Origin of the sequence: Pseudomonas sp. S8, from assembly GCF_050473925.1 — a bacterium.
Lineage (GTDB): Bacteria > Pseudomonadota > Gammaproteobacteria > Pseudomonadales > Pseudomonadaceae > Aquipseudomonas > Aquipseudomonas parakoreensis.
Genome location: NZ_JBFDVZ010000016.1, coordinates 1,267,768 through 1,383,110, shown reverse-complemented (window position 1 = coordinate 1,383,110; position 115,343 = coordinate 1,267,768). Strand labels below are relative to the sequence as shown.

The window sequence follows — 115,343 nt, the reverse complement described above, 5'->3', positions numbered from 1 at the left end:
GTCGATGCCATCCAGAGCGTCGGCAAGTGCCTTGGCCTTGTCGGCGATCTGTTTGCGTTGTTCGCCACTGACCATGTCGTAAGTGGCGTAGCCGTCCTTGACCTTGAAGCTGTTCAGTACGCTGGCGAAATCACTCAGCGCCGCGTCGATTTTCGGCAGCAGATCCGGCGCCGATTTGGTCAGCATTGGCCGCAGCAGCTCGACGACTTTGTGTGCGGTTTCCAGGTTGCTGGCGAAGCCGTTGAGGTCGGCGTGGCTGTAGCGTTCCTCTTCACCGCTGGCGGCGCGCACGTCGGCCAGGGTGTTGAGGTTGCGCACCACGATGCTCACCAGTTGCTCCGGTGGCAGCGATTGGGCCAGCAGTTGCTGTTTTAGGGTGGTGACGTCGGCCAGCAGGCGCTCGGCGACCGGCGTCAGGCTGTCGAGACTGCGTTGCTGGAACAGCGCGTATTCGACCCGGTGGAAACCGACGAACGCTGGATCCTGCTCACGTTTTTCGAAGTAATCGGCGCGGGCATTGATGCTGTTGTCCAGTTCCGCCAGCCTTTGCGCGGCAGGTGCCAGACGCTGGTAAGCGGCACGGGCCGGCAGGTACAGCGCTTGCGCCTGCGCCAGGTCGCCGCTGGCAACTGCCTGATTCAGCGCGGTCACGGCTTTGATCAGCGCGCTGCCCTGAGTGGCCAGATACACGCGGAACTCCGATAAAGGCCCGACGAAAGCGACCATCGACGGCTTGGCCTTGGCGGCAGCATCGGAGGCCGCTGTCGGCGTCACGTGCAGCACGCCGCGCGGGTTGCTCAGCAACCCGCAAGTGATCGCGTAGTCGCCGGGTTGCAGGTTGGCGTTTATCACCTGGCTCAGGCCCGGGGCAATGTTCTCGCGCTCTTCGATCACCAGCACGCCGTCGAGGATTTCCCATTCCACCGCGCGGTCGGAGCGGTTGACGATGCGGAAACTGGCGCGGCCGGCGGGAACCGTCAATTCATTCGGATCACAGCTGTGCGCGTTGATGTTGACCACGACTTCATCATGGTTGTGCTGACGCTTGGCCGCGGCCATTTTCGAGGCGTAGTAGAACAGGCCACCGGCGGCGATCATCACGACCACCGAACCGGCCACCGCCCAGCGCAAGGCGCGGGGAGGCGAGGCCTGAGGAGTATTAGGCGTTGACATGGGTGCCCTTATTGGCTGGAAACGGAAGACGATTTGCCGGCTGTGTCTGCGCTTGAGGCCGGCGCGGCGGGGTAGAAAAACATCACCAGCGCCAGCACCAGATAGATCAGGTACGCACCGAGGGTGCTGACAGTCGGCGCATCCTGATAACCGAACATGCCGGCCAGCACCGAACCCAGCGGGCCGTCCATCGGCAGCGTCGCGCTGAAATCGAACAGCACGCTTTGCAGGTGATTCCACACACCGGCTTCATGCAGGGCTTGCACCGAGTTGGCGAGAATTCCGGCGGCGACCACCAGAATGAACAACCCGGTCCACTTGAAGAACGCCGACAGGTTCAGGCGCATGCTGCCGCTGTAGATCAGGAAACCGACGACGATTGCCAGCACCAGGCCGAGCAGGGCACCGATCGGCGCGCCCGGGCCTTCGCTCTGCTGGAATACCGCGAGCAGAAAGAACACGGTTTCCAGTCCTTCGCGAGCCACGGCGAAAAACACCATGGCGATCAGTGCGATTACTTGATGCTTTGACGAGGTCAAGGCGTGATCCAGCGAGGCCTGTAATGAATGCTTGATCGAGCGCGCGACCTTGCGCATCCAGAACACCATCGAACTGAGGATGCCCACCGCGACCAGTCCGACAATGCCTTCGAACAATTCCTGCTGTTTCTGCGGGAATTCGGCACTGACCAGTTCCAGGCCGCCGCCGACCAGCAGCGCCAGCGCAGCGGCGAGGAAGACGCCGATCCACACCGCCGGCATCCACTGGCCACGACCGGTTTGTTGCAGGTAGCTGGCGATGATGCCAACGATCAGCGCGGCTTCAATGCCTTCGCGCAGCATGATCAGAAAGGGAACGAGCATTCAGGCAACCACGAGTAATTTAGATAGGTGGCTAAGTTGTAACATAATGACACTCATTCCCAAATGGGGATGGTTGACATTTACCTGAACATTCGCTGAACGGCATGTTTTTCGTCCCCCGCACAGCCCCCCTGTAGGAGCTGCCGAAGGCTGCGATCTTTTGATCTTGTTTTTAAAAATCAAAGTCAAAAGATCGCAGCCTGCGGCAGCTCCTACAGGGGATTCGTGCTGAATTCGCAGCCTGCGTTAAGATGCCCGTCACTCGAAAACCACAAGGTCTGCCTCGCTCCATGTCGGAAAAAGACACCATCGCCGTGCAGCTGGTGCGTGAAGCGCTGCTGCAAAGTTGTGCCCCGGGCGTGGCCACGGATGAAGTCTTGAACAAGGTCGGGATTGCGCCGACCCTGCTGCACAGCGAACAGGGCAGGGTGCCCGCCTCGCAATACGCCAGACTCTGGCGTCTGCTGGCCCGGCGCGGCGATGACGAGTTCTTTGGCATGGATCCGCGCCGGCTCAGGTCCGGCAGCCTCGAATTCCTCTGCCGCAGCGCCATGGCGCAATCGACGCTGGCCGCCGGCCTGAACATGGGCCTGAGTTTTCTCTCGCTGATGCTGGAAAAAATGCCCGCGCAACTGGTGCATCAGCAGAGCCTGGCGGAAATCGTCCTGCTCGAAGACGACCCGGAGCCGCGCCGCGCGTTCACCTATTTCACCTATTGGATGATCGTCCACGGCGTGGCCTGCTGGCTGGCGGGGCGGCGAATTCCGATTCTGGCGATCGAATTGCGCTGCGCCGAGCCGGATTTCTGCGACGACTATCGGGTGATGTTCTCGGAAAACCTGCGCTTCGAGCGTCCGCGTACGCGGATGATTTTCGCCGCTGACTGCCTTGATCTGCCGATCAAGCGCACGGCCGAAGAATTGAAGCGCTTTCTGGCCCATGCGCCGGCGAACATTCTGGTGAAGTACCGCGATCCTGAGAGCCTTGCCAGCCGGATCAAGCAGGATCTGCGGCAGTTGCCCGCCGAACATTGGCCGGAGACCGAGGCGCTGGCGCAGCAACTGTGCATGTCCGCCTCGACCCTGCGCCGGCGTTTGTCCGAGGAAGGGCAGACCTATCAGGGTCTCAAGGACAGCGTGCGCAAGGAATTGGCGATCAGTTGGCTGGCGGAGCCGTCGATCAGCTTCGTCGAGATCGCCACGCGGCTGGGTTTTGCCGATGCGAGTTCGTTCTACAAGGCGTTTCGCAAGTGGTCGGGGTCCAATCCGGGGCATTACCGTACGTTGATCCTTAACGAAGCGGTCTGATCCGACGCACATTTGGAATGCGCTTCCCCTGTAGGAGCTGCCGCAGGCTGCGATCTTTTGCCTTTGATGTTCTAAAAAACAAGATCAAAAGATCGCAGCCTGCGGCAGCTCCTACAGGGGGTTGTTTGTCATTCTGCAAGCATGGCCAAACCAGTCAGCCACTTTGATGGCTTTGACCATTGCCGCCTCCGCGCCGCAGCGCGACTATCCCTGTGTTGTTTACGGTTCCCAGCCTAATAAAAACACCGAGGGATTCTGGCAATGCGCGATTACTTGTCTGCCACCAAACAGTTCAACTATCAGCACACCGTGGACGCGGCGCTCAGCGGCACGCTGGAGGCGCTCAACGCCTGCGTCGAATGTTGCGACCGCCATGCCTTGCCGGGGCGCATCGCACTGTTCTGGGAAGGCCGCGACGGCGCCAGTGCCACGTACACCTTCAGCGAACTGCAAGACAAAGCCGCGCGTTTCGCCAATTTCCTTCTCGAACAAGGCGTGCAAAAGGGCGACAAGGTCGCCGGCCTGCTGCCGCGCAACATCGAATTGCTCATCACCGTGTTCGCCACCTGGCGTATTGGCGCGGTGTATCAGCCGCTGTTCACCGCATTCGGCCCCAAGGCCATCGAACATCGGCTGAACAGCTCCGGCGCCAAAGTGGTGGTCACCGACGCGGTCAACCGGCCAAAACTCGCCGAAGTCATGGATTGCCCGACCATCGTCACCGTCGGCGGTGCCAAAGGTCAGGGCATCGTCCGTGGCGACTTCAGTTTCTGGGCCGAGCTGGCCAACTATTCCAGCGTTTGCGAACCGGTCCTGCTGACGGGTGACGATCCGTTCCTGTTGATGTTCACCTCGGGCACCACCGGCCCGTCGAAAGCGCTGTCGGTGCCGCTCAAGGCCATCGTCGCGTTCCAGAGCTACACCCGCGACGCGGTGGATCTGCGCTCTGAAGATTCGTTCTGGAACGTCGCCGATCCGGGCTGGGCCTACGGCATCTATTTCGGCGTCACCGGCCCGATGTCGATGGGGCATCCGATCACCTTTTACGATGGCCCGTTCACCCTCGAAAGCACCTGCCGGGTAATCAACAAATACGGCATCACCAATCTCACCGGTTCGCCGACCGCGTACCGCTTGCTGATTGCCGGTGGCAACGAATTCGCCAAGTCGATCAAGGGCAAGCTGCGCATTGTCAGCAGCGCCGGCGAACCGCTGAATCCGGAAGTGATTCGCTGGTTTGCCGACAACCTCGGCGTAGTGATTCACGACCATTACGGCCAGACCGAACTGGGCATGGTCCTGTGCAACCACCACGGTCTGCAGCATCCGATCCACCTCGGCGCCGCCGGTTTCGCCTCACCGGGCCATCGCATCGTGGTGCTCGACGAAAATTACGACGAACTCGGCGTCGGCCAACCGGGCATCCTCGCCATCGACCGCACCCAGTCACCGATGTGCTGGTTCGGCGGCTACGAGGGCGTGCCGACCAAGGCCTTCGTCGGCGATTACTACCTCAGCGGCGACACCGTGGAATGGAACCCGGACGGCAGCATCAGCTTCGTCGGGCGCAGTGATGATGTGATCACCACCTCCGGCTACCGCGTCGGCCCGTTCGACGTCGAGAGCGCGCTGATCGAGCACCCGGCGGTGGTCGAAGCGGCCGTGGTCGGCAAGCCCGATCCGGAGCGCACCGAACTGGTCAAGGCCTTCGTCGTGCTCAACCCGCAATACCGCGCCGAACCGGCGCTGGCCGAAGAGTTGCGCCAACACGTGCGCAAGCGTCTGGCCGCGCATTCGTACCCCCGTGAAATCGAATTTGTCAGCGAATTGCCGAAAACCCCAAGCGGCAAATTGCAGCGCTTTATCTTGCGCAACCAGGAAATCGCCAAGGCTCAAGAGGCCGCGGCGCACAACGTTTCAGCTTGAATCAGGAAGTCCGTCATGCAGATCGAGAACAAGGTTTTTATCGTCACCGGCGGCGCGTCCGGCCTGGGTGCCGCCACCGCCGAATTGCTGGTCAACGCCGGCGCCAAAGTGATGTTGGTGGACATGAATGCCGAAGCCGTTGCCGCTCAGGCCCAGCGCCTCGGCGCGCAAAGCGTCGTCGCCGACATCAGCAATGAAGCCGCTGCCGAAGCCGCCGTGCAGGCCACGCTCAAAGCCTTTGGCAGCCTCAACGGACTGGTCAACTGCGCCGGTATCGTCCGTGGCGAAAAGATCCTCGGCAAGAACGGCCCGCATGCGCTGTCGAGTTTTGCCCAAGTGATCAACGTCAATCTGATCGGCAGCTTCAACATGCTGCGACTGGCCGCAGCGGCCATTGCCGAGAGCGAAGCCAATGCCGACGGCGAGCGCGGGGTGATCATCAATACCGCCTCGGTCGCAGCGTTCGATGGCCAGATCGGCCAGGCGGCGTATTCTGCTTCCAAAGGCGCGATTGCCAGCCTGACCCTGCCGGCCGCGCGTGAACTGGCACGTTTCGGCATCCGCGTGATGACCATCGCTCCGGGCATTTTCGAAACCCCGATGATGGCCGGCATGACCCCGGAAGTGCGCGAGTCGCTGGCCGCTGGCGTACCTTTTCCGCCGCGCCTCGGGAAACCTGCCGAGTACGCCGCGCTGGTTCGGCATATCATCGAAAACAGCATGCTCAACGGTGAGGTGATCCGTCTCGACGGCGCCTTGCGCATGGCCGCCAAGTAAGGAGGATTTGTCATGACTATTGCCAACGATCCGATTGTTATCGTCAGTGCCGTCCGTACCCCGATGGGCGGTTTTCAGGGCGAACTGAAAAGCCTCACCGCGCCGCAACTCGGTGCTGCCGCGATCAAGGCCGCAGTGGAACGCGCCGGCGTCGCCAACGACGCGGTCGACGAAGTGTTGTTCGGTTGCGTATTGCCCGCCGGCCTCGGTCAGGCACCGGCCCGTCAGGCGGCTCTGGGCGCCGGGCTGGATAAATCCACCCGTTGCACCACGGTCAACAAGATGTGCGGTTCGGGCATGGAAACCACCATCCTCGCCCATGACATGCTGCTGGCCGGCAGCGCCGACGTGGTGATCGCCGGCGGCATGGAAAGCATGTCCAACTCGCCGTACCTGCTGGACCGCGCCCGTACCGGTTACCGCATGGGCCATGGCCGCGTGCTCGATTCGATGTTCCTCGACGGCCTCGAAGACGCCTACGACAAGGGCCGTCTGATGGGCACCTTCGCCGAAGACTGCGCCGAAACCAACGACTTCAGCCGCGAAGCCCAGGATGCGTTTGCCATCGCCTCGACCACCCGCGCCCAGCAGGCGATCAAGGACGGCAGCTTCAAAGCCGAGATCGTGCCGCTCACAGTGACCGTCGGCAAAGAACAGCTGCTGATCAGCAACGACGAGCAGCCACCGAAAGCCAAACTGGACAAGGTCGCCTCGCTGAAACCGGCGTTCCGCGAAGGCGGCACGGTGACAGCGGCCAACTCCAGCTCGATCTCCGATGGCGCAGCGGCCCTGGTGCTGATGCGCCAGTCGCAAGCACAGAAACTCGGGCTGAAGCCGCTGGCGGTGATTCACGGTCACGCGGCGTTTGCCGACACGCCGGGTCTGTTCCCGGTGGCACCGATTGGCGCGATCAAGAAGCTGGTGAAGAAGACGGGTTGGGCGTTGAACGAGGTCGATCTGTTCGAAATCAACGAAGCGTTCGCCGTGGTAGCGATGGCCGCGATGACTCACCTGGAAATCCCCCACGACAAGCTCAACGTGCACGGCGGCGCCTGCGCGCTGGGCCATCCGATCGGTGCCTCGGGCGCGCGGATTCTGGTGACCTTGCTCTCGGCCCTGCGCCAGAAAAACCTGAAACGCGGGATTGCGGCGATCTGCATCGGCGGCGGTGAAGCCACGGCGATGGCCGTGGAATGCGTGTACTGAACACCCTCTCTCTGTAGGAGCTGTCGAGTGCAACGAGGCTGCGATCTTTTGATCTTGTTTTTAAAATCAAAATCAAAAAATCGCAGCCTGCGGCAGCTCCTACAGGGGGCGGTGTGTAACCCGGATTTAAGTTAAGGATTCACCATGATTCCCAACGAAGACCAGACCCAGATCCGCGACATGGCCCGGCAGTTCGCCGAGGAACGGCTGAAACCGTTCGCCGCCGAGTGGGATCGCGAACATCGTTTCCCCAAGGAAGCCATCGGCGAAATGGCCGAGCTGGGCTTTTTCGGCATGCTCGTGCCGGAACAGTGGGGCGGTTGTGACACCGGTTACCTGGCCTACGCCATGGCCCTGGAAGAAATCGCCGCCGGCGACGGCGCCTGCTCGACCATCATGAGCGTGCACAACTCGGTCGGCTGCGTGCCGATCCTCAAGTTCGGCAACGACGACCAGCGCGAGCGCTTCCTCAAACCGCTGGCCAGCGGCGCCATGCTCGGTGCCTTCGCTTTGACTGAACCGCAGGCCGGCTCCGATGCCAGCAGCCTGAAAACCCGGGCACGGCTGGAGGGCGATCACTACGTGCTCAACGGCTGCAAACAGTTCATCACGTCCGGGCAGAACGCCGGGATCGTGATCGTGTTTGCGGTGACCGATCCGGGTGCCGGCAAGCGCGGCATCACGGCGTTCATCGTGCCCACCGATTCACCGGGCTACAAAGTCGCACGGGTCGAAGACAAACTCGGCCAGCACGCGTCGGACACCTGCCAGATTCTGTTTGAAGACGTGAAAGTGCCGGTGGCCAATCGCCTGGGTGAAGAGGGGGAAGGCTACAAAATCGCCCTGGCCAACCTTGAAGGCGGACGTGTCGGTATCGCTTCGCAAGCGGTGGGGATGGCCCGTGCCGCGTTCGAAGCGGCCCGCGACTACGCCCGCGAGCGCGACACCTTTGGCAAACCGATCATCGAACACCAGGCCGTGGCCTTCCGCCTCGCCGATATGGCCACGCAGATCGCCGTCGCCCGGCAGATGGTGCATTACGCCGCCGCGCTGCGCGACAGCGGTCAGCCGGCGCTGGTCGAGGCTTCGATGGCGAAACTGTTCGCCTCGGAAATGGCCGAGAAAGTCTGCTCGATGGCGTTGCAGACGCTGGGCGGTTACGGTTATCTCAACGACTTCCCGCTGGAACGCATTTACCGCGATGTGCGTGTCTGCCAAATCTACGAAGGCACCAGCGACATTCAGCGCATGGTCATCTCACGCAACCTTTAACCCCAACCCTTTGTAGGAGCTGCCGCAGGCTGCGATCTTTTGCTTTTGATTGTTAAAAACAAGATCAAAAGATCGCATCCTGCGGCAGCTCCTACAGGGTACAAATTCAGGAGTCATGTATGAGCTACGAAACAATTCTGCTGGAAAACCATGGCCGCGTCGGCCTGATCACCCTGAACCGTCCGCAGGCGCTGAATGCGTTGAATGCGCAACTGGTCAGCGAAGTGAACCACGCCCTTGATGCTCTGGAAGCGGACGCGAACATCGGTTGCATCGTCATCACCGGATCGAAGAAAGCCTTCGCCGCCGGCGCGGATATCAAGGAAATGGCCGAGCTGACCTATCCGCAAATCTACATGGACGACCTGTTCAGCGACAGCGACCGCGTGGCCAACCGCCGCAAGCCGATCATCGCTGCGGTCAACGGTTTCGCCCTTGGTGGCGGCTGTGAACTGGCGTTGATGTGCGACTTCATTCTGGCAGGCGACAACGCCAAATTCGGCCAACCGGAAATCAACCTTGGCGTGCTCCCGGGCATGGGCGGCACCCAGCGCCTGACCCGCGCCGTGGGCAAGGCCAAAGCTATGGAAATGTGCCTCAGCGGGCGGATGATCGATGCGGTGGAGGCCGAACGTTGCGGCATCGTTGCGCGGATCGTACCGAGCGATGAGTTGCTCGACGAGGCGTTGAAAGTCGCCGCCGTGATCGCCAGCAAGTCGCTGCCGATTGCGATGATGGTCAAGGAAAGCGTCAACCGTGCGTTTGAGGTCAACCTGACTGAAGGCGTGCGTTTCGAGCGCCGGGTGTTCCACGCGGCGTTTGCCACGCAGGATCAAAAGGAAGGGATGGCGGCGTTTGTCGCCAAGCGTGCGCCGGAGTTTGCCGGTAAGTAATGTTGCGTCCTCACTGACGCTATCGCGGGCAAGCCCGCTCCCACAGGGGATTTATGTCGTACACAAATCCCCTGTGGGAGCGAGCCTGCTCGCGAAGCTTTTGAGGCAACATCAAAAGATCGCAGCCTTCGGCAGCTCCTACAGAAAACCGGTGTAGGAGCTGCCGAAGGCTGCGATCTTTTTGCTTTTACAGTGGGTAGTTCTTCAGCTCACGAGCAATCACCATCCGTTGAATCTCGCTCGACCCCTCGTAGATCTGGGTGATCCGCGCATCGCGGTAGTACTTCTCGACCGGATAATCCTCCAGATACCCGTACCCGCCATGAATCTGAATCGCCGACGAGCAAATCTTTTCGGCTATCTCCGAGGCAAACAGTTTGGCCTGCGACGCCTCCGACAGACACGGCTTGCCCGCCGAGCGCAGGCGCGCCGCGTGCAGGATCATCAAGCGCGCCGCGTTGATTTGCATGTGCATGTCGGCCAACAGGTTGGCGATGCTCTGGTGTTCATTGATCGGCTTGCCGAACTGGATGCGATCACGGGAGTACACAAGCGCCGCTTCAAACGCCGCCCGGGCGATGCCCAAGGCTTGCGCAGCAATGCCGATGCGCCCGCCTTCGAGGTTGGACAGGGCAATCGCCAGACCCTTGCCGCGTTCGCCGAGCAGATTGGCCTCGGGAATGCTGCAGTTGTTCAGGGTCACTGCGCAGGTGTCGGAGGCACGGATGCCCATCTTGTGTTCAGTGCGATCAACGATGAACCCCGGCGTATCGGTGGGCACCAGGAACGCGGAAATGCCTTTCTTGCCCAGATCCGGGTCGGTCACCGCAAACACGATCGCCAGTTTCGCCCGTTTGCCGTTGCTGACGAATTGTTTGGCGCCGTTGATCACCCACTGGCCGTCGCGCAGTTCGGCGCGGGTGCGCAGGTTGTGCGCTTCGGAGCCGGCCTGCGGTTCAGTGAGGCAGAAGCAGCCAATCGTCTGACCACTGGCGAGATCCGCCAGCCAGGTCTTTTTCTGTTCTTCGCTGCCGTAATTCAATACCGGCCCACAACCCACCGAGTTGTGAATGCTCATGAACGCGCCAGTCGCGCCGTCACCGGCTGAAATTTCTTCGACGGCCAGCGCATAGGCCACGTAATCAACGTAAGTGCCGCCCCATTCCTCGGGCACCACCATACCGAGCAAACCGAGTTCGCCCATCTTCGCCACCAGCGCGTCGTCGATCCAGCCAGCCTTTTCCCAGGCTTGTGCGTGAGGTGCGATTTCGCCACGGGCAAAATCCCGGGCCATGTCGCGGATCATTACTTGTTCTTCAGTCAGTTCGAGATCGTGCATGGCTCAGCTCCCGCTCTCATCAAAACCGTTAAAGAAACTCGCGACATGCTCGGCGTCCAGCGCGTCGAGGGTCGGCGGATTCCAGCGAGGTGTCTTGTCTTTGTCGATCAGCAGGGCGCGTACGCCTTCGATCAGGTCGCCGCGTTCGAACCACTGACGATCCAGATGCAGCTCGAGGGCGAAGCAGTGTTCCAGGCTCAGTTGCCGACCGCGACGGAGCATCTCCAGGGTCACGGCCATCGCCAGCGGCGAGCGGGTCTCCAGCAGGTCAGCGGTGGTCGTCGCCCACTCATGGCTGTCGGCGACGGTGACGGCGCGCAGTTGCTCGACAATGCTCGGCACGTCCGGCAGGGCGAAGAAATGGTCGATGGCCGGGCGCAGCTTCTCCAGCGGTGCATCGGCCAGGGTTTGCACGCCGTTTTTCGCCAGCAGGCCCTGCAGATCCTTGAGCGGCGTGTCGTGCCATTCCAGGTGATCAAGTTGTTCGTCGAGGCTCGCCAGTTGGCAGCTGTCGACAAACCAGTCCGCCAGCCCGCAATACAGCGCATCCGCCGCACGAATCTGCACACCGCTGACGCCCAGATAGATCCCCAGTTCACCGGGAATGCGCGAGAGGAAATAGCTGCCGCCGACATCGGGGAAATAACCAATGGCCACTTCCGGCATCGCCAGACGGCTCTTCTCGGTGACCACCCGCAGATCCGCACCTTGCACCAGGCCCATGCCGCCGCCGAGGACGAAACCGTCCATCAACGCCAGTACCGGTTTGCGGTAGTGATGAATCGTCAGGTCGAGGGCGTATTCCTCGACGAAGAAGTCTTCGTGCAGCGTAGCGCCGCTTTTGAAACTGTCGTACAGGGAACGAATATCGCCACCGGCGCAGAAAGCTTTTTCACCGGCACCGCGCAGCACCACCGCGTGCACATTGGCATCAGCGGCCCAGGCATCGAGTTGCTGCTGCAACTGGCGAACCATGTCGAGGGTGATGGCGTTGAGACCGGCGGGGCGGTTGAGGGTCAGGTGACCGATGTGGTTGCGAACCTCGGCCAGCACGTCGTTTTGCGTGGCATCCATGGACGGCGTCCGCGGGGATGAAGCCTGAGCAGTCATCACTAACTCCCTGCTTTTATTGTCTTTATTCGAGAAGCTCGCGCGCGAGCGTTGACGGATCGTAACAGTGCAAATTTGCCGTGTACAACGGGGATATGTGCAGGGGGAGTTTGCGTTTTTGCCTTAGGGAAAAATCGGATGTGCTTGTGTAGGAGCTGCCGAAGGCTGCGATCTTTTGATCTTGAAAAGATCGCAGCCTCGTTGCACTCGACAGCTCCTACAGGGAGAGTGAGGTGTCAGGTGAAGACTTCGCCGATGCTGCGGCGTTTGGCGTGCAGTTCGCTGGCGTGGATCAGTTGTTCGAGGTCTTCGGGAGTGACGTCGATAAAGGCTTCCATCTCAGCCAGTGCCCGTTTCAAATCCTCGGCGGTAATTGACTGACTGTCGACGGGAGTCTGCAGCGGCGCGGGTTCGGCCGGGCGTTTCGGGTAGCGGATGCGCGTCAGGTTGTTGTAGGCCAGCGCACTGAGCAGCATGCAGGCGGCGGCGAGCATCACCGGTTCCATGGCTTTCCAGTCCAGGGCAATGGTGGCGGGATCGGCCAGCACCAGTGTCAGCGCCAGTGCGCCGGCCGGTGGGTGCAGGCAACGCAACCAGCACATCAGAATCAGCGCCATGCCTGCCGCCAGACAGGCACTGCCCAGGGTTCGCCCAAGAACATGAGCCACCAGCAACGCAATAACACTGGCGCACAGATAGCCGCCGATGATCGACCAAGGCTGCGCCAGCGCACCGGAGGACACGGCGAACAACAGCACCGCCGAAGCACCCAATGGCCCGATCAGGTGATACGCCACTTCATGGCCGAATACCTGACTGCACGCCCAGACACTGAACAAGGTGCCCAAGGCCATACCGATGGCGGCGCGGCTCCATTCGGTGGGGCGGGTGTTGATGGCGGCGGGGAACCAGCGAGCGAGCATGTGAATCGGGTCCTTGCAGTAAATTCGGGGCAAAAAAAAGGACTTGTCCGTTTCGGAAAGTCCTCGAAGCGTTCCAACTATTGGGGGAGGAACGCGCACAGTGTGCCGTGCAAATTCGATGCTGACAAATTCATATAAATGCTGCTTCAGTGCATTATTTTTGAATTATGGCCACGCGGCGTCCACTGACAAAACATAGATACCCACCCAGAGCCGCCAGAGCGCTCAGGGCGTAGAACATGCTCGGCGCCGGCGTGTGCATCAGCAGAAACCCGCACATCACCGGACTCAGCGCACCGCCCAGTGCCGCGAGGTTTTGCGCGCCGTAATAACTGCCGCGCAGCGCCTCCGGCGCGAGGGTATCGACGAAGAGGAAATCCGCCGGGTAAATGATCATCTCGCCGAGGGTGAAGATGAACATCGCCACGCACCAGCCGACGAGGCTGTCCGCCAGGCTGAAACCGATCAGACCGACGATGAACAACGCCGTGCCGCCGGCAATCCAGAACCGCAGGTGCTCGCGCTTGAGAAAGCGCCCGATCTGGTATTGCAGCAGGATCACCGTGATCGCGTTGCAGGCCAGCAGGGCGGCCATGGTGTCGAGTGTCTGTTCTTGGGTATGGGTCACCAGCAGGTATTGCGACAGGTACAGGGTAAAGCGCCCGTGAACCAGGGTGCTGAGCAGACAACCGAGGGTGAACAGGATCATCGTGCGGTCGTTTTTCAGGATGATCAGGGTGTTCAGGAAACTCTGTGGTGGGCTGGCCTGCGACAGCGGACTGGTCTCGCGGGACACGCCCAGCAGCAGGAAAACGCTGCCGGCGGCAATCAGCCCGGCGACGATAAACGGCGCTGAAGGCTGAACCCCGGCAATCACAACACCGATCATCGGGCCCACGGCGTAGCCAATGTTGGTCAGCGTGTAGTTCAGTGAAAATGCCTTGACCCGCTGGCCGACCGGCAGGTTTTCACTGAGCATCGCTTTGGAGCAGATCAGGAACAGTGCCGACGCCGTTTCACTGATGATCAGCACCAGCGTGACCAGATACAGATTCTGCGCGAACGTCAGCAGCATCAGGCCGACACCGCTGGAGAGCATGGTCAGGATCAACAGCTGACGCTTGTCGAGGCGATCGATGATATAGCCGCCGTACAGCGACAACAGCGTGGCACTGAACACGGCGATGCCCAACAGCAGACCGACGTCCTGCGGGTTGAGGTCCAGTTTGTTGCTGAGGAACAGGGTCAGTAGCGGACTGATCAGGGCACGGCTGATGACGATGCTCAGCGAGGTGATCATCAGTCGGCGTATCAGGCGGGAGTAGGTGGCCACGGCAGTGCAAATGTCCTTATTTTTATGATGAAACCCGTGTGGGAACGAGCCTGCTCGCGAATACCGAATGTCAGGCGCCAACGCAGTTGACTGACAGGACGCTATCGCGAGCAGGCTCGTTCCTACAAGGGATTTGTCCTGTCAGGGCAATCTCAGCTGCATGGCGCAGCGTCGCTCGGCGGCAAAACCCTGTTCGATTTCGTTCTGCAGGGCATCGAGCAAATGCGCTTCGTGCTCACCGGGTGCGACTTCCACAAACCCCATCCGCTGATAAAACGGCGCATTCCACGGCACGTCGCGGAACGTGGTCAGGGTCACGGCGCGCATCTGTTCGCGGCGGGCATGTTCAATCGCGGCCAGCAGCAGTTGACGGCCCACGCCCTGACCCTGAAACGCCAGGCTGACGGACAGTTCCTCAATGTGCAGTTGCTTGCCAACATCCAGCGCGCGGATAAACCCTGCGAGCTGCGCCGAGGTGGTTTCGGCGACCCAGACGTGGGCATGGTCGATGAATTGGCGGTGTTGCGCGGCGCTGGCCACGTCAGTGTCGGCCAACCAGGCGAGGGTCGGATCTGTGCGAAACAGCTCGGCGGCCGAGCGTTCAATGGCGGGGAGGGCGGCGGCATCATTCTGCCGCGCCCGGCGTACAACAAAACTCATGGTCAAGAAATCCCTGTAGGCGCTGTCGCTGGCTGCGATCTTTTTCTCGAAAGCGCAAAAGATCGCAGCCTCAATCAGTTCCTACAAGGGTTTCAGGTACAGCAACACGTAATCGTTCTTGTCGAAACGGCCGGTCAGTACCGGTTGCAGACCCGTCAGCGAGGTGCCCTGCAGCGATTGCAGGTCCTTGCTGTCCATCATCAGCCAGGCCGGGCCTTTGAGGGCCTCGAGTTGCTGCACCGTTTCGGTGAACTGCGGTTGCAGGTCCTGCTCGACGTTGACCATGAACTTGATCGCCTTGGCGTCTTTGCCCATGCCGTGCAGCACCAGCGGTGCCGGGTTCTGCTGCACCTGCGCGAACGCGGCGCGACTGAACGCCTGCGTGTCGTACAAGCGTCGCTCCACCGGTTCGAACACCGCGGCATACACCATCCACAACGCGAGTACCGAGCACAGCGCCAGCACTTCGGCACGCCAACGCGGCATCAACAGGCGCGACAACGCGAGCAATTGCAGAACACCGAGTACGATCAGCACCAGAGTCAGACCGTCGAGCTGCTCGGGGAAGCGGCGTTTGGCAACCAGCAGGGCCACCATCAATAGTCCCGGCGTCACCAGCCAAATGCCTTGGATCACCCCACGCAATACGCGGAACACCCGACCGTGCAGCACCTGAAACGGGTACGCCGCGATGATCGCCGCCATCGGCAACATCGGCAGCAGGTAACGCGCCTTCTTCGCCTGCGGAATCGACAGACCAATCATGACGATCAGCCCGGCAGCCGCGCAGTATTGCACCAGACGCAAGGCCGGCCCGCGCTGATGCGGTTTGCTCAGCCAGGTCGCCGCCAACGCCAGGATCGCCAGCGGATACGCCAGTGCGTAGTTGCCCATGGAACTGGTGAAGTAATACAGCGAACCGCTGACGCCTTCACTGCCGTCCATGCGCCCCATGAACTGCATGCGGATCACGTCTTGCAGGAACGCTTCGCCGCCACTGAGTCTGGCCAGCCACAACAGCAGCCCCACGCACGCGGCGAGCAGGATCGACGCCAGCAAGCCGAACACCAACAGGCGTTTCCACTCACGATTGAGCAGGTAGTAACTGCAGAGCATGCCGGTCGGCACCACCAGGCCGATCGGCCCGCGGATACCAAAACCCAGCAGCAACAGAACAAAGATCAGCGGCCAGCGTCGGCGCGAGCCGAAGTGGTCGTGCGCGTAACCCAGATAAAACACCGACAGCGCCACGGCTGCCAGCATCAGGTCTTGCGACACCGCGCGCACTTCGGTGACGAAGGTGCTGGTGAGCATCAGCAGCGCAATGCTGATCAACGCCCAGCGTTGCGAATGCACCGCCAGCAAGCGGTACATCAGCGTCACGATCACACCGCCGGCAATGGCGCTGGGCAGCCATGCCGTCAGGGTATTGATCGCGCCGAAGGGCAGCGACAACAGCCAGATGAACAGCGTCGAAAGCGCCGAATAATCGGCGTAAGGCTGCCCGTAGGTCGTCGGGAATACCGTTGGCCCGTGCCTGAGCATCTCTTGGGCAAACAGCACAAAACGTGAATCGAAGCCAATGGGAGCCTGTCCGTAAACCCCGGCGATAAACAACAGCAGTGCCAGCAGCCCTGCGATCAGGGACTGCCGGCGGATGACAGGCGACAACGTGATCAAGCGACTTCCGCTTTGTTAGGCCACTGCTGCAGTGGCATCGGCAGTTTGCGCGAATCGCCTCGGCCGATCGGGAAGTACTTGAAGCCATTGCGCGCCAGACGCTCGGCGTCGTACAGGTTGCGGCCGTCGAAGATCACCGGGGCTTTCAGGCGTTGCTCGATCAGGTCGAAATCTGGCGCCTTGAATTGCTGCCATTCGGTGCAGATGATCAGCGCGTCGGAACCCGCCAGCACCGATTCCGGGGTGCCCATCAACATCAGTTTTTCTTCGTTCGGGTACAGGTGCTGGGTTTCCTGCATCGCTTCCGGGTCGAACGCGCGCACACTGGCACCGGCGGCGAACAGCGAATCGAGCAGCACGCGGCTCGGTGCGTCGCGCATGTCGTCGGTGTTCGGCTTGAACGCCAGGCCCCACAGGGCGAAGGTCTTGCCGCGCAGGTCACCCTTATAGAACGCGTTGATACGGTCGAACAGCTTGTGCTTTTGCCGCTCGTTGATCGCTTCGACCGCTTGCAGCAGGTCGCTGGAGCAGTGCGCCTGCTCGGCGCTGTGAATCAGCGCGCGCATGTCTTTGGGGAAGCACGAGCCGCCATAACCACAGCCCGGGTAGATGAAGTGGTAACCGATGCGCGTGTCGGCACCGATGCCCTGACGGACCGATTCGATGTCGGCGCCCAGGTGTTCGGCCAGTTCGGCGATCTGGTTGATGAAGCTGATCTTGGTCGCCAGCATGCAGTTGGCGGCGTATTTGGTCAGCTCGGCGCTGCGCAGGTCCATGAACATGATGCGGTCGTGGTTGCGGTTGAATGGCGAGTACAGGTCGCGCATCACATCGCGCACGTCGTCACCTTCGCAGCCAATGACGATGCGGTCCGGACGACGGCAGTCGGACACCGCCGAACCTTCCTTGAGGAATTCCGGGTTGGAGACGATATCGAACTGCAGCTCACGACCGGCCTTGTCCAGCGCGGCTTGAATGTGCGCACGCAGGGTGTCGCCGGTGCCAACCGGTACGGTGGATTTCTCCACCAGAATCAGCGGCTGCTCACGGTGGCGCGCCACCGCGTCACCCACCGACAGCACGTATTTCAGATCAGCCGAGCCGTCGTCGCTGGACGGTGTACCGACAGCGATGAACGCAACGCGACCGTGCTGCACGGCCAGTTTTTCATCGGAGGTGAAATGCAGGCGGCCGGAGTCCAGGCCTTCGCGCACCAGGCTCGACAGGCCCGGTTCGAAGATGCTGACGTGACCCTGGCGCAGCAGTTCGACTTTCTTCTGATCGATGTCCATGCACACGACGTCGTGACCGACTTCGGCCAACACGGCGGCCTGCACCAGGCCGACATAACCGCTACCAAATACTGTGATTTTCATGGAGCACTCCTGAATTCGGGCGCACGAGACGGACGAGTGTTAATAGTGATGACCCCGAGCATGACCAGTGCCACGCCCAGCGATTTAGTGAAACTGAACGATTCGTTGAACAGCGGCAGACTGGCCGCCAGCAGGTACACCAGCGCATAGCTGATGCTCAGTAGCGAATAGGCCCGCCCCAGCGGCAGATCGCGCAAGGCCGCGAGCCAGCAGAGCATCGACAGGGCGTAGGCGAAAATTGCCGCCAGCACCACGGCCAGTGCCGACAGGTCGACACTGCCGGTGCTCAACGCCGCCAGCCATTGTTCCGGTTGCGGCAGGCGCGTCATGCTCCAGCGCATACCCAACTGGGCAGCGCTGACCAGCCCCACGCTGGCCAGCGCAAAACCGATACCTCGTGCCTGGTTCATGACTGTTGCCCCAGCAAAACCACGCCACCGATCACCAGCGCCACGCCCAGCCAATGCTGGCGGTCGATGGGCTCGCGAAAGACGAAGCGGGCGATCAGGGTGATCAGCACGAAGTTGAGGCTGAGCATCGGGTAAGCGATGCCCACTTCAAGACGTTGCAACACCAGCAGCCAGACCAGCAGCCCGCTGCCGAGTGAAAACAGCGCCAGCCACAACCACGGCGAACGCAGTTTGTCAGCCCACGACGACTCAACGCCGCGCCAGCTCTCCACTGCAAATTTCTGTGCGACTTGCCCCAGACACGTCAGCAGACACGCCGTCAGTAACAGCAACCAACTCATGACGGATCCTTGGGCAGCACCATGATCACCAGATTGCCCGATTCGTAACGGGTACCGTCTTTAGGCAGCAGATCGAGTTCTTCAAGTTCGTCCTGGCCCTTGACGCGCATCAGCACGCCGACCGAGCCGCTGCGGCGCGCTTCACGTACCCATTGCTGAACGTTGTCTTTGGTGAGTCGGCGTTCAGCACCTTCCGGATAGGACAGACCATATTTGAGTTCGCCGACCGTGTTGTACAGCGCGACCTCTGGTTGTTTCATGCGCCAGGCCAGTGCCGCTGCGGCGCCCAGATCGTTGCTCAGCAAGTGCGTGGCACCGGACAGTTCGGTGACGTGATGGCGGATGAACTGATCCGGGGTTTTGTTGGCCACCACCGATTTGGGCAACGCCGCCGGCAGGATCCCGGCCAGCAACAGGCTGCCCAGCGCCGGCGCCGCCCAGCATTGCAGCGGCAGGAACGCTTGCGCCAGGTTGGCGATGATCCAGCCGATCAAGGCAATGAACACCAGCACCATACTGTGCAGTTCGTGGTCGTACACCGGTTTGTTCAGTTGCAGGTAAACCAGTGTGATCAGCGTGACCACACCCAGCAGCAGGTTCAGCAGACCATTGATCCCCAGCGCACGACCTTGTTCCAGACGCAGACGATCAGCCAGCGCATTGCCCAGCAGCAGTGCCAATGGCAGCAGGCAAGGCAGGATGTAGGTCGGCAGCTTGCCGTTGCTCAGGCTGAAAAAGCCCAGCGGCAACCACAGCCACAACAGCAGGAAAACCATGTTCGGCTGGGCCCGGGTTTGCCAGGCTTGCTTGAACGCGGTCGGCAACAGGCCAACCCACGGCAGACTGAACGCCACCAGCAGCGGCAGGTAAAACCACCATGGCGCATCGTGCTGCGCATCGTCACCGGCGAAGCGGCGGATGTGTTCGTGCCAGAAGAAAAACCGCCAGTAATCCGGTTCCTGTGCGTGCACCGCCAGTGCCCACGGCAAGCTGACGACGATCGCGATGGCGATGGCCACCGGACCGAACACCAGCAGTTCACGCCAGCGTTTTTGCCAAAGCATCCACGGCAACGCGATCAGTACCGGCAGCAACCAGGCAAGAAAGCCCTTGGTCATGAAACCCATGCCGCAGGCCAGCCCCAGCACCGCCCAGGCACCCAGACGGTGCCCGGTGCTTTTGCTGTCGAGCGCAAACCACAGCGCCACCAGACTCAGGTTGACCCAGAAGGTGAATTGCGGATCGAGGTTGGCGTAACCGGCCTGACCGGCGACGACTGTGAAGCTCATGTAGAGCAGGGCGCAGACGAAGCTCTTGCGCGGATCGTTCCATAGCCTGCGCGCGACCAGGTAGGCCAGCAACACACTCAAAGCCGTGCTGAGGGCCGACGCGAAGCGCACGCCGAACAGGTTCTGCCCGAACAGTTCCTGGCCGATGGCGATCATCCAGTAGCCGGCAATCGGCTTCTCGAAATAACGCAGGCCCATGAAATGCGGCGACACCCAGTTGCCACTGAGCAGCATGTCCTGGCTGATCTGTGCGTAACGGGTTTCGTCGGGGATCCACAGGCCATGGGTGCTCAACGGCAACAGATAGGCCAGCAGACAAAGACCGACCAACAGCGGCAGTGCCCAGCGTCTGGTCATGCGCCTTGCACTCCCAGCCAGCCTTCGCGGCCTTCGAGCGCACCGCGTTGCACGCGGCCCACGGGCAAGGTGTTGAAATACTCGGGCAGCAAGTTGCCCAAGGGTTGGAAGTCAATGTGGCGCTGGCGTGCATCGGCCAGCAATTGACGAAAGTCCTGAGCCATCAGAATCCCTTCTACTTCGGCATGAATGGTGTAGACGTTGAGTGCTTGCGACTGGAACCGGTCGAGGATGAAGGCGTTGAAGTCCTTCGCTGCCACGTGCGGGCCGACGACCTCGTCGAAGGTCGGCAGGTCCACTGGAATCTGCGGCGTGCCCGGTGTGCCGTCCGCCAGCAGCGGACGGAACAGGCTCTGCCCACGGCAATCGCTGTTGTAGCGAAAGCCGAAAGTCTGCTTGGCCTCGATCACGCGCTCGTCCGCACGCCAACCGGCGGCGGCCGAACACTGGATCTTTTCGCCGAGGATGTCGCTCAAGGTGTCGACGCCGCGACGGATCTGTTCGATCAGTTGCGCGTCAGTCCAGCGACCGGCATTGGCCTGCCAGCCATGGTGATCCCAGGCGTGCAGGCCGACTTCGTGACCGGCGTCCCGGGCCTGACGCATCAGGTGCCCGAGATCACGGCCAATCGGTTTGCCGGGCCAGGCGGTGCCGGCCAGCAGAATGTCCCAGCCGTAGAGGCCGGCAGCGTTGGAACGCAGCATCTTCCAGAGGAACTGCGGGCGGATCAGGCGCCACAGATGCCGGCCCATGTTGTCCGGGCCGACACTGAAGAAAAACGTTGCCTTGACCTGCGCCTCGTCGAGCATCTCCAACAGTCGCGGCACACCTTCTCGGGTGCCGCGGTAGGTGTCGACATCGATACGAAGACCTGCCTGCATTACTTCTTGTCCGCGATTTCGAGCATGGCTTCACGCAGGAAGAAGTCCAGGGTGTTGCCGATGGTCTCGCGCATTTCCACGGTCGGCTCCCAGTTCAGCAGGCGCTTGGCGTTGGCAATGCTTGGTTTGCGGTGCTCTACGTCCTGGTAACCGGCACCGTAGAACGCCTTGCTTTCCACGTCGCGGAAACCGGCGAACGGCGGGAAGTTGTGACGCAGCGGGTGTGCTTCGAACTGACGCAGCAGCTCCTCGCCCAGTTGACGGATGCTGGCTTCGTTGTCCGGGTTGCCGATGTTGATGATCTGACCGTTGCAGACATCGTTGTCGTTGTCGATGATGCGCGCCAGTGCTTCAACGCCGTCAGCGATGTCGGTGAAGCAACGCTTCTGCTCGCCACCGTCGAACAGGCGGATTGGCGTGCCTTCCACCAGGTTGAGGATCAACTGGGTGATGGCGCGGGAGCTGCCGATACGCGCCGAATCCAGACGGTCCAGACGCGGGCCCATCCAGTTGAACGGACGGAACAGGGTGAAGTTCAGGCCCTTGGCGCCGTAAGCCCAGATCACGCGGTCCAGCAGTTGCTTGGAGACCGAGTAGATCCAGCGCTGCTTGTTGATCGGGCCAACGATCAGGTTCGAGCTGTCTTCGTCGAAGTTCTTGTCCTGGCACATGCCATAGACTTCGGAGGTCGACGGGAAGATCACGCGCTTGTTGTACTTGACGCAGTAGCGAACCAGCTTCAGGTTTTCTTCGAAGTCCAGTTCGAATACGCGCAGCGGGTTGCGGGTGTATTCGATCGGCGTGGCGATGGCCACCAGCGGCAGGACCACGTCGCACTTCTTGATGTGGTACTCGATCCACTCGGAGTGAATGCTGATGTCGCCTTCGACGAAGTGGAAGTTCGGGTGGCTGCGCAGGCGGTCGATGGCGTCGGAGCCGATGTCCAGACCGTAGACTTCGTAGCGGTCGTCACGCAGCAGGCGCTCGGACAGGTGGTTACCGATGAAGCCGTTGACACCGAGGATCAGCACGCGGGTACGACGTGGCGCACGCCCGGATTCGGCGCCGCGCAGCAGCGAGCCATCCACCAGACCCAGTTCGTTGGCCAGTTGCGGGCCGCTGAGGTACAGACCGTTGTCGTTGCGCTGACCGGCGTTGATCACCAGCGAGTCCTGACCGCAGGCAATGCGCAGCGGATCGACGCTGATCACGCGGCCTGGCGCCTGGCCTTCGTTGCCCTTGACGACTTCGGCGCTCCAGACGATCAGTTTGTGCTCGCCCACGGCGCAGAACGCACCTGGGTAAGGACGGGTCACGGCGCGCACCAGGTTGAACAGTTCTTCGGCCGGTTTGGCCCAGACCAGCTTGCCGTCCGCCGGGGTGCGACGACCGAACACGGTAGCTTTCGATTCGTCCTGCGGGGTTTCAGTGATCTTGCCTTGCAGCATGTTCGGCAGGGTATCGCGCAGCAGGTCGCTGGCGGCGGTGCGCAGTTTGGCGTGCAGGGTCAGGCCGGTGTCGCTGCGGTCGATGGCAACGCGCTGCTGGGCAACGATGGCGCCGGCATCAGCGCGCTTGACCATGCGGTGCAGGGTAACGCCGGTTTCGGTTTCGCCGTTGACCAGTACCCAGTTCGCCGGAGCGCGACCGCGATAGCGTGGCAGCAGCGAACCGTGCAGGTTGAACGCGCCTTTTTTGGCCAGGGCCAGCAGTGGCTCGCTCAGCAGGTTGCGGTAGTAGAAGGAGAAGATGTATTCCGGGTCCAGCTTGGCGATGCGCTCGATCCACAGTGGGTGGTTGGCGTCTTCCGGCGCGTGTACCGGGATGCCTTTATTGGCGCACAGCTGGGCCACCGACGCATAGAACGCGTTTTCTTTCGGATCATCGGCGTGAGTGAAGACTGCTGCAATGTCAAAGCCGCTGTTGAGCAGGGCTTCAATGCCGGCGCAGCCAATATCGTGGTAGGCGAAGACAACAGTTTTTGCACTCATGAGAGAACCTGATCGGAAGTGGAAGAAGTAGCGGTAGAAGAAAGACCATCAACGGTGACGGCAGGGGCCGGATCGGCCGGCTGGCTGCGCAACACCTTTTCGATGAAGAAACGCGGACGGGCGCGGACATCGCTGTACATGCGGCCCAGGTATTCACCCAGCAGGCCCATGCCGATGAACTGGCCACCGGTGAACACGAACAGCACGGCGAACAGCACGAACGTACCGTCACCGGCCCAGCCGGCACCGAAGGCCAGACGCAGAACGATCAGCGCAACAGCGAACAGCACACCCAGACCGGCCATGGCGAAGCCGACGATGCTGAGCAGGCGCAGCGGCGTGGTGGTCATGCAGGTCACCAGATCAAACATCAGGTTGATCAGGCGCATCGGGCTGTATTTCGAGTCGCCGTGTTCACGCTCGGCGTGGGCCACGACGATTTCGGTGGTGTGACGGGCGAAGCTGTTGGCCAGGATCGGGATGAACGTGCTGCGTTCGCGGCAGGCGAGCATCGCGTCGATGATGGTGCGGCGGTAGGCACGCAGCATGCAGCCGTAGTCGCTCATGGCAACACCAGTGGAGCGCTGCACGGCAAGGTTGATCAGCTTCGACGGATAGCGGCGCAGCGCCGAATCCTGACGATTGCCGCGCACGGTGCCGACTACGTCGTAACCCTTTTCGGCCTCGGCCACCAGTCGCGGGATTTCTTCCGGCGGGTTCTGCAGGTCGGCGTCGAGGGTGATGACCACGTCGCCCTTGCACTGTTCAAAACCGGCCATGATCGCGGCGTGCTGACCATAGTTGCGGTTGAGAATGACCGCCACGAACGGGCTGTTTTCACGCCCGGCGGCTTCTTCAAGCATGTTTGCCGATTCGTCGCGGCTGCCGTCGTCGACCAGCACGATTTCAAAATCGTGGTGCAACTGGCGGCAGGCCGCCTCGGTACGACGCAGCAACTCGGGCAGGCTTTCCTGTTCGTTGTAGACCGGGATGACGATCGACACGCTACGGATTGGATAAGGTTTCACAGGCGTTTTTCCATGATGTGTGCGATGGCACCGACCACCCGGTCAAGGTCTTGACCGGTCATATCGGGGAACAGCGGAATCGAGCACAGCCGCGCCGAGTTCCATTCGGTGTTGGGCAGGTAGAGGTCGGGGTCACGCTGGCGATACCAGGTGTGCAAGTGGGTGGCGATGAAATGGATACCGGTGCCGATGCCCTGATCCTGCAACGCCTTCATGAAGGCTTCGCGGTCCATGCCGCAACGCTCGCTGTCGATGCGCAGGATGAACAGGTGCCAGGCGTGTTGCTGGGCGTAGTCGGGCAGGGCCAGCGGTTGCACTGGCAGGCCTTCGAACTTTTGCAAATAGGTCGTGGCCAGTTCGGTGCGGCGGGCGTTGATTTCGTCCAGGCGCTGCAACTGCACGAGAGCAATCGCGGCGTTGATATCGGCCAGGTTGTACTTGAAGCCCGGCTCCATCACTTGTGCCTGCGGCTTGCGGCCACCAGTCAGACGGTCATAGGCGTCGACGCCCAGGCCGTGGAATTTGAGCATGCGCACGCGGCTGGCGAGGGCTTCGTCGTCGGTGACGAACATCGCGCCTTCGGCACAGGTCATGTTCTTGATCGCGTGGAACGAGAAGATCGCCGTGCCTTGCGAACCGACGTGACGGCCCTTGTAGCGCGTGCCGGCAGCGTGGGCGGCGTCTTCGATGACCGGGATGCCGTGTTTGTCGGCCAGGGCATACAGCGGATCGAGATCGAATGCTGCGCCGGCATAGTGCACCGGGATGATCGCTTTGGTTCGCGGAGTGATGGCCGCTTCGATGCGCGCAGCGTCGGTCATCAGCGTGTCGCGGTCGACATCGACGAACACCGGTTTGGCGCCCAGCAGGGAGATCATGTTGGCGGTCGAGACCCAGGTCTGCGACGGGGTGATGACTTCGTCGCCCGGGCCGATGCCCAGGGCCAGCAGCGTGATGTGCATCCCGCCGGTGGCCGAAGACAAGGCCACCGCGTGCTTGCAACCCACGTACTGCGCAAATTGCTCTTCGAGTGCCTGGTTTTTCGGCCCCGTGGTGATCCAGCCCGAGCGCAACACCTGCTCGACAGCGGCAATTTCCTCATCGCCGATACTTGGGCGGGAGAAGGGGAGAAACGCCTGACTCATGGGCACCTCATTGCAAAAAATAAAAGGATGGACTCACGCAACTGTTGGATCCAACCACAGCGTAGACGCAGAAAAGCGCTCCTGCATCAATAACTTGGCAAAAAAAGCATGACGTCGGGGATAGATTGACTTTTCACGATTTGCCCGGCAGGTTGGGGCATAGCCACTACCGAACCTATGGGAATTAAGGTTATGCCGGTTTTTGTGAAAGGAACATGAAAAACCGGTTGGCGAATCGTTTATCTGTCACTTATACAGCCGCTGTTCAGGCTTCTGCCGTCCATCGCGGTTTTTTGTCCGACAGTGCAGCTCAAGTACCTTCTTTACTTCAAGTACATTGCATTTGTTAGTTGTTGTAGTGCTGTACATTTTTTACTCAAGGTTTAACGTTTGATTGATTTAGTTGCTGCAACCCCCGACGCTCCAAAAAACAACCCGATGAGCCTGTACCTCGCGCGTTTGGCGCCCTCCAGCCAATTGACCATGCGTTACGTGCTGCAAGATGCGGCCGATCGCCTGGGCTTTGAAGACATGAATGTCGAAGAGATTCCCTGGCATGCCTTGCAACCGGAAGATGTTGTTGCACTGGTTGCTGCATTACGCGCAGACAACTACGCACCGAACACTTCTTCGTTGTATGTGAATGCGGTGCGCGGCGTCATGAACGAGGCCTGGCGCATGAGCCTGATCAGCCAGGAACATCTTTTGAAGATGCGCTCGGTCAAGGGCATTGCCGGCACACGGTTGTCCCAGGGGCGCAATCTCAAGCGCACGTTGATTCACGAATTGATGGAAGTCTGCGCCGCCGACCCGCGCCCGCAGGGCCTGCGCGATGCGGCGATCATCGCGTTGCTGTACGGCACGGGTATGCGCAAGTCGGAATCGGTGGATCTGGACCTGAATCAGGTCGACTTCACAGAGCGCAGCCTGTGCGTCACCGCCAAGGGCAACAAGCAGTTGATCAAGTACGCGCCGGCGTGGGCATTCAGCAAGCTTGATGCGTGGCTCGAACTGCGCCGTTCTCAGCTCAAAGAAGGTGAGAGCGACGATGCCTTTCTGTTCAACCGCATTCGCCGTGGCAGCCACATCACCCGCGAGCGCATTACCAAGCATGCGATCTACTACATTGCCCGTCAGCGCGGCACGCAGGTCGGAGTGAAGATCATGCCCCACGACTTCCGTCGCTCGTTCATCACTCGGGTGATCGAGGAGCACGACCTGTCGATTGCGCAGAAACTGGCGCATCACAGCAACATCCAGACCACCGCCAACTACGATGTGCGCGATGACAACGAGCGGCGGCGGGCGGTGGATCGCTTCGATCTCTGATCAGTTCAGGCCAAACACATGCGCCGCACCGAGCACCGACAGCTGCACCGCGCTGCCGGCGGGCGGTGCGTGCATACCGGTGCTGCGCACCAGAATCGAACGGGCCGGATCCTGAGTCGCGGATGAACTCAGTTCAACCGTCAAAGTGCAGGTGTTGCCGGCAAAATCACGGTCGGTGACCCGCGCGTGGCAGCCGTAACTGTCAGAGGCCACCTCGGCGATCTGCAGTTGTTCGGGGCGCAGCATGATTTGCGCGGCGCCACTGAAACCGTTGCTGTTCACCGCCACCTGACCCAGATCGCAATGCGCCCAACCCGACTCGATCTGCGCGGGCAGGACCACCGCTTCGCCGAGAAAGTGCGCGGTCTGTTCATCCTCCGGATAGCGGTAGAGATCCATCGGATGCCCGGACTGCACCAGCCGGCCGCTGCGCATCACCGCTAATTGATCGGCAAACGACAACGCTTCGCTCTGATCGTGGGTCACCAGAATGGTGGTGACGCCGGCGTCTTCGAGCAGGCGCGCGACCATTTTGCGCATGGCACTGCGCAAACCGGTGTCGAGGGCGGAGAACGGCTCGTCCAGCAGCATCAGCCGTGGCTGTTGTGCCAGAGCACGGGCTAGCGAGACGCGCTGTTGCTGGCCGCCCGACAGCTCATGCGGCCAACGGTGGGCCATGTTGGCGTCGAGGGCCACGCTGTCCATCAACTCAAGGATGCGCTGGGTGCGGGCCGCTCCGGTCAGGGCCAGACCGAAGCCGATGTTCGCCGCCACCGTCATGTGCGGGAACAACGCACCGTCCTGCGGCACGTAGCCGATCTGCCGTTGATAGGCCGGCACCGCGTGGCTGCGATCGACCAGCGTCTGGCCGTTGAGCGTAAGGCTGCCGCTGTCGGGGAATTCGAACCCGGCGATCATCCGCAACAGCGTGGTTTTGCCGGAACCGGAGGGGCCGACGATCACCGTGCGGCTGCCGGTCGGCACGTTGAGGCTGACGTCGTCGAGCGCCTTTTGCGCGCCGAAGGTTTTACTGAGGTTGTGCAGTTCGAGAGCGTTCATCGGCCAGCGGTACGCCTGGATTGGTGATAGAGAATGGCCGTCAGCGGCAGTGAAAGCAGGATCATCAAAAACGCGTAAGGCGCTGCGGCGGCGTAATCGATTTCGCTGGTCATCGCCCAGAAACCGGTAGCGAGGGTGCGCGTGCCGTTGGGCGCGAGCAGCAGGGTTGCGGTCAGCTCATTGGTGATTGCCAGGAACACCAGCGCCGCACCTGCCGCCGCGCCGGGAGCCGCCAGGCGTACGGTGATCAGCCACAATGCGCGCAACGGCGAGCGGCCAAGGCTTTGTGCGATGTTTTCCAGCTCGACCGGGGCTTGCGCGAAACCGGCGCGCAGACTGACCAGCGCCCGCGGCAGGAACATCAGCAGATAGGCCAAGAGCACCGTGATGGTGGTCTGGTAGATCGGCCGGGCGAAATGAATGGTCACGGTGACCAGCGCCAAAGCAACGACAATGCCGGGCAGTGAACTGGTGATGTAGTTGCAGCCTTCCAGCAAGCGCTGCAGTTTGCCCGGAGAGCGGATCGACAGCCACGCAATGGGAATCGCCGCGACACTGGTCAGCAATGCGCCGGCCACGCCATACGACAGGGTTTGCAGCAAGGCTGGCAACAGCTCGTCGCCTTGCCAGACCTGCGCACCACCGGCCACCAGCCAGCGGCCCAGCGTGAGCAACGGCACACCAAGTGCCAACAAGCACGTCAGCGTTTGCAGCAGCAGCGCCAAGGTTGTCGCGCCACGCCCCAGTTGCACGCTGCGCTGATCCCGGGCACTGCCGGAACCGACTCGCGCATAACGCGCCTGGCCACGAGCAGCGGATTCCGCCGTGAGCATCGCCAGACAGCACAGCGCCAGAACCCCGGCGAGCATGTTGGCGGCCGGGCCGTTGAAGGTCGATTTGAACTGATCGAAGATCGCCGTCGTGAACGTGTCGAAACGGATCATCGCGTACAGGCCGTATTCGGCCAGCAAATGCAGGCCGACCAACAACGCGCCACCGCAGATTGCCAGGCGCAATTGCGGCAACACCACCCGGAAAAACACCGCCCACGGCTTCAGCCCGAGGGACTGAGCGACATCTTCAATCGCCGGATCGAGACGGCGCAAGGTCGCGGCAATCGGCAAATACAGAAACGGGAAATAGGCGATCACCGACACCAGCACGCCGGCCGGCAGACCGTGGATCGACGGAATCAAACTGACCCACGCATAACTGTGGACGAACGCCGGCACGGCCAGTGGCGCAACCGCCAGCAGAGACCACAGACGCCGGCCGGGCAGATTGCTGCGTTCGGTCAGCCAGGCCAGGGTTGTCCCGAGCACAATGCACAGCGGCAAGGTGATCAGCACCAGCAGCACGGTGTTGATCAGCAACTCGCCGACCCGCGGGCGAAACACCAGAACTTCGAGGGTCGCCCAACCGGTGTACCACGCCACGCCGATCACGAAGGCAATCGGCAGCAGTGACAGCAACGACACCAGCACCGCCGAGCTCACCACCCACGAACTGCCGCGCCCGGCCAGCGTGCGGGGCGGGTGGAGGAGGTTGGCGGGGGCCGTCACCACGGCCGGTGCAGGCAAGGTTTTGGGCATCACTTAGAGCAACCCGGCCTGGGTCATCAGCTCGACGGCTTTTTTGCTGTCGAGGGTCGACGCATCGACTTTCGGCGCATCGAGGGTTTTCAGCGGGGTCAGCTTCGGATTGGACGGCGCGTCTTTACCCACGGCGTATTCGAAGGAGGTGCCGGTTTCGAGCACTTCCTGACCTTCCTTGCTGGTGATGTATTTGACGAACTTCTGCGCTTCATCCTGATGCTTGCTCGATGCCAGCACGCCGGCGCCGGAGGTGCTGACGAACGCGCCCGGATCCTGATGTTTGAAGTAGTACAACTGGGTGTTTTTGCTGTTCTCGCCGGTCTTGGATTGATCGACGAAGCTGTAATAGTGGTAGATCACGCCGCTGTCGATCTGCCCGGCGTTCACCGCTTTGAGCACCGCGCTGTTGCCGCGATAGATCGTGGCGTTGGTCTTCATGCCCTTGAGCCATTCCAGCGTGGCGGCTTCGCCTTTCTGTTGCAGCACAGCGGCGACGATCGCCTGGAAGTCCGCGCCAGCCGGGGAGGCGGCCCATCGGCCTTCCCAGGCTGGGGTGGCGAGGTCGAGCAGGGATTTGGGCAGGTCTTTTTCAGTCAGCTTGTTCGGGTTGTAGACGAACACGGTGGAACGGGCAGCGATGCCGACCCAATTGCCGTGGGCCGGACGGTAGGCGGAATCGACTTGCTCAAGGGTTGTCGGCGCCAATGGGGCGAACAGTTTGGCGTTGTCCACCAGCACCATCGCCGGGGAGTTCTCGGTGAGGAATACGTCTGCCGGCGAGGCGGCGCCTTCCTGCACGAGCTGGTTGCCCATCTCGGTGTCATCGCCGTTGCGAATGGTCACCGGGATTCCGGTTTCCTCGGTGAAACCGGCCACCCAGGCCTTGGTCAGCGTTTCATGCTGCGCGTTGTAAACCACCAGACCTACCGAGTCGGCGGCAACAGCATGCCCGGTGCCGAGCAACGCGGTGGCCAGCAATGCGCGCTTGAAGAAGGATGGAAAGCGTGGATTCATTCGGGCAGCTCCTGTTTTCAGACGTTATGAGCAAACCCTCGCAGGAAACAATGCGAACGATTTGCAAGTGTCGAGTCGCGGCAATGTAGGGTGGCAAATGAGAAAAAAACGTCAAAGAAGCCGTTAATAGTTGTCATTGCCATTCAAATTTACCGCGACTCTCTACTTTTGTCTTAACGTCATCGCTCAGGAGTGGGGGATGTAAGCCACGCTCTGGTCTTCCCGCCCGTGAAAGACCTGCTCGCCACGGGTGGGCGTGGTGGTAATGACCTGATGGTCAGCCTTCAATGCATCGAGCGGCACGGCGTCACCGGAACGGTATTGCGCCACGAAAATCGTGCGTTGCGGGTCCCACCGTTCCCCGCTGGTGCGTTCCAGCCAGGCGATCAGCGTTGCTGTGTCGCCATTGTGCGGAAAGTCCTGGATCGTTTCCGGCACGTAGTAGAACGGTGCACCACCGGTTTGCAGGTACATCGGCACTTTGTTGTCGACCTCGACCATGACCATGCGCCATTGATTCAACGGTGCCTGCTGACTGGCCTGCTCGCGAACCTGTTCGCCGAAGCGGATGACACCGCCGCCGCTGTTGGTCCACGGGTAAAGCACACCCAATATCGCGGCAAGCAACACGGTGGTGACAGCGAAACCGATCTTCAGCCCACGGCCTTCGCTGTGGCGAGCCGCCATGCGCCGGGTTACCCACCAGGCACCCAGCAGTTGCGCGAAGGGCACCAGCGGCAAGACGTAATAGCTGCGGCGACTGCCACTGGCGGTGAAGAACAGCATCAGCAGCGCGAGCCCTTGAATCAGCCAGCGGGTATCCGGTTCGATGTGCTTCCAGTTGCGCGCGGCCACCCACAAGGCGATCAACCAGCACGGTGCCCAGGGCAGGGTGTAAACCGGCAGGTAGATCAAGTAGGTGTAAATCGGCCCGAACTGATCGAACGGCTGGAAAAACCGCACAACGTTTTCACGCAGTACCAGCCCCAGGCCACTTTGTTCGTAGTTGGGCGCGCCGTAGAAGTGCGAGAGCACGAACGGCGTCATGTAAAACGCCCCGGCGATCAATATCGCCGCGAACAGGCGCAGGTTCAGGTGACGTTTCCAGCGGTGCTGGCTGAGCAGGTGCGGCAGCAGCACCAGCCCCGGCAGGATGAAACCGATCAGGCCTTTGAACAGCGAGGTCAGCGACAGCAGGCCGAAGAACACCACGTAGCGCCAGAACCGGGTGTCATCCGGGCCGCGCCAGTACCACCAGACGGCCGCCAGTACACCGCAAACGGTGAGGATGTCGGCAGTGGCGACTCGCGCCCAGAACACGAAGTAGAACGTGGTCGCCAGCATCCATCCGGCAATCAGCCCGGTGCCTTTGCGAAACAGTTGCTCGCCGATGAGGTACACCAGCCACACGCTGAACCACGCGGAAATCACCGATGACAGGCGCAACGACCAATGCCCCAGTCCACCCGTGAACCAGGCGGTGGCGGTGATCAGCCAGTACGACAGCAGCGGCTTGTCGTAATAGGGGCTGCCCTTGAGATAGGGGTCGAAATAGTCGCCGCTCTGCAACATCTGCAACGCGATGTTGGCCCAGCGGGTTTCCGCCCCCCACAGCTCACGACTGCCCAGACCGAGCAGTAACAGCAGGGCAGTCGCGGCCAGCAGAAGCAGCAACTGCCTGCGTTCAGTCCTGGTCTGGATCATGGCTGGCTCTGGCTGAAAATGAGGATTTCGATTTGCCCACGGCGGTAGTGCTTGCCGTCTATTGGCAGCAGCTCGAGTTGTTGTTCGTCGGAGGTGCTGTTGACGCGCATCACCACACCCACCGAGCCTTTTTTGCGCGCTTCGGTCATCCATTCGCCTACACCGTCGAGGCTGACCTTGCGTGACGCCATGGCCGGGTCATCGAGGCCGTACTTGAGCTCGCCAACGGTGTTGAACAGGTCGACTTGCGGGCGACGCAAGCGCCATGACAACGCAGAAGCGGCTCCCAGGTCGTTACTCAGCAACGAGCGGGTCTGGCTGAGTTCCTGCTGGTGTTCGGCAATGAACTGATCCGGCATCTTGCTGTTGACGATGGTCGCCGGCATGGCGGCAGGCAGCAGTGCGACGAGCAAGCCGATGCCCAGCGCCGGCATCGCCCACAGCGTCAGTGGGCGCACGGTTTGCAGCGCGCCGGCAATGAGCCAGCCGAGCAACACGATATAACCCAGCGACAGGCTGAACATTTCGGTGTGTTCGTAAATTTCACGGGTCGCTTGCAGGTAGATCAGTGCGACCAGCGCAGCAATGGCCAGCACCACGTTGACCACACCGTTGATGCGCAAGACGCGCCCGTTCTGGTCAGCTATCCAGTTCATTACCGTGTAGCCCATCAACAGGGCCAACGGCAGCAGGCACGGCATGATGTAGGTCGGCAGTTTGCCGCTGCTCGCGCTGAAAAATGCCAGCGGCAGCAGGAACCACAAGGCGAGGAAGGCGATTTTCGGATCGCGTTTTTCGCGCCAGGTGCGCAGCAGCGTCGAAGGCAACAGCAGGGCCCATGGCAAGGTAGAAGCAAACAGCAACGGCAGGTAGAACCACCATGGCCGTGCGTGCTGTGCGTCTTCGCCGGCGGCAAAACGCCGGATGTGTTCGTGCCAGAAGAAGAATCGCCAGAAATCCGGTTCACGGTAATGCACGGCCAGTGCCCATGGCACGCTGACCAGCGCGGCCACCGCAACGGCGACCAGGCCATAACGCACCAGCTCGCCAAAGCGTCGCTGCCAGATCATGTAGGGCAGGGCGATCAACACCGGCAGCATCAGAGCGAGGAAACCTTTGGTCATCAGGCCCATGCCACAAGCGAATCCCAGCAATGCCCAGCCGCCCAGGCGCGCGCGCGGGGTATTGCTGTCGATGGCAAACCAGATCGCCACCAGGCTGAGGTTGACCCACAAGGTGAATTGCGGATCGAGGTTGGCATAGCCAGCCTGCCCTGCGATCAGGCCGAAGCTCATATAAAGGAGGGCACAAGCGGCACTGATGCGCGGGTTGTTCCACAGGCGACGGGCCAGCAGATAGGTCAGCCAGACGCTCACGCCCGTGCTGAGCGCCGAGGCGATGCGTACGCCAAACAGGTTTTCACCGAAAATGGCTTGGCCGATGGCAATCATCCAGTAGCCGGCAATCGGTTTTTCGAAATAGCGAATCCCCATGAAGTGCGGCGCCACCCAGTTGCCGCTCTGCAGCATTTCCTGGCTGATCTGCCCATAGCGGGTTTCATCGGGAATCCACAGGCCGTGGGTCATCAGCGGCAGCAGATAAAACATCACGAATGCCAGTACCAGCCCGGGTATCGCAAAGCGTTCGATCAGAGTGCTCTGGTGGAGGCGCGGCAAATTCAACGCTGCATGGTGCAACGGTTTGTTCTCAGACGTCATGACTGGACCTTGGTGCAGTACAAAGTGTGCGTTTCAGTGTTGCGCCTGGCGATATCCGTTGCAGGCGCGGCACTGGGTTGAATGAATGCAGAGGCGAGCACGCCCGAAGGGCGTGTCCTGTATTCAGAGAACGGGTCTGCTTCCAGCGTTAAGTTCTCCTCGAAAAGACAAGCTTTAAAATGAAATATTTCCAGTTTTTCAAAGTGAAAAAAATTTCTTATTACAATTTCATAAGCACCAATAGCTCTGTGCCAGAGCATTGCCCGAGTGTTTTTTACTTGATCAAGTCTGACGATTACTTGGCCAATCGTTGCCAGCCTTCTGGGTTCATGATGCCGATTACTTCAAGTTTGCCTTGCGCATCTATTCGAGCTAAAACCGTGCTGCCATATTCGGCGGCGACCGCGCGTGGGTAACCGGTTTGCCGTTCGAAATCGGCGATGCAGCCGCTGTGGGTCACCAGGATCATGTTCTGTCCTGCGGTCTTGTGCGCCACCACCTCATTGCGCATCGTCGGGCCACAGGTTTCCAGCCATTCCGCAGCCACTGCGTCGCGACCGAACATGTAGTGAGCCGTTTGTGCAGTGCGCGTCAGCGGGCTGGTGAACACCTGAGTCTGCTGCATTCCCAGTTGCGTAAAGGCCCGGCCCACGGTGGCTGCAGAGACACTGCCCAGCTGAGTGATACCGTCTGCCGGCCCCAGGCAAACATTGCTCGAGCGGTCACAACGCTCGGCATGGCGGACCAGCGCGACGACCTCGCCAGCCTGCCAGGCTTTGACCCACTCCTGGGTGGCAGATGCGCTGACATAGCGCAGGTTGGCCGGTGAACGCTGCAGCCAGACAAAGCCACAAATCAGACTGATCACCAGCACGCCGACTGCGATGGCTGCCCAGGCACGCGGACGCGAGAGGTACGACCTCTTGGGTGCTGATTGTACTTGTGCTAATTCAACCACGACGTTGCCCCTTGTCATTCCCGAGTTCCATTCAGTTCACACGCAAAGTGCAACGTAAGCTCCAGGAGGTTAGTTACTTTACGGCGGTTTGCTTGAATGGCTGCTGAACACTACGTTCAGAGTCGTGGCGGAGCAGTGAAGAACATGTGAAAAATTTGCGAGGCAAGAGCAGGTATTAACGGAAAAGCCTATTTGATAACTAAACTCAAATAAGCGTTTTGTTTTTTTAAGTACTTAACAAGAGCGCCGGGCAAGGCGAAGCTCCGAGCTTTGGGCAACGGCGTCGCGCGGGCCCTTGCCGCCTTACCTCAGCACTGGAGTCGTTGAACCGGATGGACCTCAAGCAAAGCCTCGCCAATCGGATTGTGATTGTGTTCGCCTTGATGAGCGCGGTGGTGGCCGGTGTCTTCGCAATGGGCATTGTGGCTACCGTGCATGTCGTGGAGCACAAGTTGACCATGACCGCCCTCAGCGGTGGCTTGCGCCGGTTGTTGGCGATGGACGACATCAACCAGTGGCGCCACGAGCCGGAAAAGAGCGAACTGTTTTTTTTCGAGAACGGCCCCGGGCCCATGGCGCTGACACCGCAACTGGCGGAACTGCCCGTGGGGTTTCAAGAGATCACGTTCAACGGCGACGACTTCTATGCGATGGTCGAGGCGGTCGGCGGTCGCAAGTATGTGCTGCTGCGCAATCAGGAAAGCTTCGAACAGCGTGAGCACCTGCTGTTCGTGGTGGTGATAGTCGGGTTCATCCTCAGCGTCATGCTGGCCGTCGCGCTCGGCAGGCTGCTGGCGCGGCAGGTCATGGCGCCGGTGATTCGCCTGGCGGGGCAGGTGCGGCATCGTGATCAATTGATCGCGCTGGCGCCGGCCCTGCATCCGGATTACGCCGATGATGAAGTAGGGGAGTTGGCCCTGTCTTTTGACCAGACACTCGGCCGGTTACGCGAAACCCTGAATCGGGAAAAGCTCTTCACCAGCGACGTCAGCCACGAACTGCGCACACCGTTGATGATTCTGGCCAGTTCTTGCGAGCTGTTGCTGGCCAACCCCTCGCTGGATTCGCGCTCCACCCAACAGGTCAAACGCATCGCCCGGGCCAGTGCAGAAATGCGCCAACTGGTTGAGACCTTCTTGATGCTGGCGCGCAAGCCGGAGGAGCTCGGCACCGAATCCACTTGCACACTCAAATCTATCGCCGACGCCCAGGTAGAAATCTGGGGGCGTTTGATTGGCGAAAAGGGTCTGGAGTTTATCTACGAGCCGCAACTGGCGGGCAGCGCGCGTTATGACCTGACGTTCTTGCAGTCGGTCATGGGCAATCTGCTGCGCAATGCCTGGCATTACACCGATCAGGGCTTTGTCCGGTTGACCCTGCTCAACGACAGCTTTGTGGTCGAGGACAGCGGCATCGGTATTCCGGAAGAAAAACGTCACGCGATGTTCCAGCCGTTCGTGCGCGGTGACGAACAGCGCGGTGAAGGCCTTGGGCTGGGGTTGTCGCTGGTGCAGCGGATCTGCAGCCATCAACGCTGGCAGGTTCAGTTGGTCACTCGCGAGCCTAATGGCTGCCGTTTCACGGTCACGCTGTCGGCGGCTCAGGAGGCTGACGGGCAGCGAGCGTTGCCCGCTGCCTGATTGATCAGGGCTGCCAGGCGTTTGACGTTGTTCTGTTGCGCGGCCACCAGTTCGTCGATGCTCGGGCCGGAGGGTGTTTGCAAGGTTGAATGGCAGGTCAGCAGGGCGTTGTCCGCCGCACCGCTCGGGCGCAGACGCCATTTGACGTCGATCAGCCCATAGTGTCCGGGGATCGAGTCGAAACGCTGCACGTCGATACGCACCGAAACATTGCCGCGACTGCCGGTATTGCTCAGTTGATCGCTCAAGGCACTGCGCAATTCATCCGCCAGACTCGCCCCCCACCATTGGGTTTCCAGAATCGCCAGGCCATTGTTGCCCTGACGGATGACGATTTGCGGGCGGTCGACTTGCGGCGGCACGCTGATCCCTTCGATCGGAATCTGCGCGCCGGTCCGGGACGCCGACAGTTCCACCGGCGTCAGGGTGTGAAAATTGATCGGCTCGCTGCGGCAGGCGCCAAGGAGCATGAACGCAGCGAGCACGGTGATCTTCAGCGGTACAGCCATGGGATAGCTCCTGGGCTCAATTGCGTGGCGGTCCTTTCAGATCCAGCGGCGCTGCGTTGTCGGGACGACCGCGAATCAGCGATTCCGGATGGCGACCGAGATAGTCCGACAGCTCACGCAGCGAACGCGACATGCGCCCGAGTTCGTCGAGGGTCTCGGTGAGTTTCTCGCGCTGCGGTGAATCCTCGGCCAGGGTCGAACTGGCGGACTGCAAGGTCTTGCTGACGTCGGCCAGTGTGGTTTGCACGCCCGGCAGGGTTTTCGCATTGAACTGTTGCAGGCCTTTGCGCAGCTCGACGAGGTTGCTGTCGAGGTTGCCGGCAATCCGCTCGACCGGCAGTTTGTTGAGCTTGTCGACCACCGCTTCGAGTTTTTCCTGCAACTGTTCGAGGCTGCCAGGCACGGTGGGCAAGGCGACCGGTCGGGCCGTTGCGTCGAATGCAACTTTCTCGGCTTTCGGGAAGAAATCCAGCGCGATATACAACTGCCCGGTCAGCAGGTTGCCACTGCGGGCCTGAGCGCGCAGACCGTTGTCGACGAACGTGCCGAGCAGACGAATGCCGGCCGCTTCGTCGTTGGGATCGTGCTTGAATTCGGTCAGCATCTTTTTGTAAGCCTGGCCGAGGCGCTGCGGATAAATCACGATCCCGACGTTAAGCGGGAAGGTGCGTTTTTTCGCGTCGAAGTCGAGGTTGATTCCGACGACCCGGCCAATCTCCATGCCGAGAAACTCGACGGGCGCATCGACCTTGAGCCCGCGCAACGACTGCTCGAAACGCAACACCATGTACTGCGCCTTGCCGTTGGGCGGGGCGAGTGCGGTCTGCTGATCGGCGAACAGTTCGAAATCCTTGTCTTCGCTGGCGGCCACATCGTTGGGGCTGTAATCCGGCGCGCGGAAGGCAATGCCGCCAACCAGCATGGTGGACAGCGATTCGGTCTTCACCGCGAAGCCATTGGCGCCGACATTGATGTCGATGCCGCTGGCGTTCCAGAAGCGCGTGTTTTCGGTGACGAACGCGTCGTTCGGTGCGTGAATGAACACTTCGATGTCCACGCCTTTGCCCTCGGGATTGAGGGTGTAGGTCACGACCTGGCCTACCGGAATCTTGCGGTAGTAAACCGGGGAACCGATATCCAGTGAGCCGAGATCCGAGGCATGCAGCATGAAGCGCTTGCCCGGTTCGCCGTAAGTGATCGGCGGCGGATTTTCCAGCCCCTTGAAGTGCTTGGCGCGGTTGTTGGCCTGGCCGATGTCGGCGCCGATATAGTCGCCGGAAAGCAAGGTATCGATGCCCGAAACGCCGCCGGCACCGATGCGTGGGCGCACAACCCAGAACTCCGAATCTTCGCGGGTGAAGGTTTCGGCCTGTTTGACCAGTTTGATTGTGGCGTCGACGCTCTTCTGATCGCCGCTCAATTCGACATCCGTCACCTGACCGATCACCACACTGCGGTATTTGACCTCGGTCTTGTTGGCAACCAGGCCGCTGCCAGTCTTGAAGTTGACGACGATGGTCGGGCCTTCCTGCAGCAGGTTGTGCACCACCAGCGATATGCCGACCAGCACCGCGACGACCGGGACGATCCACACCAGGGAGATGCTGAAACGCCGGGTCTTGATCGGCGCGTGGCCCGGTGCTCGTGGTTCATCGGCGGCTGACGACTTCATCCATGTCCTCCTCGGTTTTGTGGATGCTGAGCGTCAGGAACGCAAAAGCACTTCATCAATATAGAAGTGCTTGGCGATAGAGCAAATTCACGGGCTGATGCGGATTTGTGCAGGCGCTGTCGCAGGCTGCGATCTCTTGATTTTAAAGATCAAAAGATCGCAGCCTTCGGCAGCTTCTACAGGGGCGAGCGTTAGCCGAGGATTTCGCGCAGGCGATACCAGAACATGCCCAATGCCAGCAGCGGTGAGCGCAAGGCCGGGCCGCCGGGGAAGGTCATGTGCGGTACCGCGCTGAACACGTCCATGCCCTGACTGTGGCCGGCGTGAATGGCCTCGCCCAGCAGCCTGGCGCACCAATGCGTGACATTCAGACCGTGACCGGAATAACCCTGAGCGTAGAACACGTTCGGCTGTTGCTTGAGCCGCCCGACCTGCGGAAAGCGGTTGGCGGTAATGCCAATCTTGCCGCCCCATTGATAGTCGATGCGCACGTCCGCCAGTTGCGGGAAGACCTTGAGCATTTTCGGGCGCATGTAGGCGGCAATGTCCGCCGGATCGCGACCGGAATAGTGACAGGCGCCGCCAAACAGCAGGCGTCGGTCCGCCGAGAGCCGGTAATAGTCGAGGCCGACTTTCTGGTCGCACAACGCGAGGTTGTGCGGGATCAATTGCGCGGCGCGTTCCTCGGACAGCGGCTCGGTGGCGATGATGTAACTGCCGGCGGGCAGGACCTTGCCGCTGAGTTGCTGCTCGAGTTCATTCAGATGCGCGTTGCAACCCAGCACCAGACTGCCGGCACGAACGCTGCCGGTGGCGCAGCGCACTTCAACCGTTTCGCCGTGGATGATCTGCTGGACCGGGCTCTGCTCGAAAATGCGTACACCGAGGGACGCCGCCAGACGCGCTTCGCCCTGCACCAGATCCAGCGGGTGCAGATGGCCGGAGCCCATGTCGATCAGACCGCCAGCATAGACATTGGCGTTGACCACTTGCTGACGGATTTGCTCGGGGCCGACCATTCGGGTCTCATGGCGGTAGCCGAGTTCGTCGAGGCTGACCTGTTCGTCCTTGAACGCCGCGAACTGCGCCGGGGTGTTGGCCAGTTCGCAGAAGCCCCAACGCAGGTCACACTCGATGGCATGCTCGGTGATGCGCTGGCGCACCAGTTCCACGGAGTCGATACCGGCGCGTTGCAGATAACGCACGCCGTCGTTGCCGACGTAACGGGCAAAGCCTTCAACTTCGTGACCGATACCGCGAATCAACTGACCGCCGTTGCGTCCGCTGGCGCCCCAGCCGATGCGCCGGGCTTCGATCAACACCACCGACAGCCCGCGTTGCGCCAGCTCAATCGCGATATTGACCCCGGTGAAGCCGCCGCCGATCACGCAGACATCGGCGGTGAGGTCACCGTCGAGTGCCGGCCAGGGCGTACTGGCCCGGGCCGAAGCCGCGTAATAGGAGCGGGCGTGTTCTTGCGTGTACTGATTCATTTGTTCGACTTCACTTTGCTCCAGGACCGGGTCATCAGACGCATGATCGACTGGGGCGGGGTAGAGGAGATGTAGAGCTTGTCCAGCACTGCCTGGGACGGGTACACCTCGGGATTGTTCACCAGCGCCTGGTCCATGTACTGCTTGGCGGCCGGGTTCGGGTTGGCGTAACCGACCGAAGCGCTGACCTTCGCAATCACTTGCGGATCAAGCAGGTAATTGATGAAGGCGTGGGCCTCCTTGGTGTTGCTGGCGTCGGCCGGGATCGCCAGCAGATCGAACCACAGGTTGGCGCCTTCTTTCGGAATCGCATAGGCGATGTTCACCCCATTCTTGGCTTCCTTGGCGCGATTGGCCGCCTGGAACACGTCGCCGGAGTAACCGAAGGCTACGCAGATGTCGCCATTGGCCAGATCGGAAACGTATTTCGAGGAATGGAAGTAAGTGATGTACGGGCGGATGCTCAGCAGTTTGGCTTCGGCTTTTTTGTAGTCTTCCGGGTTCTCGCTGCGTGGGTCCATGCCCATGTAGTTGAGGATCGCCGGGAACACTTCGTCCGCCGAGTCCATCATCGACACGCCACATTGGGTGAGCTTCTTCAGGTTCTCCGGCTCGAACAGCACGGCCCAGGAATCGATGTGATCGATGCCAAGCACTGCCTTGACCTTGTCGACGTTGTAGCCGATGCCGTTGGTGCCCCACAGGTACGGTACCGAGTGCTGGTTGCCCGGGTCGTTCTTTTCGAGCAATTCGAGCAATTTCGGGTCGAGATTTTTCCAGTTCGGTAGCTGCTCGCGATCCAGTTTGAGGAACGCGCCGGCTTTTACCTGACGGGCGAGAAAGTGGTTGGACGGCACCACCACGTCGTAGCCGGTGCGACCGGCGAGGAGTTTGCCTTCCAGGGTTTCGTTTGAGTCGAACACGTCGTAGATCACCTTGATCCCGGTCTTGGCCTGGAAGTCGGCGAGGGTGGTTTCACCGATGTAGTCGGTCCAGTTGTAGACGCTGACCTGGGGCTGGGCCAGGGCTGCGGTGCTGCACAACAGCGCCAGTGCGGCGGGAACCATGGATTTCAATAGACGCATATCGACACCTCTTGGAGTTATTGGAGTTTTTCGGGTGAGCACGGCCCCTTGTGGGAGCTGGCTTGCCAGCGATAGCGGTGGGACAGTCGATAATGATGTCGACTGTGCCGACGTAATCGCTGGCAAGCCAGCTCCCACAGGGTTTGTGGGTGTTGCTCAGACGCTCAGTAGCAGGAACTCGCGCTCCCAGGAGCTGATTACGCGCTTGAAGTTTTCATGCTCGGCGCGTTTGACCGCGACGTAGCCGCGCACAAACTTGTTGCCAAGGTATCGGGCAACGGTGTCGCACTCTTCCATTTGCGTCAGCGCGTCTTCGATGGTGATCGGCAGGCGCAGGTTGCGGCGTTCGTAGGCGCGGCCTTCGACGGCGGCACTCGGTTCGATGCCTTCGACCATGCCGATGTAGCCACACAGCAGGCTCGCGGCAATCGCCAGATACGGGTTGGCGTCGGCGCCCGGCAAACGGTTCTCCACGCGCATGGCTTCCGGCCCGGAGGTTGGTACACGCAAACCGACAGTGCGGTTTTCTTCGCCCCACTCGACGTTGACCGGTGCCGAGGTGTCCGGCAGGAAGCGGCGGAACGAGTTCACGTTGGGCGCAAACATCGGCAGTACTTTAGGAATGTACTTTTGCAGGCCGCCGATGTGATGGCGGAACAAGTCGCTCATCTTGCCGTCGGCATCAGCGAAAATCGGCTTGCCCGTGGCGATTTCCACCACGCTCTGGTGCAGGTGCATGGCACTGCCGGGTTCGTCGCCAATCGGTTTGGCCATGAACGTCGCGGTGACGTTGTGCTTGAGCGCCGCTTCGCGCAGGGTGCGTTTGAACACGGTGATCTGATCGGCCAGATCCAGGGCGTCGCCGTGACGGAAGTTGATTTCCATCTGCGCCGGGCCGTCTTCGTGGATCAGCGTGTCCAGATCCAGACCTTGCAGCTCGCACCAGTCGTAGACGTCTTCGAACAATGGATCGAACTCGTTGGCGGCGTCGATGGAGAATGACTGCCGACCGCTTTCGGCACGGCCCGAACGCCCCAGTGGTGCCTTGAGTGGCAGGTCCGGATCTTCGCAGCGCTGGGTCAGGTAGAACTCCATTTCCGGTGCAACGATCGGCTTCCAGCCCTTGTCGGTGTACAGCTGCAGGACTTTTTTCAGCACGTTGCGCGGCGACAGTTCGATTGGATTGCCGAATTTGTCGAAGGTGTCGTGGATGACGATGGCGGTCGGCTCGATGGCCCATGGAATCACATACACGGCGTCGCTCACCGGTTTGCAGACCATGTCGATGTCGGCCGGGTCGAGCAGGTCGTAGTAGATGTCGTCGTCGACAAAATCCCCGGTTACCGTTTGCAGCAGCACACTTTCCGGCAGGCGCATGCCTCGCTCATGCAGGAACTTGTTGGTCGGTGCGATCTTGCCGCGGGCGATGCCGGTCAGGTCGCTGACCACACATTCAACTTCGGTAATCTTGTGATCTTTCAGCCATGTGAACAGCTGATCGAAAGGGGCATTCATAAAGACCTCGTTATTGGTTTTATAGACGCCGGGGAGGGCGGGTTTCATCTTCCGCCCCTTCCCCTGTGGCGCGTTGACGACTATCTTGGGCGTGCCTTGCCGTTCCATCTATCCACTTTAAGCAGCACCAAAGCGCACCAAAAGAGTGCGCAAGGTCTCCCATGACAACGTGTAATCCGCTTCAGGTTCAGGCGTTCAATACCGCTGATGTCACCGAACAAATCCGCGCTACGCCGGGTTGGGTTCAGCATTACCAGCAGATGTCGCCCGGGCATTTCGCCGGGCAGATCCGCTATCTGGATCTGGAAGGTGTGCAGGTCTACGAAGAACAGATGAACACCCGCGTCGAGCAGGCATTCAGTGCGCCATCGGGTGCGTTAGCGTTCTGTTTTGATCGCAGTGACAACGCGCTGTATTTGCTTAACGAAGACAGCCGCAACATCTGGATCACCCCGGAGAACTACCAGGAAATCGCCGTGGTGTTCGGCCCGCAATTCGTCCGTGAACACGGTCTGGATGTGGCGAAACTCGAGGGATTGTTCATGGCGCCGCTTAACTGCGGGCAGAACGCCTTGTTCAGTCGCTGGTTAAGCTCAACACTCACGAAGTTGTCGCAAGCTGTTGATCCGTTTGATAAAAACTCGTTGACGCAGCAGCTGCTCGAAGACTGTCTGTTCATTCTCGACAACGCTCACACCCGCCTTGATCGAGGCGGTTTGCAGCGTCGTACTGAAGAGCGGACGATCATGAAGCGAGTAGGGGAATGGGCAGCGGATTCGCCGGAAGAGACTGTCAACCTGCTTGAGCTTTCGAAGGTGGCAGGGGTGCCGTTGCGTCAATTACAGCAGGCGTTCAAGGCTTACACCGGCATGACCCCCAGCCACTGGCTGCGCCTGCGCCGGCTTAACAGTGCACACCGCGAATTACTCAATCGCCGGCCCACGGAAACCACCGTGGCCGAAGTGGCGATGAACTGGTCGTTTTGGCATCTGGGGCGGTTTTCCAACAGTTATCGGGCGCTGTTCAAAGAGCTGCCGAGCGAGACTCTGAAGCGTTAGCGATGTGGTGCTTAAAGGTTAGCAAAGTGGGCATACGCGGACTCCCCGTTGAATGACCCGCTACTCGCAGGAGTTGAACGTGGGACGCTAGTTGTCGATCCTTTTCAGTAGATCTGTGAGTAATCCCGCGACATGTGTTAGTGCTTTATCTTTCTCTCTGCGCTGATTCCAAGCTAGATGAAGCCTGAACCCGTTAACCGGAATAGGCACGGGTAACACGCTCAAATCGCCGGTCACCGATAACACCCGCGATGGCAGCATGGCAATCATGTCTGAACCGCGCAGCAGTTCGGGGACCATTCCAAAAGATGGCACCACCAGCCCGATGCGCCGGGTCATGCCGAGCTGTGCAAGTTCGTCATCCAAAGGGCTGTTGGCCTCACCGATTCCCGATACCAGAATGTGAGGGTAGGAGAGCCACCGGGCGAGATCGAATCCCGGGATAGCCGGATGGTCATGGCGCAGAGCAATGACATAGTTTTCGTCGAGCAACCACTCACAATGAATGTCTGCGTCGGGCCCGGAGAAGACCGAAACAGCGATGTCGGTTGTTCCATCCATCAGGGCGGCGCGAGCGGCCTCGGCCCCTCGCCAAGGTTGAACCACGATCGCAATACCCGGTGCCGTTTCGAGGAGCGCGCGTTGCAATGATGTGATCACCAACAATGCGGGGTAGTCGGCCATCGTAATACGCAGCGTTTGCTTGATATCTGACAGCGGCACCTCGGGTAGATCGACCAGATTGCGCACGTCAGAAAGCAATGACTTCAACGGCAAGCGCAAGGATTGTGCTTTCGGCGTCAGGCGCATGCAGCCTCGACCGCGCTCCAGCAATGGGTCGCGAAACAGATGGCGGCAACGTTGCAGCGCGGCTGAAGTAGCTGGCTGGGAAAGAAAAAGTCGTTCGGCAGCACGGCTGACATGCGCTTCATCGAGAAGCGCATCCAGTATGACCAGCAGGTTGAGGTCCAGCGATCGTAAATTCATGCAGTCGATAATAGATTAGACATTTCATCGATTAGATTATTTAGAAGAGCACGGTGATCATCTACATCATCCAAAACGTTGGAGAGGGTGATGACCCAAACTCTTCTGCTGCTTTTTCATCCCGATTTAAACCGATCAAAAGCCAATGCTGCTTTGGTGCGTGCCGTCGAACCGCTGCCTGGCATGGAAATCGTCGACATGAGCGCCGCCTGTCCCGAAGGCCTCGATCTTTCACGCGATGGTGAGCGAGAAGCCGCCCGGTTGCTCGCCGCCGACCGGATCGTACTTCAATTCCCCATGCAGTGGTATTCGAGCCCGCCACTGCTCAAAGCCTGGCAGGACGCGGTGCTGACACGCATGTTCTACATCGCCTATGAGTCCGAGGGGCGGCGCCTGGAAGGCAAACCCATCATGATCGCCATTACTGCTGGGAACACTGTTGGGGCCTATGCCTCAGGCGGACGCAATATGTACACGATGTCGGACTTGCTCGCACCGCTGCGAGCGACGGCGCACCGGTGCGGATTGGAATGGGGCGAACCCTTTGTCCTGTATCAGGCCGACAAACTCTCATCTTGCGAACTGGAGTCGGCTGCTGAGCAGTATGCAGAATATCTCACACGCTGGATCGCAAGCTCCAAACATCATCCCAAGGACTGACAAAGCTCGAAAGCATCTGACGCACTCAGGACGACGGGGCCCGACGTTTTACTGCGTCGGTGTTCGCGAAAGGCAGAGAAGGCTTGGCAGAGGAGAAACTGGCCTGCAAATCGCTTCTGCCCATTTACGGTGAATTTTTGCGCGTTTGCCTGGAAGAGTGGCCGTAGGAGCGCCGCTACAATGATGAGGGGGCCGCGTTCGCTCCGCCTTCCAATGCTCCGCCCCCCTTGGAGAAGTCACTGCTCGATGATGACGGCGAAGTAAGCTTCCACTTGATCCACTATCAACGCACAAATTTATAACCAAGTGTCCAGCGACGCTGCAAATGCTGCGTCGCTGGACAAACTACAGCCCGACCTGCTCAACGCGCCAAGATCCTCGAATGCTGCAACGACTTCAAAGAATTTGATTCATTACAACTGGGATCTCTGAGCAAAATTATCGTTAGCACTTGAACAAGCGCCTATCACTGCTTCTCCACAGGCCAAGTGTCGGAAAGACGATACCCTGCCGGAAACGGATCAGTAGGATCCAGCGTGTGTTGGTGTGTGCCTGTAATCCAGGCTTGTCCGGAAATGATCGGACTGATACCTGGACGGCCACCCACGGATAATACTGAATCGATCCGACAATCGAACTCGGTGCCCAGGATCGACGTGCCGATGAAGCGATCACCCGATTTCATCTGGCCTTTTGCATGCAGGACTGCCATGCGTGCCGAGCAACCCGTGCCGCATGGGGAACGGTCTACTTTTCCGGGGCGGATAGCCACTGCATTGGCTGCGGTCAGAACGCCGTTTTTCATTTCTGCCGGGTTAGCGATCTGGCAGAAGGAAATATGCTTCCAGTCACTGTTTTCCGGGTGGACAAAACTCAATTGTTCGTTGGCTGCCTGGGTGATCTTCATGCCGTAATCGGCAATCTCTCTGGCTTCGTCAGGGGTCAGCGAGAAGCCCAGTCTTCTGGCGTCGGTAATGACGAAACTGTCACCACCATAAGCAGTATCGACGGTTAGAGACCCAATCCCGGCTACCTCTATAGTCACATCGAGTTTGTCAGCGAATGATGGCACGTTACGTACGGTAATTCGTTCAGCCTTGCCATTGCGGCAGCTTGCAACCACTTCGATCAATCCTCCTGGCGGCTCGAGGAACATGCGGGTTTCCGGCTCAACCATCGGGATGATCCCTGTCTCCAGCAGTACGGTCGCCACGCACATCGAGTTGGACCCTGACATTGGTGGCGTATCGCACGGCTCCATGATGATCCAGCCAACGTCTGCTTTCGGGTGCTTGGGCGGAACTAGCAGATTGACGTGCCGGAACACTCCGCCGCGTGGCTCATTCAAGACAAAGTTGCGCAGTGTCTGGTCGGTTTCAATGAACTTGCGTTGCTCCCAGATCGTTTCCCCCGGAGGGGCGGCAACACCGCCAACAATGACGTCGCCCACTTCACCCGCTGCATGGCAACTGACGACATGGATGACTTTGGATGATCGCATGGTATTTCTCCGAGGATTCGAGGGGCGCCTGGCGCCCGACATGTATTGAACGTGCAAACGACGAAAGGTTGGGCTTAGTGGGCAACTGAAGTCCGCTGGTAAGCCAGAATGGCGGCTGCGAGGTCTTCTACCGACGCCCCAACCGATTTGAACAGGGTCATGGCTTCATCCGGAGTCTTCAGGGCTGCGCGCCCGGAGTGTTTCCCGGCACACAGCTCGCTGAACTCGGCGATCACGTCGTCTTCGGTAATAACGCCTTTCTTAATTGGCTGGATCAGGTCACCTGTTTCCGCGAGAGCACCTTCGCGGGTATCAACGAAAATGCTGCAGCACGCCACAACATCGTCGTCGACTTCGCGCATGGCCGGGGTGAAGCTGCCGACCAGGTCCAGATGAACGCCAGGTTTCAACCACTGACCTTGTATGACCGGCTCCGTGGCCAGCGTGGCGCAACTGATGATGTCGGCGGACGCAGCGGCTGCGGGTAATTGCTGAAGCGTGACGGCTTTTGCCTGGATTCCTTTGGCCTTGATGTCGTTCGCGAAAGCTGTCGCAGCTTCGAAGTTGAGGTCGTAAACAATGACCTCTTCCAGATCTCGAACCGATCGATGCGCGCTGACCAGATATCGTCCCATACGGCCGGCCCCGACCATCAGCAGTCGTTTCGAATCGGCACGAGACAGATAGCGAGAGGCAAGCGCAGAAGCCGCGGCTGTGCGGCGGGCTGTCAGTTCATTGCCATCAAACTGACCCAGCGGCAGGCCGGTTTTCGCACAGCTGAGGAGATAGTGGCTGCTGAGCCCCGGTTGGCCTTTTGCATTGTTCCCGGGGAACACGGTGACTTGCTTGACCCCCAGATACTCGCCCTCGATCCATGCTGGCATCAGCAACAGCATGGCGGCGGGGTCGCCCGGTACTTCTATCTTGTGGTGATGACGCACAGGGGAATGCACGGTGCGGGTGAATATATCGGATAACGCACTCATCAGCGCGTCCCAAGGCAATGCATCGGCCAGTTGTTGGGCATTCAAATACATGAGTGAAACTCGACATTGAAGGATAGAGAACACAGCGCTTCGAGATTGATCGCGTTCAATCCGCAAACGCCATTCAGGGAGTCGTTTAACGCTGGGGCGAGGGCGCAGTGACGGAGGCACTAAGCGGTTCGCCGGCAATTACCCAGTCGGAGGGCGCCACATCGGTGAATGTGATGGTGACGTCCCTTGGCGCGGAACCGAGGATCCTGGAAAAGGCAGCCGTTATTTCACGTGCCAATTCGTGCTTTTTATCGCCTTGTCGTCCGGCGAGCATTTCGATTTTTACTATCGGCATTCCGTGTTCTCCTGAGTGTTCGCGCTGCGAGCGTCGAAGGCGGGTTGCGATAAGCCCGTATCAAAGAATTAACAAATGTTCGCTGGAGCCGGGCTCATTCATCAGATCGTGGAAAAAAGACCTGAGGTCGTCGTACTTACCGGTTTTCTGGGCGGAGTGCCGGGGCGCGCCGGGGGCGACCGTCGTTTTGTCGACGACCCGCGATTGTTTGGCAGGCTTTTTTGGGGGCGAATGCATGCAGGTTCCTCCTGTTGTTCTTGTTGGCAGGTATGCAGCGCAAGCACGGCGTTCGTCGCTTGACACCGAGTGAGTCAAACTCTAGATTGAATATCGTATACGTTGATGGTGGTGTCAACGGGTTTTTAGGGGCTGATGAAGCGCGTCAGTCACCCGGCGAGGCTGTATCACCAGAGAGACCAGCCGATGGTAAGCTACGGGCTGATATAGAATACGTTATTCGATCGTGGCTTCCCGATTGCACACATGGAGTTCAAATTGCCCCTAAGTCCTGCAGATCTGCCGTCACTTGGCTCCGCGCCTACGGCGTCCGATATCATCGCCAATCACATTCGCGAGGCGATCATCACGGGTGACTTCGATGAAGGCGAACCGATTCGCCAGGACGACGTCGCCAAGTTGTTCGATGTCAGTAAGATACCAGTGCGTGAAGCGCTCAAACGCCTCGAAGCCGAAGGCCTTGTCGAGTTTCAGCGCAACCGCGGTGCTGTCGTCAAGAGCATTTCCGAGCCGGAAATTGCGCAGATTTTCGAAGTCCGGGCAATGCTGGAGTCCAGTGCGCTGAAACTGTCCGTGCCACTGATGACCGAAGCCACTTTCAAGAGAGCCGAGCAGTATTGTGACGAGTTCGCGCAGGAGACCAACGTGGCGCGCTGGGCGGAGCTCAATTGGCAGTTTCATTCCTGCCTCTATGAGGATGCCAACCGACCGTTCCTGATGAACCTCATCCGTTCGGTCAATGACCGAATAGAGCGCTACTTGAGAATTCAACTGACCTTATCCGGTGGCACAGGGGTCGATGATCGCGAACACCGGCAGATCCTGGCGGCATGCCGCAAAGGCGATGCCGAGGAGGCTGCTGAGTTGCTGCGTCAGCACATCACCAAGGCGTGTGAGTCACTGTTGGACAACATTCGCAAGTAAATTCAGGCGTAGGTGTCCGCAATGCCGTAGCCTGCGCTACGGCGATTTTAATTCACCATTGCGCGTATACCATATCCGATAATTTTCGGAATTTGACGCAGTCTTCAAGGGGGGTTATATGGCGCCTGTTCGTTCTTACGAGCGCTTTCGCTTGTTTTCAGAGAGGGTGGTAGTCGTAGGTGGAGGCATCGTAGGGACTTGCTGTGCGCTGTATCTTCAAAAGGAAGGGTATGCCGTTACTTTGATCGATCCCGCCGCGGCAGGCGACAGTACTGCCAAGTGGAGCTGCGGCCAAATGGCCATCGGCGAAGTGGTTCCACTTTCCAGACCTGGGGTGATGCAGAAGATTCCGGGGTGGCTACTCGATCAGGAAGGCCCCCTGGCGTTGAGAGCCAGCGCATTGCCAGGCATGTTGCCGTGGTTCCTGAGGTTTCTGGCGTGTGCCAAGCAATCGAAATCCGAAGAAATTGCTCGGGATATCGCCAGTCTTACACTTCATGCGCACTCGGACTATGCGCCATTGTTACAGGCTTGTACTGAGCAAGGGTTGCTACGCGAAAGTCCTGTGATCAAGTTGTTTGAGTCCGCAGCAGGTATGGAACAGGAGCGTCCCTATTTGGCGTTCCGAACAGCCTTGGGCTTCAAAGCAGAAATACTGGATGCCGCGGCAATTGCCGATCTTGAACCTTCGCTAGCGGGCAGATTCAGTCACGGCTTACTCTTTCCTGACTGGCGCTCGGTAAGCGACACCGAGGGGTTTATTGCAGCGTTGACGCAAAGCTTTATCGACCAAGGCGGTGTTCGGGTCCGTGGTCAGGTCAAACGCTTGGATGAAGGGGGCGAGCGTGCAAGCGGCGTCACGCTGGCCGATGATGAGCGCTACGCGGCCGATCATGTGGTGATCGCAGCCGGTGTCGGTTCGCGAAAGTTTTTTGCCCAGCTAGGCGTACAGATTCCTTTGGTCGGGATCGCCGGGTACCAAGTGCTTCTGCCAGCGGAGGTAGAAAGAGTGCAACACTCGATCATTTTTCCCGATGGTGGTTTTTGCATCAGCCCCATGACACGTGGCTTGCAAATCGGTGGCACCATGGAGTTTGCACGACATAATGCCGAGCCGAATTTCAAACGCGCAGAAATCATTCTTGAAAAGGCGCGCAAGATCATTCCCGGATTGCGACTGAGTGACCTGGAGTACGGCGTCGGTTACCGACCGTATTTACCAGACACCAAGCCCGTGATCGACCGTAGTACCCGGCTATCGAATGTATTCATGGCTCTAGGGCATGGTCAGCTTGGTCTGACCTTGGGGGCCACGACCGGCCGACTCATTGCGCAGATGATTGCCGGCCGCACACCCGCGCAGAATCTGGAACCTTTCAGTGCCAAGCGTTTCTCCATATGACAGGATCGCGGCCGGAATCGGGTTTACCCCTCTGACTTGCGCATGAAGTTCAGACCGGCCGCAGCGGTGGCAAAACCCCATTTCTCATAGAACGGGACCATCTCGTCCAGGCAGTAGAGTTCGCGGTGTTTAATGTTAACCAACGCCGGATCGTTCAGCACTGTGTTCATGAGTACAGCGCCCAGCCCGGTCCCTCGCCACGTCTCCTTGACAATAATGTCGAAGATCATCGCCTTGTAGACGCCGTCGGTCATTGCTCGGGCGAACGCGACAAGTTCATCGTTCTGCGGGTCAATGAAAGCGAAGAGCGGGCCGCCCGATTGCACCATCTTTTCTACATCTGCACTGATGCGTCCCTTGGTCCACCATTCGGTTTGAAAAAGCGCCACCAGTTGTTCGATGTGTGAAGACGATAGCGATTGGTGAAGTTCCAGTTTGTCGGTGTCGCGGGATAGGTTGCTCATGTCTTTTCCAGAATGTTGCTTTTGAGGTGGGGGGAATGTATCTGTGAATGTGATCAAGGTGCCTGCATGGCGTTGTCCGCGGCCATTTGCTGCAGATCCGCAATGGCTTTTTTTGTAAGGGAAATGCCTTGGGTCAGTGCGGTGTGCCGGTTCTTGTGGCGCCTTGCACCTGGCAGTCGATCCTGACCGGCTTCTATCAAACGGTTGCACAGGATCGCAGCGCGCTGGCTGAAGTCGGTTGTGCCGCCACGATCCGGGTCGATCATGATCAATAACTGCCCGGCCTTTGGCGTCTGCGCACCAACGCAACTGCCGAAGTCGTTCTCGAACGACAATTGTCCTCCGGTCAGGGCGCCAGCCAACAGTTCGACCATGAGTGCAATCGAAGAGCCCTTGTATCCGCCGAATGTGTTTAATGCGCCGCCGGCCAGCACCGCATGTGGGTCGGTAGTAGCGTTACCTGAGCTGTCGACGCCGGTGCCGGGCGGTAGTGGCCGATCGTCTAGCGCATGCAGCCTAACTTCGCCATTGGCCATGACACTGGTCGCCTGGTCCACCACCAGTGGTTCAGCGCCGGCGACCGGCGTTGCAAAGGCAATCGGGTTGGTTCCGAAAACCGCTGTGTGTCCGCCGTGCGGGACGACATTTGCCAGACCGTTGACGAAGCTGATCGCGACAAGTCCTTTGAGTGCGAACGGTTCAACGTCAGGCCAGAGTGCACTGAAATGGTGGGAATTTCGGATAGCGACGACGGCTACGCCGGTAGCTTCGATAGCTACATCAATGGCCTTCGCAGCGGTGGCCAGGGCTGGTTGGGCGAATCCGTTGCGGGCATCGATGCGGATGAACGAGGGGCTTACGATATTTACTTCGGCATTGGCTTGTCCGTCCACCCAGCCGGTTTTCAGCGATTCCACATAACCTGGCATGCGAAAGATGCCATGGCTCAGCGCACCATCGCGCTCGCAGCCTGCGCAATTGGCGGCCAGGATCTCAGCGACGAAATCAGATGTTCCGTGGCGGATGAAGATTTTTCTCAACAGCAGGCTGAGTTCGTCGAAGTCCATGCGTACTAAAGAAAGATCGTTTTTCATGGCGTCAGTCTTCTTTTAAGGAGGTGGCGGAGTTGGGGGAGGGTTGTCCCAGGTCATCGGAGCGGCATGAGAGTTGGAGAAATTTGCGCAGGCAGTTTTCCAGCAGGCGCGACACGTTGTTGTCGTAGTGGTTGTGCGAGAGGCTGCCGCAAAACGTAATAGACCCGACCGAGAACAGACCTCCGCCGTTCTCGTCGACGCCATAGATGATGTTCGAGCGGATGCCGCCGTAAGGTCGCGGGCCACCATCGAATACACCCGGAAGCAGAAGCTCTTCGAAAGTGGTTTCGAAGGTCGGGCCATGACCTTCAGAGGCAGCAACTACCGAAACGAAGTCCGGGGTACCCAAGTCCGAACAGACTTGGTCGATCTCGAACCCGGCAGCTCCGCCTCCCGAAAGACCGAAATCGCCTATTCGCTGATCGGGTGCAATACCCTCAAACAGAAAGTTCAGTTCACTACGATACGATTCCGGAGTGCGGACGTAGTACGTCCCCTCGAATGCGCCTTCGGCGGTGAAACCTACGCCGGCGACTTGTTGCGGTGCGATTCCGTTGCGACGCCACAAGCCGCCATACTCGCCATCGAGTTGGTGGTAATACTCGCCGGGCTGGCTGGCCCAGACCCGCATACCACCTTCTGCGCGACGCACCTCGATCATATGAGGGAGCTGTGAATGGCGGCCGATTTTCCAGTAGAAGCCGTTACCGCCGAGGTACATCAGTTTGCCGCCGCCCTCGCGGTAGGTGATCAGCGCTTCCAGTGTGCGGCGCGTTTGATACTCAGGCTGGGTCCCGGTTAGCACGACATCGTAGTGCGTCAGGGCATCAACGCCTTCACGATCCAGATCTTCATCGGTAATGACGTCGAAGTCGTACTCTTTGGCTTTCAACCAGTCGGTCAGATGCGAGTCCGAGGCAAAGCCACGCATCCCGGAACCTCGCTCGTCGAGATAGACCAGATAGGCAGGGCGCATAGTCATGATCGGCCGCAATCGGGATGAAAGGGTTATCCCTGACCCATCCGGGTGACAGTTGTAGTTTGAATATCCAAATGTACCGATGACATCCGGATTATGAGGATAGGCATTCCACTCACTGACTCGGTTCTGCAGCGCGCCGGCGAATGTTCCGCGGGCATGGTTCGCATAGGCCTGATAGGTAAACGTGGGTGCCAGAAAGAGAATTTTGCGTCGAGGCAAGCCTGCACCGGGTAGAACGTAGAACGGGATAGTGTCGCTGCCTGACGGGTGATCGACGATAAGTCCGTAAACACCCGATGGCATACCGGCAGGCACTCGAACCGCAATGGTCGTGCTCCACTGACAATCGCTCAGATCATCAGCGTGAAAAGCGATGGCGGCATATTCGTCAGGCGCGTTTTTCCAGTCCATGTTGCGGCCGGTCCAACCCGAAGAGCGCACGCCACGCATCGGCATGTTGACCAAGGTGAGATGGCGCGAGGGATCAATGTCATCTTCAATCGTTTGCTTGAATGCATCATTGGCAAAAGACCAGCGCGCAAGCACTTCGATGTCGGTACTCGTGCCAACCTGAGTGCGGGTCAGGCATGGAGCCTCGATGGCGCCATTGAGGCAATCGACGGGATGGCCGCTCCAGATGGCAGCGAGAGTCAGATGACTGGTGTTCTTGAGCAAGGCGTGAAGCCCTTCCAGGCAGGTGCTGGATTCGGCGGTTTCTCGTCTGCCCACCAGCCTCGATCGAACAACGATGTCTTGCACGCCAAAGCCGATTTCCAGCTGAGTCCAACGGTTGATTTCCAGGCAAAGACCAAGCTCCAGGCGGGTGTGTTCCCCCAGCCGTTTTAACTCAAGCGTGCCCGCGTTGAGGATCAATGCGAAGCCCGTCGTTGCAGTTTCATCCTGCCACGAAAAAATTACTTGGTCGGCGGTGCTGTACAGCGTGGGCTTTATAAGCAGCGATAATGTCAGGTTGCTGGTATCGCTGAGACAGGGCAGGGGAGCAACTGCACACGATCCGAGGTAAGTCTTTTGTTCGGTTGCCCGATAGCTCTCGTCCAGGTCGAAATCCACGTCCACGCTTTTGAGGCCTGGGCCCTGCGGATTGGGATCGCAGCAGTCAAGCCGAACAACCCTGGCGCGAATATCCATATCACCTGCCGAGGAAATCTTGAATTCGAGAAGTTTTCCGGGTTGCGCACTGAGCGGCGTGACATAGCCGATGACGGCCGGCGAATCGATTTCTGAATGAGTCATACATCTGATACCTGATGTTTTTATCGAATATCGTATACCGTATCGCCTGTGTCAATGACGTCATCAAGTCATAGCCGGGCTGGATTCTTTCCTTCTTTATAGGCCTTCCATTTGCCTGCCTATCGATCAGCCTTGATCAGCGGACTTGCTATTTGACAGTTGACGAACATCGTTTATCGTATACCATATCTGAAATGGCGATCTATTTACGCCATTTCTAGCTTTCGCAACCCTGAGATACGGAGAATACGAATGCAGTACGAACGATCATTTGCCACGGTTGAGCTGCACACGAGCGGGGAAACGTTCCGTCTCGTTACCCAGGGGCTACCCAAAGTGCCTGGTGCGACCATTGTCGAGCGCAGTACCTGGTTGCAGCAGAACGCCGACCATTACCGGCGAGCCCTCATGCTTGAGCCACGCGGTCACAAGGATCTGTACGGCGGTTTTTTGACTGAACCGGTGAGTGTAGGCGCCGATTTCGGCATCATTTTCCTGAACAACATGGGCTATAGCCCACATTGCGGTCACGGTGTGATCGCGCTGGCAACGGCTGCTGTGGAGCTGGGCTGGATTGAGCGAAAAGCCCCCGAGACCCGTGTAGGTATCGATGCGCCATGCGGCTTCATCGAGGCGTTCGTCGAGTGGGATGGTGTGCGGACAGGGGCGGTACGTTTCGTCAACGTAGCATCGTTCATCTTCGAGCGAGATGTGACAGTGACCACACCAACGTTCGGCAAGGTGACCGGTGATATCGCCTACGGCGGCGCGACTTACTTCTACGTCGATGGCCGGCCACATAATATCGCCATACGCGAGAAGGATCTGTCCACCCTCACTCAGTTCGGTTATGAAATCAAAACCGCCATCAATGCCCGGGGTTCGTTCATCCACCCTGAAATCCCCGAGTTCAATGATGTGTACGGCGTAATGGTGTATGGCGATCCGCGTCACGAGGGGTCAAGCCAGGCCAACTGCTGCGTGTATGCCGATCGTGCGATCGACCGGTCGCCAACCGGATCGGGCACCGCGGGCCGCGTTGCACAACTCTATCTGCGTGGTGAACTATCGGCCACCGATGCATTGATCAATGAATCCATTATCGGGACCGTTTTCAAAGGTCGCGTGCTCAGCGAAACAAAGGTAGGTCCGTTGGACGCCGTTATCCCCGAGGTAAGCGGTAAGGCACATATCTGTGGTTTCGCGAACTGGATCATCGATGAGACCGATCCACTTACCTACGGTTTTCTCGTCCAGTGATACCAACAATAATGATCTAAGAGCTGTAATTTTACTGCCCCGATAATACGTATACGATATCCAAGATACGCTAAAATATGCGTATCTTGTTTCTGAGTTCAGCCAACAAACGAGGGGAACAAAAATGCGCATCAACTCACTCATTCTGGCCGCAGCCGTCGCCGCTTTGAGCACTACTGCCGTTCACGCAGACCAGTTGGACGATATCATTTCGTCGGGCAAGCTGCGTTGTGCGGTAGAACTTGACTTCCCGCCTAACGGCGCGCGAGACAAGGACAACAAGCCGATCGGCTTCGATGTCGACTACTGTAATGACCTGGCCGCCGCTCTTGGTGTGAAGGCGGAAATCGTCGATACCCCGGATCCGGACCGGATTCCCGCGGTGCTGTCGGGCCGGGCCGATGTAGGGATTGCCGTGGCCTCCGATACCTTGGAGCGCGCAAGGACGATCGGTTTCTCTATTCCTTACTTCGTGTTCAAAACCATCATCCTCGCCCGAGAAGACGCCGGCATTCATAGTGTTGCCGATTTCAAAGGGCACACAGTGGGAGGGCCGGCCGGAGCCTATGAAACGACCGCTCTGAACGAGGCGGTGAAAAAGATCAATGATCCCGCCACCAAGATGCTGACCTTTCAGTCGCAGTCGGACAGCTTCCTTGCACTTAGCCAGAAGAAAATTGATGCGACATACACCACTGCGACTATTGCTACCCACGTGATCAATTCGGGTAAGTACCCGGGATTGAAGATCGTCGGTGATGCCCCTGTCGATCCCGATTACTGCGCGTTTCTCGTGCAACGCCAGGAGCAGGGCTTGCTCAACTACGTGAATCTTTTCCTGAACCGCCAGGTGCGCTCGGGTCGCTATGCAGAGCTCTACGCCAAATGGGTCGGAACTGAAGGTGGGCCGGCTCCGGATCTGACTGTCTCAGGCACCTATCGTTAAGGAAACGGAGCATTCGTTCCGCATAACAAAAACCTTTCGCGTAAAAAGGTAATCGTATGTCTTATACCTTCCAGTGGCGCCCGGTTCTGGAATCGCTTCCGGATATGTTATCGGGAGCGGTAGTCACTCTGGAGATAGCCACGCTGGCGATGGCAGTTGGTACGGTGTTGGCGATCCTGCTGGCGCTTGCAAAACGATCGGGTAACAAAACCCTTTCTGGCTTGGCCAGTGTATGGATCGAAACGGCGCGCAATACCCCGGCGCTATTTCAGATTTACATGGTGTATTTCGGGCTGGGCTCCATTGGAGTGGGTATCGACTCGTACTATGCACTCTTGCTTGGTATTACGTTCAACAACGCAGGCTATCTGGCAGAAACGTTCCGGGGCGGCTTCTCCGCCGTCCCGGAAACGCAAGTCCGCGCTGCTCGTTCATTGGGTATGGGAGCTGTTCAGACGTTGTGGCACATCGTGCTCCCGCAGATGTTGCGGGCGGTGTTTCACGCCATGACCAACCAGATGGTCTGGTCGATTCTGATGACTTCTCTCGGAACCATCGTGGGTCTGACGAGCGACCTGACGGGGGTTACTCAGCAGCTTAATGTCATGACTTATCGGACATTCGAGTACTTCTTCGTCGCGGCTTGCCTGTACTACCTGATATCGAAAATATTCACGATTTGCGCGCGGCTATGTGCTTGGCGCCTGTTTCGTTATTGAGAGGTGCGCCATGTTTTTTGAAGGGACATTAGCGTGGAGCGACATCCTTTTTCTGTTGAAGGGTGCTGTTGTCACAATCGCGATTACGTTGGCTGCGGTCGGGATAGGCACATTGCTCGGCACACTGTTTGGTGTAATCAGAGCCGGTGCCGCGTGGTGGATAAGCTCTCCCATCGGTTGGGTGCTGGATATCTTTCGTTCTGTGCCGCTGTTGATTCAATTGGTCATATTCAATTCGTTCAACAGCATGTTTCGCCTGAACTGGCCAACTTACGTAGTGGCGTGTATTTGCCTTGGCGTCTATGCCGCAGCACTGTGCACCGAAATCGTCAGGAGCGGGGTGGCGGCAGTGCCTGCGACCACCCGCCGTGCCGCGCGATCACTGGGCCTTTCCTGGCGCCAGGAGGTGGCCTCGATCACCTTGCCGATCGCCACCAGAATCGTGTTCCCGAGCTGGATCGGTCTGGCCCTCGGGATCATGAAAGACACCTCGCTAGTGTTGTGGATCGGCATTATCGAACTGTTGCGTAGCTCGCAGATTGTTACAACTCGAGTGCAGGAACCGCTGACCATTCTGGCCATTACCGGCGTGATCTATTTCTTAATGAGCTTCCCTATTGCGAGACTCGGCGCTCGCCTTGAGAAAAGGTGGCAAATACAATGATAAAAATTGAAGACGTACATAAACACTTTGGCGCCTTGCATGTACTCAAGGGCGTCAGCCTGAGCGTAAATAAAGGCGAAGTGCTATCGATGATCGGTGGTTCGGGTTCCGGCAAGTCGACCATGCTGATGTGTATCAATGGTCTGGAAGATATCCAGCAAGGTCGTATCAGTGTCGATGGTATTCATGTCCATTCGAAAAAAACCGACCTCAATCAACTTCGGCAAAAAATCGGCATCGTCTTTCAGCAGTGGAATGCGTTTCCCCACATGACCGTGCTCGAAAACGTGATGCTCGCGCCAAGAAAAGTCCTGGGCAAATCGAAACAGGAAGCCGAGGCGATCGCCGTCGAAAAACTCCGGCATGTCGGTTTGGGTGAAAAGCTGACGGCGTTCCCATCGCGCCTGTCGGGTGGCCAACAGCAACGCATGGCTATTGCCCGGGCATTGGCGATGTCGCCAGATTACATGCTGTTCGACGAGGTGACATCAGCCCTCGATCCGCAATTGGTCGGCGAGGTGCTTGATACCTTGCGCATGTTGTCTCACGAAGGGATGACGATGATCGTGGTAACCCATGAAATGCGTTTCGCCCGTGAGGTTTCAGATCGTGTGGCTTTTTTCCATAAAGGACAGATTCACGAATTAGGGACGCCCGAACAGATCTTCGACCATCCGGAAAAAGCTGAAACCGCAGACTTCCTGCGCTCGGTACTCTGAAGATCGCGCCCTTGCAATAAGGGCGGCGAACATCGCAGCTACCGTATCAACCGGTAGCCGCGATGTTGACGCCGATTACGTCATTCTACTTGGCGGCAATCATTGCCTTTGCGCCCTGAAGTTGCCAGGAGTCTCGTACTGGCGCGTCTTCAATTCGGTTCATGACCGCTCCATTTTCCTTTTAACGGTTTCCTTGGCTGGGCTCTAATAATGGCGACTACCCTCGGTGTGAAACTCGACGACCTGACCCGTGAACGTCTCAAATCTGCCGCTGCATCAATTGATCGAACCCCGCATTGGTTGATCAAGCAGGCCCTTTTCCATTGTCTGGAAAAGCTTGAAGGCGGCATTACGCTGGATGAGCTGCTAGGCACGCACCTCGGTGATCCGGAGGAACAAGGAGAACTGGCAGCGGTGGAGACGGCCTGCCAACCCTTTCTAGACCTGGCCGAAAACATCCATCCACAGTCGGTGCTCAGAGCGGCGATTACTTCAGCTTATCGGCGGCCAGAGGAGGAGATGGTACCCATGCTGCTTGAGCAGGCACGCCTGCCTGCAGAGATGGCCTCTTTGACAGCCGGACTGGCTACAGACATTGCCGACAAGCTGCGCAATCAAAAAAACGCTAGCGGACGGGCAGGGCTTGTGCAGGGATTACTTCAGGAGTTCTCCCTGTCCTCGCAGGAAGGTGTTGCTTTGATGTGCCTGGCCGAAGCGCTGTTGCGCATTCCGGATAAGGGCACGCGCGATGCGTTGATCAGGGACAAGGTCAGTAATGGCAACTGGCAGACGCATATCGGCAAAAGTGGCTCTCTGTTCGTGAATGCTGCGACGTGGGGGTTGCTGCTGACCGGGAAACTGGTCGCGACTCATAGTGAATCCGGAATGACCTCTACGCTTACACGCATCATCGGCAAAGGTGGAGAGCCGCTGATTCGTAAAGGCGTAGACATGGCGATGCGTGTCATGGGCGAACAGTTTGTCACCGGCGAAACCATTGCGCAGGCATTGGCAAATGCTACCCGATTCGAGTCCAAGGGCTTTCGCTACTCCTACGACATGCTCGGTGAAGCGGCACTGACCGAGCATGACGCACAGAAATACCTGGCGTCCTACACTCAGGCCATTCATGCCATTGGCAAGGCCTCCTACGGCCGTGGAATCTACGAAGGCCCCGGCATATCAATCAAGCTTTCGGCACTGCACCCACGCTACAGCCGCGCCCAATATGATCGGGTGATGGATGAGCTGTACCCGCGGCTGCTGTCGCTGACCCTGTTGGCCAAGCAATACGACATCGGCCTGAACATCGACGCCGAAGAGGCTGATCGTCTGGAGCTGTCGCTGGATCTGCTCGAGCGCCTTTGCTTCGAGCCACAGCTGACTGGCTGGAACGGCATCGGTTTCGTGATTCAGGCGTACCAGAAGCGTTGCCCATACGTGATCGACTACGTGATCGACCTGGCTCGCCGCAGCCGTCATCGCCTGATGATCCGTCTGGTGAAAGGCGCGTACTGGGACAGCGAAATCAAGCGCGCCCAGGTCGAAGGCCTGGAAGGCTATCCGGTCTACACCCGCAAGGTGTACACCGACGTTTCCTACATCGCCTGCGCGCGCAAACTGCTGTCGGTGCCGGAAGTCATCTACCCGCAGTTCGCCACGCACAACGCCCACACCCTGTCGGCCATTTATCACATTGCCGGTCAGAATTATTACCCGGGCCAGTACGAATTCCAGTGCCTGCACGGCATGGGCGAACCGCTCTACGAGCAGGTAGTCGGCAAAGTTTCCGAAGGCAAGCTGAACCGTCCGTGCCGCGTGTACGCACCGGTTGGTACTCACGAAACCCTGCTGGCGTACCTGGTGCGTCGTCTGCTGGAAAACGGCGCCAACACCTCGTTCGTCAATCGCATCGCCGACCAGTCAATCACCCTCCAGGAATTGGTTGCTGATCCGGTGTTGACTGTAGATGCAATGGCTTTTGAGGATGGTGCTCACGGCCTACCACATCCAAAGATTCCGTTGCCAAGGGATTTGTACGGGGTCGATCGTGCCAACTCCGCCGGAATCGACTTGACGAATGAACATCGCCTTGCCTCTCTTTCCTGTGCGTTGCTCGCTACTGCGAACACTGAATGGGTCGCCACACCTATGCTGGGTGGAGGCGGGCGATCGGGTGAGGTTAAACCGGTCCGCAATCCCTCAGACTTGCGAGACATCGTGGGGCACGTCCAGCCGGCTGACCTGGAAGATGTCGAACAGGCACTGGGACATGCAACCAGTGCTGCCCCTATCTGGCAGGCAACGCCCGTCAGCGAACGGGCGCAAATTATGGAACGGGCAGCGGACCTGATGGAGGCGGATATTCAACCGCTCATGGGCCTGCTCGTGCGAGAGGCCGGGAAAACCTTTGCCAATGCTATTGCCGAAGTGCGAGAGGCTGTCGACTTTCTAAGGTATTACGCCACACAGGCTCGCAAGGAGTTTACCAATGATGCTCATCGGCCATTGGGGCCGGTAGTCTGCATCAGCCCTTGGAATTTCCCGTTGGCTATTTTCACCGGCCAGGTCGCTGCCGCATTGATGGCAGGCAATACAGTTCTGGCCAAACCAGCCGAGCAGACATCATTGATCGCCGCGCAAGCTGTACGCATTCTGCTTGAAGCCGGTACTCCGATTGGCGTACTGCAGCTTTTGCCGGGGCGTGGCAGTGTCATCGGCTCGGCGCTAATCAGTGACGACCGAGTCAAGGGGGTCATGTTTACCGGGTCGACAGAGGTAGCACGTCTGCTGCAAAAAAATATCGCCGGACGCCTCGACGCAATAGGTCGCCCGGTTCCGCTGATTGCAGAGACGGGCGGCCAGAACGCAATGATCGTTGACTCATCGGCGCTGACCGAGCAGGTCGTCATTGATGTTGTGGCTTCCGCTTTTGACAGTGCCGGCCAGCGCTGCTCAGCGTTGAGGGTGCTGTGCCTTCAGGATGACTCAGCGGATCGAGTAATCGAGATGTTGAAAGGCGCTATGGCTGAATGTCGGCAAGGCAACCCGGACCGGTTAAGCGTGGACATTGGACCAGTCATTGATGCCGAGGCGAAAGCGGGCATCGATAAACACATCGAAAGCATGCGTGCCAAAGGTCGCTCGGTTTACCAGACTTCAATCATTTCAGGTGAGGATTTCCGCAGAGGCACATTCGTACAGCCGACGTTAATCGAGTTGGAAAGCATTGATGAACTGGAACGAGAGATCTTCGGGCCGGTACTTCACATCGTTCGCTATAGCCGCAAGAATCTCGATCGACTGATCCAGCATATCAATGGTTCCGGGTACGGGCTGACGTTGGGGGTGCATACCCGTATCGATGAAACCATAGCCAAAATCATTGGGAATGTTCACGCGGGCAATGTTTACGTAAACCGTAACATCGTCGGAGCAGTTGTCGGCGTGCAGCCATTTGGAGGAGAAGGCTTGTCCGGCACCGGGCCGAAAGCCGGTGGACCTCTTTACATGTATCGCCTGCTGTCGACAAGACCGGAGCATGCTTTGTCCAAAGCGTTTGGTGAATCCGACGCGCAGAATGCTCCAGAACAAAGTGCTCGCGAAAGATTGTTGCGACCACTTAAGTCTCTCGTTGTTTGGGCTCATTCCATTAGAAATAACGCGCTGTATTCACTCTGCACGACATTTGAAACCGAATCGCAAAGCGGACTGACACGTGTGCTGACCGGGCCTACGGGTGAGCGAAACACTTACACGATTCTGCCTCGGTCTCGTGTGCTTTGCATCGCTCACACGGAAGCGGATCTGCTGGTGCAACTGGCGGCTGTACTCGCCGTAGGCAGTCAAGTCTTGTGGGTCGAAAACCCAGAAACAAAGGCGTTGTTCAGCAAACTTCCTGAAGCAGTACAGCGCGTTATCAGTAGAGCTGTGGAATGGAACAGCGGAACGGTGGAGTTCGACGTCGTTCTTCATCATGGGCATTCAGATCAATTGCGGCATTTATGCCAACTCATCGCTTCTCGGCCAGGGGCAATCATCAGCGTTCACGGCCTGTCACCTGGTGAGTGCGACATTCCACTGGAACGGCTGGTCATCGAGCGGGCGGTGAGCGTAAACACCGCCGCCGCAGGTGGTAACGCAAGCCTGATGACCATCGGTTAAGCGAAGGGCAGGGGGCTGACAGGGAACGTCGGCCGTTTGACGTGATTTCTCGCAACCAGCGATCTCCATTTGTAGGAGCAGTGATGTTCAGACCCGTTCTGGCTTTGATGAACCGTGCGCGATATGCGCAGAAGTTTTCACTGATTTTCGTGGTGTTCATGCTTCCGTACTGTTGGCTCTCCATCGATAAGATGATCAGCATTTACCAAGAACGACAGTCAGCCCGACTCGAGCTGCAAGGACTTGAAGCCATGAGTAAAAGTCTGTCCGAGTACAAAAAAGCCGTGGAGCTTGCGGGCCTTGAGGTTGTCGCGCGTGCTCGCAACAAACCAGACATCGCCGCGCTCATTCGAAAGCAGGCTGATTTGCTCAAACAACAAACAGATGAACTGAACCAGTGGCTGAAAAAAAGCCCGTTCTCCAATTCCCTCGTCACCTCGAATGCTCCGGCACAGATTACTGACGCTTCACAGCCTTTGAGCGTGCGATATACCGAGGGGGCCCGCGCACTTCACAAACGCCTTGTTACTATCAAGGAAATTGCCGCATCGGCGCGCCTCACTCATGATGACGACCCACTTGTCTATCGCAATATGGCGCTGTTGCTCGACGAAATCCTGCCCCTGTATCAAGTGCTCGCTCAGACCCAAAGTTACGCAGGCTATGTCACTGCATTTGGCTATCTTGACTCGTCCACGCAAGCCACCGTCCTTAACCAACTGAACAATTTCGACCGGTTCATTCAGGCCGAAAACAACGGGGCGGACAATGCTGATACACAATTGCTCATTGCCAGTGCGGCCCAAGAAGCTGAGTCCAGATACAAATCAAGCATCATTGATCCCTATTCGATAACAGGCTCGGTCTACCAGAAGCTGATGGGCACATGGCTAGAGCGGTTCAACGATTACGCGCCTTTTCTTGCGAAGCTTGACCAAGCGATGGAGTCAGTGTTCGCACAGGCCGACCAAAAACTGCATGAACGCTTGGCTAAATGCCAAAACAAACTGATGCTCTGGGGTTTTGCGCTCACGGCAACAGTAATGGTGATCATTTATCTGTTCATCGGATTCTACCTGTCCGTTGGCCGGGCCATCCGCGAACTCTCAGGCGCGACGCGTCTCCTTGCGCAAGGCGATCTACGCCACGGGATAAAATCGTTGGGGAGTGACGAACTGGGCGACCTCGCACGAGACTTCAACCTCATGCAAGCCCGTATGCGCGAACTGATATCCGAAGTGAAAAACTTTTCCTTTTCAACACAGGACAAGGCGGTACATGTCAGCGAACATGCACTCTCATCTCACAAAAGCATAGAACAGCAAGCTGTCAGGCTAGAGTTGATTGCAGCCTCAATGGTGGAGTTGGTCCGTAGCGTACAAGAGGTCAGCGTCAGTTCCCATACAACGGCCGACAAAGCTAGCCTGGCAGGTCAGAAGTGTCGCGACGGTACCGTCCAGGTTGGCCGGGCAGTGACGGGAATCAATAATCTGTTCCAGGAACTGAACGACTCAATGATTTCCATACAAGCGGTGGAAAGCGAAAGTCAGGCCATCTCAAAAGCGGTAGGACTCATCAAGAGTGTTTCCGAGCAGACAAACCTGCTCGCACTCAATGCCGCGATCGAGGCAGCACGTGCTGGTGACCAGGGTCGGGGATTTACGGTGGTCGCCGATGAAGTGCGTAGCCTGGCGATTCACTCCCATAAGCTGACGGGCGAGATCCACGCTAACATTACCCGGTTGCAACACGAGGTACTCAACGCGGTCTCGATCATCCGCAGTTGTCATGGCAACGCATCTACAACGGTGGAGGAGGTGTCCCGGGCAGCCGGCTACTTTGATGACATTACCTGCGGTATGGCGCTCATCATCGATCAGAATATTCAGATTGCTTCAGCTACTGAGGAGCAGGCGAATGTTGTGCAAGACGTTGAGCAGAATACGTTAGAGATAAAAACGCTGAGCGAGTCCACGGCAGGGCAGACACTCAGCACGGTCAATATCAGCAATCAGGTTGCTGATATGACACGTGATTTGCACGGGCTAATTGCCAATTTCAAGGTGTAAGTGAGCTGCCGGTGTTGTTTTACCGAGCGTCGTGAAACCTGGGCAATACGTACTCGGCAATTTCTTCAATCACCTCGGCAACCGGGCGCGTGTTGTGACGAAGATGCAGGCCTACGTGTTGCACACCTGCTTCACGCAGTGCTTCCAATTCATCAATGAGGGCCATCCTTCCGCCTCGTCCGCCGAAGCGCACGGGTTTCATTGGCGAATGAGGATCGGCTTCAAGGTGCAGGTGCAGGAACGTGATGTAAGGCTTGTCGCCGCCGACTTCTCGCCACAGCCCGACACGCCGGCGATGTTCTTGCGCTGTTCCGGGGTAAGCGAGCCAGCCATCCATGTGTTTTCCTATCCACTCGGGTGATTGCTGACCAAGCCCGGCGACGAGCAGGGGAGCTTGTTCCTGGCGCTGTGGCAGGAGTTGAACACCTTCAGGCAAGCGTCCGTTGCCCTGACTTTTGAGCAGTTCTACAGCGCTGCGAAAGTGTGCTCCTCGCTGGTCGTAATCGACACCGAACAGCGGGTATTCCATCGGACGGTCGCCACTGGCCACTCCCAGCAGCAGACGACCATCGCTCAGTTCGTCGATGCTGTTGGCAGCTTTAAGAGTCAGCCACGGTTGTCGAAGCGGCAATACGACCGCCGCAGTGCCCAGCATGATGTTTTTGGTAATACCAGCCAGATAGCCCAGGTAGGAAAAGGCCTCGAATACTTGCGCTGCATCTCCGAAATGCGGGTCGTACATCGGAACATCCCGCACCCACAGTGCTCGAAAGCCGCTGCTGTCGGCCAATTGCGCCAGTTGTGCATGTTGCTTGAGGTCAGGGACGCCGAAAGGACGATCCTCCGCTATACGCAGGCGCTGGCCTGTTGTCGACCAGTCATTGTCCAGTGGCAGTTCCAGGCCGAGGGAAAAGTCTCCCGGGCCAAGCAATCGTTGAAAGTGCGAGTTCATCAGATCTCCTGCGCCTTATGTGATACCAGGCAACGTAATGTGTGAATGCCGCCAGTATCGGCCGCTCCCCACTGGAGAAAAATGTGTCAACACGCACAAGAGTCTTGAGCAAAACGCACGATTGATATGGATGCTGTCGTTGCCTGAATGGAGGTCAATGCCGGGGGCCTTGATGGCTCTGAAACATGGCTAGAGCCAGTGCTTGCCCATCATGAGAAAGAAAGGTAGCCGCTCCCTCTGCTGCACCTTTGGCAGATGCGACCACACGGTCAAACATCATTCGTTCGTACTCTGCTACGGCGTTATCGGACGAACGACGCTTGATCAGCAAATCCGCGAGTTCGGCGGCGTCAAGCATGGCGTTATTCACACCGTCGCCACCAAACGGCGACATTACATGAGCTGCATCACCGATCAGGGTTAAGCCTGGACGATGTACCCAAGAATGGCCCGTGGGCAGGGCAAAAATCGGGCGAACGGCGAAGTCATCGTTACAGGCCCGGAAAAGACCCAGAATATTCTCGGAGTACCCGGCGAACTCTTGAATCAATCCCCCGCGCACGGCGCGTGCTGATTTGAAGTCAAATTTCCTCTCGACCCACCCCATCGGCACGCGAAAGATTGCATACCCACGGACATGGGCATTGCCATTTCGCTGGACTATGAGGGCCTTGCCATCACCTTGTACATTCAACATTCCACGGCCTACCAACGTAGCCAAATCAGGATGCAAGCGGTCAATATCATCGATGCCAAACTCTACAAAGCACAGCCCGCTGTATTGCGGCTCGTATGTCGAGAGGTAAGGCCGCACACGTGACCAAGTGCCATCGGCGCCGACCACGCAATCAAAAGGACCCTCGTTACCGTGGCCGAACGAGAGGTTCCAGCAGTTGCCCCCGGCTTCCTCCAATTCCGACAATGCACAGTTCCAACGAATCATCGTCGCTGGCAAAGCGTCCAGCAGCAGAGAACGCAGAGCTGTGCGATCCACTTCGGGTCGATTGCCGTCACTGGGGTTTTGATCATCGAAAAGCAGCTGCCCGTTCTTGGTCAGGAGCCGCATGCCTTGATCTTCGTAGCGGGCGACAGCTTGAAATTCATTTCTCAATCCGGCGCGTTCAAGCGCCAGCAACCCCGAGTCCTCGTGCAAATCGAGCGAACCACCTTGAGGCCGTGAAAGTGGGTGAACATCCCGCTCGTACACAGTGGCGACAATACCGTGCAAGTAAAGAATGCGAGCCAGCGTCAGTCCGCCGGGGCCTGCGCCAATGATCGCAATGCGTGGATTTGAATGCATGAAAGCCAGCCATTAAGATAGGTGCCTATACATTTAATATAGGTGCCTATGCATGTCAAATGTGTTGGATAAAAACCCCATGAGGCTGATAGGGATGGTGTCTAGGAGCTTTTCGCGCCTGGTCGACTTACCGCTTCGAGAACTTGGCCTTACCGTCAGCCAATTGCCCGTATTGGTCACACTCAAAAACTTCGGAGCGATTTCACAGGGAGAATTGGCCCGAGCCGTTCGAGTCGAGCAACCCAGCATGGCGCAACTGCTCAGTCGTATGGAGCGTGATGAGTTGGTTCAGCGTGTACTCGATCCTGCAGACGGCCGCAGTCGGCTGATCTCGCTGTCAGCACTGGCAACATGTCAGTTGCCCAAAGCCAAACGAGTGATGGATCAGACATGCAGCCAGGCGCTTGAGGGTTTAAGTGCTGAAGAACAAATGCTATTGCACAAATTGTTGCTGAAAGTGGATGCCAATCTAAACCGGGCCTTGGAGCACATTCAGCAAGCGAATAAATGAAGGTGCTTCCCCTCAAAAGGTTTTTTGAGCAATGACGGGATGCTTGTGTTACCAGTCCGAATGACTGAAGTCCCTACGCGCTGCTGATTGCGATCACATTGAGGTTAAGGTGCCGGCAGATTGTATCGCGACGGTGTATCGAGGTTTTTAAAGTACTGCACGGCATATTCGACGAACGTCTTTACGCGCGACGGTAGCTTTTTCCCCCCCTCGGTCAGCAGATGAAAACCGGTGCTCGGGCATTGATAGTCTTCAAGCAATGGGATCAACCGTTTGGCGTGTAGGTCATCTGCCACCTCCCAGACTGACTTCCAAATGATCCCTAGGCCTTGCACTCCCCATTGACGCAACGTGAATCCGTCATTGGCCATCCGGTTACCCTTGACCTGAATGGTCGTCGGCACCCCTTTGTCCATAAATTTCCAGCGATCAAGCGTGAAATCCGCACTCAGGTGTACCAGGCAGTTGTGATGCTGCAGATCTTCAGGGGTGCGCGGTGCACCGTGCTGCTGAAGATATTGTGGAGAGCAGCAAACGATATGGCGGTCCACTCCGAGTGAGCGGGCGATAAGTGAGCTGTCCGGAAGGTCGCCGAACCTGATCGCAATGTCTGACCCGGACTCAACAAAATCCAGTACGCGGTCAGTGAGGAAAAGGCGAATGACGATATGAGGATTTTCGCTGATAAAACTGTCGACCAACTGGCTGATCCACTGCCGGCCCAGATCGGTAGGGCACGTCAGTCCGATGGTGCCAAGTACATCACTGTGGCCGTTTTTGATGATGCTGTCGAGGGTGTCGACCTCTTCAAGAATTTTCCGGGCGTTTTCAAACAACAGTTGCCCTTCGGCGGTAGGGCTCAGGCTTCGCGTGTTGCGCTTGAGCAACCGCAATCCATAAAAGTCCTCCATCGCCTTGAGTCGACCACTCATGGCCGCAGGTGACAGGCCCATCTGCCGACCCGCTGTTGAAAGGGAACCTGTCTGAACGACGAGGCGAAATAGCCGCATGTCTTGCAATCGATCGACCATGGGAATCTTGTCTCGTGGAAGTTGTTTTTGTTTTCAGAAAAGTATCAGTCAATTATTCAGTAAAAACCACAAATTCAAAGTGAAAGCGAAAAGTCGTTGTGATACGCAAGTGCTTTGGGACGGGGCTTTGAGTACGCCTGTGAAGCGAATTCAAATATGTTTGTTGTTAGGTTCACCTTTCGGCATCAGTGAATAGTCATTTCCCTAAAATCGAATAGAAAAGTCCGATTGATTGTTAATAATGCAAGTCAGTGCCTGTGAGTCACAATAAAAAGAGGGTTTATGCTATGCGTGTTCAATATCAAGAGACCGCCCCTTCAATAGACCTGGCCGGTCAGTTCAAAATGGCAATGGGCCGCTTCGCCTCTTCAATAACCCTTATCACCACACTCGATGATGACGGTCAGTCCCACGGCTTGGCCGCGACTGCCTTTTCCTCGGTATCGATGGACCCCGCCTCGGCACTGATCTGTGTTAACCGCACCGCCAGTGCCTCGCCGATCATCAAGCGTTCCGGGCTCTTCTGCGTGAATATGCTGCAAATTCAGCATGAGCCGATCTGCAAAATCTTCAGTCAACCCGATTTGCGCGAACGGCGATTCGTGGAAGGCGACTGGCGCACCGGCGTGCATGGCATCCAGTATCTGACCGATGCACAGGCGGCGATTTTTTGCGAAGTCGTGCAGGAGATAGAACACGGTTCACATACGGTGTTTATAGGAAACGTCATAGATGTGATTACGCAGCCATTGGAAGAGCCTCTCCTCTATATGGGAGGCCGCTATCGGCAGCTCGGTCACTAAGTCGTAATTGATGCACTGCTCGATCTTATAACAATTAAATAAGAAGTGGATGTGGGTATGAACAACCAGTTGTTGGCAAAGGCACGACTCTCCGGAGCAATTCCAAAGTGGATTGGTCTGGAATCCAGTATCGCTGGCCCTATGGTCGGCCTGTTGTTGTTATGTGCGGTATTGACCTTCTTTACCGATAGCTTTCTGACCCTGAGCAACTTGCTTAATGTACTGGATCAAGTGACCGTACTGGGCATCATGGCCTTGGGCATGACCCTAGTGATTTTGATCGGTGGTATCGATCTGTCCGTGGGGGCCGTGCTGGCGGTGGCGATCATGGTCATGAGCTGGCTCGAACAGGTCCTGGGCCTGCCAATGTGGGCGGCCATGCTTGCTGCGATCGCCGTGGGTGCAGCGTGTGGTTCGACAACCGCCTTACTGGTCGTGCGAGCGGGCCTGCCTTCATTTATTGCAACACTCGCGATGATGTCGGTCGCTCGTGGTTTGGCCTACATGGTCACAGACGGTGCTCAGGTCAGCGGTTTCCCTGAGTGGTTCAGCAATCTCTCGGTGATTCGTTACGGGGGTGTGCTGTCGCTGACGGTCACTTGCTTCGTGGTGCTGGCGCTGGTGTTTTGGTTCGTCCTCAAATTTACGGTCTCAGGACGAAGTCTGTATGCCATCGGTGGGAGCAGCAAAGTGGCCAAGCTCGCCGGCATCCGGGTCAAGGGGTACACCAGCGCGGTGTACATCATCTCCGGCATCTGCGCGGCACTGGGCGGCATCATCATGACGTCGCGTCTGGACACTGCCGGCGCCGGCGCAGGTGTCGGTTATGAACTTGATGTGATTGCCGCCGTTGTGATCGGCGGAGGCAGCCTGAAAGGCGGTGCAGGCAGCGTGGTGGGCACAATCATCGGCGTGCTGATCATCGGCGTCTTGCGCAACGGCTTGAACTTGGCGGGTATTTCTCCTTTCGTCCAGCAAGTGGTCATCGGCGCGGTCATCGCGTTCGCGGTAATGCTCGATTTACTCAAGCGCAAGACTGATTGAGTCCGGATCACGCTTCAAAAGAATCCCCGTCTACACACACGATTAGAAGGATAAAAACATGAAGCTGTGTGCTGTTTTCTCGCTACGTTTTCTGTGGTTGCCGTTGCTCGGCGGCCTGATGTCGATGACTGCTCACGCACAAAGCAAGGCGTTGGATGAAATCACTGTGGGAATGTCGATCCCCAGCCTCCAGTGGGTGTTCTATCTGATGGTTCGCGATGGTGTCATGGAGCAGGCAAGTACCCTCGGTATCAAAAATGTGCTGGTAGCTGATGCCCAGGCCGACCCGGCGCGGCAGGTCAGCCAGATTCAGGACATGCTGAGTAAAAAAATCGACGTGCTGCTCTACACCGCTACCGGCAGTGCCGCTTCGGCCGTGCCAGTGCGTCTGGCGAGACAGCAGGGTGTGCCGGTGATCTGCATTGACAACTTTCCGAAAAACGTCGAGTGCGACGCATATGTTTCGACGGACAACCTGGCAGCCGCAGGTGAACTGGCCCGGCAGATGATCCAGCTGACGGGCGGCAAGGCCGAAATCGGTCTGCTGCAAGGCACCTTGGGCGACTCCACTGAAGTGGCCCGTGCCAAAGGCCTGGATGCGGTGTTGTCCGAGGTACCTGAAATGAAGATCGTCGACCACAAGCCCACTGACTGGCTGCAGGAAAACGGCTTCAAGGTCGCCCAGGACATGCTGCAGAAGAACCCGAACATCAATGTGTTCATCGGGCGTTCCGATGCTCCGGCGCTGGGTGCGGCACAGGCGGTAAAAGTGGCCAACATCGATCACAAGGTCTGGGTTTTCGGTTATGACGGTTTGCCATCTGCCCTGGAGGCCATTCGTGATGGAAAAATGGACATGACCATAACGCAGCAAGCCGTGGAGATGGGGCGTACCGCATTGCGTACCGCCGTCGATCTCCAGCAAGGCAAACAGGTAACCAAGACCCAGTTGTTGCCAGCCTTTGTAACTACCCGGGAAAACGCAGCAACCTTCCTCGAGAAGCACCCGTGAGTCCGGTGAAGGAGGGCACGTCATGACAGTCATCAAGACCCACCAGGCGCCTTTGTTTCGCGCGAGCAATATCGGCAAGTCTTTCAACTCGGTCAGGGTGCTGGAAGACATCAGCCTCGACATTGGCTATGGAGAAGTGGTCGCTCTGCTTGGCGAAAACGGCGCGGGAAAATCCACCTTTTCCTCGATCGTCGCCGGAGCGCTGACGCCATCGAAAGGCGAGATGTTTGTTGCCGGCGAACCTTATGCGCCGAACGGGCCGGGCGCTGCCATGGCGCAGGGGATCAACATGATCCACCAGGAAATCCATCTGCTGCCCGACTTGAGTGTGGCGGAGAACGTGTTCCTTGGTCATTTACCCACGCAAAACGGCATTGTTGACCGCAAGACCATGTTCCGTGAAACCGAGAAACAACTGCGCCGTCTCGGCCTGGACATCTCGCCGGAGACGCCGGTGCGCCAGCTGAAAATCGCTGCACAGCAACTGGTGGAAATCGCGCGGGCGCTGACGCTCAACTCGCGGCTGTTGATTCTCGATGAGCCCACCGCCGCGTTGGGCAAAGACGAAACCGAACTGCTGTTCAAGCAGATCCGGGAGCTGAAAAAGGAAGGCGTGTCATTCATCTACATCAGCCATCGCATGGACGAGATTGCGCGGATCGCTGACAAGGTAGTGGTGATGCGCGACGGTCACCTGATTGCGCGGCACGACAGCGGTTCGGCTGATGTCGGCGTTCTGGTCTCGCAAATGGTGGGGCGCCCGATTGATCGCCTGTTTCCGGAATTACCCATCCCTGGGGAGAAGGTGGTTTTGAGCGTCGAGCAACTATCGGACAGGGCGGGGCGTTTTCACGATGTGTCGTTTTCAGTGAAGGCTGGGGAGATCTTCGGTATTGCCGGCATTGTCGGCGCCGGACGTACCGAACTGGTTCAGGCGATTGCCGGATTGAGCGCACTGAGTACTGGCAAAGTAATGCTCGGCGATCGAACGCTGCCCGCCAACAACGTGCTGGCGGCGATTGACGCCGGCATCGTGTTGATCCCGGAAGATCGAAAATCCGAGGGCGTAGTGCTGAATCAGACGATTGCCGAGAACCTTGCGTACTGCAATCTGGATAGCCTCAGCTCCTGTGGAGTAATTGCCGGACACCGGGTAGCGGCATTCGCTCGTGAACGCATCGCGACCCTGGGGATCAAGGGCGTAGCGGGGCAGATACTCGAGAAGTTGTCCGGCGGTAATCAGCAGAAAGTAGTGATTGCCAAATGGATCGCTCGCAATCCGAAAGTCATCATCCTCGATGAGCCGACCCGAGGCATCGACATGGGCGCACGGGCGGCGATTTACGAACTGATCATTGACCTGTCGAAAACCGGTGTGTCGGTGATTGTCGTCAGTTCCGACTTGGAGGAAGTCATCGGATTGTCCCATCGGGTGATGGTCATGGCTCGCGGTTGCTCCCAAGGCATCCTGCATCGGCCGCAGATTGCCCCTGACCGCATCATGACGCTGGCCACCGCGTGATGACCGAGAATCTTCGAGGAACATCTAACATGTCGTCACCCTATCAGGCATTGCCATACCGGCCTTTTGCCGAGCTTCTTGATTTATCCGGTAGAACCGCGGTGGTTACTGGTGGTGGCAGTGGTATCGGCTTCGCCATCAGTCGCCGACTGGTGGAAGCCGGGGCCAACGTGGTGATTGGAAGCCTTGCGCCGGAGCGCAGTGGGGAGCTGGTGGAGGCTGGTTTTCCCGTGACGTTTCAAGCAACCGATGTCAGCCAACCGGCGGATATTCAGAGGCTGGCGGACACCGCTGTCGAGCGCTTCGGCAGCGTGGATATATGGATCAACAACGCAGGCATCTATCCGCTCAAGGCCATTGACGAAGTCGATGCGGACTTCTGGGACGGGCTGCACTCGATCAATACGCGAGCGGTATTCGTGGGCGCGCAGGTGGCGCAACGGCAGATGCGCAGGCAGCGGAGCGCTGGGGCGATCGTCAACCTGTCGTCGATTTGTGGTCACAGGCCCATGGCCAATCACTGTACCTACGACACATCTAAAGGCGCGGTCATGGCCATGACTCGCAGCCTCGCGAAAGATCTGAGCGCCTTCAATATCCGGGTCAATTCGGTGTCGCCGGGGCTGACCGCGACACCCGGCAATCTGGAGCCGGAACTGCTTGAGCAGCACCGCAAAAACAACGTGCTGGGCAACATCGCCCTGGGCCGCGCGGCGGAACCTTGGGAGATCGCCGATGCGGTGCTGTTCCTGGTTTCACCGCTGTCGTCCTATGTGACCGGAATTGATCTGCTGGTGGACGGCGGTTGGTTGTTGCACGGAAGTTAAAACACAGGTCAAGCACTTGAGGGTGAGTTGCAGGCGTTAAGTGACGCCTCACTTCCCCGGAATTTAACCCATTCCTTGAACGTTGCGACTTGCAGCGCCGGCATTGGCACGCCTGCGAAACGAGCGCTCGTCATAAAAACGGTGAGTTGTGAAAACTGTTCGCAACGCGCCCATCACTCAACGCAGCAGGAGAACGACATGAAACTCGCCATGTTCATGCAGCCACTTCATCACAAGGGCTGGGACTATCACGAGATGTACGATCAGGATATCGCCTGCGCTGTCCATGCTGACAGCGTCGGTTTTGATGAACTCTGGGTCGGTGAACACACGTCACAGCGCACCGAGCCGATCACCAACGCGCTGCAATTTCTGTCCACCCTGATTCCGCTGACTCAACGCATGAAACTGTGCACCGGTGTGCTGAATTTGCCGCATCATTTCCCGGCGCGAATTGCCGCCGATGCTGCGATGTTCGACCATATGTCCAAAGGGCGCTTCATCATGGGCATTGGCCCTGGCGGGCTCGCTTCCGACTTCGAGGTGTATGGCAGCAACGGTAAGGACCGTGGGCAGATGATGGTCGAGTGCTACGAGATGATACGTGCAATCTGGAACTCGAAAGCGCCCTATGATTTTTCCTCAGAGCACTATCAGGTCAGCCTCAAGGACGCGGTGCACCACGATCTGGAAATCGGTTACATGCCGACGCCTTTTCAAAAGCCGTTTCCGCGCGTGGCAACCACGGCCATGAGTCCGTTTTCCGGCACTGCGAAACTTGCCGGTGCCAAGGACTGGGACCTGATGTCCGCCAACTTCAACCCGACCGCCACGGTTGCCTCCCATTGGCTCGCTTACTGTCAGGGTGCCGAAAGCGCAGGTATCAAAGCCGACGCCAATAACTGGCGTGTGGCTCGTTCGGTGTTCGTTGCCGACTCCCAAGCTCAGGCCGAGGACTATCTGGCGCAAGAGAGCTGCACGCTGCGACGCTACTTCGATTACATGATCGATAACCTTGCCACCAACCATTACACCAAGATCTTCAAGACCCGCCCCGACATGACCGACGAGGAAGTCACGGTCGACCATTGCATCAAGGAAATGGTGATTTACGGCGACGTGAATTCCGTCACCGAGCAACTGGTCGCGTTCAGTGAACAGACTGGACCGTTCGGTACGTTGATGACCACTTTCCACGAGTGGGATGACGAAGCGCTGTGGCGGCGATCGATGCAACTGACTGCGCAGCAAGTCATGCCTCGCCTCAACGATTACATGACACCTCGTTTGAAAGCGCAGTGATCGCCTGATTGCCGTGGGCTTATGTGTGGCCGCATCGCAGGTGCGGCCAAAATTCTGCTAATGCGCCTGGATACGACATATGACTGATTTGACAGATATCCGCGAAAGCGCGGATCAAGCCTTTGAATTGACCGAAAAGGAGTTGGCTCGCCTGCGGGAAAAAGCTCAATTCATCCGTCTGGAAACCATCCGGCTGATCGAGATCGCCAAGGTCGGCCACTACACTTCGGTATTTTCCGCTGCCGAGTTGTTCGCTGCGTTGTATTACGACGTGATGGAACTGCGATTCGGTCAGCCGAAGTGGCCCGACCGCGACCGTTTCATGATGGGCAAAGGACACGCCGCCGTCGGCTTGTTTCCGGTGTTGGTGGAGTGGGGCTTCTTCGCCAAAGACATTCTCGACAACTACACGCGCCTCGGCAATCCCCTGGGTGACCACCCTGACATGCGCAAAGTCCCCGGCGTGGATTTTTCCTCAGGTTCTATCGGTCATGCTCTGTCCGGCGGTTTGGGCATGGCTCTGGCCGGGCGGATGCTGGGCAAATCATTCACCACTTACGTGATGCTCGGCGATGGGGAAATGCAGGAAGGGCAAGTGTGGGAGGCGGCACTGTCGGCGGCTCACCACAAGACTGCAAACCTGGTGGCGATCATCGACCGCAATGGCTATCAGCTTGACGGCAACGTTGATGATGTTATCGGTATCGAACCATTGGCGGACAAGTGGATTGCGTTCGGCTGGGAGACCCATGTGGTAGATGGCCATGATCTCGCTGCGGTCACGAGCCTGTTGCGTCGCCTCAAAGCCGATACGACACGCACGCAACCGGTATGCGTCATTGCCAATACGGTCAAAGGCAAAGGGGTTTCCTACATGGAGACTGAACCAGGTTGGCACCTGGGGTATCTCGATCCCGAAGATGCACAACGTGCAATTGACGAAATCAAAAGCAAGGTGATCTAACCCATGAATACCGCACCTCTGTCGAACAACTCCTGGCAGTACCGGGAACTCAATAGCCAGACACCGAGCCTGAATGCCTTGTCGGATGCCTTGATCGAACTGGTCGAGCGGGGCGAGCCGATCGTTGCCGGTACCGCTGACCTTCAATACTCCAACGGTCTTTCAAAGTTCGCCAAACTGCATCCAGAGAAATTCGTGCAGTTCGGTATTTCCGAACAGAACATGGTGTCAGCCGCCGCCGGCATGGCAGCGGTGGGCATGAAACCGTTTGTGGCGACCTTTGCGTCGTTTCTGCCACTGCTTTGCTGTGAGCAGATCCGTATGGACGTTGCTTATTCGGCGCTCCCGGTACGCCTGATCGGTCACCACGCCGGAATCTCACTCGGCTTTTACGGCACCTCGCACCACGCTACCGAAGACCTGGCGATCATGCGCTCGATTGCCGACATCACCGTCGTCGCACCTGCTGATGGCAACCAGCTCAAAGCTGCGATTCTTGCTTCGGCCAACTACCCACAACCGATCTATTTCCGTATCCAGCGCGGGCGCGACCCTGTGGTGTATGACACTGTTCCGGACTTTGTTTTCGGCAAGGCGACCGTGCATTTGACCGGCGATGAACTGACGATCATTGCCACCGGTTCCACGGTTCATCCGGCCCTCGAAGCGGCGCGGGCATTGAATGCCGCCGGGCGCTCGGTAGGTGTGATCGATATGACCACCATCAAGCCGCTAGACCGTGAGGCGGTACTGACCGCTGCGCGAAATAGTCGGGCGATACTGACCGTTGAGGAACACAACATCATCGGCGGTCTGGGCGGTGCCGTGTGTGAAGTGATCGCGGAGGAGGGCGTCGGCGTCAAGGTTCGCCGGCATGGTATCTACGACGAGTACAGCCTGATTGCCCCGCCAACCCATCTCTACCGGCACTACCGACTCGATGCCGCCGGCATTGAAAGTGTAGCGTTGGAAGTTCTGGGTTGATGACGTAAATCCATACCTGCGTTGTAGTGAACGCGTAGCGGTATTTCTGGCTTTCCCTTTCAGGCAATTTAAGCCTGCACGTGCGATCAGGGTGTTCATTGACGAAGACCTTGGCCGCACGTTTTTTTTGCGAGTGCTGTGTTCGGAAGGACAATTTGCACAGGTACAAAAAAGCTCACCGAAGTGAGCTTTCGAACCGCGCAGCGACGATCACCATTGGACGCCGCTTGTCTCGATCCATTGCAGCATCGACTCACGCTTTGGCGTCCAGCCCAGCAGGTTTCTGGCGTTGACGGCTCGCACACGGCTATTGGAGCCGATGGCGAAACGCGCCCAGTCTCCCAACTGAGCGATTGCCTCGTCGGCCGGCCAGCTTTGAATGGCGCCACCAAAACCGAGGGACTTGCTGATGGAGCACGCGATGTCGAGGAACGACGCTTCGCCGTTTTCTGCGAAGAACAAGGAGGCAGATGGCGCCTTTTCGATGGCCAGGCGATAGAGCTCTGCCAGATCCTCAATATGCACGTTAGACCAACGATGTACACCGGCACCGATATAAGCGCCCGCGCCATACTTTCGCGATTGCTCGAACAGCTTCGGCAGTTGATCGCTTTTCACAGGCAAACCCAGGGATTCTCCGTAAATCATGGTCGGGCAAAATACGATGCTGCGGATACCCTGTTCAACACCTGCTCGCCTTACGACCTGGTTGATATGGACGCGGTCTTTACGGATGTCCATAGGCGTAAACGGCGTTTCGTCGGTGAAAATCTCCTTGCGCTCATAAGCGCCGCGAGCATCGTCACCGACAACGCTCGAGCCCGAAGTGTGCAGCAGGACTTTCCCACTGCCGCTCAGTGCTGAAATAAAGGTATGTACCGAAGCCAGATGGTCGGAGTTAGCCGCGTTCACTACCGCGTCCGCAGCACGCGCCTGTTCGGTAAGAATGAAGGCGTCATCCAGGGTGCCGAGCACAGGGGTGATCCCCATAGCCTGCAATGCCCCACGCTGTCCCGGGTTGCGTAGCAGACCGCTGACTTCATGGCCTGCATCCACCAGGTATTTAGCTACAGAGCCGCCGATGTAACCGGTCACGCCGGTAACGAAAATTTTCACTGTCCTGCCTCCCTCTTATTTTGATTGGGCCTGGCCTTTCCTGAGCGAAAGGCGAAGCCATTCCTGAGTAAGGAATCTCATCACCATACGACGGAGGCTTTTTGTGAGCTAGACTGCTTTAACTACAAGAATCTGTGAATCAAGTTCATGCTAAATCTCAAAGACATCAATCGTTCTGGCGAAATGGAAGTGTTCACCCGAGTGGTCAATGCTGGCACTTTCTCAGAAGCGGCGCGGCGCCTGGAAATGTCTCCTTCAGCGGTCAGTAAACTGATCGCCCGTATGGAGGCACGCCTGGGGGCCCGTTTGCTGCATCGTTCCACTCGGCGACTGGAACTCACGGCGGAGGGCGAACGCTTCAACAATGAGTGCCTGCGCATTCTTGAGTTGATCGACTCCGCCGAACGGGATATCGGTAACGTGTCCAGGCCCAGCGGGCTGATACAGGTCAACGCCAACCTTCCTTTTGGTCTGCATTACTTGTTACCGCAATTGCCTGAATTTCTGGCGGCCTACCCGGACATCACCTTGAACGTGGAACTGACCGATACCGTTGTGGATTTACTCGAACGACGCGCGGATGTCGCGATACGCACGGGGCCTATGAAGGAGTCGAGCCTGGTCCAGCGTCGACTGGGTGAAAGCCGAATGATCACGGTGGCTTCGCCGGCTTACATCGCACGATACGGTCAGCCGGAAACTCTGGATGATTTGCACCGACATAATCGGTTGAGCTTTGGTTTTCATCGTCATTCGCAGGCTTGGGTTTATCGCGACGCAGCAGGCCAACGCATTGAGATTGAACCCAAGGGTAACGCGTTACTCAGTGATGGTGAGAGCATGCGTCAGGCTGCGTTGGCTGGTCTGGGTATCGCCAGACTTGCAAGCTTCCACATCAATTCCGATATCGAGTCAGGGCGGTTGTTACCGCTGCTTGAGCAATTCAACAGCGGCGAAACCGAAGCCATCCATGCGGTGTTTATCGGCCCTGGCCAGCAACTGCCTCACCGGGTGAGGGTTTTTATTGATTTCCTGCTGGAAAGGATTGCTCCACATCTCAGTTCTAAATGAAGGCAGGTCAAGTAACCACTTTCGTTTTTTGGTTAAAACAGTCTTCTGCAACCCTTGAAAGACTTCATTACGAGCCTGGGGCAAGATTTTGCCTAAAACAACAAAACAAGGCAGCTTCCATGGATTATCAACTGACTGGCAAAACCGCACTCATTACTGGCGGAGCGACAGGCATTGGCAAGGCCATCGCCCAGCGCTTCATTCTCGAAGGGGCGAAGGTTGTCATTAGCGGGTTATCGGCAGATGAAGTGAGTGCGGCGGTTGAAGAACTGGGTGACTTCAGCAAGGGACTGGTGGCCGATTTAACGGAGGAAGGTGCGGCGCAGCAGTTGGTTGATATGGCCCTGGAGGACGGTCCCATCGACTTCCTGATCAATAACGTCGGGATATTCGAAGTCAGGGACTTTTTCGAAACGGACGATGCCCAGTGGTTTCATTACTTCAACGTCAATGTCATGAGCGGCGTGCGTATGACTCGCCTGGTGATGAAAGCAATGCTTGAGCGTGGACAAGGCTCAATTGTGTTTATCAGCAGCGAGTCAGCGGTCAAGCCGCAGCCGTGGATGGTTCACTATGGAGCGATGAAAACTTGCCTTCTGGGTATTTCCCGGGCGTTGGCGGAGTTGACCAAGGGTACCGCGGTGCGGGTCAACTCGATACTGCCTGGGCCAACCTGCACCGATGCGGTCAAGCGCTATCACCAGGAAATCGCACAAGAGAAAGGCATCTCGGCTCAACAAGTAGTCCAGAATTATTTTGACGAAACCGAACCCACATCCTTGATCAGACGTATGATCGAACCCGAGGAGGTAGCCCGCAGCGTCCTCCACCTGGCAGCCTCGCCGGCGCTCAACGGCATGGCCATGCGCGTTGAGGGCGGGACCATACGCTCGGTACTGTGAGATAGGTTTCGACGTTCTAGCGCTGACTTTCTTGCCAGCGCTTTCTATCCAAAGCGGCCGCGAGCAACCTGATGACGCTGAGACTGTTCCGGAACTCACCGTGAACAGGTGACTGAACCATTCAACGTATTTGAGTCGGTTGTGAGTCCTTGAGTCGCTGGAGTAAAACCTTGCCCACATCCAACGCTGAACCCGGGTTTTGCCCTGTCACCAATTCGCGGTCGATGATGACATTAGAGGTCCATGGAGTGCTGTTACTGCTGTAGAGGCCACCGGCCTGTTCAAGTGCAGTTTGCGGATAGAACTTCATGGCGCCTCCCTTCAACAACCCTTTGGCCAGTTCTTCTTCCTGATTGCTGATGACGGTGAACTTGTATCCGGCATAAATCCAGCCTGATGCTTGGGCTTTGTTGCCGGCTTCGAGCTTGCGGGTGAAGGCTGTCGGGTCGGACAGCGTCGACAGCAAGGCAATTGGCCCATGACAGACGAGGGCTGTCGTCTTGTTGGTCGCGTGAAAATTGTTGAGCAGTCTTCCCAGCGCTGCGTTATGGAGTAAATCCTGCATCGGTGCGTGACCACCGGGTACATAGATCGCATCGAAATGTGCGTAGCCTATCTGTTCGACGCGCGAAAGACTGATGACGGGGGATTCGCCCGGCGATGTAATTTTCAGCCGCTCAAGCAACGCCTTGTGTTCCTGAAGGGCCGTCAGGTCATTGTTGAAATACATTTTGTCGTTGGATGACTGGTCCAATGTCGGCGCCTTGCCTGTCGGCGTCGCAAAGGTCACCGAATGCCCGGCATCAAGCAACAGTTTCACCGGTTGCATCAGTTCATTCAGATAAAAACCGGTAGCGAAGACTTTCTTATCTTTGAGGTCGAGATGGTCTGAGTCTGACAAAACGATCAGTACGTTGCTGGCTTGGGCGTTTACGGTAGCGGCGCAAATAGCCATTGCAAGGGCGAGTCGATTGATAAGGCGCATGAGATTTCCGCAGAGTGATAGGGAGGTTCAGATCAACTGTGTTGACCATTGACGAAACTTTATTCGTGCCTCTGTCGGCGATAAACTGGCCTTCACGAAAATCAGCTGTTCTTTTGAGGCAAATATGACGCGTCGATTCGATTATCTGGCGGACGTCGAAGTCTTCATCACTGTGGTGGAAAAGGGCTCATTAAGCTCCGGGGCAGTGGTTTTGGCGACCACGCCGTCGGTGGTCAGTCGGGCGATCTCCCGACTGGAAGCACGTCTGGGCGTCCAGTTACTTCGACGCACGACCCGCCGTTTGAGCCTGACCGATGCGGGTCTGCTTTATCTTGAACAGTCCCGCGCGGCGTTCGCATTGATCGATGATGCCGAACGACTCATCCATGGCCGGGAGGGTGCGTTGAACGGCCGAGTGCGCCTGAGCGTGCCGACGACTTATGGACATCACCGACTGCCAGCCTTTCTCTGTCGCTTCACTCGTCAGTTTCCGCAAGTGCGCATCGAGTTGGGCATCAGCAATCGAAATGTGGATCTGGTGGCCGAAGGGTATGATCTGGCTATTCGCCTCGGACAATTACCCGACAGTGGCCTGGTCGGTCGCAAGCTCGAAGACGCGAATTTGTGCGTAGTCGCTGCCCCCGAATATCTGCAGCGAGCGGGTACTCCTCTCAGTGTTGAGGATCTGGCAGACCATGCCTGTCTGCCATTTGTGATGCCCAGCAGTGGTCGGGTCGGCCCTTGGTTGTTTTGCGAGCACGGGATTGATCGTGAGTGGATACCGCAGGCAAGTGTTCAAGTCTCCGACGATGTTCTGGGCACGGTTTCCCTGGCTGAACACGGTATGGGGATATGCCAGACCTACGACTTCATTGTTCGGGACCGGATTGAAAGTGGACGCCTGATCCCGCTACTCGAACAGTCGGGCGGACGGTCCCGACCGTTCTCTGTGATATACCCGCCTCATCGGCAGTTGTCGGCCGCGTCCCGGGCACTGATCGATTTCCTGACTCAGGAGATGGCGGATAACGTCACTCAGACTTCAATGAGCATTAACTGATCGAGTAGGTTGGATAATCGGTATACCCCTGAGCTCCGCCGCCGTAGCTTAGTGCACGGTCGGGTTTTAACAGTGGCCAGTTATTTCGCAGGCGTTCAACCAGATCGGGATTGGCGATAAACGGTTCACCGAAAGCAGCGATATCGATCAGACCCTCATCCAGAAATTTCTCCGCCCGTTCTTTGGTCATGCCGCCAGCGAGTACCAGTGTTCCGTGATAGTGATTGCGGAATCTTTGCAGAAAGTTGTCGGGGATTGGCGAGCTGCCCCGCGACAGTTGATCCATGAAATGAACGTACGCCAATCCACGCCGAGACAGTTGATCAGCAACATACAGATAGGTCTGTTCGACATCCTCGTATAAGCCCATGTCAAATAGACCGCCAAATGGCGACAAGCGGACAGCTGTACGTTGCGCACCGATTCGATCAATCACACTATCGACCACTTCAAGCAAAAAGCGTGAACGGCTTTCGACAGTATCGGCACGGTACTCGTCCGTACGGTCATTAACCAATGGATTGAGAAACTGCTCGATCAGGTAGCCGTTTGCCCCATGCAGTTCAATTCCGTCGAAGCCGGCCTCCATTGCGTTGGCGGCGGCTTGGGCAAAGTCACGGATGACCGCTTTGACTTCCTGCGTGCTGAGAGCACGCGGAGTTGAAACATCAACCGGGCCGGGTTCTCCACGTTCGGTCATACCCCAGGCCTGCGAGTTGCGGGCAACCCGGGATGTCGAGCTGACCGGTGCAATACCTCCTGGCTGAATGCTGACATGGGAAACGCGTCCCACATGCCACAACTGAGTGAATATAACGCCCCCAGCTTCGTGGACCGCCTGAGTCACTTTGCGCCAGCCGTTGATCTGGGGCGTCGTATAAATGCCGGGGATGGCCAGAAAACCTTCGGCCGAACGTGAAATCGGAGTGCCTTCTGTAATGATCAGCCCGGCACTGGCTCGTTGGCTGTAATAAAGCGCGGTCAGTTCATTTGCAACGCCATCGGGGTTACGGGCCCTGGTCATGGGTGCCATTGCGATGCGATTGCGCAGTGTCAGCAACCCTGTCTGGCATGGGGTAAATAACGTGCTCATAGCCTGCTGTCCTCAATGGGTGGTGTTAAAGAGGTTAAGCACGGATCGACTGGTTGATAACGGGGTCAGGGTGAACAGGTTCTGTGAGGTCGCTTCACAACTGATCAGGGAACCAGCAATCGCTGCAGAACGCGGGTCGCATTTTAATTGTGAAATTACTTCCAAAGACAAATGAACTCTATCCCTTGTTATCCATAATTTACATGCAGGCGCTTGTGATATTTTTTCACGAGTCATTCTGAGGATAGATACGTGGATAACAGAGCGGGTGAGATGTCGGTCTTCGTAAGGGTTGTCGACGCCGGCAGCTTTTCGCAGGCGGCGCGCCAAATGCTGATGACACCTTCGACGGTCAGCAAGCTGATAGTTCGCCTGGAACTACGCTTGGGCGTGCGGCTACTGGAGCGCTCGACACGTAAACTGTCACTGACTGATGAAGGACGTATTTACTACGAACGCAGTCATGCTTTGCTGGCCGAGCTCGATGATGTCGAGAGGGTGTTGGCTCAAGGTGCACAAAAGGCCCGCGGGACCGTGCGCATCAATGCGTCGGTAGCGTTCGGCACATTGGCGATCGAACCCAATCTGCCGGCTTTCTGGGAGGCGCATCCCAACATTCAGATCAATCTGTCCTTGAGCGATGACATCGTCGACATGTACCTGGACAGGACGGATATTGCGTTCCGGGTAGGCATATTGAATGACTCGACATTACGGGCGCGGAAGATAGGGGTCGCTCGGCGAAAAATCGTTGCTTCACCGGGCTACTTGGAAAAGCACGGTGTCCCCGAAACCCTGGAAGATCTTTGCGAACATAATTGTTTGAGTTTTAACTTCCGTCGTTCCAGTCCGGTCTGGCCAATGAACCAAAGTGGCCGCATAGTGGATCGTATCGTCCAGGGCAACCTGCAGGCCAACAATGGCGAGACTGTTCGGCGCATGGCCATTGCAGGTGTCGGGATCGCCAGACTGGCGGACTTTCACATCGACGATGATCTGGCCTCGGGTCGCCTGGTCGAGGTGCTTTCACAAAATGGTCATGACTGCGAGGAAGTCCATGCGCTTTATCAGGGCGGGCAGCATGTCCCTCAGCGTATCCGGACGTTCCTCGACTTTATGGTGCCGCGCCTGCAAGCCTTCATGGATCGCGGGTGAGCCCTTGCTTGTTTCAGTCGCTGGATTCAATGATGGTCTTGAGACTTTCCAGGCCAGAGCGATAAAGCGACTCGAAGTGAGCGATGACTTCGGTTTCTTCCGCTCCGTTGACCAAGAAGGTACTCGACCAAGACGCCAGTGTTCCACCTTTGCCGTCGGACTGCGCTGACATTCTGCCGACGTAGTCAATGACTGGTGAAGGCCCTTCGAGCAAGGCATAGCTGTAGTGCTTTTCATCTTCGTCAAATGTGAGTAGACGCTCGACAATAGTCGCACCGTTCGTGGTTTTCAAATGCCGCAATCGCCCTCCGTCGCTGAGGGTACTGCTGGCGATCACATCGAGCCAGCGGGGCAACCAGTCGAACCCGCCGAGAAGCGACCAGACCTGTTCAAGGGGGCGTTCGATTGCGATCCAGACGTGGACTTCACTCATGATTTCACCTGTTTCGTGGGTTTTTCAGAGAATGATGGATGCGACCAGCCACAGATTGGCGGCGCCGATCAGCAGGAAGATCAGCCAGGCCATGAGGGCGACCGGGCGTGATATGGCAAAGTCGCCCATCAGTGTTTTATCGCGGGTAAAACGAATCAGCGGATAAACGGCAAACGGTAGTTGTATCGACAGCACCACCTGTGAAAACACCAACAGGTCGCCGACTGCACGATCACCGAGCCAGAGGATTGCCCATAGCGCCGGCACGATGGCCAGCAGCCGGGTGGCGATACGTTGCTTCCACAATGAAATCCTCAGTTGCAGGAATCCTTCGAGCACCACTTGACCGGCGAGGGTGCCTGTCAGTGTTGCGCTTTGTCCGGATGCCAGCAGGGCCAGGGCAAACAGCACTGCGGACAACGCGCCCCCCGTCAGGGGCATCAACAACTGGTGGGCCTGCTCTATACCGCCAATTTCTGTGTGGCCACTTTCATGGAACACAGCGGCAGCCACCAACAGAATCGCGACCTGAACGGCGGCGGCAATCGACAGCGCGCGAATTGTGTCGTGGCGACCGCGGCGCAGCGATTGCGTGACCTGCGTATTGTTGTTGAGACGCCCGGTGGAACGGGCCAGAGCTGAATGCAGATAGAGGTTATGCGGCATGACCGTGGCGCCAATGATGCCCACTGCAATGAACAGCGCCCCGGGCTCAGCCAGCGTGGCCAGTGAAGGAACGAATCCCTGGAGCAACTTGTTTGAATCGAGTGTGATCAGTGCCAGTTCTGCGGCCAAACACATGACAATGATCGTCACCAGTGTCAGGACGATCCTTTGTACGCGGCCATTGGCAGCGCCCTTTACGCCCAGGATGATCAAAGTACTGATTGCCGTCAGCAAGATGCCGATGCTGAGTGGAAGGTTGAACAGCAGTTTAAATGCCAGCGCCGCCCCCAGAACTTCAGCAATATCGGTGGCGATGATGGCTATTTCGGCCATCGCCCAATGCGCGAATGTGAGGGGGCGGGGGTAACGAAGGCGGCAGGTCTGGGCGAGGTCCTGACCTGTGACGACGCCCAGGCGCAGTGCGAGTGTCTGCAACAACATGGCCGCCAGGCTCGACAACACCACCATGAACAGCAGTTTGTAGCCAAACTGCGCCCCCGCAGCGATACCGGTTGCCCAGTTGCCCGGGTCCATGTAACCCACTGCGACCAACAACCCCGGCCCCATTAACAACGGCAGACGCCCGGGTACCGATGATCGTTGGCTGGCCTGTGCTGTCACGGATCAATGCCTCACTGGTCGCGGGCGCCGAAACAAGCGCGCCAGTACCAAAGTGTGAATGAACAGCAGAAGGCCGGTGATCGAGAGCGTCGTGGATACTGTCCCGCTTACCGTTTGAGCAGAGAGCAGACAAACCAGTGCTGCCATCTGCGTCAGCAGGCGCTGGGTCAGGGCCGCCCGCCAAGCACTCGATGCGTCGAAGAGGCAGTTGAGCCAGAGATCTGGCATCGACCTTGAGACCCCCATGACGGCAACCGCCACCAAGGCGTACAGCCAGATGCCGACTCCTGACGTGCTCTCGGTCAATGCAAGGACGACGGTGCTGATGATGAACAATAATGCAATGACAGTGAGTGCAAAACGGTTATGGTTCATGGCGTTTCGCTCAAGCCCATTGGTGCATCCACACGCAGGCGCAACACATGAAACGGTGGCTGGCTGGCATCTTCACCGGCGTTGAGCAACGGGTGACGATGTAATTGGTTGGCCGTGATGTACAACCATTTACCTTGAGCATCGAGTTCGACACCGTCCGGCCAGCCGAGCAATTGATCCTCCTGGGCCAGGACGCGGTAACCCGCCGGAGACGCCAGACCGATCGCGTTGTTGGCGATATCGGTCACGTAGATATTGCCCTCGGCGTCGACATCAAAGCCGTCGCAATGCGGCTTTTCACACCAGTACTCAACGGCTTCGACCAACGCTGTCGCGCTGTTGGGTTGGGCAAGACTCTCGGTGTTGATCCGAAAGACCTTGCGTCCCGACATTGAGCCGAAATACACCCAACGGCCCAATGGGTCGATAGCGATCGGGTTCAAGCCGTAGCGATACGGAATGACTTCACCCTCGGCCGTACGCAGGGCCAGCGGTTTGCCAGCAACGAGCAGAGGCACATCGCCGGGCATCAATCCCGGGTAACACTCTAGCGAACGCCATGACAGACCCGTCTGCAGGTCAACCACGACGATTGCCGGGTAGTCACTGGCGCCGCTGGCGTTCATGGTCATGTCTGCGATATAGATGCGCTGGCGCCGCCAATCGATGACGAAATCCTGAGTGAAGGAGCTTGGACGCAAGACGTTTTGCGGCAATACGATCAGACGGTGCAGGCGTTGCTCACGATCACTCCAGGCAATCAGCCGCGGTTGCTGTTGCTCTGGTTTTCCCATATCGAGTATCCAGACTATGCCTTCGGGATCGGTGCGGATACCGATCACGGCGGACATGCCACGCCCGTCCTCGCGAGGTTTGCCGGCCCATGCCTCATTGGGGTAGGCCCAGTGCTCGCCGTTCTGCGCCACCGCTCGTACCGAAATGTCGGGGGCGATGATGGCCGACACCGAGACGAGAACGCGTCCGTCAGGCAATACCGTGGGATTGCCTGGGCGCTCGACCGGGAATGTCGCGAAGACCTCCAGTGCCGGGCTGTTCATGGCTTTGCCTGCACGAATGATTCAGCGGTGCCGCTGGAGGGGTCGACGAAGATGATGTCGCTCGGATCTCGGCGTGGCGTATCGACCGATACCATGAACAGCGGGTGTTCGAGAATTTTCGGCATGCCGTGAATGGTGAATTTCTTGAAGAACAGCATTTCTCCCGGGCCCACCTCGAACTCTTCACGGTCGCCCATGAAAAACGTAGCGCGGCCGGAGAGTACGATCAGGTACTCGTCACAGGTGGCGTGATAGTGGGCGGGAGTTGGGTGGTATACCCGAAAGACACGGGCACTGGCTTCGTCTTCGTCAGTCAGGCGAGTGTCGACCAAGAGCGTTTCGGCGGTTTCGGGGAACGTCTTGACTATCTCGTCGAGATTGAACGAGGCGTGGGGAGCGGCCTCGACCAGTTTCTTCCGGGTGCTTGATTCGGTCATTTTGAAACCCTCATTCAGGCGTCTTTACGAGACGCTGTGACGTTGTTTGTGGTTTCAGAATAAGCACTGGGTCAGAAGCCGGGAATGCGCTGGTCGTGCACAAGATTTGAGAACTCAAATAACAATTCGATTCAATTGAGTGTCCGCTGGCATAGCGCGCTTTTGCGAATTCGATTCCAAACAGCTGCGCCCGGCGATGCATTTCTGGCTTGGTCGGGCTCCGGCATAGTGATGAACACTCACTATCGAGTCCAGCTGCGTCGGAGACGAAAAGATGCAAGTCAGAGCTGCTGTTCTAAGACACATGAACGTCGCCCCGCCCTATGCCCTGAGCAAGCCGATTTCGATCGAAACCATCGAATTGGCATCGCCGGGACCGGGCGAGGTATTGGTGCGAATTCGTGCTGCCGGTCTGTGCCATTCCGACCTGTCGGTGATCAATGGTGATCGGCCCCGGCCAATGCCCATGGCACTGGGTCATGAGGCTGCCGGTGTGGTGGAGGCCTTGGGCGAGGGGGTTAGCGACCTTGAGCCGGGGGACCATGTAGTAATGGTCTTCATGCCCAGCTGCGGTCATTGCCTACCATGCGCTGAGGGGCGCCCGGCACTGTGTGAGCCTGGAGCGAAAGCCAACGCCGCCGGGACATTGATCAACGGCTCGGTGCGGTTGAGCGCGGCCGGCGCTCACGTTCATCATCATCTTGGTGTTTCGGCATTCGCTGAATACGCCGTGATGTCGCGCAACTCGGTGGTCAAGATCGACCGCGAGTTGCCCTTTGTCGAAGCCGCGCTGTTTGGTTGTGCGGTGTTGACCGGTGTCGGTGCGGTAGTCAATACCGCGCAATTGCGCGTGGGCTCGACCGCCGTGGTCATTGGCTTGGGCGGTGTCGGTCTGGCTTCGGTGCTGGGGGCAAGAGCCGCCGGGGCGAGCAAAATTATTGCGGTCGATCTGTCAGCGGAAAAGCTCGCTTTGGCCAAGGATGTCGGTGCCACCTCTGTGGTCAATGGTGGTGATCCCGACGCCGTCGAGCAGGTGCTGGCACTCACCGGTGGCGGCGCCGACTACGTTTTCGAAATGGCCGGTTCGATCCGGGCGCTGGAGAACGCAATGAAAATGACCAGGCGCGGAGGGATGACCGTGACGGCCGGCCTGCCACCACCCGGTTCGTCGCTGCCGGTCAATGTCGTCCAACTGGTAGGCGAGGAGCGCACCCTCAAGGGCAGCTACATCGGCACTTGTGTGCCGCTTCGCGATATTCCGCGGTTCATCGAACTCTATCGCGACGGTCGCCTGCCGGTAGACCGGTTGCTGAGCGGCCGGCTCAAACTTGACGATATCAACGAAGGTTTCGACCGCCTGCACGATGGCAGTGCGGTGCGGCAGGTTATTGAATTTTGAGGAGCGACAGCATGGCTGATACCAATTTCCTTTCTACGCTCGAAGATCCGACGCTATTCCGCGAGGCGAACTACATCGATGGCCAGTGGCTGGAGGTGGGTGAGGGGCGCAGCATCGTCGTCACCAATCCGGCCAACGGTAAAGTGCTCGGGCGCGTACCGTCACTGGGCGCGGTCGAAACTGCGCGCGCCATTGCCGCCGCCAGGCGCGCGCAACCAGCATGGCGGGCACTCACCGCCAAAGAACGCGCAGCAAAATTGCGAGTGCTGTTCGAGTTGATGATCACTCATCGTGAAGACCTCGCACGCATCATGACCGCCGAACAAGGTAAACCGTTGTCCGAAAGTCGCGGTGAGATCACCTATGCCGCATCGTTCATTGAATGGTTCGCGGAGGAGGGCAAGCGCGTCTATGGCGACACCATCGCCTCCCATTCGCCAAACAGTCGCATCATCGTCCAGAAAGAACCCATCGGCGTGTTTGCCGCTATTACCCCGTGGAACTTTCCGGCGGCAATGATCACTCGTAAGGCCGGACCCGGTTGGGCGGCCGGTTGCACGGGCGTGTTGCGGCCAGCGAGCCAGACACCTTTCTCGGCGATTGCCATTGCTGTACTGGCCGAGCGTGCGGGTCTGCCGGCGGGTGTTTGCAACGTGATTACCGGTCCCGGCAGTGAGATAGGTGGCGAACTGACTGCCAATCCGGATGTGCGCAAATTGTCCTTCACGGGTAGCACTGAAGTCGGGGCGACATTGCTGGCCCAGTGCGCACCGACGATCAAGAAGACCAGCATGGAGCTGGGCGGTAACGCGCCTTTTATCGTGTTCGACGATGCCGATCTGGACGCGGCTGTGCAGGGGGCGTTGGCTTCCAAGTACCGCAACGCCGGGCAGACATGTGTCTGTGCCAACCGCTTGCTGGTGCAGGACGGCATCTACGATGCGTTCGCTGCCAAACTGAAAATCGCCGTCGAAGCGCTGAGCGTGGGCAGTGGTTTTGAAGAAGGCGTGACAATCGGCCCGCTAATCGATGACAACGCAGTACGCAAGGCTGAAGAGCATGTTGCCGATGCGGTCGAACGGGGTGCCTCGGTATTGACCGGTGGCGAGCGTCATCCTTTGGGCGGCAGTTTCTATCGGCCGACGATTCTTGTGAATGTGCCGAGGGAATCAAAAGTGTTCCGTGAAGAGACGTTCGGCCCGGTGGCGCCACTATTCCGGTTCAGTACAGAGGCACAAGCCATCGAGATGGCCAACGATACCGAGTTTGGCCTGGCTTCGTATTTTTACAGTCGTGATATCGGGCGGATCATGCGTGTCGCCGAAGCACTGGAGTGCGGGATCGTCGGAATCAACGAAGGACTGATCTCTACCGAAGTTGCGCCATTCGGGGGTGTCAAAGCGTCGGGACTTGGCCGTGAAGGGTCCAGATACGGCATTGAAGACTATCTAGAAATCAAATACCTCTGCTTGGGCGGTATTAATCGCTGAGTGTTGAAAAAGATGGCCGCCAGGCCATCTTTTTTGTCTGCCTTTAACATTTCTGACTCTTTGAAAGTTATATTTCGAGCTATTTATCAGCACACTTGAATAATCGGTGAGCCCACTCCATAGATTATTTTCACGTGGTCGACAGAATCCCCAAACGTCTCATATCAGAGCGCCGGCTCTTGCCTTTTAGTCAATATTCTTTTCGCGTTTCGACGGTTTATTTCGATCGTGTGCTCACGGAAAATTCTTTTTATTCAAACACTACCGAGAACACTTGAAATGACCTGCGTAAAAAAATCCATTGCACTGTTCGCGACTTTGGCTGCGCTCTCTGCTTCCCTGGCGGTTCACGCTGAAGAGTCCGGTGCCTTCGTCGAGCGTAATAAATCCCACAGTGAATACACATCTAAAAGTTAACTGCTTTGCCGTAGTAACTTGCTATTACCTCGCTCGAATTACAGCTCAGTTATCTGTCTGTCCATCGGATGCAGTGCATTCAATGGCCAACTGCGGAGAATACACAATTGAATTCAATGTTATTAAAAGGTGTGGCGGTGTCGGCATTAAGCCTGGCGCTGGCTGCGGCCCTCAGTGGTTGCGGACCGGATCCGGCCAGTCAGGCACCGGCAGTCCCGAGTGTCACCGTCAGCAAGCCAGTCCAATCGGTGATCACCGACTGGGACAGTTTCACCGGCCGTTTCGAGGCCACCGATTCGGTGGACGTGCGTTCACGAGTCAGCGGATATCTGGAGAAAGTCGCGTTCCAGGACGGCGCCTTCGTCAAGAAGGGAGACTTGTTGTTCGTGATCGACTCGCGCTCGTTTCAGGCAGCCGTAGTGCAGGCTCAAGGCAAACTCGCCCAAGTGCGTTCGCAATTGGCGCTCGCCGAGCAGGAATTTGCGCGCGCCAATGTTTTGATCGAATCGAAAACCATTGCCCGCAGCCTTTATGATCAGCGTCTGCAAGCGCGCCAAGCCGCGCAGGCTGAGGTATTGAGCGCCGAAGGTGCGCTGAGTAATGCCAAGCTGGATCTGGAATTCACCCGTATCATCGCCCCCATGAGCGGACGTATCAGTCGCAAGCTGATCAGTGAGGGCAATCTGGTCAACGGCGGCAACAGTAACGCGACACTGTTGACCACCATCGTTTCGCTCGATCCGATCGACATCTACTTCGATATTGATGAGCAGAGCTACCTCAAATACCGGCGTCAGCCAACGGCCAGCACCAATCAGAGTCAAGTGCGGATCGCCTTGCCCAGCGAGGTCGAGCCGAGCATGACCGGGCACATGGACTTCATCGACAACCGCCTCGATACCGCCACTGGCACCCTGCGCCAGCGCGCTCGCGTCAGCAACCGTGACCTGCGTTTGAGCCCAGGGCAATTCGGCCGCGTGCAGTTCTCCAGTCAGGCGCCGTACCCGGCGCTATTGCTGCCGGACACAGCGATCGGCGTCGACGCGACCCGCAAGGTTGTGTACGTACTCAACCCACTAAACAAAGTAGAAATCCGCCCGGTCACCCTCGGCAAACTGCATAACGGTTTGCGTGAAATCGTCAGCGGCTTGCAGGAACAGGACCGGGTAATCGTCGACGGTCTCCAACGCGTGCGTACCGGCGACACTGCGACCGCACAGGAGCGCCAGTTGGCAACGGTGGCGAACACTGCTGATAGCCAAGGGGCGCCACTATGAGCCTGGGACGTACCTCCATCGAGCAACCGGTGCTGGCGATTGTGCTTTCAATCGTCTTGATGATTGTCGGCGGACTGGCCTATCTGGTTCTGCCGACATCCGAGTACCCGGATATCGCACCGCCCACCGTCGTGGTGACCGCCACTTATCCCGGCGCTTCGGCGCAGACCGTGGCTGAAACGCTGGCGATCCCCATCGAGCAGGAGGTCAACGGCGTCGAAGACATGCTCTACATGTATAGCCAGGCTACGTCCGATGGCAGTCTCAACCTGACCGTGACCTTCAAGAGCGGCACCGATGTCGACAAGGCACAAGTGCTGGTGCAGAACCGTGTCGCACTGGCCACGCCACGCTTGCCGGAACCGGTACAGCGCAGTGGTGTGACGGTACGAAAGTCTTCACCTACGCAGCTTTCGACGATCTTCATTTCCTCGCCCAAAGGTACTTACGACCAGCTCTACATTTCGAACTTTGCAATTCGTAGCGTGGCGGATGTCCTTAAACGCATTGACGGGGTCGGCGATATCAATCCATTGGGTGCGCGCGAATACTCGATGCGCATCTGGCTTGATCCGGAGCGTGTGGCCGCGTTCAATCTGACCCCGGCCGACATCATCGCTGCGGTACGAGCGCAAAACACCCAAGTGGCGGGTGGTGTCATCGCTCAGCCACCGGTGGCGTCTCAAGCCTTTCAGCCGAACCTGATTTTCGAGGGGCGACTGAAGGAGCCATCCGACTTCGACAACATCGTCCTCAAGTCCGGGGATGCGGGGCGTCTGGTGCGGCTCAAGGACGTCGCACGCACGGAAATCGCCGGATTGGCATACGTCAACAACACCTACTACCTGCGCAACCCGGCCATCGGCCTGCAAGTGTTGCAGCGTCCGGGCGCCAATGCGTTGGCGACGATGAAAGTAGTAGAGGAAACCATGGAGAAAATCGGCAAGGACTTCCCCGACGGCATTGAATACAGCATCGGCTATAACCCGACCGCGTTTATCGCCGATAGCATCGGCGAGCTGGGTAAGACCATCTACGAGGCGGTGATTCTCGTGGTGCTGGTGATCTTGGTGTTCCTGCAAGGCTGGCGGCCCTCGATCATTCCGATCCTGGCGATTCCGGTATCGTTGGTGGGTACATTTGCGGTCATGGCGATGCTCGGTTACTCGATCAACAACCTGACCCTTTTCGGACTGGTGCTGGCTGTGGGGATCGTGGTCGATAACGCCATCGTTGTGGTGGAAAACGTCGAGCGGCATCTGGCCGATGGCAAGAGCCCGCTGGAGGCGACCATCGTTACCATGCAGGAGATTGGCGGGGCGTTGATTGCGATCACGCTGGTACTGTGTGCGGTGTTTATTCCGACGGCGTTCATTCCGGGCATTTCCGGAGAATTCTTCCGTCAGTTCGGGATTACCATCGCGGTCGCCACGGCGATTTCTCTATTCAATTCGGTGACATTGTCGCCAGCTCTGGCGGCGATGATCCTGCGCCCTCATGACCCCAAGGCGCATGGTACGCAGAAAACAGGTTTATCCGGTCTGTTCAAGCGAGCGGCCGACGGGTTCAACAATGGCTTCCTGAAACTGTCATCGAGTTATGCCGGCAGCGTACGTGCGCTGTTGGCAAAAACCCCGTTGATGCTGTCGATATACGCGGTGCTGATTGCCGCCACCGCTTACTTGTTGGTGTCGACGCCAAAGGGTTTTATCCCGATTCAGGATCGCGGTTATCTGGTGGTCATCGTGCAATTGCCTGACGGTGCGTCGCTGGAGCGTACCAACGAAATCTCTCAACAGATCGAAGCGATTGCTCTTGAAGTGCCAGGGGTTGATCGGGTGCCGACCTTCTCCGGTTTCTCGATGGTCACCGGTACCAGCTCATCGAACTCGGCGGGTCTGGCGCCCGTGTTCCAGCCCTGGTCAGAACGCAAGTTGCACGGATTGACGTCGGACAGGATCGCCGAAGACTTGCGTGAACGCTTGAAGGTAGTCAGCGGTGCAACGGTCATCGTCGCGACACCACCACCCGTTCAAGGGTTGGGCAGCACCGGTGGTTTCTCCATGCGATTGCAAGACACCGCCGGGCTAGGAACCGAAGCCTTGGCCAAAGCAACCGATGACCTGATCGCCGCCGCGAATGCCACGGAGGGCATGACAGGGGTCTACTCACCATTCTCGGCCCGGACACCACAGGTGTTCGTCGAACTGGACCGTGAGCGCGCCGAAATGCTTGGTGTGCCCAGCAGCCAGATCAACCAGGCAATCGAGACCTACTTCGGGTCGTCCTACATCAACGACTTCAACCTCGTCGGTCGTACCTATCGCGTGACCGCGCAGGCCGACTTGCCTTACCGCGTCACGCCGGAGGATCTGGCTCGCGTCAAGGTGCGCAACGATGCAGGGAAAATGGTGCCGATCGCCAGTGTCACCCGCTTGCATGAAGCGCTGGGAGTGGAGCGATTCCCACGCTACAACTTGTTCCCGACGGCGGAAATCAACGGCGATACCTTGCCGGGCCTGGGGTCGGAGTTTGGTATCAAGACTATGGAACGCCTGGCTAAAGATACGCTGCCAGCCGGTATCACCTATCAGTGGACCGATCTCAGTTACCAGCAGACCACTGCGGGAAATATGGGGCTTTTGGTATTCCCACTGTGTGTGATCTTCGTGTACCTGGTGCTGGCGGCGCAGTACGGCAGCTGGAGCCTGCCGCTGTCGATCCTGCTCATCGTGCCGATGTGTCTGCTCGCGGCTGCCGGAGGCGTGCGGCTGATGGGACTGGACATCAATATTCTTACCCAGATCGGTTTCATCGTCCTCGTGGGATTGGCGGCAAAAAACGCGATTCTCATTGTCGAGGTCGCACGTCAACAAGAGAAAGAAGGGCAGGGAATCGTCGAAGCAGTGGTTGAAGCCTGTCGCCTGCGTCTGCGACCGATCCTGATGACTTCTCTGGCTTTTGTACTCGGCGTGCTGCCCTTGGTGATGTCCGAGGGTGCTGGTTCGGAAATGCGTCAGGCAGTGGGGGCGGCGGTGTTTTTCGGGATGATCGGAGTCACGCTGTTTGGGCTGCTGTTCACGCCGGTTTTCTATGTGCTGATCCGTCGTCTGGCCGGTGGCGAGCGTCACGTACCTGGTCGATCCATTCATTCAGAACGAGGTGCGGCTGATGAATAACTCTTTTCGTGTAACCGGGCTGATGATGGGGGTCGCGCTGCTGAGTGCGTGTGCGTCGCCGGTCATGCCGCCCGAGTCGAAGATGCTGGTCGAGCGATACGTCAATGCTCAGACGGCCGAACCTGTCAGCGTGAGTGAGCGGTGGTGGACGCAGTATCAGGACCCGTTGCTCAATCGTCTGGTGGAGCGCGCGGTAAGTGAAAACCTTGATTTGCAGATGGCTCTGGCGCGGATCGATGCAGGCCGGACACTGCGCAATGTCGCTGGGGCTTCGGGCAGTCCGCAGGTTGAATTGACCGGGGGTGCGGCACGTCAGCGGATCTCCGCTGACCAAGCAGGCTTCAGTGACTCGCTGATTACCGAGCCGGCCTCGATCGGCTTGGGTGCTGCGTGGGAAGTCGACCTGTTTGGCCGCATCCGCGAAGGAGTGCGCGCTGCCGACGCCGACCTCAACGCCACCGAAGAGGAGGCACGCGGCGTGCGGGTGGCGTTGATTACCGAAGTGGTTCAGGCCTACGCCGAGGCGCGTGGCTTCGAAGAGCGTCTCGCGATCGTCAAGCAAAGCGCGGCCAGTCAGGCCGAAACCCTGCAGTTGACCGAGCAGTTGTATGCGGCAGGTGACAGCCCGGAAGCGGATGTGTTGCGTGCTCGTTCGCAATCAGACTCGACGGCTGCCCAAGTGCCAGCTCTGCAACTGAATTGGCAACGCTCGCTGCATCGGTTATCGGTGCTGTTGGCCCAACCGACAGAGAAGCTGTATCAGCAGTTCAAGGACAGCCCGGCGAGGTTGTCGACGGTAGTGTTGCCGGGTGCAGGTACGCCACCGGATCTGCTGCGCAGGCGCCCGGATATCCGGGCTTCCGAAGCTCGTGTGATTGCAGCTTATGCACGGGTCGGGGTGGCCAGGGCAGATCTGATGCCGCGATTGAGCCTGGATGCGGCGCTGGGCTCTTTGATTGATGGGGTGAGTGCTGCCAACCTGGCGAGTTCTACGTTCTGGCTGGCCGGTGTGAATGCCAGCGCGCCGGTGTTCGATGGCGGACGTCGGCGCAGCGTTGTCGATCTGCGGGATGCCGAAGCGCGGCAGGCGCTGTTGAGTTATCGGCGCACGGTGCTGACGGCAGTGTCCGAGGTGGAGTCAGCGTTGGCTACGGCTCAGCGCAATGCCGAACGGCAGGCCTATCTGGCGAGTGCAGCCAGTCAGGCCAGCTCTGCTGCCGAGCAAATCAAGCGCGCCTGGCAGGCTGGGGAAACGCCGTTCCTGGATGTACTTCAGGCCCAGCGTGTGCAACTGGCAGCGCAAAATGCGCTGTCCCAGGTCAAGACGGCGCAATGGCAGAATCAGGCGGCGATGGTGAATGCGTTGGGCGGCTGATCTGCGCCGGACAACGCTGAAAAGACCTGTGGGAGTCGGTTCGATCCCACAGGTTTTATGCTTCAGATTTTGTCGATCGGTACGCCGTGGTTGTTTTTCCACATCAGTACGACAGCACTGGCGATGATGGCAACCACAATCAGATAGATGTTGAACATCCAGCCCATGTTCTCTGAATACAGCCAGGTCGTCAGATAAGATGCCGTCCCGCCAAACACCGCGACGCCCAATGAGATACACACGCCGAACATCCGGGTGCGGTAGCGGGTCGGGATCTGCTCTGAAATCGATGCCGGTTTGCACCCGGTAATGAAACCCACGAGCAGCAGGCCAGCGGTTTGCGCCACCATCAAGGTCCAGGGCTCACTGGAGATCAACCCCCACAGCGGGAACAGTGTGGCGGCAATCCCGAGTAACGATATCAGTGCGGAAATCTTGCGCCCCCATTGATCCGAGATCCATCCTGAAATAGGCAGGAATACCAGATAAATGACTTGTGCAATGCAGCTCATCGTGAACGCACTGCGTGGGTCCATGCCCTTTACGCTGATCGCGTAGATCGAGGCGGAGGTCACCCAGGTGTAGTAAGTCAAGGTGGCGCCGGCCTCATAGAGAAACAACCGGATGCCATGCTGGATGACCTTGCCGCGACTCCAGGCGGGCGATGCCGATTGGCTGCCAGCACTGGGACTATGCTCGCTTTCCATCATATTGCGGCGTAACCACAAGGCAAACACAGCCAGCAGGCCTCCCGTGGCAAAAGGAACGCGCCAGCCCCATTCCTGCATTTCACTGACGGACAGCACTGACGTGAGCAGTGCCATGTAGAACGTCGCCAGCAACGATCCGGAACCTACTGCCAGAAATACCGTGCTCGACCACAGACCACGGCGTTTGGGCGGGGCGATTTCGGCGATATAGGCGTAGGAAGTAGTGGTTTCTCCACCGTGGGCAAAGCCCTGGATCAGCCTTGCCAACAATAAGAGTGCCGATGCCCAGCTGCCAATGGACCCGTAGGAGGGTATGAAGGCGATCAACAAGCTGGCGCCGGCCATCAGCAACATGGTGCTGAGCAACACCACGCGTCTGCCGAGCCTGTCGGCGAGAACGCCAAAGAAAATGCCGCCGATCGGCCGCAACAAGAACCCCGCAGCAAACACCGCCAAGGTATTGAGCAAGGCCGAAGTCGCGTTGCTTTTATCAAAGAGTGCCGCGGCGATGTAGACCGAAGCGACGGTATAGATTGTCCAATCGAACCACTCCAGCAAGTTGCCGACGCCGGTGGCTAGCAACGATTTTCTACGTAAAGACTTGCGTGTATTACCTTGTCCGACGGATTGTTCGGACCAGGTCTCGGTAATGTTATTCATTGTTGGCTCCGAGATGTTTCATCTGCCACGGGGCGTGGCGGGTGACGCTGGTTTTTGCGTGAATCTCCCTGAAAGAACGCATGCTCCAGTGCGGTGAGGATCCGCTGTGGGAGCGGGAAGGCACGCCCCCACAGCGCAAAGGTCAGGCGTTGAGGTGCGCCAGCGCCACTTCTTCGATGCCGGCGGCGTCGAGTTTGTAGTGCTGGTACAAGTGCGTGGGTGGAGCGATAAGGCTGTACTCGTCGTAGATACCGTGACGCTTGAGCTTTACGCCGACGCCTTCGTCCGCCAGGACCTCTGCTACCGCAGCACCCAGACCACCCAGCACGTTGTGCTCTTCGACGGTCATCATGCGTTTGCTGCGGGCAGCGGCACGCAGGATGGCATCGCGGTCAATCGGTTTGATCGAAGCCATGTCGATCACGCCCACCGAACGGCCCTCTGCATTCAGTTTGCGAGCCGCTGCGAGTGCCGGATGTACAGTGATGCCGCAGGCGATGATCGTCAGTTCTTCACCTTGGAAATGCTCATGCGCCTTGCCAAACTCAAAGACTATGCCGTCCTCGTAAATGATCGGGTCACGACCGCGACCAATACGGAAGTACACAGGCTTGTCATAGGTGGCCGAGGCTTTGATCGCCGCTACCAATTGTGGGCCGTCCGCCGGTGAAACCACAGCCAGATCAGCAATCGAACGCATGGTGGCGATGTCTTCGGTAGCATGGTGCGAGGTGCCGTAGAAACCCAGCGATATACCGGTGTGGTGACCGATCAGGCGTACCGGTTGCGCCGAATAGGCGACGTCCATTCGAATCTGCTCGCAGCACAGCAGGCCGAGAAACGAGGCAAAGGTCGCCACGAACGGCATCACACCACACGTGGCCAGACCAGCAGCAGCCGTCACCATGTTTTGCTCCGAGATACCGAACTGCAGATAGCGCTCCGGAAAACGGCTGGCAAACTTGTTCAATCCGTTGGAATACTGCAAGTCCGCTGAGCCGGCCATCACCGGATAACCGGCCTCGGTCAGTTCAATCAACGCATCAGACAAATACGACAGGCCCGGGTTGAGTGCGTTGAGGCCACGGTACTGCCAGGAATTGGGGGAAAGAGGGGCGTTCATGTTCAGATCTCCGTGGCTTCAATTTCTGCGATAGCGCGTTTGGCGTCTTCCGGGTCGAGATAACCGAGATGCCAGCCTGGTTCGGTTTCCATGTAGGAAACCCCTTTGCCTTTGACGGTCTTGGCGATGATGCACACCGGTTTGTCGCGGTTTTCATCGGCTTTCACACGACGTAGGGTTTCGGTCACTTCAGCTATGTTGTGGCCATCGATGACATGTACCTCCCAACCGAATGCACGCCATTTTTCGTCAAGCGGCTCTATGCCGATTACGTCATCGACCTGACCGTCGAGTTGGAAGCCGTTGCGGTCGACGATGGCGATCAAGTGCTTGGTTTTGTGGTGGGCCGCACTCATCGCAGCTTCCCAGACTTGGCCTTCCTGCATTTCGCCGTCTCCGAGCATGACGAACACGTCGTAGACTTCGCCGGTGAAACGTTGGGCAAGGCACATGCCCAGACCTCCAGAGAGCGCATGGCCAATGGAGCCGGAAGAGAAGTCGATGCCGGGTACTTTGCGCATGTCAGGGTGATCGCCCAGAGGGCTGCCCAGGCGGGTGTATTCATCGAGCCATTCATTGGGAAAGACACCGAGGTCTGCCAGAATCGGGAACTGGCCGACTGCAGCATGGCCTTTGCCCATCAGAAATCGGTCGCGCCCTGGCCACTTTGGTTCTTCGGGGCGGATCGTCATGACGTCGTAGTACAGTGCGGAAAATAATTCAGCGGCGGAGAACACCGACGTGTAATGGCCGGTTTTGGCGATTTCAATCAGGCGTATGGTTTCCAGGCGAACAAATTTCGCTCGTTCCTTGAGCTTGGTGACGGTATCGGAGGACGGCACAAAATTGCTGGCCTTCCACTGTTCTAGCGTTTCGCGGGGCGTAGACATCTCTACCTCCATTTCACAGGCATGTAGTTGTTGAAGTCGAAAATCAGTGGTGCGGGTTGATCTTCAATGGTGTGGTTATGATTTTTTCAGGCGGGGGGTGGTGACCAATGGGTCAACCCTTCGAGTGCGCGCATGGCTGCAATCAGTTCGTCGCAGGTCAATGCGTCGCCTGAGTCCGAAACGAAATTTTTCGCGTGTGGGGCATTCAAGGCAGGTTCGGCGACTTGCCTGAGCAATGCGTCGTTGATCTCGATCACACCCAGCTCCGACAAATTACGGGGCAGGCCTATTCGTTGATAGAAGCTCAACATGTCGCCCATAAGCTCAGCATCGCGGTCTTCCAGCACCAACTGCACCAACAGGCCATACGCTACTTGCCAGCCATGGACTTGCAGCTGTGCGCCAGAGACTTTCGACAAGCCACGGGTCATCGCATGGGCGATGGACAAACCACCGCTTTCGAACCCCAGGCCACTCATCAGTAGTACTGCTTCAATCAAGTGATCGAAGGCAACTGTCACCTCGCCAGTGCCGGCCAGAGCCAGAGCCGATTCTGCATGTCGACGAATGACCTGATAACACTCACGCGCCAACACCAATCCGGACAACGCCGGACGGGCGCCGAACATGTTCACGCCCGCCGCTTTGTAGCACTGCTCGGCTTCGAATTTTTTGGTCAGGGCATCGGCAATGCCAGCCAGCAGAAACGAACGCGGCGCCTGGGCAATCAGCGAGGTATCTACCAGCACATAGCGTGGGCTGACCGGCAAGTGGCCAACTTCACTGAGTTGGTGATGTTCGTCGTAGATCACATAGTTTTTTGATGTGGGTGCGTCGTTGGAGGCCACCGTAGGCATGGTGATGAGGGCGCGACCCGTAGTGTGAGCGAGGGCTTTGCCGGCGTCGATGCACTTGCCACCGCCGACGGCCAGGATCATCTCGAATTCGATATTTGCGGCAGCAGCCCGCAGACCCGCGATACCGTCGGCGGTTATCTCACCGTCGAAAGTGATGTAGTGCAACTCGACTTGTACCTGGGCACAAGACTCATCGAGTCGTTGGCGGATCAGGCCCAGCACATAACTATCAATCACCACCACGGCGCGACGCCCACATTGCGCCAGGTAGGCACCCGCCTGAGCGAGCACTTCAGTGCCCTGGACATAGCGTCCGGGCGAGCCGAAAACCAGATTCATTCAGCACCTCTCACTTGCCTGCTTATTGTTGTTCGGGGCTCGGCAGGGAGAACGCCGAGCACTCGATCTTATAGTGATGCATGATATATCATGTTTTTTGACGGTCAAGCGCTCAATCGACTCGTTGCGATTCAGGCGATGGAATATCCGCCGTCTACCGGCAACGTCGTCCCTGTGACATAGCGCGCTTTATCCGAGACCAGGAAGGCGATCACATCGGCCACGTCTTCCGGGGCGCCCCAGGCTTTCATGGGGATGCGCGCCATGATGCCTTCGGAACGGCCGGGATCTTCGAACGCGCGGCGCGACAAGTTGGTCAGAATCCAGCCCGGCGCCACGGCGTTTGCCCGTACGCCATCCGTTGCCCACGCAACCGCCATGCAACGTGTCAATTCGCTGATGGCGGCTTTACTCGATGCATATGCTGGTGTTTTGGCCGATCCAAAAAGTCCCCACATTGATGCAAAGTTCACCACCGCTCCTCGAGCCGCTTTCAACCCGGGCAGGGCGGCATTGGTAATTCGCAATACCGCGGTGAGGTTGACATCCATCACACCGCTGAATCCTTCAATCTCCCACTCGCGGTTGTGATCGATGACGCCGGCAGCATTGACGACCGCATCGACGCGCTCGAACTGTGCGAAAAATCGGCTCACCGCTTCGTCGCTCGTCACGTCTAGCTCTTGGTAATGAACCCCGTCGATTTGCTGCTCCGGCTCGCCGAGGCCAAGGGTGTACACGTCGAAGCCGTCAGCGAGCAGGCGTTGCGCAGTGGCAAGGCCGATGCCGGAACCGCCGCCGGTCACGATTGCAGTTTTTTTCATGGTTGTTCCTTCGGGTTGGAGGGGCGTTCTAAACGCCTGATTGGGAAAACAGAAAAGCGGCGAGCAAGTCGATCTGACCAGTGATCATGTGCGCGCCTTTGTGAATCACGCAGCCGCGCTCAGCAGCCGCGCTCAACAGTGGGGTGATGTCAGGATTCATTACGACCTCACCGACCACTGTCCCAGGGGCCAGCGTTTCGACCGGTAGTGGCATTGGATCATCAGATTTGAGACCAAGGGCCGTTCCGTTGATCACGACATCAAAACCACTGGCGTCAGCAGGTCCAGCGCTGACTTGTCGTAACCGGAACATCTGCTGCAGCTCTGCGGCCAGAGCTTCGGCTTTTCCTGGTGTCCGATTGCTGATAACCAACGCCTGGATATCTTCAGCCAGTAAGGCATGGGCAATGCCGGTTGCAGCGCCTCCTGCACCGAGCAGAAGAATTCTTTTGTTGCGCAAGTCGTGGCCCTGTTTTTTTAGTCCGGCAACGAAGCCGTCACCATCAAACATGCGCCCGCTGAAGCGTCCATCCGGCATTCGCTTGGCGACATTGCATACATTCAGCAGGCGAGCAGTACCGTGTAGTTCATCGCACAATTTGGCGACCTCCAGTTTGTGCGGAACGGTGACAATGACTCCCGCCAGGTTCTCGATTGCGCGCAAGCCTTCCCAGGCCGTAGCGAGCTTGGCCGGCGAGACTTCCCAGGGCACAAGCACTCCGTCGATGCCGAGTCGTTCCAGTAGCGGATTGAAGAACTCAGGTGTACGCAAATGTTTGGCGGGGTAGGTCAGATGGACTACAACCCGGGTTTTACCGCTGATAGGCATGTAACACTCCTTCGTTCAAAGGGGGGGGATCAGGCACTGGCCGCGCGCAGTGCATCGCGGCCCAGGATCATGTCAGCCGCTTTTTCGCCGATCATGATCGATGGGGCGTTGGTGTTACCGGAGATCAGGTTAGGCATGATGGAGGCATCTACCACCCGCAAATTGTGCAAGCCATGTACCCGCAGTTCCGGATCGACCACTGCCATGTCATCGCAGCCCATCTTGCAGGTTCCGACCGGGTGGTAGACGGTCTTGGCGCGTTGGTTGATGTAGCTCAGCAAGGCTTCATCGCTGCGTACGCTCGGGCCTGGGAAGATCTCTTCGCCGGTGTATTGGCGCATGGCCGGCTGACCAAGAATTTCCCGTGCCAGGCTCAGGCCCTTGATGGCGATGCGGCGGTCTTCGGGATGGGCGAAATAACGTGGATCAACCACAGGCGCGCTGGTTGCGTCGCTCGACCGCAGGCGAATCTCGCCACGGCTCATGGGTCGCAATACGCAGGTATTGATAGTTGCGCCAGGTTTCTTGATGGCTTCCTGATCGAGGTCGAAGAACACAATAGGCACAAAGTGCATCTGTGCATTGGGGCGAGCTGCTGCGTTGTCAGTGTTGATGAATGCGCAAGCTTCGGTGACATTCGAACCCACAGGGCCACTGTTGAACATCAGGTATTGCAGGCCGTTCTTGAGCGTGTTGAGCGTGCTGTCCTGACCGTAGTAGCCATAGCGACCATGGCAATAGGCGATGGCCCCTACTTCCGCGTGATCCTGCAGATTTTGGCCCACACCAGACAACTCGTGGCGCAGAGCGATGCCGTGGCGATCGAGTTCCCAGGCGGGACCTATGCCAGAGAGCATCAACAGTTTCGGTGACTGGATTGCCCCAGCACTGAGGATTATTTCCTTGCTGCCATGAACCTGCACCACTCGACCTTTTTGGATGTATTCGACGCCTATGGCCCGCTTGCCTTCAAGTAAGATTCGCTGCACCGTGGCGTTGGTGATGAGGGTCAATCGCCCAGACTTTTCAGCAGTGCGCAGGTAGGCCACGGCAGCACTGCAACGCCGATTGTTTCGGGCAGTGATCTGGTTGAAGCCGACCCCATTCTGGCGCTCGCCATTGAAGTCCGACGTGAAGGGAATTCCGACCTGTTGCGCGGCACGTACGAATCCTCGGGACAACTCACACACTTGCTTCAAGTCCGAAACACCCAGAGGGCCACCGGTGGCGTGGTAATGATTGTCGAAACGTTCGTTGTCCTCGGCGCGCTTGAAGTAGGGCAGCACGTCACGATAGGACCAGCCTTCGCAGCCGCTGCTGGCCCATTCGTTGTAATCCTCCTGTTGTCCACGAATATAAATCAACGCATTGACCGAACTGCCACCGCCCAGGACACGGCCTTGCGGCAAGATGCGCGTGCGTCCATCCATTGTGGTCTGCGGTTGAGTTTCGTGACGCGATAGCAGGGAGCTTGAGAGCAATCTGGTGAACCCGGCAGGGATGTGGATCAGTGGATGGGTATCGCGCGGCCCTGCCTCGATCAGTAGAACCGAGGCGCCGGCCTCGATCAGTCGGCCGGTCAGCGCACAGCCTGCGGAGCCACCACCAATGACAATGTAATCGTGCATGCCTTTCTCCGAACAGTGTTGTTCTTATTTTCATACATCATATATCTTCCGTCCGGGTGATCGTCAATCGGTGTTTTTTGCGTGACTGAGGTTGTAAAAAGGGCTTGGTAGCAAAATATAAAACATGATATATCATCCATCAGTCGATGCGTATTTGGTCGACCACGTCCTCAAAGCAATAACAAAAAGCCTCCATGACGAGGCCAGGATGACGATGACATGACCCAAATGTTTGCTGCGCCCGGCCGTTACATCCAGGGCTACAAAGAACTCGACCGATTGCAAATGCATGTGGCCTGGTTTGGTCGGCGGTTGATGGTAATCACCACGCAGGGCCGTCTCGACAGCCTGTATCAAGCGTTGATTACCCAGTTCGCGAATACTAAGACTGAGCTTCACTTCGAAATATTTTCTGGAGAAGTAACACGCCAGGAGATTCAACGGCTGACTACGCAGACGCGTAGGCTCGAATGCGACGGCGTAGTCGGAGTTGGTGGAGGCAAAGTGATTGATATCGCCAAGGCTGTCGCCAATCAGCGCAAGCTGCCACTGTGCATCGTCCCCACCGTTGTCTCCAACGATGCACCCACCAGCTCTCTTTCGGTGCTGTACACCGAGACGGGGGCCTTTGATGACGTAGTCTTTTATGAGCGCAGCCCGGATGTGGTGGTGGTTGATACCTGGATCATTGCGCAGGCACCCGTAAGACTTTTAGTGGCCGGAATGGGCGACGCGCTGTCGACTTATTTCGAGGCCCGCACTTGCGTAGAGGCTGACCGCGATAATTTTCTCGGTAACGCGGACTCAGGGATGGAGGAGGGTGCTTGCCACGCCAAAGCGACGCAGACGTCCATGGCGATTGCCGAGCTGTGTTATCGGGTGTTACTGCAAGACGGCCTGCAAGCCCGACGCGCAGCAGAACACAAGTGTGTGACCAAGGCTTTTAACCGAGTGGTGGAAGCCAACGCTCTCATGAGTGGTATTGGTTTTGAAAGCAATGGCGTCGCTACCGCTCACGCAGTCTATTGCGGGTTCAGTGAGCTGGGCCGTCGGGCAACGATGTACCACGGTGAATACGTAGCGTTCGGCACACTGGTGATGTTAGTGCTCGAAGGTAAGTCCAGTCGTGAACTGGATGCCGTTTTGAGGTTTTGCCTGAGCGTAGGCTTGCCCGTGACGTTCGATGATCTCGGATTGGCCGATATCACCCCGGATGAACTCGACAGCGTGGCACGTACCGCCTCTGATCCCGGCCAGACCAGCAAGGTCGAACCGTTCGAAGTCACCTTTGATGAAATGAAAGCAGCGCTGATCTGCGCTAGCGACCTAGGCCGTCTCTATAAAGAAGGTGGATCGCTACTGGCTGGCTGATGCCATTTTTAGTGCAACTTCATAAACGAAGGGTGAGCTGATGAAAGCTTTTCAGGCAAGTCTGCCGCTGACTTTGGATTTTCAGGTTGGGGCGATCAAACACGTTGGGGAAAAGGTAGAGCCGTTCGGAAAAATGGTTTTCCTGATGATTGATCCGTTTCTTCAGGGCAGTGATCTAGTGGCGCAAATCACCGGTAGTCTCGTTGAGCGCGGCATCGGTTTTATCGACTTTTACGACATTGTGCCCAATCCCAGGCACACCACGATCGATCATGCAGTGGCATTGGTGCATGAGACAGGTTGCGACGTAGTAGTGGCAGTGGGTGGCGGCAGCGCCATCGACTCCGCCAAGGCTGTTGCATTCATTGCTGTGCACGGCGGTCACTGCTGGGATTACACCGAACGCCTGGGTGAAACTGTCACCCGTCCGCAAAGCCGTGGCCTGCCGTTGCTAGTTGTGCCAACCACGTCAGGCACCGGCACTGAAGCTACGCCGTTTGCGGTCATCAACAACCCGGAATTGGGGCTTAAATGCGCCATCGTCAATCCATTCATCTACCCCGATGTGGCCTTGGTTGACCCTCTGATTCTCGTGTCGAAGCCACCGAAACTGACCGCATTGACTGCCGTGGACACCTTCTGTCACGCGCTGGAAGCCTTTATCAGCATTCACTGTACGCCCTGGGTGGAGATGGTGGCGCTGGAAGCAATTCGATTGTTTGCTGCCAATGCAATGCGGTGCGTGCAGCATGGAGACGATCTTGAAGCACGCGCCGGGATGGCGTTCGCTTCGACCCTCGGTGGCATGGCGATCGCCAGTTCCGGAGTGACCGTGTCGCATGCACTCGGCCAACCATTAGGGGCGATGACCGATGCCCCGCATGGCGGTACTGTCGCAGCGAGTACCCCCCATGTGGTCGGCTGGACATTGCCGGTGTGCACCGACAAGTTTGCACGAGTTGCAGGGATTCTCGAACCTTCGACACTGAACCTGACCGAGAGTGATCGTGCCCAGCGTTTACCGGACATTCTCAAGCGATTGTTCGCCAGCTTGGGAGTTACCGATACCTTCCGCAGTTACGGACTGCGTCCGGAACAGGTGGATGATTTTGCCCAGACTGTCTGGACCAGTTTCAATCAAGACCTGGCTTGTCACCCAAAGAAAATCAACAACAAAGAGGAAGTCGCTGAAATTGTGAGGATGTGTTTCTAGCCGAAATCGCTCTAACGCCGTTCTGAAAACAGATGTTGCGCCGGCCCAGTCATTGGGTCGACTGGACTCTGCATGTTCGAAAAACACTAAAACCAACAATAAAACAGTTTCGGGAACACTAAGAATGACCAACAACGCCATTGTTGTCGCTGGACTTTTGGGTGCCTGTGTTTTGCCTTGCGCTCATGCCTCAAGTTATTCGCCGAACAACTTTCTTCTCGGAGACTGGGGTGGTGAACGTACCCGCTTGCATCAGCAAGGGGTGGATTTCCAGCTGACCTATGTTAACGAACTTGCTTACAACACTCAGGGCGGCCAAGAGCATAAAGGTACGTACAGCGATCAACTGATGTTTGTCAGCAATTTCAACTTGGAGAAGTTGCTCGATTGGCAGGGCGTCAGTTTTCGCATGACGTTCAGCAACCGAAACGGTGAAAACCTCAGCGCCGAGGCCGGGACGAACACGCTGTTGGCTGCCCAGGAGATTTACGGCTACGGCAGCGTTACCCGACTGGTCCAGTTCTATTATCAACAGGTGTTATTGAATGATCGGTTGATGGTCAAGCTCGGCCGGTTGCCCATGAGTGGCGATGTATTTCCGTTTTCCTGCAAGTTCCAGAACCTGACATTTTGCGGCACGGTGCCGGGTTACATCACCCCCAACTGGTTCACCTGGCCTGTCAGCCAATGGGGAGCAGTGGTGGCGGGCAAGCTTACCGATGACTTGTCGCTAAATGCATCTTTGTACCAGGTCAATCCACGCTTTTCTGAAAACGCCCAAGGTTTGAATTTTGGTAGTCCGCCTGGCACCACCGGCTATCTGGCGGTCGGCGAACTGGCCTGGACTCCGACAGTGAAAGGTTTGCCTGGCAGCTATCGTGCAGGCATCTGGCGCAATACCGGAGACTTCAATGATGTTTACCACGACATTGATGGCCGGCCCATCGGCCTGACCGGTCACTCGCCGGAGCAACATGATTCGGCCAGCGGTTATTACCTCATGGCCGAGCAACGGGTCTATCAGGATCCCGACAACAGCACTCGCAGTCTGACTCTGTTCGCCAACTTCATTCAATCGGATCGCGATGTGTCCTACGTGGAAAAAGTCTTTCACTTAGGTGCATTTATCAGCGGGCCTTTTGCTACCCGTCCTCAAGATGAGATTGGCGTAGCGATCGGTCGCCTGGAGGTTAACGAACTTTCTTCCAGGCGCATCAGTCAGGCGAATGGCTACGCCTCGGCAGCACCGGATACGGAATACCCGATGGAGTTGTACTACGGCATCAACATCACACCGGCGCTGACGCTACGTCCCAATGTGCAGTACGTGGTCAATCCTGGCGGCCTGAGCGGGGATAAGAGTGTGGTGGTGTTCGGGTTGAAAACCGAATTCAGTTTTTAGCGGGACAGTCGTTTTTACGAAAAACTACAACAGGAGAAGCAATACCATGAATACCCTCGTTGATATCGCTGCCGTACAAAAACGCGTCGCCACTCTGAGTTTGCCGGGGCAAGCCTTTATTGATGGCGATTTTGTCGACGCGCTCAGCGGCGAAACATTCGCCAATATTTCCCCGCGTAACGGACAGGTGTTGAACCAGGTTGCATCCTGTCAAGCCGAAGACGTCGATCTCGCGGTCAAGGTCGCACGCCGGGCATTTGATAGCGGTGTGTGGTCCCAACTGGCGCCCAAGGAACGCAAGAAAGTCATGTTGCGTTTTGCTGCGTTGTTCGAGCAACACATGACTGAACTGGCGCTGCTTGAGACCCTGGACATGGGTAAACCGGTGTCCGAGAGCAACGGGTTCGATGTGCATGCCGTTCTTGAGTGCCTGCAGTGGTATGCCGAGTGCTGCGATAAGGTCTACGACGAAATCGCCCCTTCAGGCCCTGGAGCACTGGGCATGATTACCCGAGAAGCCATCGGTGTGGTGGCAGCCGTAACGCCATGGAACTTCCCGATGCTAATGGCCATGTGGAAAGTCGCGCCGGCTCTGGCAATGGGTAACTCGGTAATTTTGAAACCCGCTGAACAATCGCCACTGACGGCTTTGCGCATTGCCGAACTGGCAGTCCAAGCGGGCATTCCGCCTGGGGTGTTCAACGTTGTGCCAGGATTTGGTCCGACTGCCGGCCGCGCGTTGGGCCTGCACATGGACGTCGATACGCTGGTGTTCACAGGTTCCGGTGAAGTCGGAAAGCTGTTCCTGCAGTACTCGGGACAGTCGAACATGAAACGCGTGTGGTTGGAGTGCGGTGGCAAGACGCCGAACATCATTCTCAATGACTGTCATGACCTGGAAAAAGCGGCGGCTACGGCGGCTAGGTCAATGTTTTTCAATCAAGGCGAAGTCTGCGTGGCGCCCTCGCGGCTAATCGTTGAGCAAGGTATTCGTAATGAGTTTCTCGCCGAGGTGTTGAAGGTCGCACGCACTATTGCTGTGGGCGACCCACTGGATCCAGCGACGCAATTAGGCGCAATGGTTGACCGCGCACAAATGGATCGCGTACTCGGCTACATCCGCAAAGGCAGCGAAGAGGGTGCACAAATCATCCTCGGGGGCGAGCGTGTTGGCGGTGCACTGGCTGATGGGTTCTTCATCCCACCTACGATTTTCGACAACGTCACCAACGACATGACCATCGCCCGTGAAGAGATCTTTGGACCGGTACTCTCGGTGATTAACGCCAAAGATCACTTGGACGCGGTGCGCATCGCCAATGACTCGCCTTATGGGCTGGCTGCCAGCCTTTGGACCAGCGATCTGAACCGCGCCCACTCCATTATTCGCTCCTTACGAGCCGGCAGTGTCTGGGTCAACTGTTTCGATGGAGGCGACATCACCATGCCATTTGGTGGCTACAAACAGTCAGGCAATGGCCGTGACCGCTCGTTGCACGCTCTCGATAAGTACTCGGAAGTCAAATCCGCCTGGATCGATCTGGCCTGAGCCACCGCGTCACCGATCAAAATCAGCGTACTGGAGAATAATAATTATGAAACTGTCGGCTGTCCGTTCGATCACCTCACTGGCAATGGCAATGGCAATGGCAATGGCAAGCCTAATCGGCACATGTGCCTGGGCAACCCCAAAGCATGAAATCTATAGGTTGATGCCAAACACTGCGCTGTCGGGGGTCATCGATCCTGACATGCCTGATCGCACAGCCATCAACAAAGCCTTGCCACTGAAAAAGAAGGGCGAGCGTCTGCGTATCGGGTGGACCGAAATAACCCTGGGCAATCCTTGGTTTGTCTCGATGATTGACGACTCGAAAACGATCGCGAAACAGTACAACTACGACATCGAACTGCAGGTAGCAGACAGTGATGTCGCCAAGCAGAGTGCTCAGGTTGATAACTTCATCACACTGGGGGTCGACTTGATCGTGATCGACCCGACTGATGTGCTCGGGTCTGTGTCTGATGTGGAGCGGGCAGTGGCGGCTGGAATTCCCGTCATAACCGTTGGCACGGCGCCGGATTCTCGGGCGCCCGTTATTACTACCAGTACCGGCAATCCGTATGGCAGCGGCTTCGAGGCTGGGCGTTACATCGCGGCCAAGACTGATCCGGCCAAGGTGATTAACGCGGCAATGGTCATTGGGGTGATGGGCAACTCGACATCCGAAAGCCGTCTCAACGGCATGATTTCCGGGATCGTCTATGCCCGTTCGCAAGAACGGAAACTGGGGCTATCCCGGGAAGACGCAATGCTCAAAGGTTTTAAGTTGTTTCAACAGGTCAAGGCCAAAGGCAGTTTCAACTGGCAGGAAGGCGGCTTCAACGTGCTGGCCTGGGGCCGTGGTGACTGGACCGAGGAGGGCGGACTAACAGCCACTGAAGACATTCTCTCGTCTCAAGGTGACAAGCTTAATCTGCTCTTGGCCGAGAACGATTTCATTGCAATCGGTGCGATTAATGCGTTGGAAAACGCCGGCAAGAAAAACAGCGTGATGGTTGCCTCCGGAGCCGGCAGTTTTCGGCTGGCACTGGACTTGATCAAGCAGGGCAAATTGCTGGTAACCGCCACCAATAGCGGATCGGAAACGGGGGTGGCCGCTATCGAGTTGATTCACCAGATCCTCGACAAGGGCCTGGATGCCAACAACCTGCCTTTGGCGTCCTACTTCCCAGTAACGTTGATCACACCGGATAACGTCGATACCTACATCAAGGCTGACGGCCTGCCACCGTCAACGGACACCGTTCCACCGTTCCGGTCAATCGAGCAGATCAAAACCGCGATCAAGTGATATCGCGCAATAGAACTGGGCAGTGGCTGCGTATTGAACCGCAGGCACTGCCTGATCGCGCCACTTTTATAGATGGTGAACACTATGAATGCCATGCAAAAACCTGCCGTGGAGATGCTCGACATCTCAAAAAAGTTCGGCGGTATCAGCGCCCTGAACAACGCCACTTTTGCGGCCGAGGCCGGGGAGATCCATGCCCTGATGGGCGAGAACGGCGCCGGTAAATCCACCTTGATGAAGATTCTTTCCGGAGCCTACGTGCGCGATGGCGGCGCCGTCAGCCTGAACGGTGAAGCGGTTGATATCCGTAAACCCGCTGATGCACTCAAACTCGGGATTTCGATTATTTACCAGGAGTTTGCCTTAGCTCCGCATTTATCGGTCGCTGAGAATATTTGCATCGACGACCTAGGCAAGAGCAGAGGCCTGATCCAGTGGTCGGCGCTGCGCAAAAAGGCGCGGAAGATTCTCGATGAATTGGGATTCAGCGACATCAATGTACGTCAACCGGTCGGCACTTTGCCGGTGGCGTATCAACAGGCGGTTGAAATCTGCAAGGCGCTGTCGCGTAACTCCAATGTACTGGTTTTTGATGAGCCAACCGCGGTATTGACCTCCCACGAAACGCAGAAACTATTCAAGATCCTTGATGATCTGAGGCGCAAAGGGGCTTGCATTGTCTACGTCTCTCACCGTATGGACGAAATCTTCAGTCTCTGCGACCGTGCCACGGTGCTCAAGGATGGCAGGACCGTCGCTACTGTGGACCTGACCAGCATCACCGAGCGCGGCTTGATCCAAATGATGGTCGGTCGTGAGCTGAGCGACCTGTTTCCAGCACGACAAGCGCAGATCGGTGAGGTGCTGCTGACGGTCGAGCATCTATATGCCGGGCGCCAAGTGCGTGATGTGAGCTTTGATCTGCGCGCCGGTGAAGTCCTGGGCTTTTGCGGGCTGGTGGGAGCCGGGCGGACAGAAACCATGCGTGCGATCTTCGGTGCTGACCGCAAGACTTCTGGCACCCTGCGCCTCAATGGTCGGGAAATCCACAATCGCACTCCCAGGGACGCCATTGCCAATGGCATCGGCCTGCTGCCGGAAGATCGTAAGCAGCAGGGCGTACTGCTGGAAATGTCGATCCGGGTCAATGGCGCGCTGCGCCCGAACAGTCCTTACACCGGTTCTATGGGCTGGATTGCAAGTGCTCAGGAAACCCGGGGAATTGAAGCCTTGCGCCGGCAACTGGCGGTCAAGTCTCATTCGATCGAGCAACTGGTGGGCGATCTGTCAGGCGGAAATCAGCAGAAAGTCGCATTGATGAAATGGGTCGGCGCCGGCTGTCGTGTGCTGATTCTTGATGAACCTACGCGTGGTGTCGATGTGGGCGCCAAGACTGAAATTTACCGGGTCATCAACGACCTCGCCGCACAGGGTGTGGCAATCATCATGGTTTCTTCAGAGATGATGGAAATTATCGGTATGTGTGATCGCGTGCTGGTCATGCGTGAAGGCGCGATCGCCGGCGAATTGTCGGGCGACCGCATTCAAGAACAAGAAATGATTTGCCTGGCAATGGGAGTGGAGCACCATGAATAACCCTGATTTCAAACTGGCCACGGCCGAACGCGTTCAGCACACCGACCACGCGGGCGAGGCGCATTCCCGTCAACGCGCGTTGCAGCGCCTGTTTCTGGAGCACAACGCGTTAGTGATGCTGGTGGTTCTAGCGATTATCGCCAGCATCCTCTCGGCGGATTTCTTCACCTATCAGAACCTTGGCAATTTGCTGCGCCAAATGACGCCACTGTTGCTGGTGAGCATCGGAATGTTAATCGTGATCCTGACCGCGGGCATCGATTTATCCGTAGCATCTGTAGCGGCTGTGGGTGGAGTTGTAGTCGCCATGACCCTTAATGTGTTGCCGGTCGGCGGGAGTGCCGGTTTGTTGCTTGCGGTAGCGATTGCGGTGGCGGTCGGGGTTTTCATGGGGCTAGTGACGGGGACCTTCATCGCCTATTTCCGCATGGCGCCATTTATCGCGACCCTGGCGATGATGACGGTTGCTCGTGGTCTGGCGTTCATCCTGTCCAACGGCCAGCCGCAACGACTGGATGACAAACTTGTAGGCGCTCAATTACTGCGTGATTTCGGACGACTGTCAGACGGTGTTCTGGGCATTCCTTGGCCGGTGTGGCTTGGCGCGCTGGTGACGATCGTTCTAGCCTTGATCCTGCGGTACAACGCATATGGTCGTTTGACCATTGCCAGTGGCAGTAACGAAACGGCGGTGCGCCTTGCGGGGATCTCCGTTGAGCGTTACAAATTGGCTGCCTATGGATTGTGCGGTGGCCTTGCGGCATTGGCCGGGGTGGTTATCGCCTCACGCTCGGGAGTTGCCACCCCCAGTGCCGGCCTGGCTTTGGAACTGGACGCGATCGCTGCCTGTGTCATCGGTGGCGCCTTGTTATCGGGTGGCAAAGGCACCATTTTCTATACGGTGGTAGGTGTTTTGGTGTTGGGGCTGATCGGCAATATTATGAACTTACTCAGTGTCCCGGCCTATCCGCAGCAAATTATCAAGGGGGCAATTATCGTCATCGCGGTATTGCTGCAAGGTGTTGGCCGGCGAGATACGCGCATTTGAACCAATCTTCGATTGGAGTGGCAGGTGTCGATCGATGATGTATGATGCGTTATCGGCGTTTGCAGGCGGTGGATTCACAAGTCTATCGTCTGACGCACAGTAATCGACCATGGAGATCGAGTGACAGTGACCGTGCATAAGCCTATTGACAAAGGCAACCTGAGCGAACGGGTGTATTCAATTATCCGCACAGCGTTGATGGACGGGCAGTACCAGCCCGGTGATCGGTTGCGCATAAGCAGTTTGGCGGAGGAGTTTGGCGTTTCGATCACTCCAGTGCGTGAAGCGATTTTCCGCCTGGTCAGTGACCATGCACTGGACATGAAAGCCGCCACTTCAATTTATGTCCCGGAGTTGTCGGTCAGCCAACTTCGGGAAATACAGTTGATTCGTCGTTTGTTGGAAGGCGAGGCTGCTGGCATGGCAGCTCAGCGAATTACCAGGCCGGAGCTGGAGAAGCTCGAGACCATCCAGGAGGCATTTCAGAAAGCCGTGTCAGTCGATTACAAGCAGGCTGCATTGCTGAATCGGGAGTTTCACTTCGGATTGATTTCTGCGGCACGCATGCCTGTGGTGTCCAAAACACTGGAAAACATGTGGGTCATCATGGGGCCATTGCTTAGCCGGTTT

The 115,343-nt window shown here is 57.8% G+C and carries 98 protein-coding genes and 1 pseudogene (2 of these 99 only partly in view); 46 read left to right on the top strand and 53 right to left on the bottom strand.

The genetic code is table 11. The features are described from left to right. Positions 1–1,173 carry the 5' portion of an iron uptake system protein EfeO gene (efeO, locus tag AB1J88_RS07470; RefSeq protein WP_430290646.1) on the bottom strand. Its footprint begins 27 nt before the window's first position, so the window shows 1,173 of its 1,200 coding nt (coding positions 1–1,173); its start codon is at positions 1,171–1,173; its stop codon lies off the left edge, out of view. 8 nt (positions 1,174–1,181) lie between these two features. After that, positions 1,182–2,036, bottom strand: a complete 855-nt coding sequence (gene efeU, locus AB1J88_RS07465) for an iron uptake transporter permease EfeU (RefSeq protein ID WP_108182669.1) — start codon at positions 2,034–2,036, stop codon at positions 1,182–1,184. A 290-nt stretch (positions 2,037–2,326) separates the two neighbouring features. On the opposite strand from efeU, the gene AB1J88_RS07460 reads away from it, so the two are divergent. From AB1J88_RS07460 to AB1J88_RS07435, 6 genes are all read left to right on the top strand, one after another. Beyond that, on the top strand, positions 2,327–3,343 hold the full coding sequence (locus AB1J88_RS07460; RefSeq protein WP_108182670.1) for an AraC family transcriptional regulator: 1,017 nt from the start codon (positions 2,327–2,329) through the stop codon (positions 3,341–3,343). Positions 3,344–3,604: 261 nt separating this feature from the next. Continuing rightward, positions 3,605–5,269 carry an AMP-binding protein gene (locus tag AB1J88_RS07455; protein WP_430290644.1) on the top strand — a complete coding sequence of 555 codons (1,665 nt, stop codon included), beginning with the start codon at positions 3,605–3,607 and terminating at the stop codon, positions 5,267–5,269. A gap of 15 nt (positions 5,270–5,284) precedes the next feature. Next, a complete protein-coding gene (locus AB1J88_RS07450; RefSeq protein ID WP_198758099.1) occupies positions 5,285–6,046 on the top strand; it encodes an SDR family NAD(P)-dependent oxidoreductase in 762 nt (253 codons plus the stop codon). Between the two features lie 12 nt (positions 6,047–6,058). Next, positions 6,059–7,252: an acetyl-CoA C-acyltransferase gene (locus tag AB1J88_RS07445; RefSeq protein WP_430290643.1), complete on the top strand. Its 1,194-nt coding sequence runs from the start codon at positions 6,059–6,061 to the stop codon at positions 7,250–7,252. 144 nt (positions 7,253–7,396) lie between these two features. Next, the gene (locus AB1J88_RS07440) at positions 7,397–8,524 is read left to right on the top strand and encodes an acyl-CoA dehydrogenase (protein WP_430290642.1); all 1,128 of its coding nucleotides are present in this window, start codon (positions 7,397–7,399) and stop codon (positions 8,522–8,524) included. Between the two features lie 119 nt (positions 8,525–8,643). Then, on the top strand, positions 8,644–9,417 hold the full coding sequence (locus tag AB1J88_RS07435; protein ID WP_430290641.1) for an enoyl-CoA hydratase: 774 nt from the start codon (positions 8,644–8,646) through the stop codon (positions 9,415–9,417). A 187-nt stretch (positions 9,418–9,604) separates the two neighbouring features. Here AB1J88_RS07435 and AB1J88_RS07430 read toward each other — a convergent pair whose 3' ends face one another. From AB1J88_RS07430 to arnB, 14 genes are all read right to left on the bottom strand, one after another. Beyond that, positions 9,605–10,756, bottom strand: coding sequence for an acyl-CoA dehydrogenase family protein (locus tag AB1J88_RS07430; RefSeq protein ID WP_430290640.1), 1,152 nt, complete (start codon positions 10,754–10,756; stop codon positions 9,605–9,607). A 3-nt stretch (positions 10,757–10,759) separates the two neighbouring features. Beyond that, positions 10,760–11,866 (bottom strand): enoyl-CoA hydratase/isomerase family protein, encoded by a 1,107-nt coding sequence (locus tag AB1J88_RS07425; RefSeq protein WP_430290639.1) that lies wholly within the window; start codon positions 11,864–11,866, stop codon positions 10,760–10,762. A 236-nt stretch (positions 11,867–12,102) separates the two neighbouring features. Then, positions 12,103–12,789: an HPP family protein gene (locus AB1J88_RS07420; RefSeq protein WP_108182677.1), complete on the bottom strand. Its 687-nt coding sequence runs from the start codon at positions 12,787–12,789 to the stop codon at positions 12,103–12,105. A 154-nt stretch (positions 12,790–12,943) separates the two neighbouring features. Continuing rightward, positions 12,944–14,122: an MFS transporter gene (locus AB1J88_RS07415; RefSeq protein WP_430290638.1), complete on the bottom strand. Its 1,179-nt coding sequence runs from the start codon at positions 14,120–14,122 to the stop codon at positions 12,944–12,946. Between the two features lie 141 nt (positions 14,123–14,263). After that, positions 14,264–14,782: a GNAT family N-acetyltransferase gene (locus AB1J88_RS07410; RefSeq protein ID WP_430290637.1), complete on the bottom strand. Its 519-nt coding sequence runs from the start codon at positions 14,780–14,782 to the stop codon at positions 14,264–14,266. An 81-nt stretch (positions 14,783–14,863) separates the two neighbouring features. Continuing rightward, positions 14,864–16,462 carry an ArnT family glycosyltransferase gene (locus AB1J88_RS07405; protein WP_430290636.1) on the bottom strand — a complete coding sequence of 533 codons (1,599 nt, stop codon included), beginning with the start codon at positions 16,460–16,462 and terminating at the stop codon, positions 14,864–14,866. Next, positions 16,459–17,838, bottom strand: a complete 1,380-nt coding sequence (locus AB1J88_RS07400; protein WP_430290635.1) for a UDP-glucose dehydrogenase family protein — start codon at positions 17,836–17,838, stop codon at positions 16,459–16,461. Before AB1J88_RS07400 ends, AB1J88_RS07405 begins: the two co-directional genes overlap by 4 nt. Then, complete coding sequence (arnF, locus tag AB1J88_RS07395; protein WP_121185395.1) at positions 17,835–18,248, bottom strand: 4-amino-4-deoxy-L-arabinose-phosphoundecaprenol flippase subunit ArnF; 414 nt, start codon at positions 18,246–18,248, stop codon at positions 17,835–17,837. Before arnF ends, AB1J88_RS07400 begins: the two co-directional genes overlap by 4 nt. After that, the gene (gene arnE / locus AB1J88_RS07390) at positions 18,245–18,589 is read right to left on the bottom strand and encodes a 4-amino-4-deoxy-L-arabinose-phosphoundecaprenol flippase subunit ArnE (protein WP_041063803.1); all 345 of its coding nucleotides are present in this window, start codon (positions 18,587–18,589) and stop codon (positions 18,245–18,247) included. The genes arnF and arnE overlap by 4 nt, the downstream gene beginning before the upstream one ends. After that, positions 18,586–20,235: a lipid IV(A) 4-amino-4-deoxy-L-arabinosyltransferase gene (arnT, locus tag AB1J88_RS07385; protein WP_430290634.1), complete on the bottom strand. Its 1,650-nt coding sequence runs from the start codon at positions 20,233–20,235 to the stop codon at positions 18,586–18,588. Before arnT (AB1J88_RS07385) ends, arnE begins: the two co-directional genes overlap by 4 nt. Next, entirely contained in the window at positions 20,232–21,116 is an 885-nt protein-coding gene (gene arnD / locus AB1J88_RS07380; RefSeq protein WP_198758091.1) for a 4-deoxy-4-formamido-L-arabinose-phosphoundecaprenol deformylase, read from the bottom strand. Before arnD ends, arnT (AB1J88_RS07385) begins: the two co-directional genes overlap by 4 nt. Further along, entirely contained in the window at positions 21,116–23,107 is a 1,992-nt protein-coding gene (arnA, locus tag AB1J88_RS07375) for a bifunctional UDP-4-amino-4-deoxy-L-arabinose formyltransferase/UDP-glucuronic acid oxidase ArnA (protein ID WP_430290633.1), read from the bottom strand. The genes arnD and arnA overlap by 1 nt, the downstream gene beginning before the upstream one ends. Further along, entirely contained in the window at positions 23,104–24,135 is a 1,032-nt protein-coding gene (gene arnC, locus AB1J88_RS07370; RefSeq protein WP_041063810.1) for an undecaprenyl-phosphate 4-deoxy-4-formamido-L-arabinose transferase, read from the bottom strand. Before arnC ends, arnA begins: the two co-directional genes overlap by 4 nt. Further along, entirely contained in the window at positions 24,132–25,280 is a 1,149-nt protein-coding gene (arnB, locus tag AB1J88_RS07365; protein WP_086791189.1) for a UDP-4-amino-4-deoxy-L-arabinose aminotransferase, read from the bottom strand. The genes arnC and arnB overlap by 4 nt, the downstream gene beginning before the upstream one ends. Before the next feature lie 438 nt (positions 25,281–25,718). Between arnB and AB1J88_RS07360 the strand changes: the two genes are divergently transcribed. Beyond that, positions 25,719–26,609, top strand: coding sequence for a site-specific integrase (locus AB1J88_RS07360; RefSeq protein WP_108182683.1), 891 nt, complete (start codon positions 25,719–25,721; stop codon positions 26,607–26,609). Here the strand turns inward: AB1J88_RS07360 and AB1J88_RS07355 are convergent, their stop codons facing one another. From AB1J88_RS07355 to AB1J88_RS07330, 6 genes are all read right to left on the bottom strand, one after another. Next, positions 26,610–27,668 (bottom strand): ABC transporter ATP-binding protein, encoded by a 1,059-nt coding sequence (locus AB1J88_RS07355; protein WP_174376808.1) that lies wholly within the window; start codon positions 27,666–27,668, stop codon positions 26,610–26,612. Continuing rightward, positions 27,665–29,260, bottom strand: coding sequence for an ABC transporter permease (locus AB1J88_RS07350; protein WP_430290632.1), 1,596 nt, complete (start codon positions 29,258–29,260; stop codon positions 27,665–27,667). Before AB1J88_RS07350 ends, AB1J88_RS07355 begins: the two co-directional genes overlap by 4 nt. A 3-nt stretch (positions 29,261–29,263) precedes the next feature. After that, positions 29,264–30,277 (bottom strand): iron ABC transporter substrate-binding protein, encoded by a 1,014-nt coding sequence (locus tag AB1J88_RS07345; protein WP_430290631.1) that lies wholly within the window; start codon positions 30,275–30,277, stop codon positions 29,264–29,266. 186 nt (positions 30,278–30,463) lie between these two features. Next, positions 30,464–31,981, bottom strand: coding sequence for an ArnT family glycosyltransferase (locus AB1J88_RS07340; RefSeq protein WP_430290630.1), 1,518 nt, complete (start codon positions 31,979–31,981; stop codon positions 30,464–30,466). After that, positions 31,978–33,699: a lipid IV(A) 4-amino-4-deoxy-L-arabinosyltransferase gene (gene arnT, locus AB1J88_RS07335; protein ID WP_174376806.1), complete on the bottom strand. Its 1,722-nt coding sequence runs from the start codon at positions 33,697–33,699 to the stop codon at positions 31,978–31,980. Before arnT (AB1J88_RS07335) ends, AB1J88_RS07340 begins: the two co-directional genes overlap by 4 nt. A 295-nt stretch (positions 33,700–33,994) precedes the next feature. Beyond that, positions 33,995–34,675 carry a histidine phosphatase family protein gene (locus AB1J88_RS07330; protein ID WP_174376805.1) on the bottom strand — a complete coding sequence of 227 codons (681 nt, stop codon included), beginning with the start codon at positions 34,673–34,675 and terminating at the stop codon, positions 33,995–33,997. A 314-nt stretch (positions 34,676–34,989) separates the two neighbouring features. Between AB1J88_RS07330 and AB1J88_RS07325 the strand changes: the two genes are divergently transcribed. Then, complete coding sequence (locus AB1J88_RS07325; RefSeq protein ID WP_430290629.1) at positions 34,990–36,297, top strand: sensor histidine kinase; 1,308 nt, start codon at positions 34,990–34,992, stop codon at positions 36,295–36,297. On the opposite strand, the gene AB1J88_RS07320 is transcribed toward AB1J88_RS07325, so the two are convergent. From AB1J88_RS07320 to AB1J88_RS07300, 5 genes are all read right to left on the bottom strand, one after another. Continuing rightward, the gene (locus AB1J88_RS07320; RefSeq protein WP_430290628.1) at positions 36,258–36,806 is read right to left on the bottom strand and encodes a PqiC family protein; all 549 of its coding nucleotides are present in this window, start codon (positions 36,804–36,806) and stop codon (positions 36,258–36,260) included. The genes AB1J88_RS07325 and AB1J88_RS07320 overlap by 40 nt on opposite strands. A gap of 16 nt (positions 36,807–36,822) precedes the next feature. Further along, complete coding sequence (locus tag AB1J88_RS07315; RefSeq protein WP_430290626.1) at positions 36,823–38,478, bottom strand: intermembrane transport protein PqiB; 1,656 nt, start codon at positions 38,476–38,478, stop codon at positions 36,823–36,825. 191 nt (positions 38,479–38,669) lie between these two features. After that, a complete protein-coding gene (locus AB1J88_RS07310) occupies positions 38,670–39,971 on the bottom strand; it encodes an NAD(P)/FAD-dependent oxidoreductase (protein ID WP_430290625.1) in 1,302 nt (433 codons plus the stop codon). Continuing rightward, a complete protein-coding gene (locus tag AB1J88_RS07305) occupies positions 39,968–41,056 on the bottom strand; it encodes a polyamine ABC transporter substrate-binding protein (RefSeq protein ID WP_041063835.1) in 1,089 nt (362 codons plus the stop codon). Before AB1J88_RS07305 ends, AB1J88_RS07310 begins: the two co-directional genes overlap by 4 nt. A 156-nt stretch (positions 41,057–41,212) precedes the next feature. Beyond that, a complete protein-coding gene (locus AB1J88_RS07300) occupies positions 41,213–42,571 on the bottom strand; it encodes a glutamine synthetase family protein (RefSeq protein WP_041063837.1) in 1,359 nt (452 codons plus the stop codon). Positions 42,572–42,732: 161 nt separating this feature from the next. On the opposite strand from AB1J88_RS07300, the gene AB1J88_RS07295 reads away from it, so the two are divergent. Then, entirely contained in the window at positions 42,733–43,629 is an 897-nt protein-coding gene (locus AB1J88_RS07295) for a helix-turn-helix domain-containing protein (protein ID WP_041063839.1), read from the top strand. A gap of 87 nt (positions 43,630–43,716) precedes the next feature. On the opposite strand, the gene AB1J88_RS07290 is transcribed toward AB1J88_RS07295, so the two are convergent. Next, positions 43,717–44,616: a LysR family transcriptional regulator gene (locus tag AB1J88_RS07290; protein WP_041063841.1), complete on the bottom strand. Its 900-nt coding sequence runs from the start codon at positions 44,614–44,616 to the stop codon at positions 43,717–43,719. A gap of 90 nt (positions 44,617–44,706) precedes the next feature. Between AB1J88_RS07290 and AB1J88_RS07285 the strand changes: the two genes are divergently transcribed. Further along, positions 44,707–45,276, top strand: coding sequence for an NAD(P)H-dependent oxidoreductase (locus tag AB1J88_RS07285; protein ID WP_430290624.1), 570 nt, complete (start codon positions 44,707–44,709; stop codon positions 45,274–45,276). Positions 45,277–45,742: 466 nt separating this feature from the next. On the opposite strand, the gene AB1J88_RS07280 is transcribed toward AB1J88_RS07285, so the two are convergent. The 4 genes from AB1J88_RS07280 to AB1J88_RS07265 form a co-directional block, all read right to left on the bottom strand. Next, positions 45,743–46,777 carry a trans-3-hydroxy-L-proline dehydratase gene (locus AB1J88_RS07280; RefSeq protein ID WP_041063845.1) on the bottom strand — a complete coding sequence of 345 codons (1,035 nt, stop codon included), beginning with the start codon at positions 46,775–46,777 and terminating at the stop codon, positions 45,743–45,745. Positions 46,778–46,851: 74 nt separating this feature from the next. Beyond that, positions 46,852–47,814, bottom strand: a complete 963-nt coding sequence (locus AB1J88_RS07275) for an ornithine cyclodeaminase family protein (RefSeq protein ID WP_041063847.1) — start codon at positions 47,812–47,814, stop codon at positions 46,852–46,854. Between the two features lie 85 nt (positions 47,815–47,899). Then, positions 47,900–48,109, bottom strand: coding sequence for a tautomerase family protein (locus AB1J88_RS07270; protein ID WP_041063849.1), 210 nt, complete (start codon positions 48,107–48,109; stop codon positions 47,900–47,902). 60 nt (positions 48,110–48,169) lie between these two features. Beyond that, positions 48,170–48,346 carry a hypothetical protein gene (locus tag AB1J88_RS07265; protein ID WP_161794891.1) on the bottom strand — a complete coding sequence of 59 codons (177 nt, stop codon included), beginning with the start codon at positions 48,344–48,346 and terminating at the stop codon, positions 48,170–48,172. 258 nt (positions 48,347–48,604) lie between these two features. On the opposite strand from AB1J88_RS07265, the gene AB1J88_RS07260 reads away from it, so the two are divergent. After that, entirely contained in the window at positions 48,605–49,270 is a 666-nt protein-coding gene (locus AB1J88_RS07260) for a GntR family transcriptional regulator (RefSeq protein ID WP_041064625.1), read from the top strand. 118 nt (positions 49,271–49,388) lie between these two features. After that, positions 49,389–50,672, top strand: a complete 1,284-nt coding sequence (locus AB1J88_RS07255; protein WP_041063851.1) for an NAD(P)/FAD-dependent oxidoreductase — start codon at positions 49,389–49,391, stop codon at positions 50,670–50,672. Positions 50,673–50,695: 23 nt separating this feature from the next. Here the strand turns inward: AB1J88_RS07255 and AB1J88_RS07250 are convergent, their stop codons facing one another. Genes AB1J88_RS07250 through AB1J88_RS07240 form a run of 3 tightly spaced genes read right to left on the bottom strand, consistent with a single transcriptional unit; the run spans position 50,696 to position 54,466 of the window. Beyond that, positions 50,696–51,136, bottom strand: a complete 441-nt coding sequence (locus tag AB1J88_RS07250) for a GNAT family N-acetyltransferase (protein WP_041063853.1) — start codon at positions 51,134–51,136, stop codon at positions 50,696–50,698. A 53-nt stretch (positions 51,137–51,189) separates the two neighbouring features. Further along, positions 51,190–52,230 (bottom strand): Ldh family oxidoreductase, encoded by a 1,041-nt coding sequence (locus AB1J88_RS07245; RefSeq protein WP_222019287.1) that lies wholly within the window; start codon positions 52,228–52,230, stop codon positions 51,190–51,192. A 4-nt stretch (positions 52,231–52,234) separates the two neighbouring features. Continuing rightward, positions 52,235–54,466: a N,N-dimethylformamidase beta subunit family domain-containing protein gene (locus AB1J88_RS07240; protein ID WP_430290623.1), complete on the bottom strand. Its 2,232-nt coding sequence runs from the start codon at positions 54,464–54,466 to the stop codon at positions 52,235–52,237. A gap of 252 nt (positions 54,467–54,718) precedes the next feature. On the opposite strand from AB1J88_RS07240, the gene lhpH reads away from it, so the two are divergent. From lhpH to AB1J88_RS07200, 8 genes and pseudogenes are all read left to right on the top strand, one after another. Next, a complete protein-coding gene (gene lhpH / locus AB1J88_RS07235; RefSeq protein ID WP_222019289.1) occupies positions 54,719–55,726 on the top strand; it encodes a trans-3-hydroxy-L-proline dehydratase in 1,008 nt (335 codons plus the stop codon). A 124-nt stretch (positions 55,727–55,850) separates the two neighbouring features. Then, positions 55,851–56,672 carry a transporter substrate-binding domain-containing protein gene (locus AB1J88_RS07230; RefSeq protein WP_041063859.1) on the top strand — a complete coding sequence of 274 codons (822 nt, stop codon included), beginning with the start codon at positions 55,851–55,853 and terminating at the stop codon, positions 56,670–56,672. A gap of 56 nt (positions 56,673–56,728) precedes the next feature. Beyond that, positions 56,729–57,391 (top strand): amino acid ABC transporter permease, encoded by a 663-nt coding sequence (locus AB1J88_RS07225; protein ID WP_041063861.1) that lies wholly within the window; start codon positions 56,729–56,731, stop codon positions 57,389–57,391. A 10-nt stretch (positions 57,392–57,401) separates the two neighbouring features. Further along, complete coding sequence (locus AB1J88_RS07220) at positions 57,402–58,055, top strand: amino acid ABC transporter permease (protein WP_041063863.1); 654 nt, start codon at positions 57,402–57,404, stop codon at positions 58,053–58,055. Continuing rightward, a complete protein-coding gene (locus tag AB1J88_RS07215) occupies positions 58,052–58,774 on the top strand; it encodes an amino acid ABC transporter ATP-binding protein (protein WP_041063865.1) in 723 nt (240 codons plus the stop codon). Before AB1J88_RS07220 ends, AB1J88_RS07215 begins: the two co-directional genes overlap by 4 nt. Before the next feature lie 207 nt (positions 58,775–58,981). Further along, positions 58,982–62,938: a trifunctional transcriptional regulator/proline dehydrogenase/L-glutamate gamma-semialdehyde dehydrogenase gene (gene putA, locus AB1J88_RS07210; RefSeq protein ID WP_430292672.1), complete on the top strand. Its 3,957-nt coding sequence runs from the start codon at positions 58,982–58,984 to the stop codon at positions 62,936–62,938. 83 nt (positions 62,939–63,021) lie between these two features. Next, positions 63,022–64,152: pseudogene (locus AB1J88_RS07205) on the top strand (HAMP domain-containing protein); the annotation flags it as partial. Further along, positions 64,144–65,007: a methyl-accepting chemotaxis protein gene (locus AB1J88_RS07200; RefSeq protein WP_430292671.1), complete on the top strand. Its 864-nt coding sequence runs from the start codon at positions 64,144–64,146 to the stop codon at positions 65,005–65,007. The pseudogene AB1J88_RS07205 and the gene AB1J88_RS07200, both read left to right, overlap by 9 nt. A 19-nt stretch (positions 65,008–65,026) precedes the next feature. On the opposite strand, the gene AB1J88_RS07195 is transcribed toward AB1J88_RS07200, so the two are convergent. Beyond that, on the bottom strand, positions 65,027–65,959 hold the full coding sequence (locus tag AB1J88_RS07195; RefSeq protein WP_041063872.1) for a TIGR03571 family LLM class oxidoreductase: 933 nt from the start codon (positions 65,957–65,959) through the stop codon (positions 65,027–65,029). Between the two features lie 154 nt (positions 65,960–66,113). After that, positions 66,114–67,259, bottom strand: coding sequence for an FAD-dependent oxidoreductase (locus AB1J88_RS07190; RefSeq protein WP_430290622.1), 1,146 nt, complete (start codon positions 67,257–67,259; stop codon positions 66,114–66,116). 52 nt (positions 67,260–67,311) lie between these two features. Here AB1J88_RS07190 and AB1J88_RS07185 point away from each other — a divergent pair, with 52 nt between their 5' ends. Next, positions 67,312–67,770, top strand: coding sequence for a MarR family winged helix-turn-helix transcriptional regulator (locus tag AB1J88_RS07185; protein ID WP_430290621.1), 459 nt, complete (start codon positions 67,312–67,314; stop codon positions 67,768–67,770). A gap of 104 nt (positions 67,771–67,874) precedes the next feature. On the opposite strand, the gene AB1J88_RS07180 is transcribed toward AB1J88_RS07185, so the two are convergent. Continuing rightward, positions 67,875–68,801, bottom strand: coding sequence for a LysR family transcriptional regulator (locus tag AB1J88_RS07180; protein ID WP_041063877.1), 927 nt, complete (start codon positions 68,799–68,801; stop codon positions 67,875–67,877). 287 nt (positions 68,802–69,088) lie between these two features. On the opposite strand from AB1J88_RS07180, the gene AB1J88_RS07175 reads away from it, so the two are divergent. The 8 genes from AB1J88_RS07175 (at position 69,089) to AB1J88_RS07140 (ending at position 77,259) form a co-directional block, all read left to right on the top strand. Continuing rightward, a complete protein-coding gene (locus AB1J88_RS07175) occupies positions 69,089–69,604 on the top strand; it encodes a flavin reductase family protein (protein WP_430290620.1) in 516 nt (171 codons plus the stop codon). 57 nt (positions 69,605–69,661) lie between these two features. After that, positions 69,662–70,648, top strand: a complete 987-nt coding sequence (locus tag AB1J88_RS07170) for an ABC transporter permease (RefSeq protein WP_041063881.1) — start codon at positions 69,662–69,664, stop codon at positions 70,646–70,648. Between the two features lie 58 nt (positions 70,649–70,706). After that, positions 70,707–71,660: a sugar ABC transporter substrate-binding protein gene (locus AB1J88_RS07165; RefSeq protein WP_052510573.1), complete on the top strand. Its 954-nt coding sequence runs from the start codon at positions 70,707–70,709 to the stop codon at positions 71,658–71,660. A 22-nt stretch (positions 71,661–71,682) separates the two neighbouring features. Next, complete coding sequence (locus AB1J88_RS07160) at positions 71,683–73,182, top strand: sugar ABC transporter ATP-binding protein (protein WP_430290619.1); 1,500 nt, start codon at positions 71,683–71,685, stop codon at positions 73,180–73,182. 29 nt (positions 73,183–73,211) lie between these two features. Next, positions 73,212–74,009, top strand: a complete 798-nt coding sequence (locus AB1J88_RS07155; protein WP_052510574.1) for an SDR family NAD(P)-dependent oxidoreductase — start codon at positions 73,212–73,214, stop codon at positions 74,007–74,009. A 198-nt stretch (positions 74,010–74,207) separates the two neighbouring features. Beyond that, the gene (locus tag AB1J88_RS07150) at positions 74,208–75,311 is read left to right on the top strand and encodes an LLM class flavin-dependent oxidoreductase (protein WP_222019294.1); all 1,104 of its coding nucleotides are present in this window, start codon (positions 74,208–74,210) and stop codon (positions 75,309–75,311) included. 79 nt (positions 75,312–75,390) lie between these two features. Then, positions 75,391–76,275: a transketolase gene (locus AB1J88_RS07145; protein WP_041063888.1), complete on the top strand. Its 885-nt coding sequence runs from the start codon at positions 75,391–75,393 to the stop codon at positions 76,273–76,275. 3 nt (positions 76,276–76,278) lie between these two features. Then, positions 76,279–77,259, top strand: coding sequence for a transketolase family protein (locus AB1J88_RS07140; protein WP_041063890.1), 981 nt, complete (start codon positions 76,279–76,281; stop codon positions 77,257–77,259). 210 nt (positions 77,260–77,469) lie between these two features. Here AB1J88_RS07140 and AB1J88_RS07135 read toward each other — a convergent pair whose 3' ends face one another. Beyond that, a complete protein-coding gene (locus tag AB1J88_RS07135; RefSeq protein ID WP_430290618.1) occupies positions 77,470–78,375 on the bottom strand; it encodes an NAD-dependent epimerase/dehydratase family protein in 906 nt (301 codons plus the stop codon). Between the two features lie 147 nt (positions 78,376–78,522). Here AB1J88_RS07135 and AB1J88_RS07130 point away from each other — a divergent pair, with 147 nt between their 5' ends. Together AB1J88_RS07130 and AB1J88_RS07125 are read left to right on the top strand one after the other, a co-directional pair. Beyond that, positions 78,523–79,446: a LysR family transcriptional regulator gene (locus AB1J88_RS07130; RefSeq protein ID WP_041063894.1), complete on the top strand. Its 924-nt coding sequence runs from the start codon at positions 78,523–78,525 to the stop codon at positions 79,444–79,446. Positions 79,447–79,565: 119 nt separating this feature from the next. After that, positions 79,566–80,348, top strand: a complete 783-nt coding sequence (locus tag AB1J88_RS07125) for an SDR family NAD(P)-dependent oxidoreductase (protein WP_041063896.1) — start codon at positions 79,566–79,568, stop codon at positions 80,346–80,348. Positions 80,349–80,469: 121 nt separating this feature from the next. Here AB1J88_RS07125 and AB1J88_RS07120 read toward each other — a convergent pair whose 3' ends face one another. Continuing rightward, positions 80,470–81,333, bottom strand: a complete 864-nt coding sequence (locus AB1J88_RS07120) for a type 1 glutamine amidotransferase domain-containing protein (protein WP_041063898.1) — start codon at positions 81,331–81,333, stop codon at positions 80,470–80,472. A gap of 124 nt (positions 81,334–81,457) precedes the next feature. On the opposite strand from AB1J88_RS07120, the gene AB1J88_RS07115 reads away from it, so the two are divergent. Beyond that, on the top strand, positions 81,458–82,393 hold the full coding sequence (locus AB1J88_RS07115; RefSeq protein WP_222019297.1) for a LysR family transcriptional regulator: 936 nt from the start codon (positions 81,458–81,460) through the stop codon (positions 82,391–82,393). Here AB1J88_RS07115 and AB1J88_RS07110 read toward each other — a convergent pair. Continuing rightward, positions 82,386–83,486 carry an alkene reductase gene (locus AB1J88_RS07110; RefSeq protein ID WP_041063902.1) on the bottom strand — a complete coding sequence of 367 codons (1,101 nt, stop codon included), beginning with the start codon at positions 83,484–83,486 and terminating at the stop codon, positions 82,386–82,388. The genes AB1J88_RS07115 and AB1J88_RS07110 overlap by 8 nt on opposite strands. A 273-nt stretch (positions 83,487–83,759) precedes the next feature. Between AB1J88_RS07110 and AB1J88_RS07105 the strand changes: the two genes are divergently transcribed. Further along, positions 83,760–84,641, top strand: coding sequence for a LysR family transcriptional regulator (locus tag AB1J88_RS07105; protein WP_256198908.1), 882 nt, complete (start codon positions 83,760–83,762; stop codon positions 84,639–84,641). Between the two features lie 13 nt (positions 84,642–84,654). Here the strand turns inward: AB1J88_RS07105 and AB1J88_RS07100 are convergent, their stop codons facing one another. From AB1J88_RS07100 to AB1J88_RS07080, 5 genes are read right to left on the bottom strand one after another with little or no spacing between them, the layout of a single operon-like run. Beyond that, entirely contained in the window at positions 84,655–85,074 is a 420-nt protein-coding gene (locus AB1J88_RS07100) for an SRPBCC family protein (RefSeq protein ID WP_041063906.1), read from the bottom strand. A 24-nt stretch (positions 85,075–85,098) separates the two neighbouring features. Further along, on the bottom strand, positions 85,099–86,361 hold the full coding sequence (locus tag AB1J88_RS07095) for an Nramp family divalent metal transporter (RefSeq protein ID WP_041063908.1): 1,263 nt from the start codon (positions 86,359–86,361) through the stop codon (positions 85,099–85,101). Positions 86,362–86,364: 3 nt separating this feature from the next. Next, positions 86,365–86,736: a hypothetical protein gene (locus AB1J88_RS07090; RefSeq protein WP_430290617.1), complete on the bottom strand. Its 372-nt coding sequence runs from the start codon at positions 86,734–86,736 to the stop codon at positions 86,365–86,367. Then, entirely contained in the window at positions 86,733–87,794 is a 1,062-nt protein-coding gene (locus AB1J88_RS07085) for an L-dopachrome tautomerase-related protein (RefSeq protein ID WP_430290616.1), read from the bottom strand. The genes AB1J88_RS07090 and AB1J88_RS07085 overlap by 4 nt, the downstream gene beginning before the upstream one ends. Further along, positions 87,791–88,231, bottom strand: coding sequence for a cupin domain-containing protein (locus AB1J88_RS07080; protein ID WP_041063913.1), 441 nt, complete (start codon positions 88,229–88,231; stop codon positions 87,791–87,793). Before AB1J88_RS07080 ends, AB1J88_RS07085 begins: the two co-directional genes overlap by 4 nt. Before the next feature lie 304 nt (positions 88,232–88,535). Here AB1J88_RS07080 and AB1J88_RS07075 point away from each other — a divergent pair, with 304 nt between their 5' ends. The 5 genes from AB1J88_RS07075 to AB1J88_RS07055 all read left to right on the top strand — a co-directional run bounded on the left by AB1J88_RS07075 (position 88,536) and on the right by AB1J88_RS07055 (position 97,368). After that, positions 88,536–89,630, top strand: coding sequence for a zinc-dependent alcohol dehydrogenase family protein (locus tag AB1J88_RS07075; RefSeq protein ID WP_256198909.1), 1,095 nt, complete (start codon positions 88,536–88,538; stop codon positions 89,628–89,630). Between the two features lie 11 nt (positions 89,631–89,641). Further along, positions 89,642–91,120: an NADP-dependent succinate-semialdehyde dehydrogenase gene (gene gabD / locus AB1J88_RS07070; protein ID WP_041063915.1), complete on the top strand. Its 1,479-nt coding sequence runs from the start codon at positions 89,642–89,644 to the stop codon at positions 91,118–91,120. 533 nt (positions 91,121–91,653) lie between these two features. Continuing rightward, positions 91,654–92,814, top strand: coding sequence for an efflux RND transporter periplasmic adaptor subunit (locus AB1J88_RS07065; RefSeq protein ID WP_430290615.1), 1,161 nt, complete (start codon positions 91,654–91,656; stop codon positions 92,812–92,814). Further along, positions 92,811–95,993, top strand: a complete 3,183-nt coding sequence (locus tag AB1J88_RS07060) for an efflux RND transporter permease subunit (protein WP_430290614.1) — start codon at positions 92,811–92,813, stop codon at positions 95,991–95,993. Before AB1J88_RS07065 ends, AB1J88_RS07060 begins: the two co-directional genes overlap by 4 nt. Beyond that, the gene (locus tag AB1J88_RS07055; protein ID WP_430290613.1) at positions 95,986–97,368 is read left to right on the top strand and encodes an efflux transporter outer membrane subunit; all 1,383 of its coding nucleotides are present in this window, start codon (positions 95,986–95,988) and stop codon (positions 97,366–97,368) included. Before AB1J88_RS07060 ends, AB1J88_RS07055 begins: the two co-directional genes overlap by 8 nt. Before the next feature lie 62 nt (positions 97,369–97,430). Here the strand turns inward: AB1J88_RS07055 and AB1J88_RS07050 are convergent, their stop codons facing one another. The 7 genes from AB1J88_RS07050 to AB1J88_RS07020 all read right to left on the bottom strand — a co-directional run bounded on the left by AB1J88_RS07050 (position 97,431) and on the right by AB1J88_RS07020 (position 105,228). Beyond that, positions 97,431–98,738, bottom strand: a complete 1,308-nt coding sequence (locus AB1J88_RS07050) for an MFS transporter (protein ID WP_222019302.1) — start codon at positions 98,736–98,738, stop codon at positions 97,431–97,433. A gap of 142 nt (positions 98,739–98,880) precedes the next feature. Next, a complete protein-coding gene (locus tag AB1J88_RS07045) occupies positions 98,881–99,861 on the bottom strand; it encodes a transketolase family protein (RefSeq protein WP_222019303.1) in 981 nt (326 codons plus the stop codon). Between the two features lie 2 nt (positions 99,862–99,863). Then, positions 99,864–100,751 (bottom strand): transketolase, encoded by an 888-nt coding sequence (locus AB1J88_RS07040; protein ID WP_430290611.1) that lies wholly within the window; start codon positions 100,749–100,751, stop codon positions 99,864–99,866. An 86-nt stretch (positions 100,752–100,837) separates the two neighbouring features. Continuing rightward, entirely contained in the window at positions 100,838–101,947 is a 1,110-nt protein-coding gene (locus AB1J88_RS07035) for a glycerol dehydrogenase (protein WP_222019305.1), read from the bottom strand. 131 nt (positions 101,948–102,078) lie between these two features. Next, the gene (locus tag AB1J88_RS07030) at positions 102,079–102,771 is read right to left on the bottom strand and encodes an SDR family NAD(P)-dependent oxidoreductase (protein ID WP_222019306.1); all 693 of its coding nucleotides are present in this window, start codon (positions 102,769–102,771) and stop codon (positions 102,079–102,081) included. Positions 102,772–102,799: 28 nt separating this feature from the next. After that, a complete protein-coding gene (locus AB1J88_RS07025; protein ID WP_430290610.1) occupies positions 102,800–103,600 on the bottom strand; it encodes a shikimate dehydrogenase family protein in 801 nt (266 codons plus the stop codon). Between the two features lie 29 nt (positions 103,601–103,629). Continuing rightward, positions 103,630–105,228 carry a GMC family oxidoreductase gene (locus tag AB1J88_RS07020; RefSeq protein WP_430290609.1) on the bottom strand — a complete coding sequence of 533 codons (1,599 nt, stop codon included), beginning with the start codon at positions 105,226–105,228 and terminating at the stop codon, positions 103,630–103,632. A 219-nt stretch (positions 105,229–105,447) separates the two neighbouring features. On the opposite strand from AB1J88_RS07020, the gene AB1J88_RS07015 reads away from it, so the two are divergent. The 8 genes from AB1J88_RS07015 to AB1J88_RS06980 form a co-directional block, all read left to right on the top strand. Then, on the top strand, positions 105,448–106,599 hold the full coding sequence (locus AB1J88_RS07015; RefSeq protein WP_222019309.1) for a glycerol dehydrogenase: 1,152 nt from the start codon (positions 105,448–105,450) through the stop codon (positions 106,597–106,599). 40 nt (positions 106,600–106,639) lie between these two features. Next, the gene (locus AB1J88_RS07010) at positions 106,640–107,812 is read left to right on the top strand and encodes an iron-containing alcohol dehydrogenase (protein ID WP_222019310.1); all 1,173 of its coding nucleotides are present in this window, start codon (positions 106,640–106,642) and stop codon (positions 107,810–107,812) included. Positions 107,813–107,936: 124 nt separating this feature from the next. Continuing rightward, entirely contained in the window at positions 107,937–109,214 is a 1,278-nt protein-coding gene (locus tag AB1J88_RS07005; protein WP_430290608.1) for a carbohydrate porin, read from the top strand. Between the two features lie 46 nt (positions 109,215–109,260). Beyond that, on the top strand, positions 109,261–110,763 hold the full coding sequence (locus AB1J88_RS07000) for an aldehyde dehydrogenase (RefSeq protein ID WP_430290607.1): 1,503 nt from the start codon (positions 109,261–109,263) through the stop codon (positions 110,761–110,763). Between the two features lie 46 nt (positions 110,764–110,809). Then, positions 110,810–112,069 carry a sugar ABC transporter substrate-binding protein gene (locus AB1J88_RS06995; RefSeq protein ID WP_430290606.1) on the top strand — a complete coding sequence of 420 codons (1,260 nt, stop codon included), beginning with the start codon at positions 110,810–110,812 and terminating at the stop codon, positions 112,067–112,069. A gap of 84 nt (positions 112,070–112,153) precedes the next feature. Next, on the top strand, positions 112,154–113,665 hold the full coding sequence (locus tag AB1J88_RS06990) for a sugar ABC transporter ATP-binding protein (RefSeq protein ID WP_222019314.1): 1,512 nt from the start codon (positions 112,154–112,156) through the stop codon (positions 113,663–113,665). Beyond that, positions 113,658–114,713: an ABC transporter permease gene (locus AB1J88_RS06985; protein ID WP_222019315.1), complete on the top strand. Its 1,056-nt coding sequence runs from the start codon at positions 113,658–113,660 to the stop codon at positions 114,711–114,713. Before AB1J88_RS06990 ends, AB1J88_RS06985 begins: the two co-directional genes overlap by 8 nt. Positions 114,714–114,833: 120 nt before the next feature. Further along, a protein-coding gene (locus tag AB1J88_RS06980) for a GntR family transcriptional regulator (RefSeq protein WP_430290605.1) crosses the window boundary here: on the top strand, positions 114,834–115,343 show its 5' portion. 177 nt of this gene lie beyond the right edge of the window; 510 of the gene's 687 nt are visible here — the first part of the coding sequence; it begins with the start codon at positions 114,834–114,836; the stop codon falls past the right edge of the window.

What these genes read in the sequence shown, in the direction of transcription:
- efeU (WP_108182669.1), bottom strand. Translation starts at nt 2,036, where the DNA reads ATGCTCGTTCCCTTTCTGATCATGCTGCGCGAAGGCATTGAAGCCGCG.
- AB1J88_RS07460 (WP_108182670.1), top strand. Translation starts at nt 2,327, where the DNA reads ATGTCGGAAAAAGACACCATCGCCGTGCAGCTGGTGCGTGAAGCGCTG.
- AB1J88_RS07455 (WP_430290644.1), top strand. Translation starts at nt 3,605, where the DNA reads ATGCGCGATTACTTGTCTGCCACCAAACAGTTCAACTATCAGCACACC.
- AB1J88_RS07450 (WP_198758099.1), top strand. Translation starts at nt 5,285, where the DNA reads ATGCAGATCGAGAACAAGGTTTTTATCGTCACCGGCGGCGCGTCCGGC.
- AB1J88_RS07445 (WP_430290643.1), top strand. Translation starts at nt 6,059, where the DNA reads ATGACTATTGCCAACGATCCGATTGTTATCGTCAGTGCCGTCCGTACC.
- AB1J88_RS07440 (WP_430290642.1), top strand. Translation starts at nt 7,397, where the DNA reads ATGATTCCCAACGAAGACCAGACCCAGATCCGCGACATGGCCCGGCAG.
- AB1J88_RS07435 (WP_430290641.1), top strand. Translation starts at nt 8,644, where the DNA reads ATGAGCTACGAAACAATTCTGCTGGAAAACCATGGCCGCGTCGGCCTG.
- AB1J88_RS07430 (WP_430290640.1), bottom strand. Translation starts at nt 10,756, where the DNA reads ATGCACGATCTCGAACTGACTGAAGAACAAGTAATGATCCGCGACATG.
- AB1J88_RS07425 (WP_430290639.1), bottom strand. Translation starts at nt 11,866, where the DNA reads ATGACTGCTCAGGCTTCATCCCCGCGGACGCCGTCCATGGATGCCACG.
- AB1J88_RS07420 (WP_108182677.1), bottom strand. Translation starts at nt 12,789, where the DNA reads ATGCTCGCTCGCTGGTTCCCCGCCGCCATCAACACCCGCCCCACCGAA.
- AB1J88_RS07410 (WP_430290637.1), bottom strand. Translation starts at nt 14,782, where the DNA reads ATGAGTTTTGTTGTACGCCGGGCGCGGCAGAATGATGCCGCCGCCCTC.
- AB1J88_RS07400 (WP_430290635.1), bottom strand. Translation starts at nt 17,838, where the DNA reads ATGAAAATCACAGTATTTGGTAGCGGTTATGTCGGCCTGGTGCAGGCC.
- arnF (WP_121185395.1), bottom strand. Translation starts at nt 18,248, where the DNA reads ATGAACCAGGCACGAGGTATCGGTTTTGCGCTGGCCAGCGTGGGGCTG.
- arnE (WP_041063803.1), bottom strand. Translation starts at nt 18,589, where the DNA reads ATGAGTTGGTTGCTGTTACTGACGGCGTGTCTGCTGACGTGTCTGGGG.
- arnT (WP_430290634.1), bottom strand. Translation starts at nt 20,235, where the DNA reads ATGACCAGACGCTGGGCACTGCCGCTGTTGGTCGGTCTTTGTCTGCTG.
- arnD (WP_198758091.1), bottom strand. Translation starts at nt 21,116, where the DNA reads ATGCAGGCAGGTCTTCGTATCGATGTCGACACCTACCGCGGCACCCGA.
- arnA (WP_430290633.1), bottom strand. Translation starts at nt 23,107, where the DNA reads ATGAGTGCAAAAACTGTTGTCTTCGCCTACCACGATATTGGCTGCGCC.
- arnB (WP_086791189.1), bottom strand. Translation starts at nt 25,280, where the DNA reads ATGAGTCAGGCGTTTCTCCCCTTCTCCCGCCCAAGTATCGGCGATGAG.
- AB1J88_RS07360 (WP_108182683.1), top strand. Translation starts at nt 25,719, where the DNA reads ATGAGCCTGTACCTCGCGCGTTTGGCGCCCTCCAGCCAATTGACCATG.
- AB1J88_RS07355 (WP_174376808.1), bottom strand. Translation starts at nt 27,668, where the DNA reads ATGAACGCTCTCGAACTGCACAACCTCAGTAAAACCTTCGGCGCGCAA.
- AB1J88_RS07350 (WP_430290632.1), bottom strand. Translation starts at nt 29,260, where the DNA reads ATGCCCAAAACCTTGCCTGCACCGGCCGTGGTGACGGCCCCCGCCAAC.
- AB1J88_RS07345 (WP_430290631.1), bottom strand. Translation starts at nt 30,277, where the DNA reads ATGAATCCACGCTTTCCATCCTTCTTCAAGCGCGCATTGCTGGCCACC.
- AB1J88_RS07340 (WP_430290630.1), bottom strand. Translation starts at nt 31,981, where the DNA reads ATGATCCAGACCAGGACTGAACGCAGGCAGTTGCTGCTTCTGCTGGCC.
- arnT (WP_174376806.1), bottom strand. Translation starts at nt 33,699, where the DNA reads ATGACGTCTGAGAACAAACCGTTGCACCATGCAGCGTTGAATTTGCCG.
- AB1J88_RS07330 (WP_174376805.1), bottom strand. Translation starts at nt 34,675, where the DNA reads ATGACAAGGGGCAACGTCGTGGTTGAATTAGCACAAGTACAATCAGCA.
- AB1J88_RS07325 (WP_430290629.1), top strand. Translation starts at nt 34,990, where the DNA reads ATGGACCTCAAGCAAAGCCTCGCCAATCGGATTGTGATTGTGTTCGCC.
- AB1J88_RS07320 (WP_430290628.1), bottom strand. Translation starts at nt 36,806, where the DNA reads ATGGCTGTACCGCTGAAGATCACCGTGCTCGCTGCGTTCATGCTCCTT.
- AB1J88_RS07315 (WP_430290626.1), bottom strand. Translation starts at nt 38,478, where the DNA reads ATGAAGTCGTCAGCCGCCGATGAACCACGAGCACCGGGCCACGCGCCG.
- AB1J88_RS07310 (WP_430290625.1), bottom strand. Translation starts at nt 39,971, where the DNA reads ATGAATCAGTACACGCAAGAACACGCCCGCTCCTATTACGCGGCTTCG.
- AB1J88_RS07305 (WP_041063835.1), bottom strand. Translation starts at nt 41,056, where the DNA reads ATGCGTCTATTGAAATCCATGGTTCCCGCCGCACTGGCGCTGTTGTGC.
- AB1J88_RS07300 (WP_041063837.1), bottom strand. Translation starts at nt 42,571, where the DNA reads ATGAATGCCCCTTTCGATCAGCTGTTCACATGGCTGAAAGATCACAAG.
- AB1J88_RS07295 (WP_041063839.1), top strand. Translation starts at nt 42,733, where the DNA reads ATGACAACGTGTAATCCGCTTCAGGTTCAGGCGTTCAATACCGCTGAT.
- AB1J88_RS07290 (WP_041063841.1), bottom strand. Translation starts at nt 44,616, where the DNA reads ATGAATTTACGATCGCTGGACCTCAACCTGCTGGTCATACTGGATGCG.
- AB1J88_RS07285 (WP_430290624.1), top strand. Translation starts at nt 44,707, where the DNA reads ATGACCCAAACTCTTCTGCTGCTTTTTCATCCCGATTTAAACCGATCA.
- AB1J88_RS07280 (WP_041063845.1), bottom strand. Translation starts at nt 46,777, where the DNA reads ATGCGATCATCCAAAGTCATCCATGTCGTCAGTTGCCATGCAGCGGGT.
- AB1J88_RS07275 (WP_041063847.1), bottom strand. Translation starts at nt 47,814, where the DNA reads ATGTATTTGAATGCCCAACAACTGGCCGATGCATTGCCTTGGGACGCG.
- AB1J88_RS07270 (WP_041063849.1), bottom strand. Translation starts at nt 48,109, where the DNA reads ATGCCGATAGTAAAAATCGAAATGCTCGCCGGACGACAAGGCGATAAA.
- AB1J88_RS07265 (WP_161794891.1), bottom strand. Translation starts at nt 48,346, where the DNA reads ATGCATTCGCCCCCAAAAAAGCCTGCCAAACAATCGCGGGTCGTCGAC.
- AB1J88_RS07255 (WP_041063851.1), top strand. Translation starts at nt 49,389, where the DNA reads ATGGCGCCTGTTCGTTCTTACGAGCGCTTTCGCTTGTTTTCAGAGAGG.
- AB1J88_RS07250 (WP_041063853.1), bottom strand. Translation starts at nt 51,136, where the DNA reads ATGAGCAACCTATCCCGCGACACCGACAAACTGGAACTTCACCAATCG.
- AB1J88_RS07245 (WP_222019287.1), bottom strand. Translation starts at nt 52,230, where the DNA reads ATGAAAAACGATCTTTCTTTAGTACGCATGGACTTCGACGAACTCAGC.
- AB1J88_RS07240 (WP_430290623.1), bottom strand. Translation starts at nt 54,466, where the DNA reads ATGACTCATTCAGAAATCGATTCGCCGGCCGTCATCGGCTATGTCACG.
- lhpH (WP_222019289.1), top strand. Translation starts at nt 54,719, where the DNA reads ATGCAGTACGAACGATCATTTGCCACGGTTGAGCTGCACACGAGCGGG.
- AB1J88_RS07230 (WP_041063859.1), top strand. Translation starts at nt 55,851, where the DNA reads ATGCGCATCAACTCACTCATTCTGGCCGCAGCCGTCGCCGCTTTGAGC.
- AB1J88_RS07225 (WP_041063861.1), top strand. Translation starts at nt 56,729, where the DNA reads ATGTCTTATACCTTCCAGTGGCGCCCGGTTCTGGAATCGCTTCCGGAT.
- AB1J88_RS07220 (WP_041063863.1), top strand. Translation starts at nt 57,402, where the DNA reads ATGTTTTTTGAAGGGACATTAGCGTGGAGCGACATCCTTTTTCTGTTG.
- AB1J88_RS07215 (WP_041063865.1), top strand. Translation starts at nt 58,052, where the DNA reads ATGATAAAAATTGAAGACGTACATAAACACTTTGGCGCCTTGCATGTA.
- AB1J88_RS07200 (WP_430292671.1), top strand. Translation starts at nt 64,144, where the DNA reads ATGCAAGCCCGTATGCGCGAACTGATATCCGAAGTGAAAAACTTTTCC.
- AB1J88_RS07195 (WP_041063872.1), bottom strand. Translation starts at nt 65,959, where the DNA reads ATGAACTCGCACTTTCAACGATTGCTTGGCCCGGGAGACTTTTCCCTC.
- AB1J88_RS07190 (WP_430290622.1), bottom strand. Translation starts at nt 67,259, where the DNA reads ATGCATTCAAATCCACGCATTGCGATCATTGGCGCAGGCCCCGGCGGA.
- AB1J88_RS07185 (WP_430290621.1), top strand. Translation starts at nt 67,312, where the DNA reads ATGTCAAATGTGTTGGATAAAAACCCCATGAGGCTGATAGGGATGGTG.
- AB1J88_RS07180 (WP_041063877.1), bottom strand. Translation starts at nt 68,801, where the DNA reads ATGGTCGATCGATTGCAAGACATGCGGCTATTTCGCCTCGTCGTTCAG.
- AB1J88_RS07175 (WP_430290620.1), top strand. Translation starts at nt 69,089, where the DNA reads ATGCGTGTTCAATATCAAGAGACCGCCCCTTCAATAGACCTGGCCGGT.
- AB1J88_RS07170 (WP_041063881.1), top strand. Translation starts at nt 69,662, where the DNA reads ATGAACAACCAGTTGTTGGCAAAGGCACGACTCTCCGGAGCAATTCCA.
- AB1J88_RS07165 (WP_052510573.1), top strand. Translation starts at nt 70,707, where the DNA reads ATGAAGCTGTGTGCTGTTTTCTCGCTACGTTTTCTGTGGTTGCCGTTG.
- AB1J88_RS07160 (WP_430290619.1), top strand. Translation starts at nt 71,683, where the DNA reads ATGACAGTCATCAAGACCCACCAGGCGCCTTTGTTTCGCGCGAGCAAT.
- AB1J88_RS07155 (WP_052510574.1), top strand. Translation starts at nt 73,212, where the DNA reads ATGTCGTCACCCTATCAGGCATTGCCATACCGGCCTTTTGCCGAGCTT.
- AB1J88_RS07150 (WP_222019294.1), top strand. Translation starts at nt 74,208, where the DNA reads ATGAAACTCGCCATGTTCATGCAGCCACTTCATCACAAGGGCTGGGAC.
- AB1J88_RS07145 (WP_041063888.1), top strand. Translation starts at nt 75,391, where the DNA reads ATGACTGATTTGACAGATATCCGCGAAAGCGCGGATCAAGCCTTTGAA.
- AB1J88_RS07140 (WP_041063890.1), top strand. Translation starts at nt 76,279, where the DNA reads ATGAATACCGCACCTCTGTCGAACAACTCCTGGCAGTACCGGGAACTC.
- AB1J88_RS07130 (WP_041063894.1), top strand. Translation starts at nt 78,523, where the DNA reads ATGCTAAATCTCAAAGACATCAATCGTTCTGGCGAAATGGAAGTGTTC.
- AB1J88_RS07125 (WP_041063896.1), top strand. Translation starts at nt 79,566, where the DNA reads ATGGATTATCAACTGACTGGCAAAACCGCACTCATTACTGGCGGAGCG.
- AB1J88_RS07120 (WP_041063898.1), bottom strand. Translation starts at nt 81,333, where the DNA reads ATGCGCCTTATCAATCGACTCGCCCTTGCAATGGCTATTTGCGCCGCT.
- AB1J88_RS07115 (WP_222019297.1), top strand. Translation starts at nt 81,458, where the DNA reads ATGACGCGTCGATTCGATTATCTGGCGGACGTCGAAGTCTTCATCACT.
- AB1J88_RS07110 (WP_041063902.1), bottom strand. Translation starts at nt 83,486, where the DNA reads ATGAGCACGTTATTTACCCCATGCCAGACAGGGTTGCTGACACTGCGC.
- AB1J88_RS07105 (WP_256198908.1), top strand. Translation starts at nt 83,760, where the DNA reads ATGTCGGTCTTCGTAAGGGTTGTCGACGCCGGCAGCTTTTCGCAGGCG.
- AB1J88_RS07100 (WP_041063906.1), bottom strand. Translation starts at nt 85,074, where the DNA reads ATGAGTGAAGTCCACGTCTGGATCGCAATCGAACGCCCCCTTGAACAG.
- AB1J88_RS07090 (WP_430290617.1), bottom strand. Translation starts at nt 86,736, where the DNA reads ATGAACCATAACCGTTTTGCACTCACTGTCATTGCATTATTGTTCATC.
- AB1J88_RS07085 (WP_430290616.1), bottom strand. Translation starts at nt 87,794, where the DNA reads ATGAACAGCCCGGCACTGGAGGTCTTCGCGACATTCCCGGTCGAGCGC.
- AB1J88_RS07080 (WP_041063913.1), bottom strand. Translation starts at nt 88,231, where the DNA reads ATGACCGAATCAAGCACCCGGAAGAAACTGGTCGAGGCCGCTCCCCAC.
- AB1J88_RS07075 (WP_256198909.1), top strand. Translation starts at nt 88,536, where the DNA reads ATGAACGTCGCCCCGCCCTATGCCCTGAGCAAGCCGATTTCGATCGAA.
- gabD (WP_041063915.1), top strand. Translation starts at nt 89,642, where the DNA reads ATGGCTGATACCAATTTCCTTTCTACGCTCGAAGATCCGACGCTATTC.
- AB1J88_RS07065 (WP_430290615.1), top strand. Translation starts at nt 91,654, where the DNA reads ATGTTATTAAAAGGTGTGGCGGTGTCGGCATTAAGCCTGGCGCTGGCT.
- AB1J88_RS07060 (WP_430290614.1), top strand. Translation starts at nt 92,811, where the DNA reads ATGAGCCTGGGACGTACCTCCATCGAGCAACCGGTGCTGGCGATTGTG.
- AB1J88_RS07055 (WP_430290613.1), top strand. Translation starts at nt 95,986, where the DNA reads ATGAATAACTCTTTTCGTGTAACCGGGCTGATGATGGGGGTCGCGCTG.
- AB1J88_RS07050 (WP_222019302.1), bottom strand. Translation starts at nt 98,738, where the DNA reads ATGAATAACATTACCGAGACCTGGTCCGAACAATCCGTCGGACAAGGT.
- AB1J88_RS07045 (WP_222019303.1), bottom strand. Translation starts at nt 99,861, where the DNA reads ATGAACGCCCCTCTTTCCCCCAATTCCTGGCAGTACCGTGGCCTCAAC.
- AB1J88_RS07040 (WP_430290611.1), bottom strand. Translation starts at nt 100,751, where the DNA reads ATGTCTACGCCCCGCGAAACGCTAGAACAGTGGAAGGCCAGCAATTTT.
- AB1J88_RS07035 (WP_222019305.1), bottom strand. Translation starts at nt 101,947, where the DNA reads ATGAATCTGGTTTTCGGCTCGCCCGGACGCTATGTCCAGGGCACTGAA.
- AB1J88_RS07030 (WP_222019306.1), bottom strand. Translation starts at nt 102,771, where the DNA reads ATGAAAAAAACTGCAATCGTGACCGGCGGCGGTTCCGGCATCGGCCTT.
- AB1J88_RS07025 (WP_430290610.1), bottom strand. Translation starts at nt 103,600, where the DNA reads ATGCCTATCAGCGGTAAAACCCGGGTTGTAGTCCATCTGACCTACCCC.
- AB1J88_RS07020 (WP_430290609.1), bottom strand. Translation starts at nt 105,228, where the DNA reads ATGCACGATTACATTGTCATTGGTGGTGGCTCCGCAGGCTGTGCGCTG.
- AB1J88_RS07015 (WP_222019309.1), top strand. Translation starts at nt 105,448, where the DNA reads ATGACCCAAATGTTTGCTGCGCCCGGCCGTTACATCCAGGGCTACAAA.
- AB1J88_RS07010 (WP_222019310.1), top strand. Translation starts at nt 106,640, where the DNA reads ATGAAAGCTTTTCAGGCAAGTCTGCCGCTGACTTTGGATTTTCAGGTT.
- AB1J88_RS07005 (WP_430290608.1), top strand. Translation starts at nt 107,937, where the DNA reads ATGACCAACAACGCCATTGTTGTCGCTGGACTTTTGGGTGCCTGTGTT.
- AB1J88_RS07000 (WP_430290607.1), top strand. Translation starts at nt 109,261, where the DNA reads ATGAATACCCTCGTTGATATCGCTGCCGTACAAAAACGCGTCGCCACT.
- AB1J88_RS06995 (WP_430290606.1), top strand. Translation starts at nt 110,810, where the DNA reads ATGAAACTGTCGGCTGTCCGTTCGATCACCTCACTGGCAATGGCAATG.
- AB1J88_RS06990 (WP_222019314.1), top strand. Translation starts at nt 112,154, where the DNA reads ATGAATGCCATGCAAAAACCTGCCGTGGAGATGCTCGACATCTCAAAA.
- AB1J88_RS06985 (WP_222019315.1), top strand. Translation starts at nt 113,658, where the DNA reads ATGAATAACCCTGATTTCAAACTGGCCACGGCCGAACGCGTTCAGCAC.